The 115,343-nt window shown below is 72.2% G+C and carries 86 protein-coding genes and 2 pseudogenes (2 of these 88 cut by a window edge); 50 read left to right on the forward strand and 38 right to left on the reverse strand.

Annotation, left to right across the window (positions count from 1 at the left end):
* Positions 1-218, reverse strand: a pseudogene (locus tag ACQPW6_RS34955) (DUF6884 domain-containing protein); its annotated part reaches 205 nt to the left of the window's first position; the annotation flags it as partial.
* 44 nt (positions 219-262) lie between these two features.
* On the opposite strand from ACQPW6_RS34955, the gene ACQPW6_RS34960 reads away from it, so the two are divergent.
* The gene (locus ACQPW6_RS34960; protein ID WP_433893733.1) at positions 263-1,354 is read left to right on the forward strand and encodes an IS256 family transposase; all 1,092 of its coding nucleotides are present in this window, start codon (positions 263-265) and stop codon (positions 1,352-1,354) included.
* Between the two features lie 200 nt (positions 1,355-1,554).
* Here the strand turns inward: ACQPW6_RS34960 and ACQPW6_RS34965 are convergent, their stop codons facing one another.
* Together ACQPW6_RS34965 and ACQPW6_RS34970 are read right to left on the reverse strand one after the other, a co-directional pair.
* On the reverse strand, positions 1,555-2,625 hold the full coding sequence (locus tag ACQPW6_RS34965; RefSeq protein WP_433893734.1) for a hypothetical protein: 1,071 nt from the start codon (positions 2,623-2,625) through the stop codon (positions 1,555-1,557).
* Entirely contained in the window at positions 2,625-3,146 is a 522-nt protein-coding gene (locus ACQPW6_RS34970) for a SigE family RNA polymerase sigma factor (RefSeq protein WP_433893735.1), read from the reverse strand. The genes ACQPW6_RS34965 and ACQPW6_RS34970 overlap by 1 nt, the downstream gene beginning before the upstream one ends.
* A gap of 310 nt (positions 3,147-3,456) precedes the next feature.
* On the opposite strand from ACQPW6_RS34970, the gene ACQPW6_RS34975 reads away from it, so the two are divergent.
* Both ACQPW6_RS34975 and ACQPW6_RS34980 read left to right on the forward strand, forming a co-directional pair.
* A complete protein-coding gene (locus ACQPW6_RS34975) occupies positions 3,457-4,854 on the forward strand; it encodes a DEAD/DEAH box helicase (protein ID WP_433893736.1) in 1,398 nt (465 codons plus the stop codon).
* 81 nt (positions 4,855-4,935) lie between these two features.
* Complete coding sequence (locus ACQPW6_RS34980) at positions 4,936-5,274, forward strand: thioredoxin family protein (RefSeq protein WP_433893737.1); 339 nt, start codon at positions 4,936-4,938, stop codon at positions 5,272-5,274.
* Positions 5,275-5,421: 147 nt separating this feature from the next.
* Here the strand turns inward: ACQPW6_RS34980 and ACQPW6_RS34985 are convergent, their stop codons facing one another.
* Together ACQPW6_RS34985 and ACQPW6_RS34990 are read right to left on the reverse strand one after the other, a co-directional pair.
* Positions 5,422-5,637 carry a hypothetical protein gene (locus ACQPW6_RS34985; RefSeq protein ID WP_433893738.1) on the reverse strand — a complete coding sequence of 72 codons (216 nt, stop codon included), beginning with the start codon at positions 5,635-5,637 and terminating at the stop codon, positions 5,422-5,424.
* 229 nt (positions 5,638-5,866) lie between these two features.
* Positions 5,867-6,907 (reverse strand): aldo/keto reductase, encoded by a 1,041-nt coding sequence (locus ACQPW6_RS34990; protein ID WP_433893739.1) that lies wholly within the window; start codon positions 6,905-6,907, stop codon positions 5,867-5,869.
* 202 nt (positions 6,908-7,109) lie between these two features.
* Here ACQPW6_RS34990 and ACQPW6_RS34995 point away from each other — a divergent pair, with 202 nt between their 5' ends.
* From ACQPW6_RS34995 to ACQPW6_RS35020, 6 genes are all read left to right on the forward strand, one after another.
* Positions 7,110-7,916 (forward strand): FadR/GntR family transcriptional regulator, encoded by an 807-nt coding sequence (locus ACQPW6_RS34995; protein ID WP_433893740.1) that lies wholly within the window; start codon positions 7,110-7,112, stop codon positions 7,914-7,916.
* Between the two features lie 211 nt (positions 7,917-8,127).
* Positions 8,128-9,225 carry an enolase C-terminal domain-like protein gene (locus ACQPW6_RS35000; RefSeq protein ID WP_433893741.1) on the forward strand — a complete coding sequence of 366 codons (1,098 nt, stop codon included), beginning with the start codon at positions 8,128-8,130 and terminating at the stop codon, positions 9,223-9,225.
* Between the two features lie 42 nt (positions 9,226-9,267).
* Positions 9,268-10,665, forward strand: a complete 1,398-nt coding sequence (locus ACQPW6_RS35005) for an ABC transporter substrate-binding protein (protein ID WP_433893742.1) — start codon at positions 9,268-9,270, stop codon at positions 10,663-10,665.
* Complete coding sequence (locus ACQPW6_RS35010; protein WP_433893743.1) at positions 10,662-11,594, forward strand: carbohydrate ABC transporter permease; 933 nt, start codon at positions 10,662-10,664, stop codon at positions 11,592-11,594. Before ACQPW6_RS35005 ends, ACQPW6_RS35010 begins: the two co-directional genes overlap by 4 nt.
* A 4-nt stretch (positions 11,595-11,598) precedes the next feature.
* Positions 11,599-12,513 (forward strand): carbohydrate ABC transporter permease, encoded by a 915-nt coding sequence (locus ACQPW6_RS35015; protein ID WP_433893744.1) that lies wholly within the window; start codon positions 11,599-11,601, stop codon positions 12,511-12,513.
* A gap of 78 nt (positions 12,514-12,591) precedes the next feature.
* Positions 12,592-15,396 (forward strand): discoidin domain-containing protein, encoded by a 2,805-nt coding sequence (locus tag ACQPW6_RS35020; protein ID WP_433893745.1) that lies wholly within the window; start codon positions 12,592-12,594, stop codon positions 15,394-15,396.
* Between the two features lie 60 nt (positions 15,397-15,456).
* Here ACQPW6_RS35020 and ACQPW6_RS35025 read toward each other — a convergent pair whose 3' ends face one another.
* Together ACQPW6_RS35025 and ACQPW6_RS35030 are read right to left on the reverse strand one after the other, a co-directional pair.
* Positions 15,457-15,936 carry an N-acetyltransferase family protein gene (locus tag ACQPW6_RS35025; RefSeq protein ID WP_433893746.1) on the reverse strand — a complete coding sequence of 160 codons (480 nt, stop codon included), beginning with the start codon at positions 15,934-15,936 and terminating at the stop codon, positions 15,457-15,459.
* 126 nt (positions 15,937-16,062) lie between these two features.
* Positions 16,063-16,365, reverse strand: a complete 303-nt coding sequence (locus ACQPW6_RS35030) for a hypothetical protein (RefSeq protein WP_433893747.1) — start codon at positions 16,363-16,365, stop codon at positions 16,063-16,065.
* A gap of 172 nt (positions 16,366-16,537) precedes the next feature.
* On the opposite strand from ACQPW6_RS35030, the gene ACQPW6_RS35035 reads away from it, so the two are divergent.
* Together ACQPW6_RS35035 and ACQPW6_RS35040 are read left to right on the forward strand one after the other, a co-directional pair.
* On the forward strand, positions 16,538-16,804 hold the full coding sequence (locus ACQPW6_RS35035) for a hypothetical protein (RefSeq protein WP_433893748.1): 267 nt from the start codon (positions 16,538-16,540) through the stop codon (positions 16,802-16,804).
* 10 nt (positions 16,805-16,814) lie between these two features.
* The gene (locus ACQPW6_RS35040) at positions 16,815-17,345 is read left to right on the forward strand and encodes a 2'-5' RNA ligase family protein (protein WP_433893749.1); all 531 of its coding nucleotides are present in this window, start codon (positions 16,815-16,817) and stop codon (positions 17,343-17,345) included.
* Positions 17,346-17,441: 96 nt separating this feature from the next.
* Here the strand turns inward: ACQPW6_RS35040 and ACQPW6_RS35045 are convergent, their stop codons facing one another.
* Entirely contained in the window at positions 17,442-18,449 is a 1,008-nt protein-coding gene (locus tag ACQPW6_RS35045) for a YdcF family protein (RefSeq protein WP_433893750.1), read from the reverse strand.
* 456 nt (positions 18,450-18,905) lie between these two features.
* Between ACQPW6_RS35045 and ACQPW6_RS35050 the strand changes: the two genes are divergently transcribed.
* Positions 18,906-21,689 carry a lectin gene (locus tag ACQPW6_RS35050; RefSeq protein ID WP_433893751.1) on the forward strand — a complete coding sequence of 928 codons (2,784 nt, stop codon included), beginning with the start codon at positions 18,906-18,908 and terminating at the stop codon, positions 21,687-21,689.
* 112 nt (positions 21,690-21,801) lie between these two features.
* On the opposite strand, the gene ACQPW6_RS35055 is transcribed toward ACQPW6_RS35050, so the two are convergent.
* On the reverse strand, positions 21,802-23,085 hold the full coding sequence (locus ACQPW6_RS35055; protein WP_433893752.1) for an NAD(P)/FAD-dependent oxidoreductase: 1,284 nt from the start codon (positions 23,083-23,085) through the stop codon (positions 21,802-21,804).
* A gap of 185 nt (positions 23,086-23,270) precedes the next feature.
* Positions 23,271-27,224, reverse strand: coding sequence for a helix-turn-helix domain-containing protein (locus ACQPW6_RS35060; protein ID WP_433893753.1), 3,954 nt, complete (start codon positions 27,222-27,224; stop codon positions 23,271-23,273).
* A gap of 189 nt (positions 27,225-27,413) precedes the next feature.
* Here ACQPW6_RS35060 and ACQPW6_RS35065 point away from each other — a divergent pair, with 189 nt between their 5' ends.
* Positions 27,414-29,048 carry a penicillin-binding transpeptidase domain-containing protein gene (locus ACQPW6_RS35065; RefSeq protein WP_433893754.1) on the forward strand — a complete coding sequence of 545 codons (1,635 nt, stop codon included), beginning with the start codon at positions 27,414-27,416 and terminating at the stop codon, positions 29,046-29,048.
* Positions 29,049-29,171: 123 nt separating this feature from the next.
* On the opposite strand, the gene ACQPW6_RS35070 is transcribed toward ACQPW6_RS35065, so the two are convergent.
* Both ACQPW6_RS35070 and ACQPW6_RS35075 read right to left on the reverse strand, forming a co-directional pair.
* Entirely contained in the window at positions 29,172-31,721 is a 2,550-nt protein-coding gene (locus ACQPW6_RS35070) for a right-handed parallel beta-helix repeat-containing protein (protein ID WP_433893755.1), read from the reverse strand.
* A 281-nt stretch (positions 31,722-32,002) separates the two neighbouring features.
* Positions 32,003-32,998 (reverse strand): LacI family DNA-binding transcriptional regulator, encoded by a 996-nt coding sequence (locus ACQPW6_RS35075; protein WP_433893756.1) that lies wholly within the window; start codon positions 32,996-32,998, stop codon positions 32,003-32,005.
* A gap of 211 nt (positions 32,999-33,209) precedes the next feature.
* Here ACQPW6_RS35075 and ACQPW6_RS35080 point away from each other — a divergent pair, with 211 nt between their 5' ends.
* From ACQPW6_RS35080 to ACQPW6_RS35100, 5 genes are all read left to right on the forward strand, one after another.
* Positions 33,210-34,580 carry an ABC transporter substrate-binding protein gene (locus tag ACQPW6_RS35080; protein ID WP_433893757.1) on the forward strand — a complete coding sequence of 457 codons (1,371 nt, stop codon included), beginning with the start codon at positions 33,210-33,212 and terminating at the stop codon, positions 34,578-34,580.
* A gap of 91 nt (positions 34,581-34,671) precedes the next feature.
* Positions 34,672-35,631 carry a carbohydrate ABC transporter permease gene (locus tag ACQPW6_RS35085; RefSeq protein ID WP_433893758.1) on the forward strand — a complete coding sequence of 320 codons (960 nt, stop codon included), beginning with the start codon at positions 34,672-34,674 and terminating at the stop codon, positions 35,629-35,631.
* Positions 35,632-35,634: 3 nt separating this feature from the next.
* On the forward strand, positions 35,635-36,594 hold the full coding sequence (locus tag ACQPW6_RS35090) for a carbohydrate ABC transporter permease (RefSeq protein WP_433893759.1): 960 nt from the start codon (positions 35,635-35,637) through the stop codon (positions 36,592-36,594).
* Between the two features lie 74 nt (positions 36,595-36,668).
* Positions 36,669-38,327, forward strand: a complete 1,659-nt coding sequence (locus ACQPW6_RS35095; RefSeq protein ID WP_433893760.1) for a glycoside hydrolase family 13 protein — start codon at positions 36,669-36,671, stop codon at positions 38,325-38,327.
* An 81-nt stretch (positions 38,328-38,408) separates the two neighbouring features.
* The gene (locus ACQPW6_RS35100) at positions 38,409-39,608 is read left to right on the forward strand and encodes a LacI family DNA-binding transcriptional regulator (protein ID WP_433893761.1); all 1,200 of its coding nucleotides are present in this window, start codon (positions 38,409-38,411) and stop codon (positions 39,606-39,608) included.
* Between the two features lie 94 nt (positions 39,609-39,702).
* On the opposite strand, the gene ACQPW6_RS35105 is transcribed toward ACQPW6_RS35100, so the two are convergent.
* From ACQPW6_RS35105 to ACQPW6_RS35130, 6 genes are all read right to left on the reverse strand, one after another.
* Positions 39,703-40,971 (reverse strand): hypothetical protein, encoded by a 1,269-nt coding sequence (locus ACQPW6_RS35105; RefSeq protein WP_433893762.1) that lies wholly within the window; start codon positions 40,969-40,971, stop codon positions 39,703-39,705.
* Positions 40,968-41,468: a sigma-70 family RNA polymerase sigma factor gene (locus tag ACQPW6_RS35110; RefSeq protein ID WP_433893763.1), complete on the reverse strand. Its 501-nt coding sequence runs from the start codon at positions 41,466-41,468 to the stop codon at positions 40,968-40,970. Before ACQPW6_RS35110 ends, ACQPW6_RS35105 begins: the two co-directional genes overlap by 4 nt.
* A gap of 179 nt (positions 41,469-41,647) precedes the next feature.
* Positions 41,648-44,953, reverse strand: coding sequence for a GH92 family glycosyl hydrolase (locus ACQPW6_RS35115; RefSeq protein ID WP_433893764.1), 3,306 nt, complete (start codon positions 44,951-44,953; stop codon positions 41,648-41,650).
* Between the two features lie 410 nt (positions 44,954-45,363).
* Positions 45,364-48,351, reverse strand: a complete 2,988-nt coding sequence (locus ACQPW6_RS35120; protein WP_433893765.1) for a hypothetical protein — start codon at positions 48,349-48,351, stop codon at positions 45,364-45,366.
* A gap of 2 nt (positions 48,352-48,353) precedes the next feature.
* Complete coding sequence (locus ACQPW6_RS35125) at positions 48,354-50,207, reverse strand: HSP90 family protein (RefSeq protein ID WP_433893766.1); 1,854 nt, start codon at positions 50,205-50,207, stop codon at positions 48,354-48,356.
* Positions 50,208-50,273: 66 nt separating this feature from the next.
* On the reverse strand, positions 50,274-51,263 hold the full coding sequence (locus ACQPW6_RS35130) for a hypothetical protein (RefSeq protein WP_433893767.1): 990 nt from the start codon (positions 51,261-51,263) through the stop codon (positions 50,274-50,276).
* Between the two features lie 458 nt (positions 51,264-51,721).
* On the opposite strand from ACQPW6_RS35130, the gene ACQPW6_RS35135 reads away from it, so the two are divergent.
* From ACQPW6_RS35135 to ACQPW6_RS35145, 3 genes are read left to right on the forward strand one after another with little or no spacing between them, the layout of a single operon-like run.
* A complete protein-coding gene (locus tag ACQPW6_RS35135) occupies positions 51,722-52,468 on the forward strand; it encodes a ferric reductase-like transmembrane domain-containing protein (protein WP_433893768.1) in 747 nt (248 codons plus the stop codon).
* Positions 52,465-54,105, forward strand: coding sequence for an FAD-dependent oxidoreductase (locus ACQPW6_RS35140; protein WP_433893769.1), 1,641 nt, complete (start codon positions 52,465-52,467; stop codon positions 54,103-54,105). Before ACQPW6_RS35135 ends, ACQPW6_RS35140 begins: the two co-directional genes overlap by 4 nt.
* The gene (locus ACQPW6_RS35145; protein WP_433893770.1) at positions 54,102-54,308 is read left to right on the forward strand and encodes a hypothetical protein; all 207 of its coding nucleotides are present in this window, start codon (positions 54,102-54,104) and stop codon (positions 54,306-54,308) included. Before ACQPW6_RS35140 ends, ACQPW6_RS35145 begins: the two co-directional genes overlap by 4 nt.
* 23 nt (positions 54,309-54,331) lie before the next feature.
* Here ACQPW6_RS35145 and ACQPW6_RS35150 read toward each other — a convergent pair whose 3' ends face one another.
* Both ACQPW6_RS35150 and ACQPW6_RS35155 read right to left on the reverse strand, forming a co-directional pair.
* Positions 54,332-55,708 (reverse strand): HAMP domain-containing sensor histidine kinase, encoded by a 1,377-nt coding sequence (locus ACQPW6_RS35150; RefSeq protein WP_433893771.1) that lies wholly within the window; start codon positions 55,706-55,708, stop codon positions 54,332-54,334.
* Entirely contained in the window at positions 55,705-56,412 is a 708-nt protein-coding gene (locus tag ACQPW6_RS35155; protein WP_433893772.1) for a response regulator transcription factor, read from the reverse strand. The genes ACQPW6_RS35150 and ACQPW6_RS35155 overlap by 4 nt, the downstream gene beginning before the upstream one ends.
* 35 nt (positions 56,413-56,447) lie before the next feature.
* Here ACQPW6_RS35155 and ACQPW6_RS35160 point away from each other — a divergent pair, with 35 nt between their 5' ends.
* Positions 56,448-57,002: a hypothetical protein gene (locus tag ACQPW6_RS35160; RefSeq protein ID WP_433893773.1), complete on the forward strand. Its 555-nt coding sequence runs from the start codon at positions 56,448-56,450 to the stop codon at positions 57,000-57,002.
* Positions 57,003-57,267: 265 nt separating this feature from the next.
* On the forward strand, positions 57,268-58,131 hold the full coding sequence (locus tag ACQPW6_RS35165) for a CAP domain-containing protein (RefSeq protein WP_433893774.1): 864 nt from the start codon (positions 57,268-57,270) through the stop codon (positions 58,129-58,131).
* A gap of 37 nt (positions 58,132-58,168) precedes the next feature.
* Here ACQPW6_RS35165 and ACQPW6_RS35170 read toward each other — a convergent pair whose 3' ends face one another.
* Both ACQPW6_RS35170 and ACQPW6_RS35175 read right to left on the reverse strand, forming a co-directional pair.
* Positions 58,169-58,984, reverse strand: a complete 816-nt coding sequence (locus ACQPW6_RS35170) for a DUF427 domain-containing protein (RefSeq protein WP_433893775.1) — start codon at positions 58,982-58,984, stop codon at positions 58,169-58,171.
* A complete protein-coding gene (locus ACQPW6_RS35175) occupies positions 58,981-59,850 on the reverse strand; it encodes a LysR family transcriptional regulator (protein WP_433893776.1) in 870 nt (289 codons plus the stop codon). Before ACQPW6_RS35175 ends, ACQPW6_RS35170 begins: the two co-directional genes overlap by 4 nt.
* A 147-nt stretch (positions 59,851-59,997) precedes the next feature.
* Between ACQPW6_RS35175 and ACQPW6_RS35180 the strand changes: the two genes are divergently transcribed.
* Complete coding sequence (locus ACQPW6_RS35180; RefSeq protein WP_433894757.1) at positions 59,998-60,723, forward strand: SDR family oxidoreductase; 726 nt, start codon at positions 59,998-60,000, stop codon at positions 60,721-60,723.
* A gap of 112 nt (positions 60,724-60,835) precedes the next feature.
* Here ACQPW6_RS35180 and ACQPW6_RS35185 read toward each other — a convergent pair whose 3' ends face one another.
* Complete coding sequence (locus tag ACQPW6_RS35185) at positions 60,836-61,849, reverse strand: LacI family DNA-binding transcriptional regulator (protein ID WP_433894758.1); 1,014 nt, start codon at positions 61,847-61,849, stop codon at positions 60,836-60,838.
* A gap of 408 nt (positions 61,850-62,257) precedes the next feature.
* Between ACQPW6_RS35185 and ACQPW6_RS35190 the strand changes: the two genes are divergently transcribed.
* From ACQPW6_RS35190 to ACQPW6_RS35215, 6 genes and pseudogenes are all read left to right on the forward strand, one after another.
* Positions 62,258-63,544: an extracellular solute-binding protein gene (locus ACQPW6_RS35190; RefSeq protein ID WP_433894759.1), complete on the forward strand. Its 1,287-nt coding sequence runs from the start codon at positions 62,258-62,260 to the stop codon at positions 63,542-63,544.
* Between the two features lie 13 nt (positions 63,545-63,557).
* Positions 63,558-64,460 (forward strand): carbohydrate ABC transporter permease, encoded by a 903-nt coding sequence (locus tag ACQPW6_RS35195; RefSeq protein WP_433893777.1) that lies wholly within the window; start codon positions 63,558-63,560, stop codon positions 64,458-64,460.
* The gene (locus ACQPW6_RS35200; protein WP_433893778.1) at positions 64,457-65,383 is read left to right on the forward strand and encodes a carbohydrate ABC transporter permease; all 927 of its coding nucleotides are present in this window, start codon (positions 64,457-64,459) and stop codon (positions 65,381-65,383) included. Before ACQPW6_RS35195 ends, ACQPW6_RS35200 begins: the two co-directional genes overlap by 4 nt.
* A 111-nt stretch (positions 65,384-65,494) precedes the next feature.
* Complete coding sequence (locus ACQPW6_RS35205) at positions 65,495-66,766, forward strand: glycoside hydrolase 5 family protein (protein ID WP_433894760.1); 1,272 nt, start codon at positions 65,495-65,497, stop codon at positions 66,764-66,766.
* Between the two features lie 137 nt (positions 66,767-66,903).
* Positions 66,904-69,936 (forward strand): alpha-mannosidase, encoded by a 3,033-nt coding sequence (locus ACQPW6_RS35210; protein ID WP_433893779.1) that lies wholly within the window; start codon positions 66,904-66,906, stop codon positions 69,934-69,936.
* A 1,206-nt stretch (positions 69,937-71,142) separates the two neighbouring features.
* Positions 71,143-73,398, forward strand: a pseudogene (locus ACQPW6_RS35215) (family 78 glycoside hydrolase catalytic domain); the annotation flags it as partial.
* A gap of 130 nt (positions 73,399-73,528) precedes the next feature.
* Here ACQPW6_RS35215 and ACQPW6_RS35220 read toward each other — a convergent pair.
* Positions 73,529-74,089: a Clp protease N-terminal domain-containing protein gene (locus tag ACQPW6_RS35220; RefSeq protein WP_433893780.1), complete on the reverse strand. Its 561-nt coding sequence runs from the start codon at positions 74,087-74,089 to the stop codon at positions 73,529-73,531.
* Complete coding sequence (locus ACQPW6_RS35225; protein WP_433893781.1) at positions 74,089-74,298, reverse strand: helix-turn-helix domain-containing protein; 210 nt, start codon at positions 74,296-74,298, stop codon at positions 74,089-74,091. The genes ACQPW6_RS35220 and ACQPW6_RS35225 overlap by 1 nt, the downstream gene beginning before the upstream one ends.
* Before the next feature lie 113 nt (positions 74,299-74,411).
* On the opposite strand from ACQPW6_RS35225, the gene ACQPW6_RS35230 reads away from it, so the two are divergent.
* The 5 genes from ACQPW6_RS35230 (at position 74,412) to ACQPW6_RS35250 (ending at position 80,105) form a co-directional block, all read left to right on the forward strand.
* Positions 74,412-76,034 (forward strand): MFS transporter, encoded by a 1,623-nt coding sequence (locus ACQPW6_RS35230; protein WP_433893782.1) that lies wholly within the window; start codon positions 74,412-74,414, stop codon positions 76,032-76,034.
* Between the two features lie 182 nt (positions 76,035-76,216).
* Positions 76,217-76,969, forward strand: coding sequence for a GNAT family N-acetyltransferase (locus ACQPW6_RS35235; RefSeq protein ID WP_433893783.1), 753 nt, complete (start codon positions 76,217-76,219; stop codon positions 76,967-76,969).
* A 178-nt stretch (positions 76,970-77,147) separates the two neighbouring features.
* Complete coding sequence (locus ACQPW6_RS35240) at positions 77,148-78,731, forward strand: carotenoid oxygenase family protein (RefSeq protein WP_433893784.1); 1,584 nt, start codon at positions 77,148-77,150, stop codon at positions 78,729-78,731.
* Positions 78,732-78,771: 40 nt separating this feature from the next.
* Positions 78,772-79,383 carry a TetR/AcrR family transcriptional regulator gene (locus ACQPW6_RS35245; RefSeq protein ID WP_433893785.1) on the forward strand — a complete coding sequence of 204 codons (612 nt, stop codon included), beginning with the start codon at positions 78,772-78,774 and terminating at the stop codon, positions 79,381-79,383.
* Complete coding sequence (locus tag ACQPW6_RS35250; RefSeq protein ID WP_433893786.1) at positions 79,380-80,105, forward strand: VC0807 family protein; 726 nt, start codon at positions 79,380-79,382, stop codon at positions 80,103-80,105. The genes ACQPW6_RS35245 and ACQPW6_RS35250 overlap by 4 nt, the downstream gene beginning before the upstream one ends.
* Before the next feature lie 37 nt (positions 80,106-80,142).
* Here ACQPW6_RS35250 and ACQPW6_RS35255 read toward each other — a convergent pair whose 3' ends face one another.
* The 5 genes from ACQPW6_RS35255 to ACQPW6_RS35275 all read right to left on the reverse strand — a co-directional run bounded on the left by ACQPW6_RS35255 (position 80,143) and on the right by ACQPW6_RS35275 (position 86,560).
* On the reverse strand, positions 80,143-80,928 hold the full coding sequence (locus tag ACQPW6_RS35255) for a class I SAM-dependent methyltransferase (protein WP_433893787.1): 786 nt from the start codon (positions 80,926-80,928) through the stop codon (positions 80,143-80,145).
* 190 nt (positions 80,929-81,118) lie between these two features.
* A complete protein-coding gene (locus ACQPW6_RS35260; protein WP_433894761.1) occupies positions 81,119-83,401 on the reverse strand; it encodes a beta-glucosidase family protein in 2,283 nt (760 codons plus the stop codon).
* A 95-nt stretch (positions 83,402-83,496) separates the two neighbouring features.
* The gene (locus ACQPW6_RS35265) at positions 83,497-84,315 is read right to left on the reverse strand and encodes a carbohydrate ABC transporter permease (protein WP_433893788.1); all 819 of its coding nucleotides are present in this window, start codon (positions 84,313-84,315) and stop codon (positions 83,497-83,499) included.
* Complete coding sequence (locus ACQPW6_RS35270) at positions 84,315-85,244, reverse strand: carbohydrate ABC transporter permease (protein ID WP_433893789.1); 930 nt, start codon at positions 85,242-85,244, stop codon at positions 84,315-84,317. Before ACQPW6_RS35270 ends, ACQPW6_RS35265 begins: the two co-directional genes overlap by 1 nt.
* Positions 85,245-85,258: 14 nt before the next feature.
* Positions 85,259-86,560, reverse strand: a complete 1,302-nt coding sequence (locus tag ACQPW6_RS35275) for an ABC transporter substrate-binding protein (RefSeq protein WP_433893790.1) — start codon at positions 86,558-86,560, stop codon at positions 85,259-85,261.
* 136 nt (positions 86,561-86,696) lie between these two features.
* On the opposite strand from ACQPW6_RS35275, the gene ACQPW6_RS35280 reads away from it, so the two are divergent.
* Entirely contained in the window at positions 86,697-87,713 is a 1,017-nt protein-coding gene (locus tag ACQPW6_RS35280) for a LacI family DNA-binding transcriptional regulator (RefSeq protein WP_433893791.1), read from the forward strand.
* A gap of 127 nt (positions 87,714-87,840) precedes the next feature.
* The gene (locus ACQPW6_RS35285) at positions 87,841-88,368 is read left to right on the forward strand and encodes a signal peptidase II (protein WP_433893792.1); all 528 of its coding nucleotides are present in this window, start codon (positions 87,841-87,843) and stop codon (positions 88,366-88,368) included.
* Positions 88,369-88,393: 25 nt separating this feature from the next.
* On the opposite strand, the gene ACQPW6_RS35290 is transcribed toward ACQPW6_RS35285, so the two are convergent.
* Both ACQPW6_RS35290 and ACQPW6_RS35295 read right to left on the reverse strand, forming a co-directional pair.
* Positions 88,394-88,996 (reverse strand): DUF5819 family protein, encoded by a 603-nt coding sequence (locus ACQPW6_RS35290; protein ID WP_433893793.1) that lies wholly within the window; start codon positions 88,994-88,996, stop codon positions 88,394-88,396.
* Complete coding sequence (locus ACQPW6_RS35295; protein WP_433893794.1) at positions 88,977-90,809, reverse strand: alpha/beta fold hydrolase; 1,833 nt, start codon at positions 90,807-90,809, stop codon at positions 88,977-88,979. The genes ACQPW6_RS35290 and ACQPW6_RS35295 overlap by 20 nt, the downstream gene beginning before the upstream one ends.
* A gap of 665 nt (positions 90,810-91,474) precedes the next feature.
* Here ACQPW6_RS35295 and ACQPW6_RS35300 point away from each other — a divergent pair.
* On the forward strand, positions 91,475-91,639 hold the full coding sequence (locus ACQPW6_RS35300) for a hypothetical protein (protein ID WP_433893795.1): 165 nt from the start codon (positions 91,475-91,477) through the stop codon (positions 91,637-91,639).
* Positions 91,640-91,764: 125 nt separating this feature from the next.
* Here the strand turns inward: ACQPW6_RS35300 and ACQPW6_RS35305 are convergent, their stop codons facing one another.
* The gene (locus ACQPW6_RS35305) at positions 91,765-92,880 is read right to left on the reverse strand and encodes an RICIN domain-containing protein (RefSeq protein ID WP_433893796.1); all 1,116 of its coding nucleotides are present in this window, start codon (positions 92,878-92,880) and stop codon (positions 91,765-91,767) included.
* A gap of 297 nt (positions 92,881-93,177) precedes the next feature.
* Between ACQPW6_RS35305 and ACQPW6_RS35310 the strand changes: the two genes are divergently transcribed.
* From ACQPW6_RS35310 to ACQPW6_RS35330, 5 genes are all read left to right on the forward strand, one after another.
* Complete coding sequence (locus ACQPW6_RS35310) at positions 93,178-95,769, forward strand: ABC transporter (protein WP_433893797.1); 2,592 nt, start codon at positions 93,178-93,180, stop codon at positions 95,767-95,769.
* A gap of 88 nt (positions 95,770-95,857) precedes the next feature.
* Entirely contained in the window at positions 95,858-96,829 is a 972-nt protein-coding gene (locus tag ACQPW6_RS35315; protein ID WP_433893798.1) for an acetylxylan esterase, read from the forward strand.
* A 72-nt stretch (positions 96,830-96,901) separates the two neighbouring features.
* Entirely contained in the window at positions 96,902-97,387 is a 486-nt protein-coding gene (locus ACQPW6_RS35320; protein ID WP_433893799.1) for a PGPGW domain-containing protein, read from the forward strand.
* 149 nt (positions 97,388-97,536) lie between these two features.
* On the forward strand, positions 97,537-98,232 hold the full coding sequence (locus ACQPW6_RS35325) for a hypothetical protein (RefSeq protein WP_433893800.1): 696 nt from the start codon (positions 97,537-97,539) through the stop codon (positions 98,230-98,232).
* A gap of 47 nt (positions 98,233-98,279) precedes the next feature.
* The gene (locus ACQPW6_RS35330) at positions 98,280-98,861 is read left to right on the forward strand and encodes a TIGR03086 family metal-binding protein (protein WP_433893801.1); all 582 of its coding nucleotides are present in this window, start codon (positions 98,280-98,282) and stop codon (positions 98,859-98,861) included.
* Positions 98,862-98,917: 56 nt separating this feature from the next.
* On the opposite strand, the gene ACQPW6_RS35335 is transcribed toward ACQPW6_RS35330, so the two are convergent.
* Positions 98,918-99,469: a tetratricopeptide repeat protein gene (locus ACQPW6_RS35335; protein WP_433893802.1), complete on the reverse strand. Its 552-nt coding sequence runs from the start codon at positions 99,467-99,469 to the stop codon at positions 98,918-98,920.
* A gap of 240 nt (positions 99,470-99,709) precedes the next feature.
* Between ACQPW6_RS35335 and ACQPW6_RS35340 the strand changes: the two genes are divergently transcribed.
* Complete coding sequence (locus ACQPW6_RS35340; RefSeq protein ID WP_433893803.1) at positions 99,710-100,792, forward strand: DUF5937 family protein; 1,083 nt, start codon at positions 99,710-99,712, stop codon at positions 100,790-100,792.
* A gap of 15 nt (positions 100,793-100,807) precedes the next feature.
* Here ACQPW6_RS35340 and ACQPW6_RS35345 read toward each other — a convergent pair whose 3' ends face one another.
* The 3 genes from ACQPW6_RS35345 to ACQPW6_RS35355 are packed head-to-tail and all read right to left on the reverse strand — an operon-like array spanning position 100,808 to position 104,936.
* Positions 100,808-102,208, reverse strand: a complete 1,401-nt coding sequence (locus ACQPW6_RS35345; RefSeq protein WP_433894762.1) for a cytochrome P450 — start codon at positions 102,206-102,208, stop codon at positions 100,808-100,810.
* Complete coding sequence (locus ACQPW6_RS35350; protein WP_433893804.1) at positions 102,205-103,293, reverse strand: alpha-hydroxy acid oxidase; 1,089 nt, start codon at positions 103,291-103,293, stop codon at positions 102,205-102,207. Before ACQPW6_RS35350 ends, ACQPW6_RS35345 begins: the two co-directional genes overlap by 4 nt.
* Positions 103,290-104,936, reverse strand: coding sequence for an NAD(P)-binding domain-containing protein (locus tag ACQPW6_RS35355; protein ID WP_433893805.1), 1,647 nt, complete (start codon positions 104,934-104,936; stop codon positions 103,290-103,292). The genes ACQPW6_RS35350 and ACQPW6_RS35355 overlap by 4 nt, the downstream gene beginning before the upstream one ends.
* Before the next feature lie 180 nt (positions 104,937-105,116).
* Here ACQPW6_RS35355 and ACQPW6_RS35360 point away from each other — a divergent pair, with 180 nt between their 5' ends.
* The 5 genes from ACQPW6_RS35360 (at position 105,117) to ACQPW6_RS35380 (ending at position 113,683) form a co-directional block, all read left to right on the forward strand.
* Positions 105,117-106,688, forward strand: coding sequence for a class I adenylate-forming enzyme family protein (locus ACQPW6_RS35360; protein ID WP_433893806.1), 1,572 nt, complete (start codon positions 105,117-105,119; stop codon positions 106,686-106,688).
* A gap of 54 nt (positions 106,689-106,742) precedes the next feature.
* Positions 106,743-107,234 carry a MarR family winged helix-turn-helix transcriptional regulator gene (locus ACQPW6_RS35365; protein ID WP_433893807.1) on the forward strand — a complete coding sequence of 164 codons (492 nt, stop codon included), beginning with the start codon at positions 106,743-106,745 and terminating at the stop codon, positions 107,232-107,234.
* Positions 107,235-107,406: 172 nt separating this feature from the next.
* Entirely contained in the window at positions 107,407-109,041 is a 1,635-nt protein-coding gene (locus ACQPW6_RS35370; protein WP_433893808.1) for an MFS transporter, read from the forward strand.
* 751 nt (positions 109,042-109,792) lie between these two features.
* Positions 109,793-113,095: a lectin gene (locus ACQPW6_RS35375; RefSeq protein ID WP_433893809.1), complete on the forward strand. Its 3,303-nt coding sequence runs from the start codon at positions 109,793-109,795 to the stop codon at positions 113,093-113,095.
* A gap of 210 nt (positions 113,096-113,305) precedes the next feature.
* Positions 113,306-113,683 carry an SH3 domain-containing protein gene (locus ACQPW6_RS35380; RefSeq protein WP_433893810.1) on the forward strand — a complete coding sequence of 126 codons (378 nt, stop codon included), beginning with the start codon at positions 113,306-113,308 and terminating at the stop codon, positions 113,681-113,683.
* Positions 113,684-113,715: 32 nt separating this feature from the next.
* Here ACQPW6_RS35380 and ACQPW6_RS35385 read toward each other — a convergent pair whose 3' ends face one another.
* On the reverse strand, positions 113,716-114,009 hold the full coding sequence (locus ACQPW6_RS35385) for a YkvA family protein (protein ID WP_433893811.1): 294 nt from the start codon (positions 114,007-114,009) through the stop codon (positions 113,716-113,718).
* 588 nt (positions 114,010-114,597) lie between these two features.
* On the opposite strand from ACQPW6_RS35385, the gene ACQPW6_RS35390 reads away from it, so the two are divergent.
* Positions 114,598-115,343: the start of a tetratricopeptide repeat protein gene (locus ACQPW6_RS35390; RefSeq protein ID WP_433893812.1), read on the forward strand. The gene runs 2,611 nt beyond the window's last position; the window shows 746 of its 3,357 coding nt (coding positions 1-746); its start codon is at positions 114,598-114,600; its stop codon lies beyond the right edge, outside the window.

Genomic DNA, 115,343 nt, shown 5'->3' on the forward strand with positions numbered 1-115,343 from the left:
ATCCGGATCAGGGCCTGGTCGGTCAGGGCGTCCGCAGCGAGCCGCAAGGAGCGGTGGTACGGGCCTGTATACAGGTGGCCGGCGGGGATGCATCCCGGTAGCCGAACTTCTCCCAGGACGGCTCGCGGTTGCGTCCTTGGAAGTGGTGTAGCGGGTTGGACCTGATCCGGGGGTTTGTCCCGGCGTCTGGGTGGGTGCCCGCATAGAGAGACGGCCACCGGCTGATCTTCGAAGTGTCTAAGCCTCGAAGGAGATCAGCACGATGACCGCACCAGACAGTCTGCCCCTGCACGCCCTGACCGAAGACAACCTCGCTGCGGCGAGTCCGGATCTACTGCGTGCGATGGTCAAGGCGTTCACCGATGCGCTGATGTCGGCGGAGGCTGACGCGGTGTGCAACGCGGAGTACGGGCAGGTCAGCGACGAACGCGTCAACCACCGCAACGGATATCGCCCGCGTGAGTGGGACACCCGGGCCGGCACCGTCGAACTCGCGCTGCCCAAGCTGCGGTCCGGCAGCTACTTCCCGGCCTGGCTGCTGGGCCGCCGCCGCCGGGCCGAGCAGGCCCTCATCTCGGTGGTCGCCACCGCCTATCTGCTCGGCGTCAGCACGCGCCGGGTGGAGAAACTCGCCCAATCCCTCGGCGTGACCCAGCTGAGCAAGTCGCAGGTCAGCGCGATGGCCAAACACCTGGACGAGCAGGTCGCAGCGTTCCGCAACCGGCCGCTGGACGCCGGCCCCTATGCCTTCGTCTGGGTGGACGCGCTCACCCAGAAGGTCCGCGAACAAGGCCGGATCATCAACGTCCACGCCCTGGTGGCGGTCGGCGTCAACGCCGAGGGGCACCGCGAGATCCTCGGCCTGGACGTCGCAACGGCCGAGGACGGCGCCGGCTGGCTGGCGTTCCTGCGCTCGTTGACGGCCCGCGGCCTGGGCGGTGTCCAGCTCGTCGTCTCCGACGCCCACACCGGCCTGGTCAATGCGATCGGTGCGGTCCTGCCCGGCGCGTCCTGGCAGCGGTGTCGAACCCACTACGCGAGGAATTTGCTGTCGCAGGTTCCGAAATCCGCCCAGCCCTGGGTTGCGACCCTGCTGCGGACGGTCTTCGAGCGACCCGACAGCGACGCGGTCAACGCCCAGATGCGGCACGTCCTGGACGCGTTGGAAGCCAAGTTCCCCATGGCTGCCGACCACCTCGACGCCGCCCAGGACGACCTGCTGGCGTTCACCGCCTTCCCCCGCGAGATCTGGCGGCAGATCTGGTCCAACAACCCCCAAGAGCGACTAACCCGAACCCACCCGAACGAGTCAGAAAGCAACGAGACCACCCTGCCAACCGAACTCACCGCGTAACCTCACAACAAGATCACCGAGTGGCCGTCGATACACCACTCCCGCGAACGTGATCCCCCCGACAGAGGAAGAAGCCCGCTGGCGGAGATCACATCTCCAGCTCAGCGGGCTTCTTCGCTTCCGCTGAGGTGTGCGGAGAGCGTGGCACCGGCCAGGTCGATCGAGCGCCGGTCCGGGTGCAGGCTGCTCGTCGCCGGCTGTCAGTGCAGCACGTCGGTCGTCCAGGCCCGCTCGTCCGTGCCGAGCAGGGTGAACTTCTTCAGCCATGCCTCGGGGCCGCCCACGGCGTGGTAGGCGTTGACGCCGTACTGCGACTCGGTGCAGATGCTGAGGCCGTGTGCCTGCGTGCAGGTCTGCTTGGGCGCCGGGTAGGAATCCGGGCCGGCGGGGGTCGTGCGGGACGGGGCGGGGCCCGGGCGGACCATGGTGGTGATGGGCATACCGTCGACCGTGAAGGTGATCGTGCTGGTCCATGGCACGTGCTCGTTGACGGCCGACTGGCTCCGGTCGATATCGGCACTGGAGAGCTTCACGGCCTTGGGGATCCCGTCGATCCGGTACGGCAGCGGGATCGCCCGGTGGGCCACGACGACCTTCTCGGCGATCCGGTGCATGGTCTTCGACGCGTCGGCCCCGGTCAGGTAGCTGGAGTCCATCTCGGCCCACCGGCCGTCCGCGGTCTGCCAGCGCAGCTCGATGTCGCCGCCGGGCGCCCAGGGGGTCGTCGGACCCTCCCCCACCCAGTAGGCGGGCCGGCCGTCAACCGGCGCCGCCTCAACCCGGTGCTGCCGTGGACCGCCCGGGTAGAAGGGCTGCCCGATGGGAGGAGTGGTGCCGGCGGGATAGACCTTGAGCCAGATCATTGGCTGGGTCGAACCGCCCTGCGGGATGCTGCCGTCGGCCCGCAGCACCGTGCGGCCGTGATCCGGAAGGTAGTTGACCTGGTAGCCCGCCGGGAGCCACCCGTAGGAGGCTTCCACGACCAGCGGGTCCGCGCTGCTCTGAGCGGAGGCCGGGGGAGCGGGCGCCGCGGACCGCTGGGCGCCGCCAGCGCCGGAGGCGAGCAGGGACACCGTCATGGTCGCCGCCGCGGCGACCGCCACCGTGCTGACGGTCACCATCCGCCGGCGGCGCAACCGGACGCGGCCGTCCCGCATCGCGCGGGGGATGTCGATGCTCCGGCCGGGTGCGGCCGAGCCCGCCAACTGGATGAGTTCCTCGGCCAGTTCGTCGAGCGAGTCGCCGGCCGGCTCGTGGGTGCGGTCGTACATCACAGGGCCCTTCCCGTGGCAGTGGTGGAACGGGTGTCGAGTTTCCGGCGCAGCGCCTTGAGGCCGCGCGAGGTCTGGCTCTTCACGTTTCCCGTGGAGCAGCCGAGCGCGTCGGCGGTCTGCTCGACGGACAGGTCGTGGTAGTACCGGAGCACCAGCGTGGCGCGCTGGCGGGGCGGAATCGCGGCCAGCGCCCGCCTCAGGTCGAGCGATCCTTCCGCGTCGACCGGCGGCTCGTGCGGCTCCGCCTCCTCGCGGTCCGACCACCGCAGCGTCCAGCGTTGCCACGAAGAGCGCTGCTCCGCCAGGAAGACGTTGACCAGCACGGCCCGCGCGTAGCCGTCCGGGTTCTCCACCCGCCGCATCCGCCACCACTGGACGTACAACTTGGTGAACGTCTCCTGCACCAGGTCGTCCGCTCGGTACCAGTCACAGCAGAGCAGGAAGGCCACTTTGCGCAGCCACTCCGCTCTGGACTCGGCGAACTCCCTGAATTCCACCTCGCGTCCGTACTCCGCCATGGAAGGACACTCCTCTCCGGGCGCCAACCGACGCCCGACCCCTTGATGCGCCGGGCTGGGCGAAAGGTTGCACGGGCTGGAGGGGGACCGCCTCGGGGCCGTGCGGCATACACGTTTGCGAGCGTTATCCGCGTAAGTGGCCGTAACGCCTGGGGAATTGGTCCGGTTTGACGAGGATATGCCCTCCGTTCAACGGGTCGCGGGAAGCCGGCGCTGGTAAGGTCGCGGCACACTTGCAGACAGCCTGGGCCCGTGCCGGACAAGGTACGGGCCCCGGTCCGTTCAGCGCACCGAGACGAGGAAGGACCCCATGGAGGCGAAGCGGCCGGCCGCCGGCAGGTCCGACCAGGGGAGGGCGCCGGGGGGCGAGCCCTCGGTGCGGGCGACGCCCGGCCTCCCGCCGGCCGGGTCCTTCGCGGAGATGGGACTACCGGTCGAGCTGATGGGGGTGCTGGCGGGGCTCGGGGTGCGGGAGCCGTTCCCGATCCAGGCGGCCACCCTGCCGAGCGCGCTGGCCGGCCGGGACGTCCTCGGCCGGGCGCGGACCGGCTCCGGAAAGACCCTCGCCTTCGGGCTTGCGCTCCTCGCACGGACGGCGGGCCGGCGGGCCGAACCGAAGCGCCCTCTCGCGCTGGTCCTGGTGCCGACGAGGGAACTCGCCCAGCAGGTGGGCGAGGCACTGGCCCCCTACGCCGCGGCGCTCGGGCTGCGCACGGCGACCGTGGTCGGCGGCCTGTCGATCAACCGGCAGGTGGCGGCGCTCCGGGCCGGCGCCGAGGTCGTGGTGGCGACGCCGGGACGGCTGGCCGATCTCGTCGCCCGGCGGGACTGCCACCTGGACCGGGTGCGGATCGCGGTGCTGGACGAGGCGGACCAGATGTGCGACCTGGGTTTTCTGCCGCAGGTCTCGGAGGCCCTGGACCGGACGCCCGCCGGAGGGCAGCGGATGCTGTTCTCCGCGACGCTCGACCGCAACGTCGACCAACTGGTCAGGCAGTATCTGAGCGAGCCGGTCCTCGCCACCGTCGACCGGGCGGCGGGCTCGGTCGCGACGATGGAGCACCACGTGCTGAACGTCCATCCCGCCGACAAGTACGCGACCGCCACCGAGATCGCGGCCCGGGACGGGCGGGTGCTGATGTTCCTTGACACCAAGCACGGTGTCGACCAGTTCACCCGCCACCTGCGGAGCAGCGGCATCAAGGCGGGCGCCCTGCACAGCGGGAAGTCGCAGCCGCAGCGTACCCACACGCTGGCCCGGTTCAAGGACGGCGAGATCACCGTGCTGGTGGCCACCAACGTCGCTGCCCGCGGCATCCACATCGAGAACCTGGACCTCGTCGTCAACGTGGATCCGCCCGCCGACCCCAAGGACTACCTGCACCGCGGCGGGCGCACCGCGCGTGCCGGGGAGTCCGGCAGCGTGGTCACGCTGGTCACGCCCGGCCAGCGCCGGGACGTGAACCGGATGATGTCGGACGCCGGGATCCGGCCCACGGTCAACCAGGTCCGTTCCGGCGAGGCGAGGCTGACCAGCATCACCGGCGCCAAGCGCCCGCCGGTGCAGGACAGGGCGAAGACCGGCGACGCGGCGTTCCGGGGTCTGGGCACCCGCGCGGGCCGCCCGCCGAAGGAATCCCGCAAGGCCGCGGAGGCGCGCGCGCTGGCGGAGGCCCGCAAGGCCGCCCGGGTGCGCAAGGCCCACTGACGGGTGGCACGCGCCGCCGGGGGCGGGAGACACAAGGAGGCACCCGTTGCCTCGGATCGAGTGGAGCGCCAAGGAGTGCCGATGGTGAACAGAGTCCACCAACCCCAGGAGGACGACGAGTTCGAGTTCATCCTGGCGAGGGCGGACGTCCCGGTGCTCGCGTACTTTCACGGGGTGTGGCCCAAGGCCGCGGCGGCATGCAAGGAAATGGACCCCCTGGTGCGCGAGGTGGCCGACGCCTATCAGGGCCGGCTGATCGTCGTACGGGCCGACATCGCGAGGTGCCCCGGCCCCGTACAGCGCTTCGGCGTCACCGGCGCGCCCTCCTTCGTCCTGATCGACCGGGGCGAGGCGACGGCGGCCGGGAGCGGTCCGATGTCCAGGACCGCGCTCGCGGAGTTCCTGGACGCCCACCTCTGAACTCGCGGACGAAGGGGCCTTCGATCCAGGTCTGCCGGGCCACATGGTCGCCTTCGGCCACGACTTCGCAGAACCAGGCCGCACGTCTGCGCAACGCCTGACTCCGTACCCAAACAGAGGGCAGCCGGCAGGTCGAACAGCCGGCCGTCAGTCCTCGTAGCGGGCGAGAGCCAAGCCCAGCCCGAAGAACGTGGGCGCCCACTCGCCGATGAAGATGCCCCACCGGTCGGCGCGGGAGGTACCCGTCGCCTCCGCCTGCATGGACGCGCTCCACGACAAGAGCGACGCGCCGATCGACGCGAACGCGGCGGCGTAGCAGTGCTCGGACTTCAGTCCTTGGTCGTGCAGGATTTTGACAATCACAGCTGGCTCCTCGGTGCGCACGGTCGGGACCCTTGCCATCACCCTCACCCGAACGGCGACCGATGTCGCGCGGGACAGGCCACGCGGGTGACCCTGACGTCGCGGCTCCCGCCTCGCCACCGAGCCGAGCCCGTCCGGAGCCCGAAGGCGGCGGCGACGTGCCGCGCTGACGTCGCACCCGGTCGCCAGGTCCGCCGCGGCGGCGGGTAGGCGCCGGGACCGGCCGGGGTCAGTGGGTGGGCGGGGTCAACTCCGGCCAGGTGGTCGGGGGGAGGTCGGAGGCCGCCCAGCGGGCGGCTGAGGTCGCCTCCGCGGGGGTGCGGGTGCCCACCACTACGCAGGCCACGGCCGGGTGGCGCAGCGGGAAGCGGATCGCGGCGTGCGGCAGGACCGTGCCGTGGCGCCGGCAGGTCTCGGCGAGCGCGCGGGCGCGGGCCAGCACCGGCTCGGGGGCGGGTCCGTAGTCGTACCAGGCGTCGTCGGGCGGCCAAGGACGGCTCAGCAGACCGGAGTTGAAGGGGGCGGCGGCCACCACGGAGATCCCGCGCCCTGCGCACAGGTCCAGCAGCGGGCCCGCGCTCCGGTCGGCCAGGGTCCAGCGCCCGGCCACCATCAGTACGTCGACGTCGGCCTCCGCCGCGATCCGGGTGAGCGGCGCCACCGTGTTCATGCCCGCGCCGATCGCGCCGACGACGCCCTGGTCCCGCAGGTCGGCGAGGGCGGGCAGTGCCTGGTCCAGGGCTTCGTCCAGGTGGTCGTCCGGGTCGTGCACGTACACGATGTCCACCCGGTTCAGGCGCAGCCGCCGCAGGCTGTCCTCCAGGCTGCGCAGGACGCCGTCGCGGGAGTAGTCGGGTCGGCGGGTCAGTGTGTCGGGCACGGCGAAGCCCGCGGCCAGGTCCGAGCCCGTGGGCGCGGAGTTGGGCGTCAGCAGTCGGCCGACCTTCGTGGAGACGGCGTACTCGCCCCGCGGGCGTCCGGCGAGCGCTTCGCCCAACCGCCGTTCGGACAGGCCGAGTCCGTAGTGCGGGGCGGTGTCGAAGTAGCGGATCCCGCTGTCCCAGGCGGCGTTGACGGCGGCGAGCGCGTCGGGTTCGGCCAGCGGGCGGTAGAGGTTGCCGATGGGCGCGGCCCCGAACCCGAGGGCGGTGACCGTGACGCCGGTACGGCCGAGCGTGCTGCCGTTCACCTCACGGCGCCGGGTGCGGCTGTCATGGGTCTCCTTCATCGTCTTCGGCGGCTCAGCGCGGAGCAAATGAATCTGCTTCATTGCGCCGCGAGCACGATAGGCGGGGAGCGTAAGCGGCGCAATGGGCTGGTCTGGTGCCCTCACCCACCCCCCTCGGGCGTCTCGATCAGTCACGCTCGGCGCGGATCGCAGCAAAATTGAGCAGACTCTTCCCTCCGCGTCATCCGGATGCCATAGTGGCGACGCAAATGAAGCCGACTCATCGAGCCGAGAGGGAGTTGTCGTGGCGACTGGCGAGCACGCTGTCCCGTCCGAGGGAGCCGGGAAGGCCGCCCCCTACCGTCCCGGGTACGAGCTGGTCGCCGAGCAGCTGCTCACCTACATCGCCGAACAGAACCTGATGCCGGGCGACCGCCTGCCCACCGAGCAGGGGCTCGCCCAGATCCTCGGCGCCACCCGCAACGTCACCCGGGAGGCGATCAAGGTTCTGGCCGCGATCGGCCGGCTGAGCGTACGCAGGGGGGCCGGCATCTTCGTGGCGGCCACACCCGGTGCGCTGAACGACGACCGGCTCGCGCACTTCCAGCCGACGCGCATGGAACACGTCATGATGCTGATCGACTACCGGCAGCTCATCGAGTCCGACACCGCGAACAAAGCGGCCGGCCTCGCCACACCCATCGAGGTGCGGGCCATCGGCAAGAGCGCGGAGGTCTCCCTCGGCGCCGCGCTCGCCGACGACGTCCAGGCGTTCGCCGCCGCGGACGAGCAGTTCCACGACGCGGTCGGCGTCGCCGCGCACAACGTGTTCCTCCGCTCCAGCATCACCACGATCCGCCGCCTGATGTCCCAGACCGACATCCTGCTGCTCCACGGAGACGTACCGGGATCCATGGAAGTGGCCGGCAGGCAGCACCTCGCCATCGCGGAGGCCATCGCCTCCGGCAGCGCGGAGAAGGCCGCCGAGCTGATGCGGGAACACATCGACACCACCCGCCACCAGGTCGAACGCAAGATCCGCGACCGGCTGTTCAACCTGGCCGAACCGGCCGCCGGCCCGGCCCGCAAGCCGCGCGAACCCGGGCGCTGACGCCCCGGCGCCCCCGCGCGACCACCTAGGAAGGCGCACGACCCAGACCCCGCACGCCCGCACGCCGGCGTCGGACAGCTCCGTGGCGAATCGTTTCTGCAATCCGTGCGCCCGCATGCCCGCATCCCGCAGCCTCTCCCCGGCCGCCATCCCCATCTGCCATCCCGGCCGCCATCCCCAGCCGCTCCGTTCACAGAAACAGAAAGCACGGATGAAGATCACTCATGTCGAGGTCCACCGGATCGACGTCCCGCCGGCCGACCCGCCGTTCAGCTGGCGGCGCGGCCTGGCAGGCAGCGCCCCGGTCGGCGACGGCGCGGTGCTGCACATCGGCACCGACGAAGGCGCCGAGGGCGTGGCGCTGTTCGCCCGCCCTGGTGCCGCCGCCACCCTCACGGACCTGGTCGACCGGGTGTTCCGCGACGAACTGACCGGCGCCGACCCCTTCCAGCGGGAATGGATCTGGCACCGGATCTGGGAACTCGACCGCATCCACGAACTGCCCCTGCCGGCCCTCGGCCTGATCGACACCGCCCTGTGGGACCTCGCCGGGCGGGCCAACGACCAGCCGGTGTGGCAACTGCTCGGCGGCTTCCGGGACGCGATCCCCGCCTACGCCTCCACCTCCACCTTCGGCACCACCGAGGAGTTCCTCGACGTCGCCGACCAGTGCCTGGCGCTGGGCTACGCCGGCATCAAGCTGCACGCCTGGGGCGACGTCCGCCGCGACGCCGCCCTCTGCACGGCGCTGCGCGACCACGTCGGCCCGGACGTACCGCTGATGTACGACGGGTCGGCCGGCTTCGACCTGCCCGACGCCCTCCGCCTCGGCAAGGCGCTCTCCGAGGCCGACTACCTCTGGTACGAGGAGCCGATGCGCGAGTTCAGCATCAGCGCGTACCGGCAACTCGCCGAACGTGTCGACGTGCCGCTGCTGGTCGCCGAGACCTCCGACGGCGCCCACATGAACTCCGCCGACTTCATCCGGGCCGGCGCCGCCACCTTCGGCGTGCGGGCCAGCACCAGCCTGCGTGGCGGCATCACCGGCGCCATGCGCACCGCGCACCTCGCCGACGCCTTCCGGCTGCGCGCCGAGGTGCACGGCTCGGACATCCCCAACCACCACCTGTGCATGGCCATATCCAACACGACCTACTACGAGTCGCTGGTCACCTCGACCCGCGTCGTCCGCGAGCGCCATGTGGACGACCAGGGCCTGGTGCACGCCCCCACCGGTCCGGGCATCGCCCTGCCGCTCGACTACGGCTACGGACCCGGACTCCGGGCCTTCGTCGAGCAGCCCCGCTGAACAAGAGCCGCACATGAACCGAAAGAACAGAGAGGCAAGACGATGAGGTCTTCCGGATCTCCGAGAACCGCCCGGCGCCGCCGCGTGGCCCGTTCCGCGGTGGTCGCCACCGCCCTGGCCGCAGCCGCCGCACTGGTGGCCGGCTGCGGCGCCAGCGCCGACACGAGCAGCAGCCCCGCCAAGCAGCCCGGGCACTCCGCGTTCACGCCGGTCGCCCAGAAGACCGACTCGCAGATCACCGTCTGGGCCGACTCCACGCGGCTGCCGGCCGTGCAGGCGTACCAGAAGGCCCACCCCGACGTGAAGATGAAGATCGTCACCTACGACGGGGGCGCCGACGGCTCCACCTACCTCCAGACCAAGGTGCAGCTCTTCGACCGCACCGGCAGCGGCTGGCCCGACGTCGTCTTCGGCTCGCCCACCGACGTCACCTGGGCGTCGGCACCCACCAAGCCCGGCGCGACCCCGTTCGCCGCCCCGCTGGACCAGAAGCTGGTGCCCGCGAGCACCCTGGGCAACTTCGCCAAGGGCTCGCTGACCCCCTGCCAGTTCAACGGCCACACCTACTGCCTGCGCAACGACATCGCCCAGGTCGTCCTCTGGTACAACAAGTCGCTCATGGACAAGTGGGGCTACACCGTCCCCACCACCTGGGCGCAGTACCAGGCGCTCGGCGAGAAGGTCGCCAAGGAGCACCCCGGATACCTCGTCGGCTCCGTCGGCGACACCAACTCCCAGGAGTCCTACCTCTGGTCCAGCCAGTGCCCGGCCTTCCAGGAGACCAAGCCCGGCACCCTGCGGGTGGACCTGAAGGACCCGAACTGCACCCGCATGTCCACCCTGCTGGACCAGCTGATCTCCGCGAAGGCGGTCAGCACCCAGGGCTTCTTCAGCCAGGGCTTCGCCAAGGACAAGGGCGACAAGGTGCTGATGGCCTACGGGCCCTCCTGGTACGGCCAGTACCTGTTCAAGACCGCCTTCCACACCCCGGCCAGGCAGATGGCCGCGGCGGCACCGCTGACCTGGCCGGGTGAGACCACCCCGTCCACCGGCAACGTCGGCGGCGGCGTGTGGATGGTCTCCTCGCACAGCAAGAACCTGAAGGCGTCCACCGACCTCGCCACCTGGCTGACCACGTCCGACGCCAACCAGACCGGCGCCCCGACCTACCCGGCCTACGCCCCCGCGGCCAAGGCGTGGCTGGCCAACCCCGCCAACAGCTCCTACTTCGCCGACGACGTCAGCGGTCCGTTCCAGCAGGCGGCCGACGAGGTGTGGACCGGCTGGTCGAACACGAAGTTCTCCGACGCCACCGCCTGGTCCAGCGTGGTGCTGCCGGCGCTGACCGCGGGCAAGTCCCTCACCGCGACCCTGCCCGCCTGGCAGAGCGCCATCAGCAACGAGGCCAAGGCCGACGGATACCAGGTGACCAACGAATGACGCTCGTGGACACCCCGCCCGTCGCCGCACCCGCCCGTCGCCGCGGCACCCCGCCGCGGCGGCGGACCGCGGGCCTGGCCGGCTGGCTCTTCGCCGGCGGCTACACCGTGCTGCTGCTCGCCTTCGGCGTCTTCCCCACCTGCTACGCCTTCTACCTGGCGTTCACCAACGACGCGGGGCAGTTCACCGGCATCAACCAGTTCACCAAGGTCGCCCGCGACTACCGGTTCGGCCCCGCCTTCAGCCACGTGCTGATCTACCTGGTGCTGTGGCTGGTCACCCTGGTGGTGCTCACCGTGCTCGCCGCCGTGGTGCTGCGCAGCCGCGTCAAGCCTGGCCTGTCGGCGCTGCTGCGGTTCCTCTACTACCTCCCCGGCGCGCTCGCCGGCGTAGCCAGCGTGCTGGTCTGGCTGTTCATGCTCGACCCGGACGTCAGTCCGGTCTCCTGGCTGCTCAAGGCGATCGGCCTGGACAGCTTCGCGGCCGTGCTCGCCCCCGGCGACCTGCCGGTGATCTTCATGCTGATCGCGTTCTGGACCGGCGCGGGCGGCTGGATGGTGGTGATGTACGGGGCGCTGAACAACATCCCCGACGAGGTCCTGGAAGCCGCCCGGATGGACGGCGCGGGACCGTGGCAGACCGCCTGGTACATCCAGATCCCGATGATCCGGCAGTGGATCGCGTACATGACCATCCTCGCGTTCGCCGGCGGCACCCAGCTCTTCGTGGAGCCGCAACTGCTGCAGACCGCGAGCCTGGGCCGGGTCAGCCCGACCTGGTCGCCCAACCAGCTCGCCTACGTCTACGCCTTCCAGCAGGGCGACTTCAACGGTGCCGCCGCCATCTCGGTGTTCCTGCTGGCCCTCGGCCTGCTGTGCGCGGGACTGCTGGTGGCCCGGACCAACATGTTCACGATCGAAGAGAAATGACGCCATGACCACCTCCGCCCCGCCGCGGCGCCCGGCCGTCCGCCGCACCACCCCGTCCAAGGCGGTCTCCGTCCTGGTCATCGGGGTCCTGCTGGCCGCGCTGCTGGTGTTCTTCGTGCTCCCGGTGATCTGGCTGCTGCTCGCGCCGACCAAGACCGCCGGCCAGATCGTGCACGACAACCCGCTGTCGTTCGGCTCCTTCCACCAGGTCGGCACCGCCTGGCGGCACCTGTACGACTTCCAGGACCACGCGCTGCTGACGTGGCTGCGCAACTCCGCGGTCTACTCGCTCGGTTCGCTGGTGCTCACCCTGGCCACCAGCCTGCCGGCCGGCTACGCGCTGGCGCTGACCCGCTTCCGCGGCCGCAAGATGCTGCTGATCACCACCCTGGTCACCATGATCATGCCGTCGGCCACCCTGGTGCTGCCGATCTTCCTGGAGCTCAACCGCTTCCACCTGATCGGCACCGTCTGGTCGGTGATCCTGCCGTTCTCCTTCTACCCGTTCGGCGTGTACCTGGTCTACATCTACTTCGCCACCAGCCTGCCGCGCGACCTGCTCGCCGCCGCCCGCATGGACGGCTGCTCGCAGTGGCAGCTCTTCACCAAGATCGCGCTGCCGCTGGCCAGGCCGGTGATCGGGCTGGTCGCGTTCTTCAGCTTCGTCGGCAACTGGAACAACTTCTTCCTGCCCTACCTCGTGCTGCCCAACAGCGACGAGTTCCCGATCCAGGTGGGCCTGAACCAACTGCTCACCTCCACCCCGTCGTTCAACCCGGTGGCCGGCGCCGGGCTGAACATCACCATCCCCGAACTGTCGCTGGCGATCATCGTCGCGATCCTGCCGGTGCTGGTGCTCTTCCTCTTCTCCCAGCGCACCCTCGTCTCCGGGATGCTCGCCGGCGCGACCAAGGAATGACCCGGGGGAGCCGGAACACCGCCGGGCACCACCACCCGGAACACCTCGAATCAACGAAGCCTCGGGAGTGACACACGCATGAAGAAAACCAGACCGCGCCCCCGCAGTCTCACCGTCAGCGCGGGCGCCGCCGTCGCCCTGCTCGCAGGATTCCTGTCCACCGGCTGGGCGGCCGCGTCCGCCCCGGCGCACTCGGCCCCCCGCGCCGTCACCTTCTCCGTCGCCCCCGACGGGCGCGGCTCGGCCTGCTCGCCGCACGACCCCTGCTCGCTGACCACCGCCCAGGGCAAGGTGCGCGCCGCGACCCGCGGCGCGCACTCCGACATCGATGTGGTGCTGGCCGGGGGCACGTACCGGCTCGACCGGACCTTCGCCCTCGACGCCGCGAAGGGCGACGGCGGGCAGTCGGGCCACGGCGTCACCTACGAGGCCGCGCCCGGCGCGCACCCCGTCCTCAGCGGCGGCGAGCAGGTCGACGGCTGGCAGCAGGGCGCGGACGGCGTCTGGCAGGCCAAGGTGCCGGCCGGCACCGACACCCGTCAGCTGTACGTCGACGGAGTACGCGGGGTGCGCGCCCGCGGCGCCGCACCGACCGGCTTCACCCGGACCGCCACCGGCTACACCACCTCCGACACCACCCTGGACAGCTGGAAGAACATCTCCGACGTCCAGTTCGGCTACACCGTCGGCTGGACCGAGATGTCCTGCGGCGTGGCGTCGGTTTCGGGGACCACGGTCACCATGGACCAGCCCTGCTTCGACAACTCGACCAGGAAGCCGTACGGCGTCAACGCCAACCTCCCCGACTACGTCGTCAACGCCAAGGAACTGCTGGACGACCCGGGCGAGTGGTACCTCGACAAGCCCGCGCACACCCTCTACTACAAGCCCCGTCCGGGCCAGAACCTCAAGGCCGCCGACGTCGAGATACCGCGGCTGCAGACCCTGGTGTCCGGAACCGGCACCAAGTCCCGCCCCCTGACCGGGCTTTCGTTCACCGGCATCTCCTTCGAGTACGGCGGCTGGACGGAGCCCGACGGCGCCGACGGCTTCTCCGAGGTGCAGGCCAACATGCGGCTGACCGGTGCCGACGCCTGGGAGAAGCAGGGCTCCTGCGACCGGTACTCCTCCACCGACCCCGGCACCTGCCCGTACGGGAACTGGACGATGACGCCAGGCAACGTCGTCTTCGACCACACCGAGGGGCTGAGCATCACCGGCAGCACCTTCCAGCACCTGGGCGCGGCCGGACTGCAACTGGGCCGCGACGTCGATGACTCCACGCTCACCGGCAACGTGTTCACCGACATCTCCGGCAACGGCGTCGAGATCGGCAACGGTGCCGACGCCGCCCCCGCGGACGTCTCCCTGCTGCCCGCCCGCAACACCGTCGCCGACAACTGGGTGCACAACGTCGCGGTGGAGTACACCGGCGGCGTCGGCATCTTCCAGAGCTACACGCGCGACGACGTGATCGAGCACAACCAGGTCAACGACGTCCCGTACAGCGGCATCAGCTCCAACTGGGGCTGGGGTCACACCCCGACGAAGTCCGGCGGGAACAAGATCCTGAACAACCTGGTCTTCGACGCCATGCAGCTGCGCTCGGACGGCGGCGGCATCTACGTCCTGGGCCAGGAGGGCGACTCGCTCGCCGGCGGCCTGCTGATCAGCGGCAACGTCGTCCGCAACGGCAACGGGGCGGACGGCGGCCACGCCATCTACACCGACGGCGGCAGCACCGACATCACCATGACCGGCAACGCCATGTTCGCCAACGGCACGTTCTCGATGGGCGGTTGCAAGGAGGACGCCCTTCCCTACGGGAACTTCTCCTTCACCGGCAACTACGTGGAGAACACCACACCGGACTGGCCGTGCGGCACCCCGGACAACCTGACGCTGGACAACACGCAGGTCGCCGCCGACGGCACCGGCGTGCCGGCCTCGCTCATCGCCGATGCCGGGCTGGAGCCGCGGTACGCCCACCTGGCGGCGGCGCCCGCGGGCACCGCTCCGAAGAACCTCGCGCTGGGCAAGCCCGTCCAGGCGCAGTTCGTGGACGGCAGCCCCGCCGCCCTCCAGCCGGGGACCAAGCTGTCCAGCGCCACCGACGGTGACCCCGGCACCTGGGTACAGGCCAGCGGCCAGTTCCGCTGGCAGCTGGTGGTGGACCTGAGGAAGGCGAGCACGCTCGGCTCGGTGACCGTCGGGATGCCCGCACCGCACTTCGCCACCGACTTCCACGTGGACGTCTCCACCGACGGCACCGTGTGGAAGACGGCCGGCACCGTCCACGGCGCCAACTGGGGGACGATCCCGGTGCAGTTCGCCTCGCCGCTCACCGCGCGGTACCTGCGGATCGTCGCCGACAAGCCCGACGACGGCGGACAGCGCGGCGACCAGATGGCCATCAGCGAGGTCGGCGCGTACGCACCCGTGCGGGGAAACGCCGACCTGGCGCTGAACGCCCCTGCCCAGGCGCTGTTCATCGACCGCACCCAGGCGGACATGCAGCCCGACTCGCTGCCGTCGTACGCCACCGACGGCGACCCCGGCACCTGGGCGCAGGCCACCGGCCAGTACCGCTGGATCGAGCAGGTCGACCTGCGCACGCCGCAGTCGGTGGACCTGGTCACGCTGTTGCAGCCGGACGGCAAGTTCGCCACCGACTTCCACGTCGACGTCTCCGGCGACGGCTCGACCTGGTACACGGTCGCCCGCCACTCCGGCAGTCTGGACGGCCTCACCGGCGTACAGCTCGACAAACCGGTGACGGCCCGCTACCTCCGGCTCATCGCCGACCGCCCCGACCAGGGCGGCCAGACCGGCGGCCAGATGGCGGTCAGCGAACTGGCCGTCTACGGCCTGGCCACCAGGTAGCGCGAAACGGAAGCAGCCGGTACCGGGGGGTGGGGCGGGGACGCGCAAGGAGTCCCCGCCTCACGCGCCATCTGCCTCTCGGGTCTGCGGCATGCCGCGCCCCACCAGGTAGCGCCGGAAGCCCTGGGCGAGTGGTTGGTAGCCGCAGTCCCGGTAGAAGGTGTGCGCCTCGGGTCCGTCTGCGGCCAGGAGCTGGATCTTGTAGCAGTTTGCGGATTCGGCGAGTTGTCCGGCCGCGTCCATCAGCAGTCTGCCGATGCCTCGCCGGCGATGGGCCTGGGCGACCACGACGTTCTCCACGAACATGATTGATCGCGCACTGCGGGTGAGGTTGGGCAGCACGGTGCAGTCCGCGGTGCCCGCAAGCGTGTCGTCCAGAGCCGCGACCAGTACGGTGCGGCCTTGCTGGTGGCGGACGGCTGCCCAGATGTCCTCCGCCGTGGCCCCCGTGAGCGGTTCGTCATCGGGATTGAGCTCGCCGTAGAGCGCCAGCAACGACGGCAGGTCGGATTCGGCGGCCGGGCGGATGGTGAGCGTCATGCTCTGAAGCCTATGAAGGGGCGCCGGTATCGCGGGGCCGGGCTTCAGGTTGTGTCGGGCAGGCGTCTGCCGCCCCGGCATCTGTCCTTATCAGCCGCCCAACCGCCGGGAGTTGCCGGCCGGCGCCTACCGCCTCTGCATCCGCCTGCGGATGTTGTTCTTCATGTGGCCGATGATCACGAGCCCGATCACGGCCACCCCAAGCACGACCTCGGAGATGCCGGTGATCACCATGCCCGCCAGGAGGAGGCCGATGCCCGCGCCGACCAGGAGAATCGGACCCGCCACCACGACCACGACGGCGACAGCGTCTCCCTTGCCGGGGACTGCCCAGCTGGTCAGGGCGTACCGTGCGGCCCAGTACCAGAAGGCCGCAACCTCCAGGCCCACGACGGCAAACGTCAGGCCCACTTCTGCTATCCCATGCATGAAGGCATCGTGGCCGCCTGCTGGTTCCAGCACATGAGCACGCGCACTCATCAAGGCCGGGAGGCCCGCTCTCTGGGCGGGCGCCGGCCCGGGTACCGGGGCAGACCCCCGGATCGGGTCGGTTCGGACGTTCCACGGACTGCAACCGCCGCTCGGTCAGCACGCGCTCGTGGTGAGCCGCCTGTCGGCGGTGCTGCGGGACCGGCTCCAGGACGCGGGCGTACAGCGCAACAATGACGGCGCTGACCTCGACGAGTCCGCCGACACCGCACGGCGGGCGGTGGCTCTCGCTTCCTCCGGCGATCTGGACCGCGCGTACGCGCTGACGTGGACCGGACCGGACCGGCGGACGGACCCGCCGGCGATGACTCCCGCGCCGGCCGCCGCCGCGCCGCCGCGGCCGCCGCCGGTACGATCACGGTGCGGGGCGAAGAGTTGAGGGGGCGGTCGTGGAGGGCGCGCGGGAGGCGGGCGGATGGCCGGATGCGGTTGGCGACACGGCGCTCACCATCAGGGTTCCGGAGGCCGACCCGCTGGTCAGAACCGGGTTCCCCGCGCATGTGACCGTGCTCTACCCGTTCGTGCACGAGAGCCGTATCGACGCCGGGACCGAGCGCGAACTGTCCGACCTGTTCGCCGGGCACGACGAGTTCACCTTGGCCTTCACGGAGGTCGGCCGCTACCCCGGCGTGCTCTACCTCGACCCGTCGCCGCACGCCCCGGTCGTCGCGCTGACCGAGGCGCTCGTGCGGTGCCGGCCGGAAGCGGTGCCCTACCGCGGGGTCTTCGGCGCCGGGCTCCCGCCGCATCTGACCCTCGCCGTCAGCGACGGCCCCGCCGGCCGGGCCGCCGCGCACGACGCGTGGGAGGCCGTGGTCACCGCCGCGCTGCCGGTCACCTGCCGGGTCAGCGACGTACGGCTGATCGTCTGGGACGGCACGCGCTGGCAGGACCGGGCCGCGTACCGCCTTCGGCCGTGAACGGCCCGCAACCCGCGCGCGGTGCCGCGGTTGGCGGCCAGCCGGGCGCGGTGGCGGTGCACGGAGGCCCGTAGCCGGCGAACGGGCCACCGGCGGTCAGCCCAGCCGCCACAGGGCGCCGCCGCCCGCAAGCACCAGCAGGCAGAACGCGAGATGGGTCCGCCAGTACGTGCGGCAGATCGCGACGAACTCACGGATCATCGCGCTGGGCCAGAAGTACGCGGCCGTGGGCGAGCCCACCACGTTGCCCCGGACACCGACCCGGCGGGCCGTCAGCGCCGCGCGGAAGGCGTGGTAGTTGTTCGTGACGATCACACACCGGTAGTCCGGCTTCGACTCCTCCATGATGGATCGGCTGAAGCGCAGGTTCTCCTCCGTGGACGTCGAGCGGTCCTCGCGCTGGATCAGCGCGGCCGGGAAGCCGCGTGCCACCAGGTAGTCCGCCATGGCGTGCGACTCGGGCAGCTTCTCGTCCGGGCCCTGCCCGCCGGAGGTGAGCAGCACCGGCTGCCTGCCGCGCCGCGAGAGCCTGCCGTGCACGGCGCGGGCCCGCTCCAGCCGACTGGCCAGCAGCGGCGGCACCTCGGAACCGCCCACCAGTCCGGAGCCGAGGACCACCACGTAGTCCGCCCTGCGGCGGAGGTTGAGGCGCCCGTAGACGAACGCGTAGACGACGAAGCACACGAAGAGGAAGCCCGCGTAGCCGGTCAGCGCGACGGCTGTCGCCGTCAGGGTTGTCAGGGTCCGGCCGCGGAGCACCGCCGTGGCGACCGACAGCGCGGCCAGCGACGCCAGGGCGACACCGGTCATCAGGGACAGCAGGCCGGCGGCCCCCACTCCTTCCTTGCGGATCATGGTGAGGCCGTTGAGGACCAGGAAGCACGCCAGCGTGACGATGCCGAGCAGCGCGAAGACGAGCAGCGTGACGCCGACCCGCCCGTCCCGCACCGGATGCGACTGGTGCAGCCGGTAGGTCCAGCCGCCGGCGGCCAGGAGGAGGGAGAGCCCCAGGAACACCGCGTTGCTGAAGCGGCGCCGCTCGCGCAGCACACCGACGACGAAGACGAGGAAGCACACGAACGCTGGAGCGTAAGGCAGGAGCATATGCAGATGGTAGGCAGGCCGCAGGGGCGGTACGGCACCGCTCGAAGAGGGAAGCGGGTGACGTCAGTTCACGGCCTCCTTGGCGGCGGCCTCGCCAGGCCGCGCCCGGCACGGAGGGCCGCCCGCTCCCGGCATGGAGGCACGCCCGCCTCGACGCGAAGTCGCGCCGTCTCCCGACACAGAAGCACGCCCGCCCCACATAGATCCGACCGCTGCGCGATCCATTGACGTGCCCCTGCCGCATGGCTAGCTTCACTGAGAGCGCTCTCCCTCGTGGGCGTCCTCACGCGCCCGTGAGCCTCGGAGGTAACCCCCCATGTACGCACTCGAATCAGCAGGCGTTCCATCTCCGTTCGGCCTGACAACGTTGTCCACCCCTCTCGGTCACTCCGGAGTCGCGCTCCCGTGCAGTCTGACAACGTTGTCAAACTTACGAGTAGAGGAGAAGTACCCGCGATGACACGACTGTCGAGACCACCCGGAAGGGCCGTGATCGGCGTGCTCGCCGCCGCCGCGCTGGCCGTGGCCGGAATGAGCACCGCCGCGTCGGCGGCCGGGAAGGCCGCGCTCGTCACCTCGCCGGCCACCCTGGTCAACCCGCTGATCGGGACCTCGAACCAGGCCGACGACTTCCCCGGCGCGGACGTGCCGTTCGGCATGGTCCAGTGGAGCCCGGACACACCGTCGCGTCCCTCCGGCGGCGGCTACGAGTACAACGACTCGTCGATCACCGGCTTCAGCCTGACCCACATCGCGGGGCCCGGCTGCGGCGCGGCGGGCGACATACCGGTGCTGCCCACCGTGGGCGCGGTCAACTCCGGTGCCACCGACGCGTTCTCGCACGCCGACGAGTCGGCGACGGCCGGTTCCTACAAGGTCGCCCTCAACAACCAGGTGACCACCGAGCTGACCGCCACCACCCGCAGCGGGATGGCGCGCTTCACGTTCCCCTCGACCAGCCAGGCCAACCTGATCTTCAAGCTGACCGGCAGCCAGAACGGCGACTCGGCGACGCAGTTCACCAAGGTGTCGAGCACCGAGGTCAGCGGGCAGGTCACCAGCGGCCACTTCTGCGGCGCGGGCAACACGTACACCGTGTACTTCGACATGCTCTTCGACCAGCCGTTCGCCTCCCAGGGCAGCTCGGCCGCCAAGCCGTCGGCCACCACCCCCACGACGTCGGGCGCGTCCAAGAACGCCGCCGAGAAGCCCAACAAGCCGGTCCTGCACGGCAAGACGACCGGCACCTCGACGGGTACCTCTAAGGGCGCCGCGTCCCCCGACGCGGCCTCACCGGACGCCGCCGCCTCCAACGGCTACGTCACCTTCAACGCCACCTCCAACCACGTCGTGCAGGCCAAGGTCGGCGTCTCCTACGTGTCGGTCGCCAACGCGGCGGCCAACCGCACTGCGGAGAACAGCGGTTGGAACTTCGACGCGACCCGTACCGCGGCGCAGAACTCCTGGAACACCCTGCTCGGCAGGGCGCAGATCGGCGGCGGCACCGCGGCGCAGCAGCAGACCTTCTACACCGCGCTCTACCACTCCCTGCTGCACCCGAACGTGATCAGCGACACCAACGGCCAGTACTACGGCTTCGACGGCAAGACGCACACCGTGGACGCCGGGCACGCCGCGGCCTACGCGAACTACTCGGGCTGGGACATCTACCGCTCGCAGGCCCAACTCGAAGCGCTGATCGCCCCGCAGGCGGCCTCCGACACCGCGCAGTCGATGGTCGACGACTACGCGCAGACCGGCCGGTTCCCCAAGTGGTCGGAGAACAACGGCGAGTCGTACGTCATGGTCGGTGACCCGGCGGACGCCATCCTCGCGGACTACCACGCCTTCGGCGCCACGAACTTCGACACCGGCACCGCGCTGGCCGACATGGTCGCCGAGGCGAGCAAGGCCAACAACAACCGGCCGGGTCTGAACTACCTGAGCTCGCCCGGGTACATGCCGCACGACGGCAGCTACGGCTGCTGCAACTTCTACGGCCCGGTGGCCACCACGCTGGAGTACGACACCGCCGACTTCGCGCTCTCCGCGATGGCCGGCCGGCTCGGCGACAGCGCGAACCAGAAGACGTACGCCAACCGCGCGCAGGACTGGCGCAACGTGCTCAACCCGGCCTCCGGCTTCGTCGAGCCGCGTAACGCCAACGGCTCGTGGACCGGCGGCTTCGACCCGACCAGCGGCACCGACATGGTCGAGGCCGACTCCTGGATCTACACCGGGATGGTGCCCTTCGACGTCGGCGGCCTGGCCAAGGCCAAGGGCGGCAACGCCGCCATGAACGACTACCTCGACACCACGCTGCGCAGCTTCACCGGCGCCAACGGCTACGCGTGGGTCGGCAACGAGCCGAGCATCGAACTGCCGTGGGAGTACGACTACACCGGCGAGCCGTACAAGACGCAGAGCACCGTGCGGGCGGTCCAGGACCAGATCTGGGCCGACACTCCGAGCGGCCTCGCGGACGGCAACGACGACCTGGGCGCGATGAGCGCCTGGTACGTCTGGTCCGCGCTCGGCATGTACCCCGAGACCCCGGGAACGTCCGATCTCGCCCTGGGCTCACCGCTGTTCACCCAGGCCGTGGTCACGCTGCCGTCCGGCAAGTCGCTGACGATCAACGGCAACGGCGCCGCGGACAACGCACCCTACGTGCAGTCGGCGACCTGGAACGGCGCCGCCTGGAACAACGCCTACGCGCCCACCACGGCGATCACCGCGGGCGGCACGCTGAACTTCACGCTCGGCACCAGCGCCAACACCTCCTGGGCGAGCGTCGCTTCGGCGGCCCCGCCCTCCTACGCCGGTGACACGTCGGCGCCGGCCTCGCCGCGGATCGGCGCGATCGGCGCCGGCGTCGGGTCCGACCTGTGCGTGGACGACGCGAACTCCTCCACCGCCGACGGCAGCCACGTCCAGATCTGGGGCTGCGACAGCACCTACGCCCAGGACTGGATCGTCGCCGCCGACAGCTCGCTGCGGACCCTCGGCAAGTGCCTGGACGTCAACCAGAGCGGGACCACCAACGGCACCCTGGTCCAGCTGTGGACGTGCAACGGCAGCGGCGCCCAGAAGTGGACGGCGGGCGCCAACGGCTCGCTGGTCAACCCGCAGTCCGGGCTGTGTCTCGACGTCCCGAACTCGTCCACGGCCAACGGCACCCAGCTCCAGCTCTACACCTGCAACGCCACCGGCGCCCAGCGCTGGACGCTGCCGGGCTGAGCGCGCGCCCGGCACACCGGAGAAACGAAACCCCGTGAGACAGCGGGCCCCGCGACGCGCCGAAGGGTGCGTCGCGGGGCCCGCCGCAGTACCCGACGGCGCCGGCCGGACGTCACCGCCCGGCCCGGTCGGTGAGGATCTCGCGGGCTGCCCGGGCACCGGAGGCCATCGCGCCCTGGACGGAACCGGTGGCGCGGTGGTCGCCGCAGACGTAGCGGCCGGGGGAGTGGCGGGTGGTGCGGCTGAGCGGCCACGGCGGGGTCATCGCGGGCAGCGCCTCGGCGATCGGGTAGACGGCCACCGGCTCCCAGCCGGCGGTGTCCGTCTCGTACAGCTCGGCGAGCACCCTGCGCACCTCCGCCTCCCGGCCTGACTCCCAGCTCGCCTCCCGGTCCGCCGTCGCGTCCCGCCGGTCGTCCGCGCCGAGCACCGACGTGGACACCAGGGCCCGGCCGCGCGGCGCGTAGCCCGGGCCGACCTCGCTGAGCACCACCGTGTTCAGGACCCGCCGCGCGGTGTCGGTGACCAGCGTCGGTTCGGCCAGCGGGCTGGTGGGGGCGGCGTGGTAGTACGTCGTGACCGAGCGGGTCGGCGGCACGTCGAGGCCCGGCAGCAGCTCGGCCGCCGCCCCCGGCCCGGTGGCGACCACCACCGCGGGCGCGGTCCACTCGTCCCCGTATGCCGTCAGCACACCGTCGTCGGTCAGCCGTTCCACCGGCGTGCCCAGCCGCACGGTCCCGTCGGGCAGCGCGGCGGCCAGCTGCTCGGGCACCGCGGCCACGCCCGCCGCGGGCAGGCACAGCGTGCCGCGCGTCATGGAGCGCCAGACCAGGTGGAAGAACCGGCTGGAGGTCTCCAGCTCGTCCTCCAGGAAGACTCCGGACAGGAACGGCCGGAACAGCGTCTCCACCAGGTCCTCGCTGATCGCCGCGTCGGCCAGCGCCGTGCGTGTCGTCCGGTCCGCGGCGCGCTTGAGGACCCGTGGCGGCGCCAGCAGGTCCCGCCCGGTCAGCATCGCCAGGGCCGCGAGGTCGCGCGCCGAGGCCAGCCGCCCGGGCAGCAGGTCGGCGGCCAGCCGCGGCGTACGGGTGGGGTCGGCGAACCGCAGCCGTCCCCGGGGGGTGTGCAGCAGGACACCGGGGGTGAACGGACGCAGCTGCAGCTCCTTGAGGCGAAGGCGGCTGCGCAGCTGCGGATACGAGGTGTTGACCACCTGGAAGCCGCGGTCGAAGCGGAATCCGTCGCGCGCATCGGTGCGCATCCGGCCGCCCACCGCGTCCAACGCCTCCAGAGCCCGCACCCGCAGCCCGGCCGCCACCAGGTCCTGCGCGCACGCGAGACCGGCCACCCCCGTCCCCACGACCAGCACGTCCGCCGTCTCCGTCACCGCCACCACTCCCTCTCCGCTCGCCCGCCGCCGCCCCGCGGGCCCTGCCCCCAGTCCAGCACCGAGTGCCCCCATGACGTCGGAGGCGTGGCCCGAACCGCCCGCCGGGACGCGGGGTTCGGGCCACGGGTCGGTGGCGCACCTGACGCCTCGGGGACGGCAGCCCCGGCCGCCGCGAGCTCAGCGCACCGTGGTCAGGAGGAGCAGGTGCGAACGGCGGGGTGGCCGGGAAGGTAGCGGGCGAGCTCGTCCGGGGTGAGGTCGCGTCCGACGGCGCGGCAGATCTGGGCGATGGCCTGCGCGGGGCCGGGCGAGCCGGCGCGCCACAGACGCGTGCGGCCCGCCGCGCCACCGGTGGCCAGCACCGTTCCGTCCGGGCTGAACGCCAGGAACGTCACCTGGCCGCCGCCGTCGTCGTAGGTGGTGCGCACACGGGCGGTGGCCAGGTCCCAGACGTGTACCGTGCCGTCGTCGTGGCCGACGGCCAGCGACCGGCCGTCGGGGGAGAACGCGACCGTGCTCGCGGGCAGCGTGTCGGCCGCCAAGGTGGCCCGCGCCTTCCCCGTCGCCACGTCCAGGAGCTGGACGTAGCCGTCGGGCCGTGTGACGGCGATCGTGCGGCTGTCGGGACTGAAGGCGAAGGACGCGGATCGCGCGGCATACCAGACCGCGAGATCGTCACGCGTCGGGATGCTGCGGCGGGCTCTGCCGGTACGCCCTTCAACCAGGTGGAGGCGTCCGCTCGCCTGTACGCCCAGCGTCCTGCCGTCCGGGCTGAGGACCAGCTCCTGATGGGGCCGGGAGGTCGGGAAGGACGGCGGGTCGGGCTCGGCGTGGCCGGTGCTTGTGTCCCAGGTCCGGGCCGTCCATGGGGCGTGCTTCCTTGACGGCATGAGGTCGGCGGTCAGCCGGGTGCCGTCCGGGCTGAACACGGCGCCGTCGGGGACACCGTCGGGAAGTGCGAGCACGCGATGCGTGCGGGTGGCCAGGTTCCAGAGAGTCAGCGTGTCCGGCCGGTCGTCCAGCACGGCCAGCCACGGCCCGCGGGGTGCGGCGAACAGGGCCCGCGGCGCCGGGCCTTGGGAGGGCAGGTTTCCGGCGTCCTTGCCGGTCCGGGTGTCGGTCAGCCGGATGCCTCCGCCGCGTTCGGTGACGGCCAGCAGCCTGCCGTCGTCCGCGAGCGCGCCGACCGGGCCGCCGGGGGCGCCGGGGTCGCCGGCGTCGACGGACGCGTACGGATGCGAGGCCGCGGTGTCGAACACCCGCACGTCGCCCCCGCTGTCACCGGCCGCCAGCTGCCGTCCGTCGGCGCTGAAGGCGAGTCGCGTGGTGAGCGGCCCAGAGCCGGGGTCCGCGCCCTCGGCCGTCGCCGCGCGCAGGGTCTGGCCGCGGTGCGTGTCCATGTTCACCAGCGACACCGCGCCGTCGGCGCCGGCCGCGGCGAGCGCGGAGCCGTCCGGGGCGAAGGCCAGCGCGGTGATCGGCAGGCTGCCCTGGCTGACGACGGCACGGACCGAAGTGGACGTTCCGTCGGCCGTCCCCCAGAGGCGGACGCCGGCGCCGTCATCGACGGCGAGTTGGCGTCCGTCGGGGCTGAAGGCGGCGACGGCGGGAGCCGCGTCGGGCCGGATCGTGATCGTCGATCCGCCGGTCGCGGTGTCCCAGACGCGGATACGGCTGGTGTTCTCGCCCCCCTTCGTCCAGCCGGTGGCGGTGGCGATCAGCCGCCCGTCTGGGCTGATCGCCAGGGTCGCCGAGCCGACGTCCGCCAGCCAATCGCCCTCGGCCGTCAGCTCCTGCGTGCGCGGGGCGATCGGGGGACGGACGACGGCGTGGATCCGGCCGGTGCGGACATCGCGGACCGTGATGTCCGGGTCGCCGTAGGGGACACCGTCCTTGACGTCGGCCTCGACCGGCCGGCCGGCCACCGTCTGGGTGCGCCCGTCCGCGCTGAGCCTGGTGTCCTTCGGCGGGCCGCCGCCGGCCAGCAGTTGGCTTGACCGGCCGGTGGTGATGTCGGTGGAGTGCGCCCCGCCGCGGGCGTCGGTGGTGATCAGGGTGCGGGAGTCGCCGAAGGCCAGGCCGGTGATGACCGGCAGGGCACGGTTGACCGCGGCCGGGGTGCTCGGCGGTGACTGCTCGGCGGCGACGGCGATGGGCGGCAGAGCGCGGACGGTACCGGTCGCGGTGTCGGCGCAGCGGACCTGCCAGCTCTCCTCGCTCCAGCAGAGCGTCCGCCCGTCGGGCGCGAACGCCTCCGCGGTGACGGCCTGGTCGCCGTGCAGCCGCAGCCGCAGCGGATCGGCCGCCGCGGCGTACAGGGCCACCTCCGCCTCGTCCGTGGGCCGGGTGCCGTAGGCCTCGACGGCCAGCAGGGCGCTGAGGTCGGGGTCTGTTCGGGCCGCCGCGCCGGAGTCCGCCGCGAGCTGCCGGGAGAGGGCGACCTGCTGGGCGGCCACCGCGCGGGCGCGTGCCCGGTCCGCGGTCGTGCGCTGCCGGACGGCCGTCACCGCTGCCAGCAGTGCGAGGCAGAGCAGCACCGACAGGGCCGCGGTCAGCAGCCACATGCGGCGGGCGGTACGCGACCGGACGCGCTGCCGCTTCTCGCGTGCCTCCCGGCTGGCGGCCAGGAACCGGCGTTCCAGGGTGGTCAGTTCACCAGCGCCCGAGTCCGCCGGGCCCCCTTCCCCTTCTCCGGCCGCGTCCGTGCCGGAGGACGGGAAGGCGTCGACCGCCGCATCGAGCCGGCCGCCGCGCAGCAGAGCGCCGGGGTCGTGGTCGAGCGCGGCCCACAGCGCCGCCGCGTCGGTGAGGCTCCGGTGGTGGCGGAGCCTCTCCCGGCCGCGGTCGATCCAGTCGCGGTAGCGGGGCCAGGCGGAGATGACCGCGTCGTGGGCGAGGTTGACGGTCTGGTCGTCGGAGACCAGGAGCCGTGCGCGCAGCAGTTTCTCGACCACTTTCCCGGCGTCGGGTGCGATGGTGTCCAGCTCGGCCCGGTCGGTCGGGCGGCGGGTGTCAGGGACGCCGTCGCCCGGACTGACCAGGCGCAGCAGGATGTTGCGCGCCAGCGCGGCCTGCGCGGTCGGCAGAGCGTTGTACACGGTCTCGGCCGTCGTGGTGATGGCCCCGTCGACGCCGCCGGCCGCCTCGTACATCGCCTCGGTCAGCGCCCGCCCGCGGCGGCGCCGCCAGGTCTCCAGCAGCGCGTGGGACAGCAGCGGCAGGCTTCCCGGCTCCCGTGCGGCCTCCTTGATCAGCCGTGCGGTCAGCGTGCGTTCGACGATGAGTCCGGCTGCCGCCGCCGGACGCACGACCACCTGGCGCAGCGCGGCCGGTTCCATCGGTCCGACCAGGACGGTCGCGTCGCGCAGCGCCGCTGCCAGCGCCGGGTGCTGGGCGAGGCGGCCGAGGAAGTCCGCGCGGATGCCGATCACCACGCGCAGGCTGCCGCCCTCCGCGGCGCCGGCGACCGCGTCGAGGAAGCCGGCGCGCTCCTCAGGGCCGGCGGTGAGGGTGAAGACCTCCTCGAACTGGTCGATGATCACGATGGTGTCGCCCGGGCCCGGTGCGGGCTCGAGCAGCGCGCCGTGAGTGCCGGCCGGACGGTTCCCCGGGGTGAGGAGGCGCACCGCCGCCGGTGGCCGTCCGCCGATGCCGTCCTGCCGCAGGGCGGGGATCAGGCCGGCCCGCAGCAGCGAGGACTTCCCGCTCCCCGAGGCCCCCACCACGGCCACCACGCGGTGCCGCCCGACCTGTTCCGCCAGGTGCCGCGTCAGGTCCTCGCGGCCGAAGAACAGGTCCCGGTCACCGGGTTCGAAGCGTGCCAGCCCCCGGTAAGGGGGATCGGCGCCGTCGTCCCGGCGGGGATCCGCGGCGGCCGCCGCGGCGAGCGCGCGCGAGACCTCGTGCCACCGCTGCTCCCACACCTCGGCCTCACCGCCGCAGACCGCCGCGTAGGACAGCACCACGGGCAGCGACGCCAGCTGCTCGCCGCCCGCGGCCTGCGACAGCGTGCTGGACGAGAAGGCGGACGCGGCGGCCATCTTCCGGTAGGTGATCCCGGCGCCCGCACGCAACTCCCTGAGTTCCTGCGCGAACTGCGCCACCGGGCCGCCGGCGTCATCCAGCGGCCGTTCAGGACGACCCATCCCCGTACCCCGTCAGTCCTCGCGCCACGCCCCGGCGTGCCCCCGCACGGCCCCCGGCACCACGGTAGCGAGTTGTTCACCCTGGCAGCAGGTGCTTGCCGGACAACCATCAGGCCCGCAGCGTCGGTTGAGGCAGACGCAGGACGTCGGACACGAACGGGGGGTCGGGCTGTGCCCGTCTCAAGGGGAATGAAGATCGGCATTGTCGGCGCCGTATGCGCAGGGATGCTCGGCGCGGCCGGATACGGCGCCTACAACGTGTACACCTCGCTTGGCGACATGACCGGTTCCGGGCACGGGAGGGCTGCCGGCACCGCGGGTGCCACCGCCCGGGCCGTCGCCGAGCCGCTGTCCGCACGGCAGATCGCCGACAGCGCCAACGCCTTTCTGGCGGCGTGGAGCGCCGGCGACCTCGCCGAGGCGGCCGCGCTGACGGACTCCGCGCAGGACGCGGCCACCGGCCTGACCGACTTCGGATCCCAGGGCCACATCAGCTCCGTCAAGCTCACCGGCATCAAGCCCGGGAGCGGCGGCGCCTCGTTCACGGTCGCGGCACACGTCGACTACCGCGGCCGGACCTCGACCTGGACGTACCCCTCCGCTCTCACCGTGCGCCGCGGCGCGGACGGGAAGCCGGCCGTCGCATGGGCGCCCTCGGTGCTGCACCCGGGGCTGGTGGCCGGTGACTCGATCGTGACCCGCGCCGCGCAGTCGCCCGGCATCGACGTCACCGACCGGCACGGCACGGTGCTCACCGGCAGCCGGTTCCCGTCGCTGACCCGGATCATCGCCGACATCGCGGACCAGCACGGCGACCAGGTCAGCGGTGGCACCACCGGCATCGGCACGTACGTGGTCCACAGCGACGGCTCGACCGGAGCCCTGCTGCACACCGTGCTGAAGGGCCGGAACAAGAAGCTGCCCACCACGCTCGACGCCCGTCTCCAGGCCGCCGCCGAGAAGGCCGTCGCGGGCCACGACCGGGCCTCGGCCACCGCACTGGACATCCGGGACGGCTCCATCCTCGCCGTCGCCAACACCCCGCCGGAGGGCGAGGACGTCGCCCTCCAGGGCATCGACGCGCCCGGCTCCACCTTCAAGATCGTCACCGCGGCGGCGCTGATCCAGCACAGCGGCATGGAGCCCGGCTCGCCGGCCCCGTGCAGGGCCACCGACAACGTGCCGGAGGGGCGGATCTACCACAACGACTCGGCCGGCCTGCACAACGAGAACGCCGACCTGCGCTGGGACTTCGCCAACTCCTGCAACACCGGCTTCATCGCCCTGGCGCCCCATCTCGGCGCCGCCGCGCTGCGCGCCACGGCTGCGCAGTTCGGACTCACCCAGCCCTGGAACATCGGCACGATCACCCCCAACGACCAGCCGGGCTTCCCCGACGGCCGCGGACCTGACGAGTTCACCTCGGAGATGATCGGACAGGGCGAGGTGGTCGCCAACCCGCTGATCATGGCCTCGATCGCGGCCACCGCCGCGACCGGCAGGTTCAGCCAGCCGCGGATCGTGGCCGGAGACCTCATCGACGGAGTCGTGGACGCCCGCGGCGTCGGCCCGCACGTGTCGGCCGACCTGCGCGAGCTGATGCGCGCGGCCGTCACCAGCGGCACCGCCAGCGGCGTGATGAACGGCTTCGGCCCCGACTCCGGCGCGAAGACCGGCTCCGCCGAGGTCGACGGACAAGCCGCCACGAACGGCTGGTTCACCGCGTTCGCCGGCAACGTGTCCGCCGCGGCGATCGTCCGCGACGCGGGCCACGGCAACACCAGCGCGGGCCCGATCGTGGCGCAGATTCTGGCCGGCCGGTGAGCCGCCGGGCGGCCCGGTCGGGCGGATGGTTCCCCGCGCGACGCGGGTGCGCGGGAGCGGCGTGAAGGCCCCGTGGGGGCTCGCCGGTAAGTGGCGGCGGGCCCCCACGGGGACTGCGTGCGGTCAGAAGCCGGAGTTGCCCGGGCCCCGGGTGACGGTGTAGTTGCCGGGGTTGTTGAGCGCGGCGGACGCGGTACCGCTCACCGACGTGTTGCTGATCGTCATGCCGCCGGTGACGTTGTTGATGTCGATGCCGTAGGTGCCGGCGCCGGTGATCGTGTCGTGGTCGAAGGTGAGGTTGCTGATCTGGTGGCCGTAGGAGAGCAGGACGGCCTGGTAGGAGCTGTCCTTGATGGTGTTGCCCGTGACGTCGACCGGCTGGGTGATGTCGCCCTTGGCGTCGGCGAAGATCCACAGGGCGCCGAGGTCGGAGTTCCAGTTGTAGTTGTGGGAACCGGCGCGGGTCAGGACGTTGTCGCGGATCGTCGTCCGGCCGGAGAAGTTCCCGCCGAAGGCCGTGCTGACGTTGATGCCGGAGCCGAAGGCGACGGTGTCGCTGACGGCGTTGTCCTCCACGACGTTGCCCCCGCCGCCGTACACGCCGATGCCGCCCGCCTGGATCGGCGACTGCGCGGTGTTGTGCGAGACCGTGCAGCCGGTGACGTCGCCGCCCTCGGTGTCGAGGGCGATGTTGTCGTCGCCGGTGTTGCGGACGTTGGACTGCTCGACGCGGGAGCCGGAGGAGCCGCCGTGGAGGTGGATGCCGTCGGCGTAGATGTCGCGGGCACGGACACCGGCGACGTCGAGGCCGTTGGCAGGCACCGCCCACAGGCCGACCTTCGCGTGCTCCATCCACACGCCGAGGACCAGCGAACCGGAGGTGAAGGCGCCCTCGATGGCGGGCGCGCCCTGGTCGTTGTTGCGGAAGGTGTGGTCACCGAATATGGCGAGGTCGGCGATCTGGTTGCGGCCGCCGGTCGCGTACAGGCCGCCGCCGCCGTTCTCCGCGGTGGACTGGATCGTGGAGTACCAGGCTCCGGCGCCGCGCAGCGAGACATTGCTGAGGTTGACCCGGCCGGAGATGGCGTACGTGCCGGCCGGCAGCCACAGGCCCTTGCCGGTGCCGGAGAGCTGGCTGAGCGCGCTGTTCAGCGCGGAGGTGACGTCGGAGCCGCCCGGGTTGATGCCGTACGTGGCCGCCGAGACGTAGCCGGCGGGCATCGCGTAGGCCGGGTCGACGAGTTCGGTGTCGACGGTGTCGATCGTGAAGGTGCCGGCCGCGGTGCTGTCCTTCTGGAACTTCAGCACCGTGCCGGCCGGCCAGGTGGCGGAGTTCTTGTAGCGGACGTCGTCGTAGAAGTGGTGGCCGGTGCCGTCGCCGGGGTTGTTGGTGTCGTAGTAGCCGGCGCCGTACAGCCAGGCGTACTTGTTGGTGAGGGTGAGGTCGGTGACCTTGGCGCTGCCGGCGTAGAGGGCGAGCGGCGCGGTGGTGGCGGTGCCGTCGGCGGTGTCCGGGACGGAGTACCGCACGACCACCGAGTTCGCCGGCTTGGCGAGGGTGATCTGCACGTACTTGCCGGTGCCGGTGAGCTGGACGGCGCTGCGGCCGGTGGCCTCCGCGCTGAGCGAGGGGTAGGCGCGGCTGACCGGCAGGACGCTGCCGTTGGTGGACGAGTCCGCGGCGCGGTACTCGGTGTACGGCAGGGTCGCGCCCTGCGCGGCGAGCGCGGTGCCGCCGTCGACCGACACACCGTCCACCGCGACGTCGCCGGTGTCGCCTGAGTCGTGCTGGAGGCCGATCAGATTGAGGCCGGAGCGCAGCGTGACGGTCTTGGCGGCGGTCAGCCAGCCGCTGCCCGCGGGCAGGCTGATCTGGGAGTTCCTGATGCCGTTGAGGTAGAGCGAGAGGGTCTGCGCGGAGCCGGTGGAGTTGGCGTACGTGACCGAGACGGTGCGGCTGCCGGCCGACGGTACGGCGGTGTCGATCTGCGTCTGGGCGCCCTGCGCGGTGAAGCCGGTGAGGTAGCCGGCGCCCGCGTAGCCGGAGAGCGAGGTGCCGACCGTGGATCCGCCGGTCGCGAAGGCGGTCGCCGCGTCGTAGGTCTGGCCGTCACCGCTGCCGGGCGGTGTCGTGGGCGGGGTGGTGGGCGGCGTCGTGGCGCCGACGGTGACGTTGTCGAGGTTGACGTTGCCGTTGTCGGCGGTGTCGAAGCGGTACGCGACCGCGTTGGCGCCCGACTTCAGGGTCAGGTTCTCGGTGGCGGTGCCCCAGGTGTTCCAGTCGGCGGTCGCCGGCAGCGAGGTGGTGACCGCCTTCGTGCCGTTGACGTAGACCGACAGGGTGCGGATGGAGTTGGTGCCGTTGGCGTACCGCAGCGTGACGGGCGCGCTGCCGGCGTTCGCGGCGGACACCGAGAAGGTGGTGGCGGCGCTGCCCCTGTTGCCGTCGGTGTAGCCGCCGACGAAACCGCTGCCGCTGTATCCGGTGTGGTCGGTGGCGGTCGCGGCGCCGCCGGACAGGGCGGCGGACTCTGCTTCGTAGACGGTGCCGGCGCCGGCCGCCGAGGCGTGCAGCGCCGTCCAGCTGACGAGGGCGGCCAGCAGGGCGAGCAGGGTGACCACCGCGGCGAGCGCTGATCCGGGCAGACGTGTGCCCCGGGAGGTTTCGGGCATGAATGGACTCCGCAGCAGAAGTGGGGGTGCTTGAGTGAGCGGCACCGTAGCTCCGGGCCAACCCCCGTGCAACGGATCGGGGCGATCCCGCGGAGTGCCCGCGGGCGGGAACGGAATCCGGCTGACGTGCCGACAAGGCCGCCGAGCTGCGGCGATCGGGCCCCGAGCCGGAATCGCCGGCATCCGGCGGTGAATGAGGTGAAGCTTTTCCGTCGGTTTCTTGCTCGGAATTCCTGCCCTCGCGGGCCTCCCACGGGCCTTTCTGTCCTCTCCCGGTGCCGCTACCTGGGCGCCGGCGCCGGGGCGGTGGAGAGGCGGACGACCAGCTCGGGTTCGTGCAGGAGTTCCTTGGGCGTGGGGTTGGTGTCGTTGATCTGGTTGGCGAGCAGGGTGACGGCCGCCCGCGACATCGACTCGATCGGCTGGCGGAGGGTGGTGAGGGGCGGGTCGGTGTAGTTCATGAAGGCGGAGTCGTCGTAGCCGACGACGGAGAAGTCGGCGGGGACGGCGAGCCCTTGGCGGCGGGCGGCGCGGATGGCGCCGAGGGCGAGGATGTCGCTGCCGCAGATCAGGGCGGTGATGCCGGTGGCCAGCATTTCGGTGGCGACGGCCTGGCCGCCCTCGAAGGAGAACAGCGCGTGCCCGACCGGGTGGGCGTTCTTCCCCGCGCCGTGGCGCTCGGCCAGCTTGGCGAAGGCGGTGGCCTTGCGGCGGGAAGGAGTGTGGTCGGCCGGGCCGACCATCAGACCGATCCGGGTGTGCCCGAGCGAGGTCAGATGCGCGTACGCCTGCTGCACGGCCGCCACATCGTCGGTGGACACCTGCGGGAAGCCGCTGTAGTCGATGGCCGCGTTGAGCAGCACGACCGGCATCCCGCGCTCCTTGAGCGACGCGCTCTCCTCCGCGCTGAGCCCGCCGCAGAAGATGACGCCGGAGACCTGCTGGTCGAGCAGCATCGTCACGTACTCCGCCTCGGTGAGGCCGCCGGCCGACCTGGTGCACAGCACAGGGGTGAAGCCGAGCTGGACGAGCGCGCCGCCGGCGACCTCCGCGAGCGCGGGGAAGATCGGGTTCTGCAGCTCGGGCAGCACCAGGCCGACCAGACGGGCGCGCACGCCCTTGAGATGGGTGGGGCGTTCGTAGCCGAGCACGTCGAGCGCCGTCAGCACCGCCTGCCGGGTGCTGTCGGAGACGCCGGGCTTGCCGTTGAGCACCCGGCTGACCGTCGCCTCGCTGACCCCGACCTTCTGGGCCACCTGTACGAGTTTGCGGACCATGAGCGCACTATATCCGCGGTCGGCTGTGGGATTTATGCGTCGGCCTTGCGTCTTTTGCGTCACTCCGCATCATCGCGGTGAGCTTTTTGCGTAAGTGTGTTTTCGTATTGCGTGCCTGGTGCGGTCGACGTAACTTGTGCGTCACCTCGGGGGACGGCCGCCCCCTCCATCACCCTCATGACCAGGGACGACTCATGACCAGGGACGATTCATGACCGGTTTCCCGGCGGGCAGCAGAGCCCGCATCGCCCTCGCCGTCACGGCGGCCGCGGGGCTGACCCTCGCAGTGAGCGGCTGCGGCGGCTCCTCCGGCTCGTCGAAATCCGCCGACGGCACCGTCACCATCACGGTGAACGACATGCCCGCCAAGACCGACCCGGTGAACCGGAAGATCTTCCTTGCCGACGTGGCGGCCTTCGAGAAGCTCAACCCGAAGATCAAGGTCACCCCGCACGAGGGCCAGATGGACCCGCAGACCTTCTCCACCAAGCTGGCCGGCGGCCAGCTGGAGAACGCCTTCTACGTCTACTACACCGATCCGGCAGGGCTGATCGCCAAGCACCAGGCCGCGGACATCACCCCGTACCTGTCGCAGTTCCCGGCCGTCAACCAGGTCAAGCCCCAGCTGCGCAAGGTCTTCCAGGACGGCAAGGGCCACACCTACGGGCTGCCCGAGGGCAACTACTCGATGGGCCTGGTCTACAACCGCGCCCTGTTCAAGCGGGCCGGACTCGACCCGGACCAGCCGCCGACGACCTGGGACGAGGTCCGCGCCGACGCCAAGAAGATCGCCGCGCTCGGCAAGGGCACCGTCGGCTACGGCGACTACAGCAAGTCCAACACCGGCGGCTGGCACTTCACCGCCGAGATGTACTCGCGCGGCGGCGATGTCGCCAAGCAGCAGCCGGACGGCACCTGGAAGGCCGACTTCGACAACGCCACCGGCAGGGCCGTCCTCCAGCAGCTGCACGACATGCGGTGGACCGACGACTCGATGGGCTCGCGGCAACTGCTCGAATGGGCCGACCTGCTGCAGATGATGGGCGCGGGCAAGCTCGGCATGTACCTCGCCACCTCCGACAACATCCCGACCATCGCCTCGCAGTACAAGGGAGACCCCAAGGACTACGGCCTCGGCCCGATCCCCGGCGGCAAGGGTACGCTGGCCGGCGGCGGCGGGTTCATGTTCAACCCCAAGGACACCCCCGAGCAGATCAAGGCCGCGATGGCCTGGGTGGCCTTCAAGTACGAGAACCCGGACCGCATCGAGCTGGGCGCGCAGCGCGCCGCCCAGGCCAAGCAGCCGGTCGGCCTGCCCGAGCCGAACATCTGGACCGGCGCCGCCGCGCAGGCCAAGACCGCCGCCGACACCAAGTACGCCAATGTGCCGGTCGCCAACTACGTGCCGTTCCAGCAGACCCTGCCCGGGATACCGCTGGTGCTGGAGCCGCCGAAGGCCCAGCAGATCTACGCCGTGCTCGACACCGCGATGGCCAAGGTGCTGACCGACAAGAGCGCCGACATCGGCTCCCTGCTGTCGAACGCCTCCAAGCAGGTCGACTCCCTGCTCGCGGCCCAGTAGCGCCGCCCGCCCGGACCCGACCCTGGATGCCCGCGGGCCCGCCGGCCCCTGACCACCGGCGAGGCCCGCGGGCGCCGACGAAGGAGAACCCATGGCCACCTCCCTGGCCGCCCACCGCCCCGGCTCCCCGGCCGCGCCACCGCGCGGCGGCCGGACCGGGACAGCCGCCGCGCGGCGGGCCCGGCTGCGCCGGCGGATCGCCGACAACGCCCTCGCGTACGCCTTCATGGCGGCCGGCATCGTCTGCTTCGCGGTGTTCTCGTGGTACCCGCTGGTGCGGGGCATCATCCTGAGCTTCCAGCAGGACAACCTGATCACCGACCCGCAGTGGGTCGGACTGACCAACTACCGCCACCTGTTCGCCGACCCGCTGTTCTGGACGGCCTGGAAGAACACCGCCGAATTCACCGGCCTCGCGCTGGTCCTCGGCTACGCGGTGCCGTTCGTGATCGCGGTGCTGCTCAACGAACTGCGGCACTTCAAGGGCTTCTTCCGGGTCGCGGTCTACCTGCCGGTGATGCTGCCGCCGATCGTCAGCGTGATGCTCTGGCAGTTCTTCTACGACCCGGGCGACGGCCTGTTCAACACCGCGCTGCGCGGCGCCCATCTGCCCACCTCGCAGTGGATCCAGTCGCCGCACACCGCGATGATCTCGCTGGTGCTCGTCTCCACCTGGGCCAACATGGGCGGCGCGACGCTGATGTACCTGGCCGCGCTCCAGTCCATCCCCGGCGAGCTGTTCGAGGCCGCCGAGCTGGACGGCGCCGGGATCTGGGCCCGGCTGCGGTATGTGACGCTGCCTCAGATGCGGTTCATCATGCTCGTCCTGCTGCTGCTCCAGATCATCGCCACGATGCAGGTCTTCATCGAGCCGTTCCAGCTCACCGGCTTCACCGATCCGTCCACCATCACCGTGATGACGCTGATCTACCGCTACGCCTTCGCCGTCAACAACGACTTCGGTCTCGCCGCGTCGATGAGCGTGCTGCTCTTCGCCGTGCTCGGTGTCTTCGCGGCGCTGTACCTGCGGCTGACCCGCGAACAGGACTGAGCCATGACCACATCCACACCCACGGCCGCATCCGCAACCGCATCCGCGCCCGTACCCACATCCGCACCCGCTTCGTCCGCGACCACCCGCAGCCTGATCTCCGACCAGGAGCTGGCCAGGCCGCGCAACCGGGCCGTCTACTTCGCGGTGCTGACCGCCACCATCGTGCTGTTCACCGCCGCCTTCCTCTTCCCCCTTTACTGGATGGCGAGTTCGGCGCTGGAGACCCCGCGCGAGTTCGCCGCCCAGACCCCGACGCTGCTGCCGAAGTCCGTGCACGCCACCGCGTACAAGGACGCGTGGAGCCAGATGGACATCGCGCACTTCTTCCTCAACACCGTCTGGTACGCGGCCGGCGGCTGGCTGATCCAGATCTCGGTGGACGTGTGCGCGGCCTACGCGCTGTCCAAGCTGCGGCCCGCGTTCGGCCGGGCGATCTTCGCCGGGATGCTCGCCAGCCTGATGCTGCCGGCCGCCGCGCTGCTGGTACCGGCCTATCTGACGGTCTCCGACCTGCCGCTGGTGCACCTCAACCTGCTCAACACGCCCTGGGCGCTGTGGCTGCCGGGCGCCGCGAACGCCTTCAACATCTACGTCCTGCGGCGGTTCTTCGACCAGATCCCCGGTGAACTCCTCGACGCCGCCGCCATCGACGGGGCCTCCCGGCTCCAGACACTGCTGCGGGTGGTGCTGCCGCTGTCGCGTCCCGTCCTCGCGGTGATCTCGATCTTCGCGGTGGTCGGGATGTGGAAGGACTTCCTCTGGCCGCTGCTGGTGCTTCAAGACCCCGACAAGCAGACGCTGTCGGTCGCCCTGCACCGGCTGTCGACGTCCACCACGCAGGTGCCGCCCACCGAGATGATCGCCGGCCTGTCCATCGCGGCGGTACCGATGATCGTGCTCTTCCTCTTCTTCCAGCGGCACATCCTCGGCGGCCTGTCGGCGGGCGCGCTCAAGGGGTGACCCCCCTGGCCGCCGCTCTGCCCGCCCCGCCCCGCCCTGTCCCGCTCGCCCCGCCTAGCCCAAGGAGCCCGTCCGTGGCCGATCAGCCCCTCGCAGCCGAACCCGCCCAGTGGTGGCGTGACGCCGTCATCTACCAGGTCTACCCGCGCTCCTTCGCCGACGGCGACGGCGACGGGATCGGCGACCTGACCGGTGTCCGCGCGCGGCTGCCGTATCTGGCCGAACTCGGCGTGGACGCGCTGTGGTTCAGCCCCTGGTACGCCTCGCCGCAGGCCGACGCCGGGTACGACGTCGCCGACTACCGGCGGATCGACCCCGCGTTCGGCACCCTGGAGCAGGCGGAGGCGCTGATCGACGAGGCCCACGCCCTCGGCCTGAAGATCATCGTCGACGTGGTCCCCAACCACTTCTCCGACCGGCACGTCTGGTTCCAGGAGGCGGTGGCCGCCGGCCCCGGCGCCGAGGTGCGGGACCTGTTCTGGTTCCGGCCCGGCCGTGGCGCGGACGGCGAACTGCCGCCCAACGACTGGCAGTCCGTCTTCGGCGGCCCCGCCTGGACCCGGCTGCCCAACCCGGACGGCACACCCGGCGAGTGGTACCTGCACCTGTTCGCCCCCGAGCAGCCCGACCTGAACTGGAACAACAGCAAGGTGCGCGAGGAGCACGAGAGCGTACTGCGCTTCTGGTTCGACCGCGGCGCGGACGGCGTCCGGATCGACTCCGCGACGATGCCCGCCAAGGACCCCGAGCTGCCCGACTTCGACCACGACGCGCCGCCGGTGCCGCACCCGTACATCGACCGCGACGACGTGCACGACATCTACCGCGCCTGGCGGGCGCTCGCCGACGGCTACGAGCGGCCGCGCGCGCTGATCGGCGAGGTGTGGCTCGCCGACCCGGTGCGCTTCGCGCATTACCTGCGGCCCGACGAGATGCACAGCGCCTTCAACTTCGACTACCTCAACTGCCCGTGGGACGCGACCGCGCTGCGCCATGTGATCGACGCGACGCTGGCCGCGCACGCCTCGGTCGGCGCCCCCGCCAGCTGGGTGCTGTCCAACCACGACGTGACCCGGCACGTCACCCGGTACGGCCGCGCCGACACCTCGTTCGGCCTGGCGCTGCGCCAGCACCAGGTACCCGTCGACCTGCAACTGGGCACCCGCAGGGCGCGCGCCGCCCTGCTGCTCGACCTCGCCCTGCCCGGCGGCTGCTACCTCTACCAGGGCGAGGAACTGGGCCTGTGGGAGGTCGAGGACATCCCCGGCGGGCTGCGCCAGGACCCGATATTCCACCGCACCGGCGGCGTCGACATCGGCCGCGACGGCTGCCGGGTGCCGCTGCCCTGGTCGGGCGACCGGCCGCCGTTCGGCTTCAGTCCGGAGGGCGCCGGCGCACCGCCGTGGCTGCCGCAGCCGCAGCAGTGGGCAGGGCTCACCGCGCAGGCACAGGACGGCCGGCCGGACTCGATGCTGACCTTCTACCGGACCGCCCTCGGCCTGCGCCGCAGCGAGCGGGGGCTGCGCGGCACCGACTTCCGCTGGCTGCCCGGAAACGCTCCCGGCGTCCTGGGCTTCGCCCGCGCCGACGGCTTCTTCTGCCTGGCGAACCTCTCCGGCGGCGCGGTGCCGCTGCCCGCGGACGCGGAGGTCGTGCTCGCCAGCGACCCCGGCCTCGAACCGGCCACGGGCGAGCTGCCGGACGATACGACGGTGTGGCTGCGGCAGCGCTGACCGGCGGGCCGGCCACGGCGAAGCACTCCCCGCGAAGCAGCCGGCGGGGAACCCCACGATGAAGAGAGCGGGCATCGCGTCATGACTCGGAAACTGTCGGAAGTCGCCAAGAGGGTGGGCGTCAGCGAGGCGACGGTCAGCCGCGTGCTGAACGGCAAGCCCGGGGTCTCCGACGGCACGCGGCAGGCGGTGCTGACGGCGCTTGACGTGCTGGGCTACGAGCGGCCCACCCAACTGCGCGGCGTGCGGGCGCGGTTGGTGGGCCTGGTGCTGCCGGAGCTGCAGAACCCGATCTTCCCCGCGCTCGCGGAGGTCGCCGGCGGCGCGCTCGTCCAGCTCGGTTTCACCCCTGTGCTGTGCACCCGCACCGCGGGCGGGCTCACCGAGGCGGAGTACGTGACGATGCTGCTGGACCAGCAGGTCTCCGGCGTCATCTTCTGCGGCGGCCTGAGCGCCGACGAGTACGGCGCCCTGCTCCAGCGGGGCGTCCCCGTGGTGCTGCTCAACGCGGCCGTCGACTACGCGGTGATCCGGTCGGACCGGCAGCCCGACCGGTCCGCGCCGGCCGACCGGTCCCTGGCCGAGCGGTCCCTCCTGGCGGACCGGCGGCCGGAGCTGACCGCCCGGTTCCCGGGACGGGACGCGGACCGGAGCGCCGCCCGCCCGCCGGACCGCCGGATGTCCCGCACCTTCGGGTTTCCGCAGGTGTCGACGGACGATGTCGCCGCGGTGCAGCAGGCGTACGCGCATCTGACCTCGCTCGGGCACACCCGGATCGGTCTGATGGTCGGCCCGGCCGACCACACCCCCTCCCGCCGCAAAGCCGCCGCCTTTACCACGCTCGCCGAGCGCGGCGGCGCGAAGAACACCCACCCCATCGGGCACGCGCTGTTCTCCTTCGAGGGCGGCCAGGCCGTCGCCACCGAAATGCTGGCCACCGGCATCACCGCCCTGATCTGCGGCAGCGACATCCTCGCCCTCGGCGCCATCCGCGCCGCCCGCCGCCAGGGGCTCGCCGTCCCCGCCGACTTCTCCGTCGTCGGCTACGACGACTCCGCCTTCATGAACTACACCGACCCGCCCCTCACCACCCTCCGCCAGCCCATCGAGGCCATGTCCCGCGCCGCCGTCACCCTGCTCGCCAACCAGATCCACGGCACCAACCCCACGCCCAAGGAACTCCTGCACGAACCCGAGCTGGTCGTCCGGCTCTCCACCGCCCCCGCCCACCAGGCCGGACGCGCCGCCCAGCCCGGCCTGCGCGCGGTCGGCACCGACTGACGGTGTCGTCACGACCGTGCGCGAAGGCCCGCCGGCCCGGCATCTCGCCGGGCCGGCGGGCCTTCGCCGACGATCCGTCCGTTCGATCCGTCCGTCAGAGGTTGACCCAGGTGGCGCTCTCGGCGATGGCGGTGAGCTGGGCGATGGTCAGCACCGGCGTGGGGCGGGTGCGGGGGCCGTTCTCGCCGACGCTGTTGAGGGCGACGACCGTGACACGGCCGTGGCGGTGCAGCACCTCGGCCCAGTTCTGCTCGGTTCCCTTTCCGCCCTTCCCGGCCACCTTCTTGGTGCCGAGCCAGTCGCCGTTCGGCAGCTTGACCGCATGCGGGTAGTCCTTGCGGAACTGGGTGGTGGCCCCGGGATCGCTCGTCCCACGGGCGTCCTCGCCGTTGTAGACGCTGCCCTTGCCGTGGGAGTCGGCCAGCACCATGGTGTTGCCGAGCACGGGGGTGTCCGCGCCGGCGAAGCCGGACCGGGTGAAGCCGGCGGGGATCAGCCGGTAGAAGATCGCTCCGATGCCGTCCGGGCCGAACGGGGTGTTGGTGTCCTTGCTCTGGCTGCCCGTGGCAGGGATCGCCGCCAGCTGCGCGTGCCACAGCGGACTGGTCACCATCTGCTTGAGCTGGGCCGCGTCGAACGGAGGCTCGTCGCGGGTGGCGGCAGTGCCCTTCCCGCTGGGTGCGTTGTCCTCCTGGATCACGACCCTGGTGCCGTCCGGCGCCGCGTAGGTCGCCGTCCACTCAGCGTTCCACAGGCCCTTCGAGGCGTCGAGCTCGCTCAGGTTGAAGACACCTCCGCCGGGCAGCTGCTCCGTCTGGCAGTGGTCAGGCTTCGGTTCTCCCTGGCCGACCGTGCAGGTGAAGGGTGACTTCGTCTTGTCGGGACCGTTCCAGCGGGTCAGGTCGACGGAGACCATGGCCTGGCCGTGGCCGTCGTCGTATTGCACCGAGGCCGAAGGCTCGAACAGACCGTTTCCGAGCGGGCTCGGCAGGCCCTTGTCGTGCAGACCCCGACCGCCGTAGACGATGACCTTGCCCGGCGGCAGAACACGCTTGAACAGGTCTGCCACCTTCTGCGCTTCCGGGCTGAGCTTGCCCGGAGTCGGCGTCGGGTAGACGACCTCGGCTTTCGAGCCGTCGGGGCCGGCCGGCGTGGCGGGCGTGGCGGCGCTGTTGCCGGCGGCGAGATTCGGCAGCAGCAGCCCGCAGGCGGTCACGAGCGCCACCGCCGTGGCGGAGCCGGCCGCCAGACGGGCGCGGTGGCGGCGGCGGATACGGCGGGTGACCTCGTTCAGCTGGATCTGGTGCGGTCCCGCGAGCTCAGCGAGCTCCTGGAGTCCGCGCTCGATGGGCTGCTGGTTCATCGGTTTCCTTTCATGGTGACGGTTTGGGTGGGCTCCAGAGCGACGGCCATCCGGGCGGCGGCGTCACTGAGATGCCGTTTGACGGTGCCGTCGCTCAGCTGCATCCGATGCGCTACCTCGCTCACCGGCAGGTCCTCGTAGAACCGCAGCACGACGCAGGCACGTTGGCGGGGCGTCAGTTTCTTCAGCGCGTCCTGCAGGTCCAGCCGCTGGTCGACGCCCCCACCGTGGTCCGGCGCCACCTCGGGCTGCGCCCCGCCGCTCAGCCGCGGCAGCAGCAGCCGCAGCCGCCGCTGCCGCCGGTACTGGTCCAGGTAGCGGTTGAGCATCGCCCGGCGGACATACCGCTCCACGTCCTGGACCGTCCAGCCCGCCTTGGGATGGGTGAAGACCCGCACCAAAGCGTCCTGAAGCAGATCAGCACCCTCCCCGCGGTCGCCACAGAGCAGAAACCCGTACCGGTTCAGCTCCGCCCCACGGGCCTGCACGAGCTCCACGAGTTGTTCGGACCATCTGGCCACTTGTCCCTCCTCATGCCTTCATGACCTCATACGAACGAGGCCGGCATTCGGTTGGGGCCGCCACCGACTTCTCTGGCGAGGCGCACACAGCAGTCGACGGGAGGCCCCGGTGCTGGTAGCACCGGGGCCTCCCGTCGAGGGGGTGGGCGGGGGTGTCAGTGCTGGAGGGTCATCGCGTAGATCTCCAGGGCGCTGTCGCGCTGCCAGTCAAGGCCGCCGGAGCCGGGGGCCACCCAGGCCGGGACGGAGGGGGTGGTCAGGGAGAGGGAGCGGATCTGTTTGCCGGGGGTCAGGGGGACGGTTGTCTCGTAGAGGGACGCCTTCGTCGTGGTCTTGCCGGTGCCCGCCTTCAGTTGGTACGCGGTCGTCAGTGCGACGGCGTTGCCGAAGTCGGGGGTGTTGTTCGCCCAGCCGGTGAGTTCCAGCGGGACCGTCGCCGTGCTGCCGTCGGTGTAGGTGACGACCGCGGTGGCCGACGCGGCGCCCGTGCTGCCGTTGTCGGAGGCGCCCACGATGTGCAGGCTGCCGTAGTCACCGGACGGGAGGGCGATGGCCTGGCCGGTGGACTTCACGAAGTTCTGGCTGGTGCCCGCGGTCGGGGGCGCCTGGTAGGTGACGCCGCCGAGGGTGACCGGGCCCGGCGCGGGCAGTTGGTCGGCGGCGAAGCTCAGGCCGGTGCCGTCGAAGTCGCCCTGGCCGGGCGCGTCGAGCGTGGCGACGCCGTCGTTGTTGTAGGCGGTGCCCAGGTCGACGGCGCACGAAGTGCCGGTCTTGATCGCGCACTTCCCGGCCGGCCCGACCACGACGGAGACGGTCTTCTTCACCGGGGCCGCGCCGGGCAGCTCGGCGGTGACCGACACCGCGTACGTGCCCGCCGCGGTTCCGGCCGGCGCGGTGATCCGCAACCGCTCGTTCACCTGGGCGGGGAGCCCGTTCGACGCGGCCGTCGCCGTCGTGCGCGACGGCGCCACCGACCACCCCTTCGGGGCCGCGGCGGTCACGGAGACCCGCGCGGTGTGCGGGGCGGTGGCCAGCAGCGTCAGGCCGACCTGCTGCTGCGAAGGGCGGCCCGCCGCCGGCTGCATGGCGACCTGGTCGGGCGAGACGTCCGCGCTGAGCTGCTGCTGCGGATTCGGCGTCGTGTCGATCGACGGCGGCGCGTCCTTCGCGGCCGTCGCCCACGCCGTGGGCTCGGTGCTGAGCGCGAAGTCGACCCGTCCGCCGTGCGCGATGTCGGACTGGCCGACCCATGCCTTGTTCCACGCCCGGCCGTTGACCGTCGCGGCGGCGATGTAGCGGTTGGCCATGCTGGTGCCCGGCGCCGAGATCGTCAGCGTGCCGCCCTGCGTCTTCCCGTAGGAGCCGATCCGCACCTGCGCGTTCGGGAACTGCGGGGTGGTGAGGACGTCGAAGTTGCCGCCGCTGGTCGTCGGGTAGAGGCCCAGCGACGACATCACGTACCAGGACGACATCTCACCCATGTCGTCGTTGCCCGGGATGCCGCCGGGGGAGTTGGTGAACAGGGTCTCCTGCGCCTTGACCACGGTCGCGGTGTTGCCGGGCTGCCCGGTCCACGCGTACAGGTACGGCGCGATGAGGTTCGGCTCGTTGTTCGGGTTGTACTTGGTGGAGTCGTAGTAGCCGTACGGGTCGCTGACCCACTGCGTGTGCGCGGTCCCCGCCGGGTCGGTGAGCAGGTCGTCGTACGCGAAGAAGTCGTTCAGCCGGCTGGTGGTGGCACCGCTGCCGCCCAGCATGCCGACGAGCCCCGCCGGGTCCTGCGGCACCAGCCACTGGTACTGGGTCGCGTTCTGCTCGTGGAACGCGTGGTCGCTGGTGACCGGGTCGTACGGGGCGAGCCAGGTCCCGTCGGTCGCGGTGCGCGGCCGGAACTGGCTGGTCTGCGTGTCGAAGACGTTCTTGTAGGACTGGCCGCGCCTGGCGAACATCGTGGCGTCGGCGGGGTGGCCGAGGCCCTTCGCCATCAGCGCCAGCGAAGCGTCCGCCGCCGCGTACTCCAGCGTGGCCGACGTCCCGTAGTAGCAGTCGTTGTCATTCGACTTGGTCGGGCAGCAGTTGCCGCTCGTCCCCGCCACGCAGTCGGCGTTCGGCTTGATGTTGAGGCCGTACGGGACGTATCCGCGGTCCGCGTAGTACGCCACACCGGCGCGCCCGTTCTCCCGGACGTCGGCGGCCGGTACCTCGGTCGCGTTCGCCCGCAGGTACGTGTACGCCTCCTGCGCGTCCGCCCCGGTGAGCAGCCCCTTCGACCAGCCCTCGACCAGGAACGGCGTGACCGGGTCGCCGGTCATGATGTTGCCCTCCTGGTCCTCCAGGTACCAGCGCGGCAGCCCGCCGCCCTCCCGCGCGACCGCCAGGATCGACATGTCGATGTCATGCGCGACCTTGGGGACGAGCATCTCCAGAAGCTGGTTCTGGGTCCGGAACGTGTCCCACAGCGAGAAGTTGCTGTAAGGGGCGTAACCGCTCGCCGTGTGCACCTTCTTGTCGGCCCCGACGTAGCGCCCGTCGACGTCACCGATGAGGTTCGGATCGAGCATGGAGTGGTAGAGCGCCGTGTAGTACGCGACCTGCTGGTCGTGCGAGCCGCCACCGATCGCGGCCTTGCGCAGCATCGTGTTCCACTGGCTGTTCAGCGCCTTGTGCGCCGCGTCGAAGTCGAAGCCGAGCTTCCCGGTCTCCGTCGACAGGTTCTTCCGGGCGCCGGCCGGCCCGGTGAAGGACAGGCCCACCTTCGCGACGACGGGAGCGTCGTTCTTCGTCGTGTCGAACGTGACCCAGGCCCCGTTGGCGCCCTTGGCGGCCGAGTCACGCGACCCCGCGCTGCGGTCGGTGCCCTTCCAGGTCCCGTACGACGTGAACGGCCGGCTCAACTGCGCGACGAAGTAGGTCTTCTTGGAGTCCTCGACCCACCCCTCCACGGTCCGGTCGCCGACGACGTGGATCTCGGAGTCGCTCACGCCGTTGCCGGCGTTGAACATCACGTTCGCCTGGGTCGTCCGCGGGAACGTGTACTGCTGCCATCCGGTCCGCGCGGTCGCGGTCAACCCGACGGCCACGCCGTACTTGTCGAGCTTGGTCCCGTAGTAGTCGGGGCCCGTCGTCTCGTTGTCGTGGCTGAACGTCGAGGCGTACTGCGCCGGATCGGTCGAGCTCACCTCACCCGTCGTCGGCATCATCGGCAGGTAGTTGAACCGGCAGCCGTTGATCGTGGTCTGGCTGAACCCGGTGACGGTGCCGGCGGACTCGTTGTCACAGCCGGTGCCACCGGCCGTCTTCATCAGCGGGCTCTCCTGCACCAGGCCGAACGGCGCTCCCGCGGCCGGGAAGTCCAGACCCTCGTTCTCGGTGCCGATGAACGGATTGACCAGCTTGGTCAGATCGGTGCCCGCCCCCGGCGTCGCGTCGGAGGCCGCCTGCGTGGCGGCGTTCGCGCTCACCGCCGTCCCGGCGGCGGATCCCGCCACGGCGAGGGCGACGCAGAGTGCCGCCGCCCGCAATCGCCCCCTTATACGGCGTGCCGTCGGCCTGTTCCGGGTTGCTGCGAATTGCGTGGAATGCATAGCGTCCTTACCGCGTTTCCGCTCGTAGACATCGTTGTCAGGCGGATATCGTTGTCATGCGCCGCGCATGACGTTAGATCGTTTCAGCCGCGACTCGCAAGGGGTCCGGCCCCACCGCCGTGACGGCGCCGGCAGGGCACCGGCGGGGTCGGACGGCCCGGTTCCGGGGCCGTCCGCCACCCGCCACCCGCCAGGAGCACGCTGTTCACGCGGAATCGGGTGCCGCCGCGACGAGGCCGCCTCTCGCCGCGGAAGTCACTCGTCGCGGGGGCCACTCGTCGCGGTGGTCACTTCTCGTCGCGCAGCCGGGACGCCAGCGAGGTGAGCGGCCCGGCCTCCTCGGAGTGGCCCGTCGCGGACAGGTGGGCGACCGCCGCGTCGAGCCGGGCCAGGGCGGGGGCGGTCTGCTTGAGGTAGAGGCCCTCCACGACGGCCGCCAGGCGGACGCACTCGGCCCACTCGCCGGCCCGGTCGTCCTCGGGGCCCGGCTCGCCGAGCAGGTCGAGAGCCCTGCCCAGCGCGACCAGAGCGTCGTCGTACGCGCTGCCGTAGGCGTTGACCCGGCCGTGCTCGTAGGCCAGTGCGGTGTCCAGGGAGCGGCCGCGGCTCTCGAAGCCGGCCTCGCGGGCCTCGTCGGCGACGCGGCCGGCGTCGGCGAGCAGGGCGAGGGCGTCGGCGAGACCGTCGGAGTCCAGCGCCTCCGCCTGCAACCGGGCGAGTTCGCGCAGGCAGCCGCTCAGCTGCTCGAAGCGCGGGCTGCGGGCGTGGGCGGCGAGCGCCTGGTCCGCGGCCTGCCGGGCCTGCTCGAACTCGCCTGCCTCGCCGAGGAGTACGGCCGTCTCCGCGGCGATCATGGCGTGGCTGCCCGGGTCGTCCTCCCAGCCCGCCGACTCGGCGGCCAGCGCGAGGAACTCCGCGGTGGCGGCCTTGAGGTCCTCGCCGGCGTGCAGCGCGCGGGCGCGGGTCAGCCGCAGTTGGGCGAGCAGCCGGTCGTCCAACTCGCCGTCGGTGGCGTCGGATTCGGCCAGCAGGGAGTCGAGCAGCGCGATGCAGTCCTCCACCCGGCCCAGGTCGAGGCTGAGTTGGGCGGCGGTGCTGTAGGTGGCGAACGCGCCGGCCCGGCGGCCCGCACGCAGGTCGGACTCCGCCGAGAGGGTCAGGTGGCGCATCGCCTCGTCGGGACGGCCGAGGCGCATGGACGCCTCGGCGAGGTCGCCGTGCAGGGACGGCGCCTCGGTGGGCCAGTCGGCTGCCAGCCGCAGCGCCTCGGTCAGATCGGCGTACGCGGGCTGCGTCTCGCGCAGGCCGAGCAGGAGTTGGGCGCGCAGGCCGAGCGCGCGGGGCAGGTGCCAGGCGGGGCCGTGCTCCCGCAACTGGTCGACGAGACCGTCCACTTCGGCCCGGGCGGCCGGCAGGTCGCCGGAGACGGCGTAGGTGGTGGCCCGCAGGAAGAGCGCCCCGGACATCTGGCTGACGACGCCGTGCCGGGTGGCGTGGGCGCGCAGCAGGTCCGCCTCGGCGAAGAGCGCCGCGGCGTGCTCCTCGCTGCGTGACGCCTGGAACCGCAGGGCCAGCGCCATCGCCCGCAGGCGCAGCAGGCGTGCCTCCTGGTAGGGGAGCAGGCCGGGCGTGTCCTCCTGGAGGCGGACCATGGCGGCATGGGCATCGCTCAGCGCCGCCGCCGCGGCCTCGGCGGCCTGCGCGCTCTCCGTACCGTCGGCGTCCTTCGTGCCCTTCGCGGCCTTGGCGTCCTCCGCTCCGACCACCTGCTTCTCGGCCCGCATGAGCAGGATCCGACCGCGGGCGACAGCTGCGTCGCCGTGCTCCCCGCAGGCGTCGTACAGCGCCGCCGCCTCCGCGTAGAGGACGGCGGAGGCGTCGTACTCGTCCTTCTCGTGCTTTCCGGACCCCTCCTCCGACAGCAGGTCCGCGCGCAGCCGCTCCAGCGGGCCCACGGCGGGATCCTCGGGATGGGCGTAGTCGGCGCCGGCGACCAGGCTGCGCAGCCTCGCCCACAGGGGCTCCGCGTCCGGGTGCGCCGTCGCCTCCAACGCCCTTGCCTGGACGATGAGTTCGGTCGGCGAGTCCGGGACGGCGGCGGCCGTGCGGGTGGCGGGCGCGCTGACCGGGGCGGCGGTGGCGCCGGGCGCCACCGCGTCCAGGCTGCGGCTGCGCAGGGTGAGCTCCAGCGCGTCCATCACGGGAGTCCGGTCCAGCCGGGCCCGGCGGCGGTCGGTGTGGGCCGTGGTCCCGTTGCGGGTGTCGAAGCGGCCGGCGAGCTCGCCGGCCCGGCTGCCCACCTCGGCGCGCAGCGTGGCCACCGACCAGGTGCGGCCGGCGTATCCGGCAGCCGGCAGCTCTCCGTGGCCGAGCTGCTCCACCCGCTGGAGGAGGGTCTCGACGCCGACCAGGAAGTCGAGCATGTCCTCCGGCGACTCGACCTCGTCGAACAGCCCCCGGTTCTCGGCGAGCAGTTCGAGGCCGCGGGCCTCGTTGCCGGTCAGCGCGCAGAACTCGAGGTGCCGGCCGACCTCGCCCGCCATCGACGGGAGGCGGCGGCAGGTGCGGTAGCCGGCCAGGTGCAGCTCGCGGGCCCGGTCGGCGCGGCCGGTGCGCAGCAGCGGCAGCAGTGCGTGGGAGATGGACCGGGAGGGTTCCTCCTGGCAGGACGCCTGGCCGGCCAGCACCGGCTCCCAGACGTCGAGCGCCCGCGCGTCGTCGCCCGCGGTGAGGTGGTACCTGGCGCGATCGCAGATCTCGCACGCCTCGCAGTCGCTGTACGGGGTGCGGGTGCGCGCCGCCCACAGCTCGTAGGCGAGGTCGCCGCCCTCACCCACGTGGGCGGCGAGCTGGTACGCCTGCCCGTAGTAGGGCTGCAGGCCGAGGCCGGCGCTCTCGTACCGGTCGCGCATCTCCTTCAGCCACTGCCGGATGCTCGCAAGCGGCATCTCGGGCAGCTGCCGGAGGGCGTTGGCGACCCACTTGAACCGCCAGAACAGCTGGTGGCGCAGCCGCTCGTCGAAGACGTCCGGCTGCTCGTCGAAGAGGGTGAGCAGGCGGGCGAAGACGACCGGCGACTTCCGGGGCTCCGAGCCGTAGGTGTACGCGCTCTGGAGCTCCAGCAGCGCCCGGACCAGCGCGACGGGCTCGGTGAACTGCTCGGCGGCCTCGACGAGTTCCTCGGCCCTGACGGTACGGGGCCGGCCGTAGGGCAGCTGGTCGTTGTCGTACAGCGCCTGGTACAGCTCGTCGGTGTTCTGGGGTGCGGTCGGCATCGTCAGCTGTCCTTGCGGAGGGCGTGGGCGAGAAGATCGAGGAAGGAGCGGTTGATCAGGCTCGACTCCGCGGGCCGCAGCGGGCGCCGGGAGAGCATCGCGGCCTGCCCGTAGAGGGCCTCGGCGCTGGTACGGGCCAGCTCGGGCTCGCCGATCGCCACGGCGGTGCGGACCAGCGGGTTGAGCTGGTTGAGGATCAGCTGCGCGCGCGGCGCCTCCTGGCGCAGCGCGCCGAGGATGTCGCCCCACAGCCCGCCCTCCTGCTCGCGGGCGAGCTGGGAGCGGGTGCGCTCGTGCCGCGCCTCGCGGTTGTCGACGAGCAGCGCCGGGGCGGAGGCCGGCTGGAAGGTGCGCAGCGCGACATCGCAGTCGAAGACGGCGAGGGCGTCACGGGCCTGGGCGAGATAGGCCGCCGCGGCGAGTTCGGTCTCCCGGTCGACGGGGTCGAGGTGGGCGGTGAGGGTCGCCGGGTCGAGGTCGGCGACCGTGGTCTCCGGCCTGATCTCGGGCAGCCGCCGGACGAGGTCGCGGTCGTAGGTGTAGCCGCCGTTGACGACGCCGAGGCCGGCGGCCGAGGCGATGGCGGCCACCTGCCGGAACTCCTCCACGCTTGAGGTGACCAGCACGGTGCGGTGGGTGCGGGCGAACTCGTCGAGCGTGGTGTGCCCGTCGGTCGTCTCGAACGGCAGCCAGGGCAGCAGCATCCGCAGGATCTCGTCGTCGTGCACGGCGAGCGACTTCACGGCCAGGTGGTGCGCCTGAAGGAAGCGGGCCAGCAGGTCGGGGTCGCTGGCGGCGGCCCGGGAGATCCAGTCGCGCAGCCGGTCGGCGAGCGCGTCGCGGACGGCGGCGAGCGTGTCGTCCTCGTACAGCGACTCGCGTGAGGCCGTCGGGCGGAGGCTCTCGGCGTCGATCACGCAGCGGACGAAGAACGCCCAGTCGGGCAGGATCTCGTCCGCCTGCTCCGACAGCAGCATGCCCTTGACGTGCACGCGGTGGCCGTGGCGGCGCCCGGTCGGCACCGCCTCCGGCAGCACGCAGGCGATGCCCCGCAAGCCCACGGCGGGCAGGTCGAGTTCGATGGTGTCGAGCGGCTTGAAGCCGAAGACCTCCTCGCCGTAGGCGGCGAGCGCGCGGGAGCGGGCGCCGGGCGTGGGGTAGCCGACCGCCCACGGCGCGGGGTCGGGGTTGACCCGGACGGCGGGGCCGCCCGCGCCGTCGTCGAAGGTCACCGGGTGGCGCAGCAGCGAGCCGAAGTGCCGTGCCAGCGCGTGGACCTGGGCCGGCCGGGTCCACTCGGCGGCGTCCGCCCGAGGCGTCAGGGTGACGGTGGTGCCCGGCCGCGGGTGGGCGGCGGCGGGCAGCGTGCGGACGGTGTAGCTGCCGTCGCCGCGTCCCCGCCACTCCACCGCGGGCGCGTCCGGGGTGCGGGCGGACCGGCTCAGGACGTGGATCTCGTCGGCGACCAGGAAGCAGGAGAGCAGGCCGATGCCGAACTGCCCGATGAAGTCGCTGCGCTGGTCGGTGATGTCCTCGGCGCGCTTGCTGCTGCGGCCGATGGTGGCGAGGAACGCGTGGACGTCGGCTTCGGTGAGGCCGACCCCGTCGTCCTCGACGCGGACCACCGTCTTGTCGGCGTACAGCCGGATGCCGGGGGTGCCCAAGGGGCCGTCGGCCCCGAGCAGGCGCCGGGCGGTGGTCGCGTCCACGGCGTTCTGCAGGAGCTCGCGCAGATAGACCCGGGGGCTGGAGTAGAGGTGGTGGGACAGGAGGTCGACGAGTCCGCGCAGGTCGACCTGGAAGGTGCGATCGGCGGTGTCGGCGGCGGGATTCACGGCGTGGTCCTGCGGAGTCATCGGGCATTCCGGAGTGGTAAGGGCGGCCGGTGGGCCGGGAATGGAAGGCGTGGCGGGCGCGGGCGCTCAGACCCGGCCCTGGTACCGGGCGAACTTCTCCTCGGGCTGCGGGAAGTACGACCAGCACCGACCGGCGTAGGCGCCGTCGAGCTCCCGGAAGACCTGCCGGGCCGTCTTGCGCTCACCCGCCAGGGACAGGGCCATCGCGAACAGGTTGAAGTCGTGCTGCCAGCCCGGCACCCGCACATGCGCGGAGTGCAGGATGCTGTGCTCCGCGGCGGTCCGCAGTTCGGCCTGGACGGCGGGGGTCTTCAGGCAGTTGCCGTCGTCGGACTCGACCCAGTCCTCGATGTGCGCGAAGGCGATCACGCAGCCGACGGGGTGGCCCTCCGGTGCGCGGGAGAACACGTCGCGGGCGAAGGCAAGGGCCTCACCGGGCTCGCCGCCCCACCGGGGCTGGAGCTGCGACACCCACTGGATGTGGGTCGCCAGGTCCAGCGGGTCCCGGCGCAGCGCCGCGTCCCGCCGGGTCTCGTTGACGTCGGCTCCCAGCGACATGCCGCGGCCGGAGATGAGCAGGCGGTTCCACGGAGCGGTCCACTCCGGCCGCAGCTCGGCCGCTTCGAGCAGTTGCTCCTCGGCGATCTCCAGCCGCTCGTGGAAGAGCCGCCACTGCTCCCGCGTGACGTTCTTGGCCTGCTGCCTGGTGCGCGCCTCCCAGCCCCAGTTGATGTTGCGCGCACCGGCCACCAGCATGGCCGTCGCCCGGTGCTCGGCGTCGCCCTCGGCGGCCTCGGTGATCCAGTTCTGCACGCCGCCGAGGTCCGCGAGCTCGTTGAGCACCTGGTGGTCGCGACCGAGGTCGAAGTCGGTCAGCGCGGTCGTGAACCCGTCCCAGTCATCGGACTTCACCGCGCGGGTCAGTGCGAGCACCCGCGCGTCCCCCAGCGCGCGCAGCGTGTACATCCCGTTCTTCTGCCTGCGCGGGACCGGAAGCGCGTGCGGATCCGCCGCCGGTCTCCCCGCACCACCCCTGCCGAGAAATCTGTCGAACATGCCGCGCCCTCCCCTGGATCCGCGTCATCGTCCGTGCAGGATATGCGACCGGCCACGAACACATGACCGAGGTCACATCTGGCCCCGTCCGAGGTCACACCTGGCCCCGGCCGGCGCCGGCCGCCGCCCCGCCCGGCGTGAAACGGGGATATAACGCACGGATCACGGTACGGATACTCAATAGTCAGGTGCTGACTGCGGGCGCATTGCTGCCAGTTGGCGGCTTTGATCCCTCATATCCCGTCCAGGCAAAGGCTTCCGCCATCCGCCGCCGCGGCGAACGAGGGTGGTGTACCGTCTGCTGCCAAAGGAGCGCGACCCACGGGGGAAGGCCCTTTGACCTGCTGTCCGCGGTAACCCGGGCCATTCGCTGTGAATGCGCCCCGAGTTCGCCGACCGGTGTGAACCTGGCCCGCGTCCCTTTGTACCGAGAAGCGCCGGAGCAAGGAGTCCCCGCCATGGCCACCACCCCTCGGCCCGGTTTACGCAGACCCAGGGCCGCCTCACCCGCAGCCCTCCTGCCGCTGCTCGTAATCGCCCTGCTCGTGCTGTCCGCCGCCTTCGCGCCGGCGGCGCACGCCGCCGCCCCGATCCCCGGTTCGCCGCTCGACGCCTACGACAAGCAGGTTCCCTACGACACGGGGGTGCACCAACTCGCCCGGCTCGCCGCCCTGATCGCCTACGCGCTGCTGGTGGCCACCGTCGTCCTCGGAGTGATGCTCCGGCTGCGCTTCATGCAGCGGTCGGTCAACCGGGCCACGTTCTACGGCGCCCACATGACCCTCGCGCTGTCCGCCATGATCTTCGGCTGCATTCACGGCGTCACCTTTCTCTACCAGCCGGTGTGGCGGATGGGAATCAAGGAGTTCACCGTGCCGTTCACCAGCGGAATGCAGCGCATCCCGGTGGGATTCGGAATTCTCGGTACGGAACTCGCCATCGCCGTCGCCTGCGCGGTCTGGCTGCAGCGCCGGCTGGGATACCGCAGGTGGCTGCGATTCCACCAACTCGCCTATGCGGCATTCGCGCTGATCTGGCTGCACGTCCTCCTGGTCCACCCGGAGCCGCGCCATGTCGACCTGGTCGCGGTCGGTGTGGCGGCCGGCGCGCTGACCGTGCTGCTGGCGCTGCTGATCCGGGCCCTGCCGTCCCGCTCCCGGCTCAGACAGCGCGGCGTGGCCGGCCGCACCGGAGCGGCCAGATGACCCGGCCGCCGCAACTGCCGCCGCCACTGCCGGTGCCGGTCCGGCTCCCGGCTCCGGTGCCCGCCGGGCCGCCGGTTCCCGGCCCGGTGCGGACCGACGCCTTCCCGCCCGCCCGGCCGGTGCTCGTACCCGAGGCCGAGCCGGTCCGGATCAGCGTCGACAACAACCGCTGCCACATCTACGGCATCTGCCAGCAGGAGGCGCCCGAGGTCTTCCGGATCTCCGAGGGCGGATCGCTGCACTACACGGCCGCCGTCCCGGCCGCGCTCGCCGCCCGGGCCCGGCAGGCCGTGCGCTGCTGCCCGATGCAGGCCATCGCGATCCGCGGCGGCCAGACCCCGGGCGGCGCCACCTCCGGGGCGGCCCGCCCGCTGCGCAGCGGCGCCGGCGCCAGGGCCGGCCGCCGGCGGATCGTCGTGGCGGGCGGCGGACTCGCCGGGCTGAGCGCCGCGGCCCGGCTGCGCGAGCGCGGGTTCGACGGCGAACTCGTCATCGTCGGCGAGGAGTCCAGGCGCGCCTACAGCCGGCCGCCGCTGTCCAAGCAGTACCTGTCGGGCGCCCTGGACGAGGACGAGCTGTCCTTCCGTGCCGACGAATCGCTGGACGCCCACTGGCTGCTCGGCACCCGGATCACCGACCTCGACCCGCACGCCGCCGCCCTCGAACTGCGCGGCGGCGAACGGCTGCCCTTCGACGGCCTGGTCATCGCCACCGGTGTCGACGCCCGACGGCTGCCGGAGGCACCGCTGTTCAGCGACCGCGTCCGCACCATCCGCACGCTGGAGGACGCCGTCGCCGTACGCGAGGCGATGCACGCGGCCAGGGCGCGGCATGTCGTCGTCCTCGGCGGCGGCTTCAGCGGCTGCGAACTCGCCTGCACCGCACGCGAACACGGCATGGACGTCAGCCTCGTCGTGCACAGCGCGCCCCTGCTGCGCCGGGTGCTCGGCGCCCGGATCGGCGCGGTGGTCGGCAGCATCCAGCGCCGCGCCGGAGTCGCCCTGCACCTCGGCAGGACCGTCGTCGACTGGCAGGACCACGGCCACGCGCTGCGGCTGAGCCTGGACGACGGCACCGTGCTCACCTGCGACTTCGTCGTCCTGGGCCTGGGCGGCGTGCCACGGGTGGAGTGGCTGCGCGGCAGCGGCCTGGACCTCTCCGACGGTGTGCGGTGCGCGCCCACCTGCCACGCGCTCGACCAGTGGGGCCGCACCACCCCGCACATCGTGGCCGCCGGCGACGTGGCCGGCTGGCCGAACGCCCGCTTCGACGACCGGCCGCGCCGGGTCGAACACCTCATCCACGCCGTGGAGATGGGCCAGCACGCCGCCGACTCCCTGCTGCGCGGGCCTGACCGCGCGGCCCGCTTCACGCCGGTGCCGCGCTTCTGGTCCGAGCAGCACGGCACCCGCATCCAGGCCGTCGGGATGCCGGCACTCGGCACCGACGTCGAGATCGTGGAGGGCTCGCTGCGCGCCGAACGCTTCGTCGCCCGCTACACCCGGCCCACGCCCTACGGCCACCAGGTCGTCGGGGCGGTCGCCTTCGACCTGCCGCTGCGCCTGCTGGACTACCGGGACCAGGTGGGCAGTTCCCGGCCGCAGACCGCCGGCCTCGGCCGAAGGAGGCGCCGGTGAGCTCCCGCCGCGCCCCGCACGCGGACGGACCGCTGTTCCGCCTGCTCAGCCTGCCGACCCGGCTGCACCTGCGCTGGCTGGTGATCGCCGTCGTCATGGCGGCGGCCGTCGCCCTCTACGGCCGCGTCCTGCTCACGGCGCCGCCGATGCCGCCCAGCCGCGCCCCGGAGACGGGCTCGGCCACGTCGTCCCCGCCGCCGTAGACCCCTCACCTGCGCACCTGGTGTCAGCGGTGCGGCCGGAGCCCGTGCCGGCGCTTGCGGCGGCGGATACGGGCGCCGGCCCCCGAGGGCGTGTCGGCCAGGCCGAAGGTGACGGCGATCTCGGCGCCGCCCAGCGGGCCGGCGGAGATGTCGACGGCGTCGGCGGCGCGGCGGGCGATGTCGAGACCGAGCCCGGTGGAGCCGTCGCTGCCGCCGCGGGCGAGGGCGCTCTCCGGGTCCGGGATGCCCGGGCCCGCGTCCGACACGGTGAGGATCGCGGCGTGCGCGCTGCGTTCGAGCCGGATCGCGAAGGCGGTGCCGGGCGGCGTGTGCCGGAACACATTGCCCGCCAACGCGTCGACCACCGCGGTCAGTTCGTCCTCCGGCAGGGCGATCGTCGTGGGCTCCGGGGTGATCCGCAGCTCGAACGGCCGGCCCTGCCCGCGCGCCAGCCGCCCCCAGAACTCGGCGCGGGCCGCGGTCACTTCGGCCGCCGAGCACAGCGCGTCCTCGCTCCCGTCGCGGTAGGGGAGCCGGCCGGGTTCCGGGCTGCCCGCGGGCCGGACGGCCAGCGGCGCGCGGGCCGTCTCGATGATGGACTTGAGCTCCGCCTCCAACTGGACGACCGCGGTGCTGATCCGCTGCGAGTCCGCGCTCGTGCTGGCCTGTTCAGCGGCCAGCCGCAGCACGGTCAGCGGGGTGCGCAGCCGGTGCGAGAGGTCGGCGACCAGCTCCCGTTCGGTGGCGAGCAGTTGCACCATGCGGTCGGCCATCGCGTTGAACGCGGTGCCGGCCTCCTGGAGTTCGGGCGGCCCCATCGGCTCCACCCGGGCGTCGAGGCGGCCGGTGCCCAGCGTGTGCGCCGCGTGCGACAACCGCAGCGAGGAGCGGACCACCCGGGCCGCGAGGCGGTCGGCGACCAGCACCGACCCCAGCACCAGGCCGAGCGCCAGGGCGGCCATCACCCACCAGGACTCGGCGACTCCCCGGGTGAGGTCCGCGTGCGGCACGAACTCCTCGATGACGGCGACCCGTCCGCCGTCGAGCACGACCGGCTGGAGGTAGACCCACCCTCCCGGCACGTCGCTGGTGAGGGCCGCCCCCTCGGTCTGCGCGCGCCGCAGCAGCGCGGCGGGCGCGTGGCTGGTGCCGATCGGCGGCCCGCCCGGCAGGTGGACGGCGAGCCGCCCGTCGCTGTCCACGCTGGTCGCGGCCTCGCGCACGCTGGCGGTGTCGGTGGTGAGCGCGAGCACCGGCGCGAGCGCGGCGGCCCGCTGCTCGGCCGCGGTGATCACCTGGGACCGGGCCTCCGACCTGACCAGCAGCGACAGCGGTATCAGGAACGACAGCGCCACCATCGTCGTCACCGCCAGGGCTATGCCGGCGAGGGTCCGCCTCAATGCGGGGCCACCAGCTTGAAGCCGACGCCGCGGACGGTGTGCAGATAGCGCGGCCGGGCGGCCCGTTCACCGAGCTTGCGGCGCAGCGCGGACAGGTGGACGTGCACGGTCTGGTCGTCCACGTAGGGCTCGCGCCACACCTCGGAAAGCAGCTCCTGCTTGGAGACGACCGCGCCGGTCCGCCGGGCGAGGTAGGTCAGCAGGTCGAACTCCCGCCGGGTGAGGTCCAGTTCGCGCCCGCCGAGGGACGCCGAGCGGGCCTGCTCGTCGATCAGCAGGTCCCCGACCCGGAGCGGGAGCGCGCCGCCGGCCGCCGGTGCCGGGCCGCCCGCGTACTCCTGCGGCCGCGTCCGGCGCAGCACGGCGGCCAGCCGGGCCTCCAACTGCCCGCCGGAGAACGGCTTGACCAGGTAGTCGTCCGCGCCGGTGTTCAGCAGCCTGATGATCTCCGCCTCGTCGTCCCGCGCGGTGGCGACGAGCACCGGCACATGCGAGATGCCCCGGATCATTCGCAGCGCGTCCCTGCCGTCGATGTCGGGCAGCCCGAGATCGAGGACCACGGCGTCGAACCGTGCCTGGGTCACCTCGCGCAGCCCGCCGAACCCGTCGGCGGCGCTGCGGACGACGTGCCCGTAGGAGACCAGCGCCTCTATCAGGTAGGAGCGAATGACCGGGTCGTCTTCTATGACAAGGACGCTGGCCATGCGGCACACCGTAGCGGATCCGCCATGATGGGCCCGTGCCCCGGTTGCTGCGCTACTTCCTCGTCTGGCTCGCCTGCACGGCGGTGACAGTCACCGCCGTGTTCCTGACGGTCGGTTACGTGGTGCACTCCACCGCCCCGATGCCGCCGACCGCCCGCACGCTGCCCACGGCGCTCGGCGGCGCGACGCTCGCGCCGTCCACGACCTCGCCGAGCCCGACCCCGTCCGCCTCCCGCACCCCGGCTCCGCGCCCCAAGCCGTCGCCCTCGCACACGCCGACGCACACCACCCCCGCCACCCATCCGGCGCCCAAGCCCTCGACGCCCTCGACGCCGGCGGCGCCCGACTGCCGGGACGGCGGCTTCGGGGCGCAGACCGTGCAGTCGCAGGGCGGGCAGGTCACCGTGCGCTGGGGGGCGAAGGCCGTCTGCCTGGTGTCGGCGGTGCCCGCGCCCGGCTTCACCACCAAGACGGCGCAGGGCTCGGCGGACGAGCTGTCCGTCACCTTCTCCGGCGCGCACCACCGCTCGACGATCACCGCCACGCTGTATCCGCAGCCGAAGGCGGTCATCGCGGAGGTGTCCTGGTGAGCGCGGACGGGCGCGGGCCGAGTGCCTGAGCGGGCTGTGACGGGCGGCCGGGCCGTCCTGGCGCGCCGCGAAGTGAAATGCCGTATGCGGGGTTTCTCAGCGCAACCTTAAGCGGGGCCGGAACGCCCGTCAGGGGCCTGCGCGCGGCCTAGATTCGGTCAGGTCCGAACGGCCGGCGTGCCGGCGACGCGGGCCGCGCCCCCCACCCCTGCTTGCGGGCCGCGGCCGTTCGGGCGAACGAGCCCCCCTCAGGAAAGCAGCCGCCATGAGCAGCCACCGACGTACCTCAAGGTCCGCCGCCCACCGCGCCGCGCGCAAGCCCCGGATACGGATCGTCCTGACGGGCGCGGCCGCGCTGGCCGTGGTCGGCGGCGGCACCGCGTTCGCCTGCATGGGCCACCCCGCGCACGACGACCGGCGAACGGAGTCGGGGCACGCCGCTCTCCCGGCCGACTGGCAGCCCGACGGCCACACGCACGCAGGATCGCCTCACCACTCCCCGCGGCCGTCCGCCTCCCCGACGACACCGCCGACCGGCACCTCCCGACCCACGTCCCGCCCGACGAGTCCGCCCAAGTCCTCGCCGGTGCCCACCACTTCCGCGCCGACCCACACCGCGAAGCCGAAGCCCACGCCCACGCCCACGCAGACCGCCAGGCCGACGCAGACGCCGACCGCGGCACCGACCGCGGGCACCACCGATATCGCCGTCCAGCAGGTGCTGGACCTGATCAACAAGGCCCGGGCGCAGCAGGGCCTGAGCCCGTACACCCTGCTCGACGGCCTCACGGCCAGCGCCACCCAGCACAACCAGGTGATGGAATCAGGCTGCGGCCTGTCCCACCAGTGCCCCGGCGAGAGCCCGTTCGGCGACCGCGAGTCCGCGAACGGCGTCCACTGGACGTCGGCCGGCGAGAACATAGGCACCGGCGGCCCGGTGGCCGACACCCCGCAGGCCATCGCGGACATGGCCGTCGGCCTGACCCAGAGCATGCTCAACGAGAAGGCCCCCGACGACGGCCACCGCCGCAACATCCTCAGCTCCGGCTACACCCGCATAGGCATCGCCGTCCACCGCGACAGCTCCGGCTCCGTCTGGCTCACCCAGGACTTCGCCGCCCTCGCCTGAGCCCGCCACCGAGCCCGCCACCGCCGGTCATCGCCGGCTACCGGGACGGCTTCAGCGTCCCGGTGAAGCCGGTGACCGGGCGCGGGGTGAGTTCGCCGTCCACGGTGATGTCCACCGCCTCGTTGTAGAAGGCGATCATGCCGCGGACGGACCGCACCGCGGGGAGCGGGTCGGGGTAGCTCCAGGCCAGGTTGGCCGGGACGGTGTCGGCGGCGGCCGTGAGGGACCAGTATTCGGCGGTGCCCTTGTAGGGGCAGCCGGTGTGGTGGTCGGTGGGGGTGAAGAGGTCCAGGCGGACGTCCTCGCGCGGGATGTAGTAGCGGACCGGCAGCCGGGTCTCGAAGAGCAGCACGGGGCTGTGGGTGTCGGCGACCAGCACGCCGTCGATCTCGACCTGGACGTGGCGGCTGCTCGCCAGCGCGTCCACCCGGCTGTACGGGTCGCGGGGGTGGATGAAGATCTCCTCGTCCTCCTCGTACCAGTGGTCCAGGCCGCCGCCCGGGCGCCAGGACCACTCGAAGGAGACGTAGTCCGACAGCTCGTCCACCGGGAACGTCCAGGCCGCGTTGGCGATCGTCTCGCCGTCGAGCACCAGGTCGTAGAACGTCTCGGAGCCCGAGTGCGCGCCGGTGTCGGGGTCGGCCGCCGGGCGCAGCAGGTCGGTGCGGACGTCCTCGCGCGGGAACGCGTAGAGCGGCACCGGCCGGCCGGGCTCCCAGACCAGGACGGCCCGCAGGCTGTCCACGACGACGGTCTCGCCCCTGGCGGCGCGCACCCGGCGTTCGCGGGGCTCCCAGGTGAGGGTGTCGTCCGGGACCTGGTGCCGGCGTTCGACCTTGAGGATTCGTGTCATCGGGAGACCTCCGCGGTGTAGGACAAGCGGGTCGCCGCCCGGACGAGTCCGGCGACGGCCCGGGAGCGGCTGTGCGGGGGCCAGGCGATCACCGTCGTCACCGTCGGCGCGTCGAGCACCGGAACGGCGGCGAGATCGCCGGGCAGTTGGGCCCGGCAGGACGCGGGCAGCACCGCCGACGTCCGGCCGAGCGCGATCAGTTGGAGCAGCTGCGTGTGGTCGCGGACCGCGGGCCCCGGCCCGTCCGGGTAGCCGCCGGGGCCCGGCCAGCGCGGCGCGGGCAGCCCGGGCAGGTCGGCGACGTCCGCCATCCGCAGCTCGGTCCGCGCGGCGAGCGAGTGCCCCGCGGGCAGGACGGCGACCTGCCCCTCGGTGAGCAGTTCCTCGGTGTCGAACCCGGCCGCCGCGTCGAACGGGCGGTGCAGCAGCGCCACATCGGCCCGTCCGTCGCGCAGCAGCTGCTCCTGCTCGCCGATCCCGCACAGCTGCACGTCGACGGCGGTGGCGTCCGGCTGCGCGGCGTAGGCGTCGAGCAGCCGCGCCAGCAGCGCGCCGGACGCCCCGGCCTTCGTCACCAGGACCACGCCGGGCCGGCCGGCCGCGGCCAGCGCGGCCCGGCGGGTGCGCCGGTCGGCGGCGGCGACCGCGTCGAGCGCCGCCCGGCCCTCGCGCAGCAGCACCGAACCTGCCTCGGTCAGCGTGATGCCGCGGTGGCCGCGTTCGAGCAGTGCCGACCCGAGCCGCCGTTCGAGCTGCTGGATCGCCCGGGACAGCGGTGGCTGCGCGATGCCGAGCCGTTGCGCCGCCCGCCCGAAGTGCAGCTCCTCGGCGACGGCGACGAAATACCGCAGCTCCCGCGTCTCCATACCGCCAAAGGTACCTGACGCCGCCGCGTCGGCGGGCGCGATCTCCGCGGTGAGCTGCTGTGATACCGGGACGGTATCGGCGCCCACCCACATGGTGTTGGCCGCACGGCAAGGCGCCGGGACACGATGGAACCCATGGACGAACGCATGGAACACAAGACGGTCGCGCTGGTCACCGGCGCGAACAAGGGCATCGGGTACGAGATCGCGGCCGGCCTCGGCGCCCTCGGCTGGAGCATCGGCGTCGGCGCCCGCGACGACGAGCGCAGGGAGGCCGCCGTACAGAAGCTGCGCGCCGCCGGCATCGACGCGTTCGGCGTGCCGCTTGACGTGACCGACGACGCGAGCGTGGCCGCCGCCGCGCGGCTGATCGAGCAGCGGACCGGCCGGCTCGACGTCCTCGTCAACAACGCCGGGGTGACCGGCGGCCACCCGCAGGAGCCCACCACGGCGGCCGTGTCGGCGGTACGGACCGCCGTGGAGACCAACGTCATCGGCGTCATCCGGGTCACCGACACGCTGCTGCCGCTGCTGCGCCGCTCGGCGTCGCCGCGGATCGTGAACATGTCCAGCACGGTGGGCTCGCTGGCCCGGCAGACCACTCCGGGCGCCGAGACGGGCCCGATCTCCATCGCCTACGCGCCGTCCAAGACGTTCCTCAACGCGGTGACCGTGCAGTACGCCAAGCAGTTGCAGGGCACCGGCATCCTGATCAACGCGGCCTGCCCCGGCTACTGCGCGACCGACCTCAACGGCTTCCGCGGTGTCCGCACCCCGGAGCAGGGCGCGGCCATCGCGATCCGGCTGGCGAGCCTGCCGGACGGCGGACCGACCGGCGGCTTCTTCGACGAGGACGGCGTCGTCCCCTGGTGAACCGCGGGACCGGCCGCGGGACCGGCCGACGGACGGGCCACCGGGCCTGCCGCCGTCGCCGGGCAGCCGGCCGCGCCCGCCGCCCGCCGGCCCCGGTGGACAGACCCCCGGATCACCGGGCCTCGGCCGTGCTCTCCCGCTCGATCAGCCGCGGCACCGGCACCTCCACCGTCCGCGGCGGCGCGTTCGTCAGCAGCGACATCAGCTCGCCGGCCGCCAGCCGGCCGAACGCGATGCTGTCCCGGGACAGCGCCGTCAGCCACGGGTGCGCCAGCCGGCACAGCAGCGAGTCCTCCCAGGAGACGACGGACACGTCGTCGGGGACGGTCAGGCCGAGCCCGGTGATGACGGCCGAACCGGCCGCCGCCATCACGTCGTTGTCGTAGATCAGCGCGGTGGGCGGCTGCGGCTGCCGCAGCACCCGGCGGGTCACCTCGGCGCCCTGGACGTCGGAGTAGTCGGTGGGCTCCGAGCGGACCGCGGTCAGTCCGCGGCGCAGGGCCGCCTCGCGCAGCGACCTGATCCGGCGCTCGGTGTGGGCGAGGGTGGGCAGGCCCGCGATGTGCACGATCCGGCGGTGGCCGAGCTCGTACAGCCGGTCCAGCACCGAGGCCATCGCCGCGCTGTCGTCGGCCCGCACCTGCGACAGCGCGGGGTGCGCGCCGGCGTCGCCCTCGGGGAGCGCGCCGATGACGACACCCGGCAGGCCGAGGCCGTCGAGCAGTTCGGGGCGCGGGTCGTCGGTCCTGGGGTCGACCACCAGGACGCCGTCCACCCGGTGCTCGGCCCACCAGCGGCGGTAGACCGCGCACTCGGCGTCGATGTCCTCCACCACCCGGAAGAGCAGGCCGAGATGGCGCTCGGCCAGGATCTCCTGGATCCCCGAGACGAGTTGCAGGAAGAACGAGTCCACGCCGAGCGAGGCCGCGGGCCGGGCCAGCACCAGGCCGACCGTCGCCGAACCCTCGCCGGACAGCGCGCGGGCCGCCGTGCTCGGCTGCCAGCCGAGCTGCTCGGCCACCCGCCGGATCCGGTCCCTGGTGACCTCCGAGACACCGGGCCGGCCGTTCAGCGCGAACGACACCGCGCTCTCCGAGACGGCGGCGCGCTGGGCGATGTCCTTCATCGTGGGACGGCGCGCGGGGGTGCGCCTGGCCGGGACGCGTCCCGCCGCCGGCTGCTCCGGCTGCCCGCCCGATGCCCGGTCAACTGCCACCGGAAGTCCCCTTTCCCGCATGTCTCCGTGGGCATCATACGGCCCCGCCCGGCCGGCCAGAACGGCCGGCCTCCGAGGACTAATGCGCTTGAGTCAGTTGGCACTATAGCGCCTTAGTCGACAACGACTTCTTCGCCACTGCAAGCCTCTGACCTGCTCAGATTGATTATCCGTGCAATCTACAGGTAAGAATGTGTTGACTTTGACCCCAGAGGCAATGCAGGGTCCTCATCGCAGGCATCCCAGGCAGCCGGCGGCATCCGCCGCCCGGCTCGTCGCCGTGCGCTGGTCCGAGCAAAGGAGCCGTCAACCGTGCGTATGTCCCCCAGAGCAGCAGTAGCCGCCGTGGCCGTAGTCGCCGCGATCGCGCCGTTGAGCGCCTGCGGTGGTGGAGGGTCCGGCGGCGGCTCGTCCGATGCCTCGGGCCCGGTGAAGGGCACGATCACCTTCCAGACCTGGAACCTGAAGGCGAACTTCAAGAGCTACTTCAACGGCGTCATAGCCGACTTCCAGAAGCAGTACCCGGGCACCAAGGTCAAGTGGGTCGACCAGCCCGCCGACGGCTACGCCGACAAGCTCAGCGCCGACGCGGCCGGCGGCACCCTGCCCGACGTCGTCAACGTCACGCCCGACCTGCTGGCCCCGCTGGCGAAGGCGGGCATCGCGCTCGATCTGGACAAGTCCGCGTCGAAGTACACCAAGGAGTACCTGCCCGGCGCCTGGAAGGCCGACCAGGTCCCCGGCCTGAACGGCACCTACGCCTTCCCCTGGTACCTGAACACCGGCCCGCTGTTCTACAACAAGTCGCTGTTCACCAAGGCCGGGCTCGACCCGGAGCAGCCGCCGACCTCGTACGACGACCTGTTCTCCGACGCGCTGAAGATCGCCAAGCAGAGCGGCGGCAAGATCGCCACCCTCGCCAACGTCCCCACCATCGAGGACTTCGGCCGCTACGGCGCGCAGCTGACCACCGCCGACGGCACCGGCTTCGCCTTCAACGACGCCAAGGGCGTCGAACTCCTCACGCACTACAAGGAGTTGTACGACGCCGGCGCGCTCGACTCGCAGGCGCTGACCGCGACCCCGGAGTCCTCGGGTCACAAGTTCCTCACCGAGTCGGTGGCGATGAACCCGGGCAGCGCGCTGGACCTGGACAACTTCAAGAAGCAGGCGCCGAACCTCTACAAGAACATCGGGATCACCAACCAGATCACCAGCACCGGCAAGGTCAACATGTACGTGCAGAGCGTCATGGTGAACGCCAAGACCAAGCAGAAGCCGGCCGCGGTCGCCTTCGCGCACTTCGTGACCGACGCGACCCGGCAGATGTCGTTCGCCAAGCAGGTGGCGATCTTCCCGAGCACCGCCAACTCGCTGAACGACCCGTACTTCACCAAGGAGGACGGCACCGACGCCACCCGGGTCAGGATCGCCGCGGCCAAGTCCCTGCAGAACGCGGTGAACTACACGCCGGTGCAGTTCAGCGACCAGATGAAGACCGAGCTCGGCAACGAGGTCGCCAAGGCGCTGCAGGGCAAGCAGTCCCCGAAGGACGCGCTCGACAAGGCCGTCAAGAGCTGCGACCAGCTGCTCCAGCAGAGCTGAACAGGACGACCGGATGTCCACTTCCCACGGCCGGGCCGTGATCCGGGTCCGGCGCCAACTGTGGTCCACACCATGGCTGCTGGCGGCGCCGGGCCTGCTGATCGTCGGCGCGTTCAGCCTCTACCCGTTCCTGAGCACGATCTACAACTCCTTCACCGACCGCAGGACGCTGCTGCCCGGCCACTTCGTCGGGCTGGCGAACTACCGCGAGCTGCTCCACGACGACATGTTCTGGATCGGCCTGCGCAACAGCGCCCTGTACGTCGTGGTGGTGGTGCCGGCGCTGGTGGTCCTGCCGCTGCTGCTCGCCATGCTGGTGCAGCGGCAGATCCCCGGCATCGCCTTCTTCCGGTCGGCGTTCTACACCCCGGTGGTCGCCTCGATCGTGGTGGTCGGCCTGATCTGGGTGTGGATGCTGGACGACCGCGGCCTGATCAACTCGGTGCTCCAGGCGCTGGGCGGCGGCAAGGTCAACTTCCTCGGCGACCAGTGGCTGCTGCTGTTCAGCGCCATGGCGGTCACGGTCTGGAAGGGCCTGGGCTACTACATGATCATCTATCTGGCCGCGCTGGCCAACGTGCCGCGCGAGCTGCACGAGGCCGCGGCGGTGGACGGCGCGGGCGCGATCCGCCGGTTCTTCACCGTCACCATGCCGGCCGTCCGCTCCACGATGGTGCTGGTCGGCGCGCTCTCCTCGGTCGCCGCGTTCAAGGTGTTCTCCGAGGTCTATCTGATGGCGGGCCCCAACGGCGGCCCGGCCGGCGAGGACACCACGCTGGTGATGCTCATCGAGCGCACCGGCACCGGACTGAGCGGGCGGGTCGGCTACGCCTCCGCCCTGTCGGTCGTCGTCTTCGTCGTGGTGGTCGCGCTGATGCTGCTGGTGCTGCGCGCCGATCGCAAGGAGGACGCATGAGTGCCCCGGCCGACGCCAAGGCCGCCGCCCCGGTGGACGCCCCGGCCGAGCGGAGGCGCAAGCCGAAGCGGCCGCGCTTCACCGACGCCGAGGGCCGCCGCGTCCCGGTCTGGCAGCTGGTCCTGCGGTACGTGCTGCTGCTCGCCGTCCTGGCGCTGACCGTGGGGCCGTTCGTCTGGCAGCTGTCCACCGCGCTGAAGGGGCCGCACGAGGACATCTTCAGCTCGCCGCCGAAGTTCCTGCCGGGCAGCCCGACGCTGCACAACTTCGCCCGGGTCGCCGACACCATCCCGGTGTGGGACTACATCTGGAACTCCGTCAAGGTCGCGCTCGCCAGCGTCGTCACCAACTGCGCGGGCTCCGCGATGGCCGGCTACGCGCTGGCCCGGATGCGCTACCGGGGCCGCCGGGCCGCCACCCTGGTCTTCCTGCTGGCCATGCTGGTGCCGGTCGAGGGCCTGATCATCGCGCAGTTCACCACCATGCGCTCGCTGGGCCTGAACAACACCCTCGTCGGGGTGCTGCTGCCCGGCGCGATCAGCTCGATCAACGTCCTGCTGATGCGCAACGCGTTCCTCAACCTGCCCGCCGAGGTGGAGGAGGCGGCCTTCGTCGACGGCGCCAACGCCTGGCAGCGCTTCACCCGGATCGCGCTGCCCTCGGTCAAGGGCACCCTCGCGGTCGTGGCGATCTTCGCGTTCATGGGGGCGTGGGACGACTTCCTGTGGCCGCTGATCGTGCTCAGCGACCCGAACAAGTACACCCTGACCATCGGCCTGAACTACCTGCACGGCACCTTCGCCAACGACGAACGCCTCGTGGCGGCCGGCACGATCATCGCCGTGGCCCCGCTCATCGCGCTCTTCGCCTGCCTCCAGCGGTACTTCTTCCGCGGGGTCGGCGAGGGAGCCGTCAAGGGCTGACACGCGGTCGCGGCCACCGTGCCGCGGCCGCGGCGACCGGCCACCGTGCCGCGACCGCAGCAGAGCAACTGGCCGCCCGCTCCCAGAACCAGGACACTTCTCTCCGTGAGCATCCCTCGCCGCCCCCGCTTCGGCGCCAACTACACGCCCAGCCAAGGGTGGTTCCACCACTGGCTGGACTTCGACCTGGACGCCGTACGCGCCGACCTCGACTCGATCGCGGGCCTGGGCCTGGACCACATCAGGGTCTTCCCGCTGTGGCCGGTCTTCCAGCCCAACCGCACCCTGATCAGGCCGCGGGCCGTCGAGCAGCTGGTCCAGCTCGCCGACGCCGCCGCGGAGCGCGGACTCGACGTCAACGTGGACGGCCTTCAGGGGCACCTGTCCAGCTTCGACTTCCTGCCCGCCTGGACCCAGACCTGGCACCGCAGGAACATCTTCACCGACCCCGACGTGGTCGCCGGGCAGACCGTGTACCTGCGCACGCTCGCCGCCGCCCTCGCCGACCGGCCGAACTTCATCGGCATGACCGTCGGCAACGAGATCAACCAGTTCTCCGGGCCGCCGCACCCCGACCCCGACCGGATCACCCCGGCGCAGGCCGCCGGCTGGCTGGAGCGGGTGCTCGCGGCCTGCGAGGAGGGGGCGCCCGGCAGGCTGCACCTGCACGCCGCCTACGACGCCGCCTGGTACCTGGACGGGCACCCCTTCACGCCCGGGCACGCGGCGACCCTCGGCGGTGTCACGGCCGTCCACTCCTGGGTGTTCAACGGCACCGCGCAGCGGCACGGCCGCACCGGCACCGCCACCGAGCACCACGCCGCCTACCTGATCGAGCTGGCCAAGGCGTGGGCCCCCGACCCGCACCGGCCGGTGTGGCTCCAGGAGGTCGGCGCGCCCGCCCCGGTGATCCCCGCCGAACACGCCGCCGCCTTCACCGAGGCCACCGTGGCGAACGCGCTGGACTGCCAGGACGTCTGGGGCGTCACCTGGTGGTGCTCGCACGACGTGTCGCGCTCGCTCGCCGACTTCCCCGAGCTCGAATACTCGCTCGGCCTGCTCACCAACGACCGGCGCGTCAAGCCCGCCGGCGAGTCCATCCGCCGCATCGTGGGGGAGTGGCGGAACAGACGGTACGAACCCGCGCCGCGTACGACGGCCCTCGTGGTGGACATCGCGGACATCGAGCACGAGGCGCAGGGCGGCGGCGGCACCGCGCCCGGCCGCTCGGTGTGCGCGCCCGGCGGGGCGTTCTTCGAGGCCTTCGCCAAGCTGACCGAGGCGGGGGTGCGGCCGGCCGCCGTACTGGCGGAGCACGCCGGCGACGGGGCGCACCTGGCGGCCCGGTCGATCACCGAGGTGGTCAGGACGCAGGATGTCTGACCGCCCCTGACACCGCCGCCGACACCGCCACCAGCGACGTCGCCGGCGCTGACCGAGCCCCGCCTGACCGCCGGCCGGACCTCGCCACGTAGCGTACCCACGGACTGCCGGACCCATCTTTCCCAGGAGCACCTTTCATGCACGACGACCGCAGCCTGGTCGAAGCCCGCCTCAAGCGCGTGCTCGACGAGCGGATCCGCCCCGCCGTCCACCCCGAGTCCACGCCGCTCGACGTGGCCGTGTGGACCGCGCCCGGCGAGCCCGTGCCCGTCGCGGAGGGGCTGGCCGGCCCGGTCGAGCCGATCGCGGTGGGCGACCGGTGGGGAGCGCCGTGGGGCACGAGCTGGTTCCGGGTGTCGGGCACCGTGCCCGAGGCGTGGGCCGGCCGCACCGTCGAGGCGGTGCTCGACCTGGGCTTCGACGAGAACATGCCCGGCTTCCAGTGCGAGGGCCTGGTCTACCGGCCCGACGGCAGCCCGGTGAAGGGCCTCAACCCGCGCAACCAGTGGGTGCGGATCGGCGCGCCGGTGGCCGGCGGCGAAGAGGTGCTGCTGCACGTCGAGGCCGCCTCCAACCCGGTGATCCTCGACTACCACCCCTTCCTGCCGACGCAGCTCGGCGACAAGGACACCGCGGGCGACAAGCCGCAGTACGTGCTGGCCCGGATGGACCTCGCGGTGTTCGACGAGACCGTCTGGGAGCTGATCCAGGACCTGGAGGTGCTCGGCGAGCTGATGCAGGAGCTGCCCGAGGACGGCATGCGCCGGCACGAGATCCTGCGCGCGATCAGCCGCTGCCTGGACGCCGTCGACCTGCAGGACGTGGGCGGCACGGCCGCCGCGGCCCGCGCCGAGCTGGCCGAGGTGCTGGCCGCCCCGGCGGCGCCGACCGCCCACCGGATCAGCGCCGTGGGCCACGCCCACATCGACTCGGCCTGGCTGTGGCCGCTGCGCGAGACGGTCAGGAAGGTGGCCCGCACCACCGCCAACATGACCGCCCTGCTGGAGGACGAGCCGGAGTTCGTCTTCGCGATGTCGCAGGCGCAGCAGTTCGCCTGGATCAAGGAGCACCGGCCCGAGGTCTACGCCAGGGTCAAGCAGGCCGTCGCGGACGGCCGGCTGGTGCCGGCCGGCGGGATGTGGGTGGAGTCGGACACCAACATGCCGGGATCCGAGGCGATGGCCCGGCAGTTCGTGCACGGCAAGCGGTTCTTCATCGACGAGTTCGGCGTCGACAACGACGAGGCGTGGCTGCCTGACACGTTCGGCTTCGCGGCCGGGCTGCCGCAGATCATCAAGGCCGCCGGGTCCAAGTGGCTGCTCACCCAGAAGATCTCGTGGAGCACCATCAACAAGTTCCCGCACCACACGTTCAACTGGGAGGGCATCGACGGGACCCGGATCTTCACCCACTTCCCGCCGGTGGACACCTACAACTGCTCGATGCTGGGCCGGGAGATCGCGCACGCGGCCCGCAACTTCAAGGAGAAGGGCGTCGCCCGGCACTCGCTGGCGCCCAGCGGCTACGGCGACGGCGGCGGCGGCACCACCCGGGAGATCATCGCCAAGGCGGCCAGGATGCGCAGCCTGGAGGGCTCCGCGAGGGTCGAGTGGGAGACCCCGGAGGAGTTCTTCACCAAGGCCGAGGCGGAGTACGCCAACCCGCCGGTCTGGGTCGGCGAGCTGTACCTGGAGCTGCACCGCGCCACCCTGACCAGCCAGGCGCAGACCAAGCAGGGCAACCGGCGCAGCGAACACCTGCTGTACGAGGCCGAGTTGTGGGCCGCCACCGCCGCGGTGCGGACCGGCGCGGCCTACCCGTACGAGCAGCTGGACCGGATCTGGAAGACGGTGCTGCTGCACCAGTTCCACGACATCCTGCCGGGCTCGTCGATCGCCTGGGTGCACCGCGAGGCCCGCAACACCTACGCGGCGGTGGCCGCCGAGCTGACCGCGATCATCGACGCGGCGCAGCGCGCGCTGGCCGGCGAGGGCGGCACGGAGCTGGTCTTCAACTCGGCCCCGCACACCCGGCGCGGCATCGCGGCGGGCGCGGGCGCGGCCCCGGCCGCGGCGGCCGCCCCGGCGGAGCTGACCGCCCGCGCCGGCGGCGGCTTCGTCCTGGACAACGGCCTGCTGCGGGTCGAGGTGGACGCCCGCGGCCTCGTCGTGTCGGCCTACGACCTGGCCGCGGACCGCGAGACCGTCGCCCCCGGCACGGCCGCGAACCTGCTGCAGATCCACCCGGACTTCCCCAACCAGTGGGACGCCTGGGACGTGGACGAGTTCTACCGCAACACCGTCACCGACCTGACCGACCTCGACGAACTCAGCCCCGTGGCGGGGGAGTCGGCGGCGGTGCGGGTCGTGCGCGGCTTCGGCTCCTCCCGCGTCACCCAGGTGCTGTCGCTGGCGCCCGGCGCCAAGCGGCTGGACATCGACACCGAGGTGGACTGGCACGAGACGGAGAAGTTCCTCAAGGCCGCGTTCCCGCTGGACATCCACGCCGAACGCTACGCCTCGGAGACCCAGTTCGGGCACGTCTACCGCCCCACCCACACCAACACCACGTGGGAGTCGGCGAAGTTCGAGGCGTGCAACCACCGGTTCGTGCAGCTGGCCGAGCCCGGCTGGGGCGTGGCGCTGGTCAACGACTCGACGTACGGCCACGACGTGACCCGTACCGTCCGTGACACCGACGGCGGTACGACCACCACGGTGCGGGTCTCGCTGCTGCGTGCCCCGCGCTTCCCCGACCCGGAGACCGACCAGGGCGTGCACCGGTTCCGGCACGCGCTGGTGCCGGGTGCGAGCATCGCCGACGCGGTGGCCGAGGGCTACGGCGTCAACCTGCCCGAGCGCCGGATCCAGGGCGGGCGGCCGGTCGACGCGCTGGTCAGCGTGTCCAACCCGGCCGTGGTCGTCACCGCCGTCAAGCTCGCCGACGACGAGAGCGGCGACCTCGTCGTCCGGCTCTACGAGTCGACCGGCGGCCGGGCCACCGCGACGCTCGCCGTGTCCTGCGAGGTGCGGTCCGCCACGGTGACGGACCTGCTGGAGCGCCCGCTGACCGACGCGGCCGCCGAGCAGCCGGTGCTGGACGCCGAGGGCTCGGTCGCGCTGTCGCTGCGGCCGTTCGAGCTGCGCACGCTGCGGCTGCGGCGCGCCTGACGCCAACTCTCCACGGCGGGCCGGGCCTTCAGGGGCCCGGCCCGCCGTGGATGGATTCAGTACGTGCACGGGTATAGCCGTTCGGTTTCCGCGCCGATAAGGTGGCCGCTGTTTGAAACGTTTTAAGACACGTTTCCCGCAGCACGGTTTGCCGGAGGACGGAGCCCGATGCCCAGTCGCACCCATCGCACGAGGCCGCTGTACTGGAGCGCGCTCGTCGCCCTCCTGGTCGCCGCGCTGTCCTTCGGCGGCTCGCCCTTCGGCCCGGGCGCCGTCGCGCACGCCGCGAGCGGCGGAGTCTCGGTACAGGACCTGCGGGTCGACGGCACCGTGAATCCGCTGGGCACCGACGATGCCCACCCCACCCTCGGCTGGCAGCTGCGCTCCCCGCTCAACGACCAGCGGCAGACCGCCTACCGGGTGCTGGTGGCCGGCAGCCCCGGCCGGCTCGACCCCCGGCACGCCGACATCTGGGACAGCGGCCGGGTCGCGAGCGGCACGTCGACCGGAATCCCTTACGGCGGGCCGAAGTTGGCGTCCGGGAAGACGTACTACTGGACGGTGCAGGTGTGGGACGGCCGCGGCCGGCCCTCGGCCTGGAGCCCGACCGCCCGCTGGGAGACCGGCCTGACGGCCGCGGGCGACTGGCAGGGCGCGCAGTGGATCAGCCCCGACACCGGCGCCGCCGACTCCTGGTCGGACTTCACCCTCGACACGGACTTCACCATCAAGGCCGGCGCGGCGAGCGTGCTGTTCCGGGTCAAGGACGCCCGCAACTACTACATGTGGCAGATCAACGCGGCCTCCACGCCCGGCAAGGTGCTGCTGCGCCCGCACGTCCAGCACGACGGCAGCTTCACCACCCTCGGCGAGGTCGACCTCAGCCCGGTGATCACCGAGGCGAACGTCAACCAGCCGCACCACCTGAAGGTCACCGCCGCCGGCGACCGGTTCACCACCTGGATCGACGGCACCCAGGTCGACACCCGCACCGACGGCACGCTCGGCGCCGGCACCCTCGGCTTCCGCAGCTCCACCACCGGGAACACCGCCGAGGACGCCCTGTACGACAACCTCGCGGTGCACGGCCCCGACGGTTCGACGCTGTTCTCCGACGACTTCTCCGCCTCGCCCGACCCGCTGTTCCCCGACACCGCCGTCACCGGCGGGCAGTTGGAGCCGAAGGGCGACCCGACGCTGCTCAACACCGACCCCGCCGCACCGATGCTGCGCAAGACCTTCACCCTCGGCAGCCAGAAGATCACCAAGGCGCGGGCCTACGTCTACGGCCTCGGCTTCTACGAGATGCACCTCAACGGCGGCAAGGTCGGCGACCATGTGCTGGCGCCCGCCAACTCGCCCTACGACCAGCGGAATCTGTACGACACCTACGACGTCACCGCCGCTCTCAAGTCCAGCACCAACAGCGTCGGCATCTGGCTGGGCAACGGATACGGCCCCAAGTTCAGCCCGTACGGCTTCCGTTGGAACGGCCCCAAGCAGGCGGCGATGCTGATCCAGGTCACCTACGCCGACGGCAGCCAGGCCAACGTCACCACCGACGACAGCTGGAAGTGGTCGGCGGGACCGATCACCGCCGACGACATCTACGCGGGCGAGAGCTACAACGCCACGCTGGAGCAGCACGGTTGGGACACCGCGGGCTTCGACGACTCCGGCTGGCAGCCGGTCCGCTCGGTGGCCGCGCCCTCCGCGAAGCTGGTCGCCGACACGATGCCGCCGATCCGGGTGACCGGCACCCTGAGGCCGGTGAAGGTCACCCAGCCGCAACCGGGCGTCTACGTCTACGACTTCGGGCAGAACATCGCCGGCTGGGAGCGGCTGCACGTGACCGGTCCGGCCGGCAGCACCGTGAAGATGCGCACCGCGGAGGAGGTCGGCAAGGACGGGATGCTGGACACGGCCACGAACCGGGCCGCGGCGTCCACCGACACGTACACCCTCGCCGGCACCGGAAAGACCGAGACCTACGAGCCGCGCTTCACCTACCACGGCTTCCGCTACGTCGAGTTGACCGGCTACCCGGGAGCGCCGGCCGCCGCCAGTCTCGACGCCCGCGTGGTGCACGCCGACGTGGCCTCCACCGGCACCTTCTCGTCCTCCGACCCGCTGCTGAACCAGATCTGGCAGAACAACCGGTGGAGCATCCTCAACAACTCGATGAGCGTGCCCACCGACAACCCGGTCCGCGACGAGCGCACACCCCCCGGCATGGACGTGCAGGCCTACCACGACGCCTCCACCCGCGAGTTCGACATGGACGCCTACTACGCCAAGTACCTCCAGGACATGCCGCCCGGCACCCCGCTGCCCAACGACGCGGGCAACGCGCAGCAGCCCGACATGGACGGCGACCAGATCACGCTGGCCTGGACCCTTTACGAGCAGTACGGCGACAGCGCGACGCTCGCGGCCGACTACCCGGCGATGAAGGCGTTCGTGGACAAGAACGCTACCGACTACCCCGGCCACATCTGGCCCGACAACCGCGGCTTCGGCGACTGGTGCCCGCCGGACCGCTCGTCCAACGCCAACGGCGGACTCGGCGGGCCGGGCGCCGGCGCCTGCACCAGCGAGGTGTCGGTGGTCAACACCGCGCTGTCGTTCCTCCAGGCCCAGGATGTCGCGAAGTCCGCCCAGGCGCTGGGCCACTCCGACGACGCCACCCACTACACGCAGCTCGCCGACAGCATCAAGCAGGCGTTCAACGCGGCCTTCCTCAACGCGGCCGGCGACACCTACGGCGACGGCCGGCAGACCACCAGCGTGCTGCCGCTGGCCTTCGGGATGGTGCCCGCCCAGAACGTCCAGGCGGTCGGCCGGCAGCTGGTGAACACGATCACCAGCAAGGACGGCGGCCATCTGGACACCGGCATCTTCGGCACCCGCTACCTGGTGGACGCGCTCGCCGCGGTCGGCAGGACCGACGTGGCGATGAACATCCTCGACCAGCGCAGCTACCCGGGCTTCGGGTACGAGATCAGCCAGGGCGCGACCAGCTCCTGGGAGGAGTGGACGTACGCCTCCAGCATGGAGACGCACGACCACGCGATGTTCGCCGGCATCAACGCCTCGCTCTACACCCAGTTGGGCGGTATCCAGCCGACCTCGGCGGGCTACCGCACGGTGAGCATCGATCCGCAGGTGCCGGCGGGGCTGCGGCACGCGGCGGCGTCGATCGACACCGTGCACGGCACGATCGCCACCTCCTGGACCCGGTCCGGGAGCCGGTACGACCTGGCGGTGACCGTGCCGATCGGCACCACGGCGACGGTCGCGATGCCGGTCACCCAGTCGGGCCACGGCGGGCACGGCGACGGGCACGGCAACGGGCACGACGGGGTCAGCGCCCCGCACGGCGCGAAGCTGCTGCACAGCGAGGGGGGCACGGCCACGTACGCGATCGGCTCGGGGCACTGGCAGTTCAGCAGCGGCGAGTAGCCGCCGGTCGGTCCCGGCGGTCTTGAGGCCCCGAGGCCCTGAGACCTGCGACCCGTGACGAGGCCCGCGACCACCGTTCCATCCGGTCGCGGGCCTCGGCGTCGCGGCGACCTTCGGGGTCGCGGGCGGCTCAGGCGGCGCGGTCGCCCCGCGCCAGCGCCCGGCGGATGTCCGCGTGGCCGGCGCCGTGCTCGGCGAGGACGTCGGCGACCACGCCGGGCCCGGCGGCCAGCGCCAGCAGCAGGTGCCGGTCGCCGATCTGCTTCTCGCCCTGCTCCTTGGCCTCCTGCACCGCCCTGGCCAGCACCTTCCTGGCCTCCTCCGAGAACGCCCGGTACTCGGGACGCCAGCGGTCCTTCGTGCCGTCGCTCGCGGCGAGCGCGCCCTCGCCGTGCGCGCGCTCGGCCTGCTCGACCACCGCCGACACGTCGATGCCGAAGCCGGCCAGCGCCTCGGCGTCCGTCTGCGACAGGCCGCCGCGCCTGGCGGCGTCGGCAAGCGCCTGCTCCACCGAGCCACGGCGCGCGGTCAGGCCGAGGGTCACCAGCGCGGCGCCGGCCGCGAAATCCGGCCGGTCGAAGAGCGGCAGCAGCAGGTACTCGGCCCGGATGCCGGGGGAGCCGGCCTGCGCCGAGCGCTCGGAGGCGGCGCGCAGCACGGTCCTGGCGTTCGCGGTGAGCTTCTGGAACATCAGTTCCTCCCGTGCTTCTTGTGGACGGCCTGCCTGCTGACCCCGAGGTCGTCGGCGATCTCCTGCCACGACCAGTTCTGGTTGCGCGCGTTGCGCACCTGGACGGCCTCCAGCTGGTCCAGGAGCCGCCGCAGTGCGGCCACGGCCCGCAGACCGACCCGGGGATCGCTGTCGCCGGCCCGTGCGGCGAGATTCGTTGCCTCAGTCACGCCTGTCAACTTACATTGACACTGGATACCTGTCAACCGAGGTTTACACAAGGTATTCATATCTGCTGTCAACCTTGGTTGACGGGTGCCAAATGCCGGATTACGGTGGCGCGATGACGCTCACTCAGATGAGGCTGGCAACCCTCGGCGCGGTCCTTTCCATGGTCCTGGGCATCGTGGATTCGAACATCGTGGCCACGGCGGCCTGGCCGATCAGCCGCAGCCTCGATCCGGTGCACGGCCTCGACCTGCTGCCCTGGCTGGTCACCGGCTACGCGCTGGCCGCCACGGTGACCCAGCCGCTGTACGGGAAGCTGACCGATGTATACGGCCCGAAGAAGGTCTACCTCTTCTCGCTGAGCACATTCCTGGCCGGTTCCGCGCTGTGCGGAATCGCGCAGAACATGCGGGAGCTGATCGCGTTCCGGGCGCTCCAGGGAATCGGCGGCGGCGGGCTGATGAGCGTCGCCCTCGTGGTGGTATTGAGCATCTGGCCGCCCAAGCCCACCGGAAGCGGCGGCTCCACGAGCGGCGCCGGGGCCGGCATGGGCGGCGTCATGACCGGCGTCTGCCTGGTGGTCGGCCCGCTGGCCGGCGGCTACCTCACCGATCACCTGTCCTGGCGGTGGATCTTCTACGTCAACCTGCCGCTCGGGCTGGTCGCGCTCGTCCTGGTCGCGCTGTGCCTGCGGCTCCCGGTGCGTCGCGAGCGGCACCGGATCGACGTCGCCGGCGCCGTACTGATCGCCGCGGCCACCAGCGCGCTGCTGCTGGTCACCGAGTGGGGCGGCGCCGAGCACGCCTGGACCTCCCCGGTCATCGTGCTGCTGGTGCTCGGCGGCGCCGCGCTGCTGCTGGCGTTCGTGCTGCGGCAGGGCCTGTGGGGCGCGATCGCCGCCCGGGAGCCGCTGATCCCGCTGTCGCTGTTCCGCAACCCGGTCTTCCGGCTGGCCGGCCCGCAGCAGTTCATCTCCGGGATGGTCACCACGGGTTCGGTCGTCTACGTGGCGCTGTACCTCCAGGCCGCCCAGGGGGTGCGGCCCACGCTGGCCGGGGTGCACCTGCTGCCGATGGCCGCCGGAATGGTCGTCTCGGCCCTGGTCGCCGGCCGGCTGATCCGGCGGCCCGGCAGGTTCCGGCCGGTCATGGTGGCCGGCACGACGATGGTCACGGCCGCCTTCTGCCTGCTCAGCCGGCTGCACCGGGACACCGCCGGGTGGCTGACCGACCTCGACCTGCTGCTGCTCGGCGCCGGCCTCGGCACGGTGCTCGGGATGGCGCTGCTCGCCGTCCAGATGTCCGTACCCAAGGAGCAGTTGGGGGTGGCGATCACCTCCGTGCGGTTCAGCCAGACGCTCGGCGGCGCGGTCGGCAGCGCGGTCTTCGGCACCATCCTGGCCAGGGAGTTCGCCGCCCGGGTGCCGGACGGCCCGGCGAGCGGGACCGGCGACCGGTCCGCCGTGGCGCTGCTCGGCACGCTGACCGGGCCGGCCCGGCTCGGCGTGCTCGACGCCCTGGTCGGGGCGGCCGACCGGGTCTTCCTCTGCGGCGCGGTGATCGCCGCCGCGGCCGTCGTGATCACGCTGTTCTTCCCCGAACCGGGCCCCGCGGCGGGCGAGCAGGTAACCGGTGGCCCGCGCCGCCGCGCTGTGCGAGCATGGCCCGGCGCACGCCGGTCGGCGGTGCGCGGCGGCGCCGCTCGACAGCGGCCGCCCACCGAGACATCCGGGAGTTGAGGTCCATGGCAGCGGGCGGGTTCCAGCTCATCAAGAGCCGCCGACGCGCCAGGTAACCGCCGAGAGGACCCCGCCCGGATCCGCGCTGACGCGCGCGGCCGTCCGGGGTCCCGGCGTCGGCGGCATGACCCTGATCGCCCTCCGCGATCACCGTGCATGCCCTCGAAGGGACACCACTCACCGTGGACCTCGACGTCCAGAACCACGTGCGCGCCCTCGCGCTCGCCTCGCCCGACCACCTCACCAGCGGGCCGTTCGTCATCCGCTACGCCCCCGACTGGCCCAGCCCGTACGCCAATTACGCGATCCCGGACGCCGGCGCCGATCCGTCGCCCGCCGACGTACAGGCCCTGATCGACGTCTTCCGCGCGCGGGACCGCAAGCCGCGCCTGGAGTATCTGCCGTCCTGCGCGCCGCTGGTGGAGCCCGCGCTGCTGGCGGCGGGCTTCGCGGTGGAGAACCGCCCGGCCGTCCTGGCCTGCGCGCGGGGGGAGTTGGCCGATCCCGGGCCGCGGCCCGGCTACGTCATCCAGGAGCCCGCCACCGAGGCCGACTTCGTAAGGGCCGCGCGCGTGCAGCACACCGCGTACGGGCAGTCGGGGGAGCCCGCCCCCGGCGAGATCGGCTGGCTGCGCCGGGCCGCCGGGAACGGGGGAGTGGTCGCGCTGGCCGTGACCGGCGACGGCACGGCGGTCGGCGCCGGCGCCTGCTCGGTGCCCACGCGGGGATTGAGCGAACTGGCCGGGCTCGCGGTCGCGGAAGGCTTCCGGCGGCGCGGCATCGCCGCCGCGCTCTCGGCGTACCTCACCGCGGGCGCCTTCCGCCGCGGCTGCGGGGCCGTCTGGCTGGAACCGGGCACCCCGGACATCGCCAGGATCTACGCCAGGATCGGCTACCGGCCGGTCGGCGAGAAGCTCAACATCTCGCTGCCGTAGGGCCGTTCGGCGTGCGGGCCCGCCCGCGAGGGCCCCGCGGCGGTCCGGGGGGTGAAGAAAACTCCACCTCCCGGACGGCTCCTGGCCGTAGTGACCGGCACCTCCCCGCTGAACGAGAGTCGGTGGTGGCACCGCACCTGACGCGGAGCCGCCACCGACCAGGACGGGGAACCACACCATGGACGACTTCACACGACGCGGCATGCTGCGGGGCACGGCAGCGGTGGCGGTCGGCGGCATCGCGGCCCGGCACGAACTCCCGTCCGGGCGGCGGCCGGCGGCAACGACCGCGGCCCGCACCGGCGGCAGCGCGAAGGCCGGCAGCCGGTTCCCGTTCCTGGAGGGCGTGTTCACCCCGGCGGCCAAGGAGCTGACCGCGTTCGACCTGCCCGTCACCGGCCGCATCCCGCGCGAACTGGACGGCCGCTACCTGCGCAACGGGCCCAATGTGCTGGGCCTTGAGGACCCGCGCGCCCACCACTGGATGCTCGGCGAGGGCATGGTGCACGGCGTCCGGATCCGCGACGGCCGCGCCGAGTGGTACCGCAACCGCTGGGTCAGGTCCTCCGGTGTGGCCGCCAAGCTCGGCGAGCCCTACCCGTGGCAGGCACCGGCCGACGACTTCGCCAACAACACCCACGTCATCGGCTACAAGGGCGTGGTGCTCGCCCTCCAGGAGAGCGGCCCGGCGCCCTACCAGCTGGACGAGGAGCTGAACACGGTCGGCCCGTACGACTTCGGCGGCACGCTCAAGGGCGCCTACACCGCGCACACCAAGTACGACCAGGCCGCCGACGAGCTGCACGCGATCACGTACTACCCGACCTGGGACCACGTACGGCACCTGGTGATCGACCGGACCGGCAGGGTGGTGCGGACGACGAGGATCCCGGTCGCCGACAGCCCGATGATGCACGACTTCGCGCTCACCGAACGGTACGTGGTCGTCTACGACACGCCGGTGACCTTCGACGCGGCCGCCGCCCAGGCAGGCGCGGTGGTGCCGTACGTCTGGAACGACAAGCATCCGGCGCGGGTCGGCCTGCTGCCCAGGGCCGGCGGCAGCATCCGCTGGTTCGAGGCGGACCAGAACACGTACTACTCGCACACCCTGAACGCCTACGACGACGGGACCAAGGTGGTCCTGGACTTCGCGAGCATGCCCACCCCGTTCTACGCCGCCGGGCGCGGCTGCGACGGCCCGTCCTCGCTCGGCACCCCGCGGCTGGACCGCTGGACGGTCGACGTGGAGAGCGGCCGGGTGCACACCCAGCGGATCGACGACCGGCCGCAGGAGTTCCCGCGGATCCGCGAGAGCCTGGTCTCCCGCCGGCACCGCTACGGCTACACGGCCACGGCCGGCGACATGTGGCGGGCCTACGAGACCGTGGACGGCGTCCCGCCGGACACCCACTTCGGCAACGCGCTGCTCAAGCACGACCTGCTGCGCGGCACCACCGAGGTGCACCGGTTCCCCAAGGACTCACCCGCGAGTGAGGCGGTGTTCGTGCCCGCGCACGGGGGCGGGCACGAACACGGCGGGTCCGGACACGGCGGGCACGAACACGGCGGGCCCGCGCACGGCGGCGCCGAGGACGACGGATACACGATGGCCTACGTGCACAACCCCGACCGGGGCGCGGCCGACCTGGTGATCCTGGCCGCGCAGGACTTCACCGCCCCGCCGCTGGCCCGGATCCACCTGCCGGCCAGGGTGCCGCTCGGCCTGCACGGCTCGTGGGTGCCGACGGCCCCCTCCTGACGGTCTCGACAGATTTACTCAGCCGACGTAGTATTTACTCATGCGAGTAAATCCGAGCTCCGTCACCGGCACCGCCCGGCGGGCCCAGATCGTCGCGGCGACCATCGGGGCGATCGCCGAACTGGGCTACCGGCAGGCGACGTTCGCCCGGATCGCCGAGCGCGCGGGGCTGAGCAGCACCCGGCTGATCTCGTACCACTTCGCCGGCAAGGACGACCTGATCAAGGCCGTGATCGAGGACGTCTACGGCGAGCTGGGCGGCTTCATGGGCGAGCGGATGCGCGAGGCGGCGCCGGGGCGGGCCGCGCTGGAGGCGTTCATCCGCTCGCTGGTGGAGTTCATCGCCGGGCACGAGGCCCAGATGCAGGCGCTGATGTCGGTGTTCCTGGAGCACCGCTTCGACGACGGCAGCGGGAGCTACGACGCCGCCACCGACGAGCCGCGGGCCCGTGCGCCGCTGGAGGAACTGCTCACCGCCGGGCAGGAGTGCGGCGAGCTGCGCGACTTCGACGTCTTCGTGATGGCGAGCACCATCCAGCGCGCCCTGGACGGCCTGCCGTACCTGCTGCGCTCCGCGCCCGGCCTCGATCTCGACCGGTACGCCGACGAGCTGGTCACGCTCTTCGACCTGGCGACGAGGAGGAGCCCGTGACCACGCAGCCGCAGGAGGAGCAGCACCAGGAGCCGCAGCCGCAGCCGCAGCCGCAGCCGTCGGCCGGGCCGCCCGGGACGGCCGGACCCCTGATCAGCATGGTGGCCGACATCGCCCTGCCGCTCGGCCTGTTCTACGGGCTGCGCGCCGCCGGCGTCGGCATCTACCTGACGCTGCTGATCTCGGCCGCCGCGCCCGGCGCCCTGGTGGTCGGCCGGCTGGTGCGGTCCCGGCGGCTCGACCACCTCGCGCTGTTCACGCTGACGGTGATCGTGGCCGGCACCGCGGTCTCGCTGGTCTCGGGCAGCCCGCGGCTGCTGCTGGCGCGGGAGGGCTGGATCACGGCGCTGGTCGGGCTGTGGTTCCTCGGCTCGCTCGCCGCCCACCGCCCGCTCGCGTTCCTCTACACCCGCCCGATGCTCGAACGCCGCACCCGGGCGATCGGCCGACCCGTCGACTGGGACGAGCTGTGGGAGCGGCTGCCGCGCTTCCGCCGGCTCTGGCGGGTCGGCACCGCGCTGTGGGGCATCGCCCTGCTCGCCGACTCCGCGGTCCGGGTCACGATGGCCTACACGCTCCCGGTGGACACCGTCCCCGCCCTCAACACCGCGCTCTACGTGGGCACTTCGGTCGCCCTGATCGTGATCACCAACGCCTACTACACCCTCGCGGGCCTCTACCGCCGCGACTCCGCGCTCTACGCGCCACTGGACGCCCGGTGACCCCGCGCCGGGCGGAGGCCACAGCCCCCGGCTTGCGTCACAACGCCCGCGCGGTCAGCACCGGTTGGAAGAAGCCGCTGCGCTCCGGCTCGGTCCACTCCGGTCCGGCGAATCCCGCCTCGGTGACGAACCCGGTCAACTGCCGCCGGGTGAGCGCCCAGTAGCTCGTCCGCCGCACCTCGACCCGCCAGTCCGGCCCGTCCGAGACCAGCTGGAAGTGCTCCAGGTCGTAGTGCTCGCCGTCGTCGTGCCAGTCCCACAGCTGGAAGGTGACGGCCCGGCCGCCGGGCGCGGGCGCGAGCTGCGGGAGGGTGGAGGCCGGTCGGGTGCGGCGGATCTCGTCGTAGGGGCGGGTGCTCAGCACCAGTAGCCCGCCGTCGCGCACGACCCGGCGCATCTCGCCGAGGGCCGCGCGCACGTCCGGTGCGCTGAGCAGATGGGGGAGGGAGTTGTCGGCGCTGAGCACGACGTCGAACCGGCCGTCGGCGAAAGGCAGTTGCCGCATGTCGGCGCCTGCGGCACGCAGCGGGACATCGCGCAGCGCCGCCTCGCGGACCGCACGGGCCGCCGCCGACGGGCTGATGTCGGTACCGGTGACGCGGTGGCCGCGCAGGCCGAGCGCGATGGACTGGGTGCCGATGCCGCAGGAGCAGTCGAGCACCGAGAACGGGCCCCGGTCGTCGCCCTGGCCGAGGGCGGCGCCGATGATCCGATCGAGCGCCGCGCCCTGCCGGGACATCGACGCGTCCCAGTCCGCGTAGAGCAGGTGGTAGTCGGCGGCGAGCCGGTCGTAGAAGCGTGCGACGTCGGAGGGCTCGGGCATCGCGCCAGGCTGACGGCCCGGCCGCGCCGGCCGCGATCACCTTTCCCGACCGGCGCGAACGCCGGGGGCTGGGCGGTGCCGTTGGTCCTGATCGTGAGGCCGAAGCCCTCGGAAACTCCTCCGGATGCCCGAAATCATTCGATACATGGGCACGAAAGGTTTCGGGCCCGGAGGAGGCCGAGGTGGTCAGTCAGCCGGTCACGGCCGGTGTCACGGTGAAGACCGCGTGCAGCCGGCGGGTGTGGTCGAGCCGCCTGACCGGCCCGGTGAGCGTGCAGCTGACGGTCAGCCGCAGGTCGGAGGATGAGGCGCCGAGCCGCAGTTCCAGGTCGCCGGGCTCCACGGCGCGCTGCCCGTCCCGGCCGGTGAACGAGGCCAGGTCGGCGGGCACGGTCACCCGCACCCTGGCCGCCTCGCCCGCGGCCAGCGGCAGCCGCCGGTAGCCGATCAGCCGCTGCACGGGCCGCACCACCGAGGCGACCGGGTCGTGCAGGTAGAGCTGGACGACCTCGGTGCCGGCCCGCTGCCCGGTGTTGCGGACGGTGAAGGCGAGTTCGATCTCGCCGTCCGTCCCGGCCTGAAGGGACGGCACGTCGAGCGCGGTCCAGTGGAAGGTGGTGTAGGACAGCCCGTGCCCGAAGGCGAAGGCCGGCGTCGGGTCGATGCTGGAGACCTCGCTCGCCTGCCCGAGCCGCGCGGCCAGATACCCGGATTCCTGCACGCCCGGCCGCCGCGGCACGCTGATCGGCAGCCGCCCCGACGGGTTGACCCGGCCGGCCAGCACGCCGGCGATGGCGGTGGTGCCCTCCTCGCCGGGGAAGAAGGACTGCACGACGGCGGCGGAGTCGGTGACCGCCCGGCCCAGCGCGTAGGGGCGTCCGGCCAGCAGGGTGACGACCACGGGTGTCCCGCAGTCCAGCAGGGTGTCCAGCAACTCCTGCTGCACGCCGGGCAGTCGCAGCGACTCGACGTCGCAGCCCTCGCCGCTGGTGCCGCGGCCGAAGAGCCCGGCCCGGTCGCCGAGGGCGAGGACGACCACATCCGCGGTCTGCGCCAGTTCCGTGGCCCGCGCGAAGCCGCCGGTGTCGGGGCCGTCCACGCTCGCGCCCGGCGCGGTGACGATCTCGGTGTCGGGGAACTGCGCCGCCAACGCCTCGCGCAGCGTGGGCAGTTCGATGCCCGCCGGCACCTCCGGGTGCCGCTCGCCGACGTGCACCGGGAAGGCGTAGCAGCCCAGCACCGCCGTCGGGGTGTCGGCGTTGGGGCCGATCAGCGCGATCCTGGCCGGCCGGCCGAGCGGCAGGACGCCGTCGTTGCGCAGCAGCACGATGCTCTGCTCGGCGACCTCCCGGGCCAGCGCCCGGTTGGCGGCGCTGTCCAGGTCCACGGTGCCGCGCAGCCGCGCCGGGTCGCCGTCGGCGGTGCCGGCCAGCGCCTCGGGCACCGGGTCCCAGCCCGCGTCGAGCAGCCCCAGCTGCGCCTTCTGGATCAGCACCCGGCGCAGCGCGCGGTCCACCAGCTCCTCGGCCGTCCGGCCGTCGGCCACGGCTTTCAGCAGTGGCTCGCCGAAGGCCTTCACGGTGGGCAGTTCGACGTCCACGCCCGCGGCCAGTGCCGCGCCGGCCGCCTCCCCCAGGGTGGCGGCGACCCCGTGCAGGGTCTTGAGGAAGGCGATGCCGAAGTAGTCGGCGACCACGGTGCCGGTGAAGCCCCAGCGCTCCCGCAGCAGTCCCGTCAGCAGCCGCTCGTCGGCAGCCGACGGCAGGCCGTCGGTGTCGGTGTAGGCGTGCATGACCGAGCGGGCGCCGCTCTCCCTGACCGCCATCTCGAACGGCGGCAGGATCACGTCGGCGCGCTCCCGTTCGCCCATCGAGACCGGCGCGAGGTTGCGGCCGGCCCGGGAGGCGGAGTACCCGGCGAAGTGCTTCAGGGTGGCGACCACCCCGGCGGACTCCAACCCCTTCACATAGGCGGTGGCCAGGGTGCCGACCAGGTAGGGGTCCTCCCCGATGGTCTCCTCGACCCGGCCCCAGCGGGCGTCGCGCACCACGTCGAGTACCGGCGCGAGGCCCTGGTGCACGCCGACCGAGCGCATGTCGCGGCCGATCCGGCCGGCCATCGCCCCGATCAGCTCAGGGTGGAAGGTGGCGCCCCAGGCCAGCGGCACGGGGTAGGCGGTGGCGCCCCAGGCGGCGAAGCCGGCCAGGCACTCCTCGTGCGCCACCGCCGGGATGCCGAACCGGTTCGCGGCGGCGATGCTGCGCTGGGTGCGCAGCAGCGACAGCGCGCCGAGCGCGGGGTCCACCGGGGCGGTGCCGAAGGACCGGGTGAGCTGGCCGAGGCCCTGCGGCAGCAGCGCCTCGAGCGAGACCGACTCCTCCATGTCGTGCTGGTACGGGGCGACTTCGCCGCCCTCGTCCGATGCCCCCACCCACACCCCGAACAGCTGGGCGGTCTTCTCCTGCAGGGTCATCTCGGCGATCAGGGCGTCCGCGCGGACCTCCGGCGGCAGCGCCGGATCGCGCCAGGCGGCGGCAGCGGGATCTGTCTCTTCGACCACGGTGTCGGTCACTTTCCTCCGACGCCCATCAGCCCCTGTACCAGGGCGCGGCGGGCGAACAGGTAGACGATGAAGATGGGCAGCATCGACAGCACCACCGCGGCCAGCAGGCCGGGGATGTCGACGCCGTGCTCGGTCTGGAAGTTGAACAGGCCAAGGGTGATCACCTTGGACGAGTCGGACTGGGTCAGCACCAGCGGGAACAGGAAGCCGTTCCACGCCTGGAGCGCCGAGAAGACCATGATCGTGGACAGCCCGCCCTTGGACAGCGGCACCACCAGCTGGAAGAACACCCGCGACGGCGAGGCCCCGTCCATCGCCATGGCCTCGTACAGGTCGGGAGTGATGTCCCGCATGACACCGGTAAGGATCAGCGCGCACACCGGCAGCGAGAAGGCCGCGGTGGGCAGGATGACGCCGATCAGGTTGTCGTAGAGGCCGGCCTTGCTGATCACGTAGAACATCGGCACGATGACCGCCTGCGCGGGGATCGCCAGGCCGAGCAGGAACAGCCGGAAGACGCCCGTGGTGATCCGGCCCTGGCTGCGCACGATGGAGTACGACAGCGGCGGCACCACCAGCAGCACGATGGCCACCACGGCCAGCGTCACCAGCAGGGTGTTGAGGAAGAAGTGGCCGAAGCCGTTGGAGAAGTCCTGCGTGTAGTTGTGCAGCGTGAAGTGCTTGGGGAAGGCCAGCGGGCCGTTCGCGGAGTAGTCGGTGCGGTCCTGGAGGGTGGCCGCCAGCATCACGTACAGCGGCAGCCCGATCAGGAACAGCCAGACCACGGACCCAAGACCCGCCAGGTAGTTGGGACGGCGCCTCATCACAGTCCCTCCGACGTGCTGCGCATCTTGTCGTAGCCGGAGACCTTGACGACGATCAGCGAGATGACCGTGGCGGCCAGCACCAGCACCAGCGCGATGGCCGAGCCGCCGCCGAAGTCGAAGCTCTTGAAGGCCCGTTGGTACATGTAGTAGGCGCTGATGGTGGTGTCGGTGCCCGGGCCGCCCTGGGTCAGGATCAGCACGGTGTCGAACGTGGTGAGGCCGCCGACCACCATCAGGATCATCGAGGTGATCATCGTGTTGCGCAGCTGCGGCAGCGTGATGTGCCAGAACTGCCGTATCCGGCCCGCCCCGTCGATCGCCGCGGCCTGGTAGAGCACCTGCGGGACCGCCCGGGCGGCACCCTGGTAGATCAGGGTGTGGAACGGCGTGTACTGCCAGGCCCCCACGAACACCAGCACCCCGATGGAGCTGGTCTGCCTGCCGAACAGGTTGCCGTCCCCGAACAGCCACTTCGCCTGCGCGGGCACGCCGAAGTTCGGGTCGAGCAGCGCCCGCCACAAGATGGACACCGCAGTCGCCGAGAGCAGCAGCGGTACGAAGTAGATCGCGGACAGGATCGCCCGGTTGAGCTGGCGGCCGGCCGCCCACACCCCGAGCAGGATGCTCAACGGGGTCTGGACGACGACCCCGAGCACCGTGATCAGCACGCTGAGCCACAGGCTCTGGATCATGGTGTGGTCATGGATCAGCGCCCGCCAGTTGTCGAGCCCGGCGAACTCGGGCGAGCCGAGGCCGTCCCAGCTCGCGAAGGACAGCACCGCGACCAGGACCAGCGGGACGACGGCGAAGAGCAGGAAGAACACGGTGGCGGGCAGCGCCCAGACGAATCCGGGTCGGGCCACGGCGGCGCCGGACCGGCGGACCGGCCGGCGCCTCGCCACCGTGCGTTCAGCGGTGGTGGTCATGTGGGGGTCCCGGTTCAGGATGTGGGCAGGGCCTGCATGGCCTTGATGAAGCCGTCGGCGTCGAGCTTGCCGTCGAAGAACTGCTGTACGGCGGTGTGCATGGCCTCGCTTGCGGACTGCGGATAGGCCTGGTCCCAGGACAGCTGGAACGAGGGCGCGTCCTTGACCATGTCGTACTGGTACTCGGCGTAGGCCGGATCGGCCGCGGTGCTGAGGAAGTTGGTGGTGTTGGTGGTGGTCGGCAGGTTGCCGATCGCCATGTGCGCCTTCACGAACTCGTCGGAATACATCAGCTTCAGGAACTGCGCGATGGCGTCCGGGTACTTGGTCTTCTTCATGACCGAGTAGAAGTTGTTGGTGTTGCCGACGACGTCCTTCGGGTCGCCCTGGCCGCCGCTGACGGTCGGGAACGAGGTGTAGCCGAGGCCGGTCTTGGCGAAGTCGGGGTTGTCCTGCTGCTGCTGGGAGTAGTACCAGGAGCCCATCAGCTCGAAGCCGGCCTTGCCCTGCGCGACCAGCGAGACCGAGCCGCCGTCGGTGTACTTCACCGAGTCGTAGCTCTTGCCGAACGCGCCGGCGTCGACGAGCTCCTTCAGCTGCGACAGCGCCTTGCGGCTGTCGGGGCTGTCCCAGGCGCTCTTGTCGCCCGCCATGGCCTTGTCGAACAGGCCCGGGCCCGCGACGCGGTCGTACATGTACTCGTACCACATCAGCGTCGGCCACTGGTCGCCGCCGCCGAGCGCGATCGGGGTGATGTGCTTGGCCTTGAGGGTCTTGACCACGCTCAGCAGGTCGTCCCACGTCTTGGGCGCGGACACGCCCGCGTCGGCGAGCACCTTCTTGTTGTTGAAGAGCAGCACCGGCTGGGTGCCGCGCATCGGGATGCCGTAGGACTTGCCGTCCAGCACCGCGCTGTTGAACACCGACGGCAGGAAGTTCGACTTCAGCCCCGGGTCCTTGGCGATCATTCCGTCGAGCGGCAGCAGCAGGCCGGCCTTGACGAAGGGCGCGATGCTGCCGCCGCCCCAGTTGTAGAAGACGTCGGGGGCCTGCTTGGTGCTGATGATCGTCTGCAGCTTCTGCTGGTAGTCCGCGCCGGGGATGGTCTGCAGGACCGCCTTGACCTTCGAGGTCTTGTTGAACGTGGCGACGATCTGCTTCTCGACGGTGTTCGTCGCGTCCCCGTAGACCAGGACCTTGAAGCTGCCGGAGCCGCTGCCGCCGGAGCTGCTGCCACCGCACGCGGCCAGCGTCAGTCCGAGGGCGAGGGCCGCGCTGCCGGCCACGGCGCGGGGGAGCCATCTCTTCTTCATCATCGGCCTCTCGAAATGTATCGGCATTGATACCGAAAGTTGCTGCGGGCTGTGACGCTAGGCTCAGCTCGGAATCCGGTCAAGGCTCGGGCTCTGAGTTATCGAAGCGTTACTTGACCTGGTGCCGTACGCTGCGGCCATGGATACTGAGGAACGTCCGGGCAAGGTGACCCTGGCGCAGATCGCCGAAACAGCCGGGGTCTCGGTGCCGACAGTTTCGAAAGTGCTCAACGGGAGGCAGGACGTCTCGCCGCCGACCCGGCAGAAGGTCGAGCGGCTTCTCGAGGTGCACGGCTACCGCCGCAGCTCCAGGTCGGCGCCCGAAGTCCCGCTGATCGAGATCGTGTTCCACGAACTCGACGCGATCTGGGCGATGGAGCTGATCCTCGGCGTCGAGAAGGTCGCCAAGGACACCGGCTCCAGCGTGGTGCTGACCCAGAGCGGCACCCGGCACGCGCCGGGCCCGGAGTGGATCGAGGGCGTGCTGCGCCGCCGGCCGCTCGGCGTGATCCTGGTCTTCTCCGCGCTGCCCCAGGAGTACAAGCAGCAGCTGCGGTCGCGGTCCATCCCGTTCGTGATCATCGACCCGGCCGGCGACCCCGAGCCGGACGTGCCCTCGGTCGGCTCGGCCAACTGGTCGGGCGGCCTGGCCGCCACCCGGCACCTGATCGAGCTGGGCCACCGCCGGATCGGCATCATCACCGGCCCCGAGGACATGATGTGCTCGCTGGCCAGGCTGGACGGCTTCCGGTCCGCGATGACCAGCGCGGGCCTTGAGCCCGACCCGTCACTCGTCTCGTTCGGCGACTTCCACGTCGAGGGCGGCTACGAGCGGGCGATGGCGATGCTGCGCCGCACCGACCGGCCCACCGCCGTCTTCGCCGGCAGCGACCTCCAGGCGCTGGGCGTCCTTGAGGCGGCCGGCGCGCTCGGCCTGCGCACGCCGGAGGACCTGTCGGTGGTCGGCTACGACGACGTGCCGGTGGCCAAGTGGTCGCGGCCCGCGCTCACCACCGTCCACCAGCCGCTCCGCAAGATGGCCGAGGCGGCGTCCGAGATGCTGCTGCGGCTGCACGCGGGGGAGCACACCACCACCCGGCTCGAACTGGCCACCAGCCTGGTGGTGCGGAAGAGCACGGCGCCGCCGGCGGCCTGAGCCTCGCCCCGGGCCTGAGCCCCCAGGGCACCCCCGGCATGCCCGCGCACGGGCGTAGGGTCGGGGGAAGGTGAACGTTCAGCCATTGCGTGGGCATGGAAATGCGCGGGAAGTACGGAGGTGGCCGATGCCCGTAATCGGGGCGCCGCAGCGGGCGCTGTGGGTGACGGCCGCGGCCGGGCTCGCGGTCGACCAGGTGACCAAGGCCGTCGCCGCCGTGGTGATCGAGGGCAAGCCGCCCCGGCACGCGCTCGGGGTGACCTTCACCGCGATCCGCAACTCGGGCGCGGCCGGCTCCTTCGCGCCGAACGCGACCGTGGTCTTCACGCTGCTGGCGCTCAGCGCGCTCGCGTTCATCACCTGGACCTCGTCGTCCCTGCGGTCGGTGAGCTGGGGCGTCGGCCTCGGACTGATCTTCGCGGGCGCCGGCGGCAACCTCAGCGACCGGATCTTCCGCACGCCCGGCTTCGGCCGCGGCGCCGTCCTCGACTTCCTCCAGATCGGCCACTCCGGCATCTTCAACCTCGCCGACCAGTGCGTGACCTTCGGCGCGCTGACGGTCCTGGTACTGACCGTCCGCGGGGTCCCGATGCGGGCGGGCGACGGCCCGCTGACCCCACGGTCGGCCGGCGGACCGGAGGACGGCGGCAGGTGAGGCGGCCGGCCCGCAGGCGGCCCGCTCACGGATACGGGTCGGCGGGGTCGTACCGGATGTACGGGGACGCGAAGACGTAGTCCGGCGGGTGCCCGGTGTCGTGCCCGGTGTGCCGGGCGACCACGAACTGGAACCCGAGCGGCGGCGTGCCGTCCCCGGCCGCCGTCTCCACCACCCTGGCCACCGAGTTGCGCAGCATCCGGTAGGCGGGAGCGCCGGTGAGGTCGGCGCCGTACCGCTTCATCACGGTGATCAGCTCGCTGCAGACGTCGAACAGGCCCTTCTCCCGGCGGCGGCCGGGGAACCACAGCATCTGGGACGGCCGCCGGTCCGAGATCGCCGACGCCTCCAGCCAGCCGGACGTGCCGCCGCCGGCCGCCTCGGTGCGGTAGAGCACGTGGTAGTCGTGCTGGGCCGGCTCGGGCGCGAAGAACCGCCAGTTCGGAACGGCGACGCCGGTCCTGTCGCGCTCCGCGACCCGGTCGAACTCGCGGCTGGGGTGCTGGCTGAGCACGGTGACCGTGAACCAGGCGGCGAGGCCGCCGAGCGCGAGCGCGGCGGGCAGGCCGCCGGCGCCGGGGCCGGCAGACCCGTCGGATCCGGGGAGGTCAGGGAAGCGAACGGGCATCGGCGGCCTCGCCTTCCTGCTGTTCCTTCGCTGCCGGCACGGCGGCGCCAGGCGCCAGGGCGCCGATGAACTCGCCGAGCAGCGCGGCGATCCGGGTCGCCGGCTCCCGCCCGGTGACCGCGCTGTCGCGGTGCACGTCCAGCTCGTGGCGCACCGACCAGGGCGCCGCCCGGGCGTACTCGTCCTGGAGATCGCGCTGCGCGTCAGTCAGTTCGCGGGTGCAGGTCAGCAGGCAGACCGGTACGCCGGTCGGCGGCAGCGGCTCCTCGTACGCGCTGAAGCGGGTCAGGGTGCCGCGCCACTCGCGCAGCGCGGCCGACCAGTTCGCCGGGTCGCGGTACTGCGCGTCGGCCAATTCCCTGACCTGCTCCGGCAGTTCACCGAGCCAGTCGGGGGACTTCAGCAGCGGGCCCAGGCACAGCCGCAGCGACACCGCGGTCTGCCGGAGGCTCGCGGTGGCCCGCCGGCCGTCCGGATCCTGCGCGGGGCCCTCGTCTCGCAGCTCGGCCGGATGCCCGGGCGCGACCAGGCCGATCCCGGCGACCGTGCCCGGCAGCAGGCGCGCGGCCGTGACGGCGATGTGGCCGCCGAGCGCGTGGCCGACCAGCACCACCGGCCGTCCGTCCGCCACGTGCGCGGCGAGCTCGGCCAGGTCGCGGGCGGCGGCGTCGATGTCGAAACGGCGCGGGCCCGCGTAGCCGCTCCGGCCGTAGCCCGCGCGCTGGTAGGTGACCACCCGGTGGCCCTCGGCCAGTGCCGACACCAGCCATTCGGCGCGCTCCGCCGTCGAGTTGAGCGCGCACTCCAGCACCACGACCGGCGCCGCCGGGTCCTGGATGCCGCCGGGCGGCTCGATCCACCGGTAGGCCAGGGTGTTGCCCGAGGCCGTCGCCAGCTCCGACTCGTCGCCCCTGCCGCGCAGGACGATCGCGTGCTGACGGACCCGGGAGGCGGCTCCGACGGCCCAGGCGGCGGCCAGCAGCCCGCCGGCGACGACGGGAAAGGCGTCATGGCGGCGCTCGACCCGGCCGTCCGCCCAGGTCCGCACCCGTGGCCCGGTGACGTAGTGGACGGCCGGGTGCATCGAGCCGAACGAGGTGAGGAAACGGCCGAGGCCCATCACCCCGGCGTTGGCGAGGTGGAAGCCGCCGACCGCGGTCACCATCAGCCGGGCCGTCCGCCCCCTGGCCACCAGCACCACGGGGAAGGCGCACTCCAGGGCGAGTACGGCGGTGCTCGCCACCCGCCCGGCGCGCGGGTACGCGGTCAGCAGCCGCCAGACCCGCGGCTCGCCGTACGAGCGGGTGCGCATGACGCCGGTCAGCGCCCGGCCGCTGCGCCAGTTCTCGCTGGTCACCTTGACCCAGCCGGAGGTCGCGTACGACAGCACCGACTGAAGCCCGGCGAACCACAGACAGGCGTCCACCACCTGCGGCCTGCGCTCGGCGGCCCTGGCGAGTGCGGCCGTGCTCTGCACGAGGAAGGACACCTGGTCCGAGCCGTCGGTGCCATACCGATTGCGCGGATAGAGCGCCATCGAGGTGACCGAAAGCACCAGGTCGGCGCCCACCCGCCCCCGCCGCGGAAGCGGCGCGAGCAGCGCCACCGCGGCGGCCACCCGCGCGCCGTGCAGCACCCGGGTCCCGCGCGGACTCGACACCAGGTCGAGCGCTTTGCGGGCGGGGCCGGGCAGATCGCCGTAGTGCGCGCGACTGACCCGCCAGTCATTGAGCCCCCCGGGCTCCCGATCGTCCCCGGAGACCAGGTATTCGAGGCTCGACACCAGGTGGGTGAGGGCACTGAGCCGCTCCATGGCGGAGAGCGCGGCAGCCCGGCTGAGCGGCCCGCGCCGGGGTAGGCCACGCCCCGGAAAGGCGCGACCCGGAAAGCCGGGGCCGGGCAGGCTGCGGTCGGGCAGGTCGGCGCCAGGTGCGCCGGGGCCGGGAGCGCCGGGACCGGACAAGCCGGGGCCGGGCAGGCTGCGGTCGGGCAGGTCGGCGCCAGGTGCGCCGGGGCCGGGTGCGCCGGGACCGGACAAGCCGGGGCCGGGCAGGCTGCGGTCGGGCAAGCCGGGGTCGGGTGCGCCGCGACCGGGGCCGGCGCGTCCTGGTCCGTCGCGGCCCAGCAGTCTGAGGCTGGATTCGCCGAGTCCCGGTCCGCCACGGCTCGGCGCAGCCGGTGCGGTGGTGGAACGCGGCAGCAGCCGCGGTATCGACCTCACCCGTCGTCCCCCCTTCCCGGCGCCCCGCGCCGGTCTTGCGCCGGTCCTGCGCCGGTCCTGCGCCGGTCCCGTTCCCGAACGGCCGTTCCCCGCGTTCTGGAGCTGTGGTGAAGGAACTGGGCTACAGTATTCACCTCAGCTGATGCAGCGATCGTGGCCCGGCCGGATCGGACTGTCAAGGCCGGTCCCACGGGCGGCAGTTGCCGCTCAGTGGCCGTCCGGCCCGTGCGGGCCGCTCACCGTCCATGGAGGTTTCGATGTCCGAACTTCTCAAGCAGGCAAACGCCGACGGCGCCCTGGCCGCGATCCCGCTGCACGCCGCCGAGGTGCAGCTGATGTCGCACCCCGACGTGATGCCGATCCTGTCCGTGCACCTCGTGACGAGCAGCGTCTGCATCTCCGTCTGCCTGATCACCGGCTGATCGCACGGCGACGGGCCCCAGAACCCGGCAACCGGTGACCCCGTGACCCGGTGGCCGGAAACCGGCGCCCGGCGGAGGCTGCTCCGCCGGGCGCCGGGTCCCCGTCCGCTGCTCGCGTCAGATGCTCAGGCGGGCAGGGTGTACTGCTGGTTGGTGCCGCCGGCGCAGGTCCAGATCTGCAGCCGGGTGCCGTTGGCCGAGCTGGGCCCGGTGGCGTCGAGGCACTTGCCGGACTGCGGGTTGACCAGGGTGCTGCCGGACTTCTGCCACACCTGGGAGCCGGTGCCGTTGCAGTCGTACAGGTCCACCTTCGTGCCGTTGGCGGTGCCCGCGGCGGTCACGTCCATGCACTTGCCCAGCGCCTTCAGCGTCCCGTCCGAGCCGACCGTCCAGCTCTGCGCGGTGGTGCCGTTGCAGTCGTAGAGCTGCACCGCCGTGCCGTTGGCGTTCGAAGCGCCCTTGAGGTCGACGCACTTGTTGGCGTAGGCCGAGTGGATCGGACCGGTGCCGCCGGTGGGCGGCGGGGTCGTACCGCCGCCGCCGACCCAGGTGGTGGCCGCGGACGAACCCACCGAGTCGATCGCGGAGTTGTTCTCCACCGGGCTCGGCACCTTGCCGGGGAAGACGATGAAGGTCACCGGCCCCTCCGTGCCGCCGGTCGCCGGATCGGGGTCGATGCCGAGCGCGGTGGCCAGCGAGTACGAGCCCTCGCCGATGATGTCGTCCGGGCCCTCGTCGGCGAAGGTCGCGTAGACGACCTTGTTGTTGTAGACCACGGCCGCCACGCTGCCCGGCGAGATGCCCGCCGACTGGTAGTTGAAGCGGCTGCTGGGCAGCGGGATCACGTAGTAGTGCGTGGTCTCGGAGGTGAAGAACTGCCCGGTGGAGGTCTGGAACGAGGTCTCGTCGAAGTACGACGGGTCGGTGGAGTTGTTGCAGTGGCTGGTGGTGATCCCGTCGCAGTCGATGTCCATGTCGGACGTCCAGGTGTACGCGGAACCGTTCTTGCAGATCTGCACGGTGGCCGCTTCGCCCTCGTCGGTGGCGTACTTGCCGTTCGAGGCGGGCGTGCAGTTCGCGGCCTTCGCCAGCAGCTGCGAGGCGGAGGGTCCGGCGGCGGCAGCGGCGGGGTGGGTACCGGCCGCGTTGGACGCGGTCGCACCGACGCTGACCGCTGCGGCGAAGGTGGCGGCGGCTATCCCGAGGGCGGCAAGGCCCAGCCGGAAGCGTTTACGTCTCATGGGTCTCCTCTTCCGATCTTCTGATCCGTGACGAACGAAGGTGGGGGGGTGGAAGCGGGGCCGAACGGTTTGATAGGTAACCTTACTGACAATTACATGTCAAGAGATGGTGCACGGCGGGTTGCCGGGGCGGGCGAGGCCGATCGGACAGAGCCGTCATTCCGGGCGACAATGGATGGGCGGCAGCGCGCACCGCGCGCGGCCCAGCGGAGAGCAGGATCCCGCGGCCCAGCGGAGAGCAGGACCCCGCCGCCCTGCGGCGAGAGGGAGGACGACACCCGTGGAGACAGCCCGCCGATGACGCCCGCCCCTCCGCCGACGCCCCCGCCGGCCGGGCCGCCGACACCCGCGCCCGCTCCGCCGCCGGAAGGCCCCGACCCCTTCGTCCGCGTCAGGGCCGCCCGCGAGCACAACCTGCGTGCTGTCGACGTCGACATCCCGCGCGACGCCCTGACCGCCTTCACCGGCGTCTCGGGCTCCGGCAAGTCGTCGCTCGCCTTCGGCACCCTCTACGCCGAGGCCCAGCGCCGCTACTTCGAGTCCGTCGCGCCGTACGCCCGCCGGCTGATCCAGCAGGTCGGCGCGCCCAAGGTCGGCGAGATCAGCGGGCTGCCGCCCGCCGTCGCCCTCCAGCAGCGCCGGGGCACGCCCAGCTCGCGGTCCTCGGTCGGCACCGTCACCACCCTGTCCAACCTGCTGCGGATGCTCTTCTCCCGGGCCGGCAACTACCCGCCAGGCACCACCGAGCGGCTCGACTCCGACGCCTTCTCGCCGAACACCGCGATCGGCGCCTGCCCCGAGTGCCACGGCCTCGGCCGGGTGCACCGGGTCACCGAGTCCTCGCTCGTCCCCGACCCGTCGCTGAGCGTCCGCGAGCACGCGATCGCCGCCTGGCCCGGCGCCTGGCAGGGCAAGAACCTGCGGGACGTCGTCCAGGCACTCGGCTACGACATCGACCGGCCCTGGCGGGAGCTGCCGCAGGCCGACCGGGACTGGATCCTGTTCACCGACGAGCAGCCGGTGGTCACCGTGCACCCGGTCCGCGAGGCCGGCCGGATCCAACGGCCCTACCAGGGCAAGTTCATGAGCGCCCGGCGCTACGTGCTGCGCGCCTTCTCCGACTCCAAGAGCCCGGCGACCCGGCGGCGCATGCAGCGCCATATGGAGACGTCCCGCTGCCCGGTCTGCGACGGCCGGCGGCTGCGGCCCGAGGCGCTCGCGGTGACCTTCGCCGGACACGACATCGCCGCGCTGGCCGCGCTGCCGCTCGCCGACCTCGCCGGGATCCTCCGGAAGACCGCCGGGCTCGCGGAACCGGCCGCCGCGGTGCCCTCGTTCGACTCGGGTCCCGGCACCGAGGCCGCGGTGGCACTGGCCGCCGACCTGGTCGGCCGGATCGACGTCCTGGTCGGCCTCGGCCTCGGCTACCTGAGCATGGACCGGCCCACCCCGACGCTGTCGCCGGGCGAGTCGCAGCGGCTGCGGCTGGCCACCCAGCTGCGCTCCGGCCTGTTCGGCGTCGTCTACGTCCTGGACGAGCCGTCCGCCGGCCTGCACCCGGCCGACACCGAGCCGCTGCTCGACGTCCTGGACCGGCTGCGGGCCGAGGGGAACACGCTGTTCGTGGTCGAGCACGACATGGACGTGGTGCGGCGCGCCGACTGGGTGGTGGACGTCGGGCCCGGCGCGGGGGAGTACGGCGGGCAGGTGCTCTACAGCGGTCCGGTGGCCGGCCTGGAGCGGGTGGCGGAGTCGGCCACCGGCCCGTACCTTTTCGGAGCCGGCGCGCGGCCACGTGAGTCGCGTACCCCACGGAAGCCGGCGCACTGGCTGCGGCTGCACGGCGTCAACCGGCACAATCTGCGGGATCTCGACGTGGCCGTGCCCCTCGGCGTCTTCACCGCCGTCACCGGCGTGTCCGGCTCGGGCAAGTCCACTCTGGTCAGCCAGGTGCTGGCCGAGGCGGTGCGGGCGCATCTGCACCCGGAGGAGGACGCGCCCGGGACCGACGGCGGGGAGTCGCAGGACGAGGCGACCGAGGACGGCGAGGCGTGGGAGGGGGAGGCCGAAGGCCCCGGCGTCGCGGCGGTCGACGGGCTCGACCTCGTGGACCGTCTGGTGCGCGTCGATCAGCGGCCGATCGGCCGCACCCCGCGATCGAACCTGGCCACGTACACCGGCCTGTTCGACGCCGTACGGCGGCTCTTCGCCGGCACCGAGGAGGCGCGGGCCCGCGGCTACAGCCCCGGGCGGTTCTCGTTCAACGTGGCCGGCGGGCGCTGCGAGACCTGCCAGGGCGAGGGGTTCGTCGCCGTCGAACTGCTCTTCCTGCCCGGCACCTACGCGCCCTGCCCGACCTGCCACGGCGCCCGCTACAACCCCGAGACGCTGGAGATCAGCTACCGCGGCCGCAGCATCGCCGACGTGCTCGGCCTGTCGGTCGACGCCGCCGCCGAGTTCTTCGCCGACGTGCCGGCCGCGGCCCGCAGCCTGAAGACGCTGCGCCAGGTGGGGCTGGGCTATCTGCGGCTCGGGCAGCCCGCCACGGAGCTGTCGGGCGGCGAGGCGCAGCGGATCAAGCTCGCGTCCGAGCTCCAGCGTGCCCGCCGTGGGCACACCCTCTACCTGCTGGACGAGCCGACCACCGGCCTGCACCCCGCCGACACCGATCTGCTGATGCGGCAGCTGCACGGCCTGGTGGACGCGGGCAACTCGGTGGTGGTCGTGGAGCACGACATGGGGGTGGTGGCGGGCGCGGACTGGGTGCTCGATCTTGGCCCGGGGGCCGGTGAGGAGGGCGGCCGGGTGGTGGCCGCGGGGCCGCCCGCCGAGATCGCCCGGTCGGAGCGGAGCCGGACGGGGCCGTATCTGGCGGCGCGGCTGGACTGAGGGGGTGCGGGTCCCGCGGTGCCCGCCGCCAGGCCCCTTGCGTACGGTGTGGGTGATCCACATCCACCCGACCGAGGATGGTTCCACCATGGCGCTGTTCGACCTGCCCCTCGACGAGATGCGCGGCTACCGGAGCCGCTCCGTGGAACCGGCCGACTTCGACCGGTTCTGGGCCGAGACCCTCGCCGAGACGCGCGAGCACGACCTCGACGCCCGTTTCGAGCCCGTCAGGACCGGGCTGAGCACGCTGGACGTCTTCGACGTCACCTTCGCCGGCTTCGGCGGCCACCCGGTCAAGGGCTGGCTGATACTGCCCGCCGGGGCCACGGAACCGCTGCCCGTGGTCGTCGAGTACGTGGGCTACGGCGGCGGGCGCGGGCTGCCGCACACGCACCTGCTCTGGGGCTCGGCCGGCTTCGCGCACTTCGTCATGGACACCAGGGGGCAGGGCGCCGGGTGGGGCGGCGGCGGCACGCCCGACCCGGTGGGCAGCGGCTCGTCGTTCCCCGGCTTCATGACCCGGGGCATCGAGGACCCGGCCGACTACTACTACCGGCGGGTGTTCGCCGACGCCGTGCGCGCGGTCGAGGCGGCCCGCGCCCACCCCCTGACGGACGCCTCGCGTACGGCGGTCACCGGCGTGAGCCAGGGCGGCGGGATCACCATCGCGGTCAGCGGACTCGTACCGGACCTGGTGGCGGTCGCACCCGACGTGCCGTTCCTCTGCGACTTCCCGCGGGCGACGACGATCACCGACAACAGGCCGTACCGCGAGGTGGGCGACTACCTCAGGACGTACCGGGGCCGCACCGAGGCGGTCAGCCGCACGCTGGGCTACTTCGACGGCGTGCACTTCGCCGCGCGCGGCCGGGCTCCCGCGCTGTTCTCGGTCGCCTTGGAGGACGAGACCTGCCCGCCGTCGACGGTCTTCGCCGCGTTCAACGCCTACGCGGGGCCCGGCAGCAGCATCGAGGTGTACGACTTCAACGACCACGAGGGCGGCGGCCCGTACCAGCAGGCCGCCCAACTGGCCTGGCTGCCGGAACGGCTGACCGCCTGAGCGTGCCCGTTCCGGCCCGGGGCCGTGGCGCGCTGCCGCCGGTCAGGGCCCGGTCCCGGTTACGGTGGGTGGATGAGCGCAGCGCGGCGGGTGGAGGAGGACGAGGCGGAGGCGGAGACGGCGCCGACCGCCCCGGCCGAGCGGCACCATCATCCGGTGACCCGGCTGGCACTGGGCATCGCCGGCAGCGTGCTGCTCGTCGTCGGCGTGGCCCTGCTGGTGCTGCCGGGCCCCGGCATGCTGCTCGTCCTGGCCGGCCTGGTCCTGCTCTCCCGCGCGGTCCCGGCCGTGGCCCGCTTCGAAGAACCGGTCCGCGCCCGCGCGATCCAGGGCGTCGAGGCAAGCGTGGCCTCCCCCTGGCGCATCGCCGGCTCCGTCCTGGCCGGCCTCGGCCTCCTCGCGGCCGGCGTCGTCTGGGGCACCAAGGCGATCTCCTGGCTCCCCTTCAACGGCTGGAGCACCGGCTCCAGCCTGATCCTCTCCGGCCTGATCCTGCTGGGCCTCCTGGCCTGGAGCTACCGCCGCGTCCACGGCGGAGCGGACGGGGACGCGAGCTAGCGCTCGTTGCGCCCGCCGGATCCACCAGGTGCGGCAACACGGCGATCACACAGGGCCGTTACAGTTCCTGCCGACGTGCCACGCCGACCGGTCCGGTCGGCGGTCGAGCGCGGATCGTGATGTGGGGGACACAAGGAATGTCGGGTGGAGTGACGGCCGTGCGCGGGCTGCTGATCGCGGCGGCGCTGGTGCCGGTCCTGGTGGGAGCTGCCGGGTGCGGCGGGGACAGCACGGGCGGCGAGGGCAAGAGCGAAGCGCCGGGGCGGGCGCTGACCGCGGGCGAGTTGAAGCGGGCCCTGGTCGGGACCGCCGATCTGCGCGGACCGCTATACGAGGGGCTCGACGAGGCGCTGCCCGCCGGCGCCGGAGTCTCCGGACCTGACAACGCCGCCTGCACGCCGCTGGTGGAGCAGCTCGGTACCTTCCCGCGCCGCGTCCCGGTCCGCGCCCAGGCCGTGCAGATCATCGACGACATCAGGGACAAGGACGCGATGCACACCTCGTCGGAGTTCCTGGCCGGCTACGCGCCCGGGGGCGCGCGGCAGACGATGGCGGCGCTGCGCACCGCGCTGAAGAGCTGCAAGACCTTCACCGTCAAGGATGGGCACGGCGGCCGGGTCTCGATGACGACCACATCGGCAGCCGCCGTCAAGGCCGGTGACGACGCCGTGGCCTACCTGGTCCACAACGGCGGCAGCAGCAGCCCCACCGCGCTGCTCACCGTCGTCCGCACCGGTGAACAGACCGCCACTTACCAGTCGTTCGCCACCTTCCACAAGCCTCCACTGCTGCCGAAAGACGTCGCGGTCGCTCAGGACAAGAAGCTGCGCGCCGTGGCGGTGTGACCTAGGGTCGGCTCTACGATCTTGGGGCTACGGGGAGGAAGCGGGACATGGCTGACGGGTTCGAGTTGCTGGCCGAGGCGCATGCGTATCTGCTGGCGGTGGTGAAGGGCGTGCCGGCTGACGGGTGGGAGCGGGCCACGCCGTGCTCCGAGTGGACGGTCGGGCAGGTGTACAACCACGCCCGGCTCGACCAGCTCGCGCTGACCATGAACATCACCGAAGTGCCGCCGAGCAGCGACCCGTTCGAGCCGGAGCCGGCCGTCCCGGCCGACCCGGTGGGGGAGTTGGAGGCCGTGCTCAAGCAGGCGGCGGCCGCGTGGGAGTCAGGGCGGGAACTGGAGAGCGTGGCCACGCCGATGGGGCCGATGCCGGCCTCCGCCGGCGCGGCGGTCGCGGCGCTCGACGCGGGCCTGCACGCCTGGGACATCGCCCGGGGCACCGGGCAGGAACTCCCGCTCGGCGACGAACTGGCCGCCGGGATCTCCGAGATGACCGGACACGTCGTGACGTTCGTCCGCGACTCCTTCGGCAAGTTCGGTCCCGAACGGCCGGCGGACGACGGCGCGGGGCACGCAGCCCGGCTGCTGTCCTTCACCGGCCGCGACCCGCTCTGGCAGCCGCAGGGCTGAGCGCCCCCGGCGGGACGGGCGGCCGATCGCGCACCCGTCCGTCCCGCCGAAACGCTTCACGCCTCCTCGCCGTCCCCCACCAGCAGCCGCGCGTAGGCCGCGGACGACCGCTGGTAGCGGGGCAGATGGCGGGCCAGCGCCGTCACGGTGATCGAGACGGCCTCGCGTTCCCGCCCGACGTCGGTCAGCGCGAGCGCGAGGAAGACGCTGACGGCGTCGTCGAGGTGGTCCGACCCGGTCTCGCGCTCCGCGGTGAGCAGCGCGACGCTCTCCTCCGACCGCCCGAGGTTCCGCAGCGAACTGGCCATCTGTATGACCGCGCGCCGCCGCCGCTCCCCGCCGAGCCCGAGCGCGAGCGCCCGCTCATAGAGCGGAACGGCGAGGTCGGAATGCCCGGTCGAGTCGAGCGCGGCCCCGCGCTCGAACACGGCGTCGGGATGATCTGGCGGCAGCTCGGCGGCGAGCTCGTCCATCAGCGCGGTGAACTCCTGCTCGCTGTGACTGTCGAGCGCGGCCCAGAGGTCGGTGACGCGCCGCTCCCACCCGGCGTCGGACTCGGGACCGTCGCTGCGGGTGGTCGAGGTCTGGGCGGGGGTCGATGCGGTCATGGTCGATGTCTCCTCGGGGTGGGCGCGGGCCGGTGTGGTGCGACGGGCCTGTCAGAGGCCGTCCCATGGGGGGCGCCGCACGGCCGCCATCCTCGGCAGGACGCTAGGCTGGCTGCCAGTGATTCGGTGACCGCCGAATCAGATCCGAGCGGCGCGCCGCGCGCGGGGCGGTCTCGGCGACGTGCGGGCCTGTGCAGGTGGGGCCCGTACGAGCCGTCGCCGCTGAGGCGGATTCCGTCCGTGCACGCGGGCCCCTTCCTCGCGGGCGGGCGCCCGCAACGCTCGCCTCTCCCGCGCGGGCGGCCCCGCCCGCGTCCACCCTCGGACGACCAAGGAGCCCTCATCGCCGTCACCCTCCGCTTCAGCCCCGCCGACCTGCGGCGCTGCCGCTTCGCCATCTCGCCGGCGTTCGAGACGCTGGCCGCCGTCCGGGTGGCCACCGGGCCGCAGCCGGCCGGGCATCATGCGCGGTGGCTGGCGGACGTGCGGGGGCGGGTCGGCGCGCTCGATCTGCGGGCGATCACGCTGCTCCAGCCGCGGCGCGGCTACACGCCCGACTTCCTCTCGCCGCCGCCGAGCGGCCCGAGCGCGGGGTTCGGCGACGACCTCGGCAGGATCCGGGCCACCCCGCCGGACCGGGTCGCCGCCGAGATCGCGCGCAGCCTCGCGGACACCCCGGGCGCGGCGGAAAGCGCGATCGGACGCCGGCTGCTCGGCGACCCCGCCGAGACCCTGGACTGGCTGGCGGAGCTGATCGCCGACACCTGGCGGGCCGCCGTCGAACCGTACTGGCCGCAGGTGCGCGCGCTGCTGGACACCGACGTCGGCTTCCAGTCGCAGCGGCTGGCAGCCGGCGGGCTCGACCGGCTGTTCGCCGAGCTGCACCCGGACCTGTCCTGGCAGGACAACACCCTGACCCGGGCCCTTGGTGACGACGACCACCGCGAACTGGCCGGTGAGGGGCTGGTGTTGATGCCCAGCGCGTTCAAGTGGGACCAGGTGGTGGTGGTCACCGACCCGCCCTGGCAGCCCACCGTGATCTATCCGGCCCGCGGCCTCGGCACCCTGTGGCAGCCCGCCGGCGGTACGGCCGGCGCGGCGCTCGGCCGGCTGATCGGACGTACCCGGGCCGCGCTGCTCAGCGGCCTCACCGACCCGGCGGCCACCGCGACCCTCGCGCACCGGCACGCACTGGCGGCCGGCACCGTGTCGGAGCACCTGACCGTGCTCCGGGACGCCGGTTTCGTGACCGGCGAGCGCTTCCGCTACGAGGTCCGCTACCGCCGCACCCCGCTCGGCGACGCGGTCGTCGACCACGCCTGACACCTCCCGGCGGCCTCAACTCCGGTACGGGCAGCCCCCCTCCGGAACCGGCCGCCCCTGCGTGTCGTGCGCCGCGAAGTAGCCGCGCGCCAGGCCCTGCCGGCGCGCGTCCAGCACCATCGCCGTGCCGAGGCCGAGCTGTACGAGGCTGCGCCCGACGTCCTCCCAGCGGTCGCGGGTGCGCAGGAACGCCCGCGCCGCCGCGATCCGGTACGGCGCCGGCCGGTGGTCGCGGCGTACCAGCAGGCAGGGGGCGCGATGCGGGATGGAGCGGGTGTGCGAGACCGCCGAGTGCAGGGTGTACCGGCGCAGCACCTCCCGGGTGACCGCCCGCATGACCAGCGGCGCCAGCCGCCACGCGGGGCAGGGGCGGTTGGCGGCCACCCCGAACGGGATGTGGTGCGCCGCCCGGGCGGACAGCTCGTTCCAGCGCTCCGGGTCGAACACCTCGGGATCGTCGTACCCGGTGGCGTGGTAGGCGGGGTAGTCGAAGCACAGCACGGTGCCCGCCGGGTAGCGGGCGCCGTCGCCCAGGTCGATGTCCCCGCTGGTGATCCGGTGCGCGATGCCGAACAGCGGGTACATGCGCAGCGTCTCGTTCATCACGTTGCCCAAGTCCCGGTCGTCGTCGGGGTGTTCGGCCAGCCGCTGCTGAAGGTCGGCGCGCTGCGCGAGCACCAGCAGCAGATGCGCCATCGCCTCCGACATCTGCACGACGGCGGTGTTGAAGAACGCCCCCTGGAGGTAGTGCGCGCGGTCCAGCGGGGTCGCCAACTCCGCGGGCAGGTCGTGCGGTACGTCGCCGGCGGCCAGCCGGTCCAGGAGGTAGCGGGTGAGGCGTTCGCGCCGCCGCATGTGCCGGAGCCGGGTGTTCTTCAGGGAGTTGACGACGTCCTCGGCGTTGTCCACGATCAGCCGCCGGGCCGGCGCCGGGCACGGTTCGCGGAACACCAGGCCGTAGAAGAACTCCGCCCACACCGGCATCATCAGGTCCCGCAGCCGGACCAACCCGGCACCGTCCGGACCGAGTTCGTCCAGCACCGCCGCCGCGCACCGGGTCGCGGCGGCCGAGAGCTCCGGTCCCGCGCCCGCCAGGATCGCGGTGGTGGTACGGGCCACGGCGTCGTAGCGCGGCCCGGGCTCCAGGTGCTCCTGGTGCACCTCGGGGCCGGGCGACAGCCAGTACCAGAACAGGTCGGAGAGCGCCGCGCCCTTGCTGCGGCCGTCGGCGGCGGGGTGCGCGTACAGCTCGGCGAACCGGTCGGCGTCCACCTCGGGGTTGGGGACGACGACACCCTCGGGGCCGTTGATCCCGGCGAAGACCCGTACCCGCAGGGCGACGACGGCCCGCGGCAGCCAGTAGGGCGTGGACAGCGCCAGCGCCCCGGCACCGGCCAGCAACCCGGAACGCTTCAGCACCCGCCGCCTCCCCGCGGGCCGCGGGCGACCACCTGGTCGGGGGTCAGGTCGGCGCAGCCGCCCGCGCCGCACAGCGTGAGCACGTGCGCGACCTCGGCCCGCAGCCGCTCCAGCACCTGGGCCACCCCCGCCTCCCCGTCGGCGGCGAGCCCCCACAGCACCGGCCGGCCGATGCCGACGGCGGTGGCGCCGAGGGCCAGTGCGAGCACCACGTCGGAGCCGTCGCGCACCCCGCCGTCGAGCAGGACCGGCATCCGGCCGCCGACCGCCTCGACGACCCGGGGCAGCGCCTCGACGGTGGCCGGCGCCGCGTCGAGCTGCCGGCCGCCGTGGTTGGAGACGATCAGCGCGGATACGCCCTCGGCGACCGCGCGGCGGGCGTCCGCCGGGTGCAGCACACCCTTGAGCACCACCGGCAGGTCGGTGAGATCCCGCAGCCGGCCCAGGTCGTCCCAGGACAGCGCCGGCGACATCGCGATGTCCAGCGTCCGGCCGGGCAGCGCGCCCGGCAGGTCCCGCATGTTCTCCGCGGCCAGCCCCGGCGGCAGGTCGTGGAAGCCGTTGCGCTCGTCCCGGGTGCGGCGGCCGAAGACCGGCGAGTCCGCGGTGACCACCAGCGCCTGGCAGCCGGCCCGCTCCGCCCGCCGGACCAGTTCCGCGGTCACTTCGGCCGCCGGCTGCAGGTAGAGCTGGAACCACACGGCCGCGTCCTGCCGTACCGAACGGGCCGCCGCCGTGACCTCGCCGACCGCCGTGGTGGACGCCATCGAGGTGATCAGTACGGTGCCGGCCGCCGCGACCGCCCGCGCCGTCGCCCGCTCGCCGTCCGGGTGGGCCAGCCGGTGGAAGGCGGTGGGGGAGACGAGGACCGGCATCGAGGCGCGGGTGCCGAGCAGGGTGACGGCCGGGTCGGCGGCGCCCGCCCCGGTCAGCACCCGGGGCAGCAGCGCCAGCCGGGCGAAGGCGCGCTCGTTCTCGGCAAGCGCGGTCTCGCGGCCGGCGCCGCCCTCGTAGAAGTCCCAGTGCACCGGGTCGAGCCGGGCCCTGGCCCGTTCCCGCGGCGCGGCCGGTGTCCGGGTCACGCCGATTCCGCCGGCGCCCCGGCCGGGGACAGCTGCCCGTCCAGGAACCGTACGAGCGGGGCGCGGTGCACCTCGGGGCTGTCCCACTCGTTCTCCAGGTTCTCCGTGATGTGGTGCTCGGCGAGCACCTTGCCCTGCTCGAACAGCCGCACCACGGGGTGCAGATACCGGCCGTCCAGACCGCCGGTGTCCTGCTGTGAGACCCGGCTCACGGAGATGTCGAACGGATTCACCTGGTCGTGGTCGGCGCCGTATTCGAGGGTGACGGTCAGATAGCGGTACACCCGGCCGAACGTGCCCTCGCCGACCGCCCGGTGCAGATGGTCGACGGGCACTTCCTCGTAATAGCCGGCTGTGTAGGAAGGGGAGCCGCCGGCTTCGGCGGGATCAGCGGTCAGCACGACGGCGTCGCCGAGGAAGCCGAACATCTGCCAGAGGGCGGAACTGCGGTTGACCCTGGTGAGGACCGCGTCGGCGATCTCCTCCGGCGCGGCGGGCAGGTCGCGGTGCGGCCACGGGCGGTCGTGGTAGCGCTGCTCCAGGATGCGGTGCAGCGCGCGGACGCCGTAGCGGAAGCCGTGGATGAAGCCGCTGGTGGACTTCTTGAAATCGCGGACCTGGGTGATCGTGCCGGCGAAGTAGAGGTCGGGAGTGTTGGTGGACTCCCACGCGTCGGTCTGCGCCGGAAACCGGTCTTTGATCGTCAGTTCGGGGCGGATCTCCGCGGCGAAAACCGAGGCGTCGAAACGGAATCCGGTGGCGAGGATGACCCGGTCGTAGGATATCTCCTTCACCACTTCGTTCACCCGGGCGAATTTCACCGCCACCAGATAGCGGCCGTCTTCCACCGACCTCGTGATACGCAGGATCTCGCCGTCGAGCAGCGCGTTCTGCGATTTCAGCTGGTAGGTGTCGAGGAAGTTGTTGTTCACCGCCCGGAGGTGCCCGACGAAATGGGTCTGCCAGGCGAGTCGCAGGGTGCCTGGCCCTGCCATGTGGATGACGGCGGCCGTTTCCACGAGGTTGTCTGCGGTCTCGAAGGCGGAGTTGCCCCGGCCGATGATCAGCACCCGCTGCCCGGTGAAGCCCGCCGGATCCACCGGCATCTCGTCGTACCGCTCGGCGAGTTCCACGCCCTCGATGGGCGGCACGTGCGCCTTGGAGACGCCGGTCGCCATGATCAGCCGCGCGGCCCTGAAGACGGTGCCGTGCTGGTCGACCGCCTCGAAGTCACCAGCAGGGCCGCCGGCTCGGCCGGGCTGCCGGGAGATCCGGGTGAGCCGGCTGCCGTACCGGATCCGCAGCCGGTGGGTGGCGGCGAAGTCGGCCAGATAGCCGACCATGTCGTCGGCGCCGGGGAAGTAGCGCGGGGTGACCGAGGTGAACAGCGGGCCGCCCTCGTCGGACAGCAGCGAGTTCCAGTCGTTGCGCAGATTCAGCTCGGGGTCGTCCCAGCCGGTGTGCACCTTGTTGATGGATATGAGTTTCCGGTGCCGGGGAAACCGGGTGAAGAACGTCCCCGGTGCCTCGCCCGCCTCGACGGCCAGATAATCGCGCCCCGCGCGGTCGAGGTAATATGCCGCCTGAATACCTGCGGGCCCCGCGCCTACGACGAGGTAATCGATCCGCACTGCTTCTGACACTCGGCCTCCCGGCTCGTCGGACAGACCTGTCTACTATAGGTCGGTGGCGCACACCGGCGAAGCGGCGTGCGGCATGTTTTTGTCAGGTTTTGGCGCGGCCGAAATGCATGCCCATGTCGCCGGCAGGGATCGGGGAACACCATGAAAAATCCGGCTGAATCGGTATTTCCGCAACCGCTGGTGGATGCGTTTCTGCGCGATCCGGAGGCCCCGGCCTTCGAATTCAGGACACGGCCGGTCACCCGCGGGCAACTGCTGGGCCTGATACGCCGCTGCGTGCTCAGCCTGCGGGCGGCCGGCCTCGGGCCCGAACCCGGCAGGCCCGGCAGCGGGGTGGCGATCAGCACCGCCGTGACCCCGGAGGGCTTCGCGGCGCAGATCGCCGCCCACCTGCTGGGCTGCCGGGTGACCGGGCTGCGGCCCGGCCTGACGCCCTCCCAGCTCGGCCACGTACTGGGCGCCGGCATCGACGCGGTGATCGCCGACGAGTCGACCGCGACCCCGGACCTGCTGGCCGCGGCCGGCCCGATCCCCGTACTCGACCTCCTGCGCGACCTGCTCGGCGGCGACCTGTCCGGACACTCGGCCCCGCGTCTGGCCGACGAGCCCGGCCGCGCGGCGCCCGACCCCGAACTGACGGCCCGCGCGCGCCCCGGGGACATCGGCCTGATCACATTGACCAGCGGCAGCACCGGCCGCCCCAAGGGCTGCGCGCAGACCTACCAGGCCCTCGGCGAGCACTGGTCGTGGCAGCCCGCCCGCTGGAGCCCGACCACCGTCGCGCTGGCCGCCGGCTACCGGCGCTTCCTCGTCTTCGGCACGCTGACCAGCGCGGTGATGCTGGAGCACCTGGCGCTGTGCCTGCTCAGCGGCGGCACCGCCGTGATCCCCGAAGCACCGCTGGACTTCCCGCAGGTCTGGGAGCGGCACCGGATCACCGCCTGCCTGCTGACCGTCCCCCGGCTCTACCAGGTGCTGGACACGCTGCGGACGGAAGCCGTCGAGACCGGCAGCCTGCGCGCGCTGCTGGTGGCCGGCTCGCCGCTGCCGCCGCACCGGCTCGCCGAGGCCGTGCGGCGGCTCGGCCCGGCCCTCCACCAGGGCTACGGGCAGACCGAGACCGGCATGCTCGCGCTGCTCACCCCGCAGGACCTGGCCGAACGCCCGGACCAGGTGCTGGACTCGGTCGGCCGGCCGCTGCCCGGCGTCGATGTCAGCGTGCGCGACCCCGACGGGCGGCCGGTGCCGGCCGGGCGGCCCGGTGAGATCTGGGTACGCAGCGGGGGCGCGATGTCCGGGTACTGGCAGGACGAGGCCGAGACCCGCGAGGTGCTGCGGGACGGCTGGATCCGCACCCGCGACCTCGGCACGCTGGCCGCCGACGGCTACCTCAGGCTGGTCGGCCGGGCCCGCGACGTCATCTTCGTCAACGCGGTCCTGTACTACGCGGGGGCGATCGAATCGGCGCTGGCCGGCCATCCGGACGTCGACCAGGCGTATGTCGTCGGCGCCCCCGACGAGCGCACCGGCGAGGCGGCACACGCCTTCGTGGTGCCGGCCGCGGGACGCGAACCGGCCGCCGACGAGCTGCGGGCCGCCGTACGCGACGAACTCGGCGCCGCCGCCGTACCGGCCACGATCACGCTGCTCACCGCCGTCCCGGTCGCGCCGAGCGGCAAGCCCGACAAGCGCGCGCTGCTGGCCCTGCTCGCGGAGCGCCCGGAGCCGTCCGGCGAGGTCGGGCACGGCTGAAGCGGCCGGCCCGATGGTAGATTCGGTGAACGGACGTACCCGAAGGAGCCCGCCATGGAGCGCAGCAACACGGTCGGGCGCAACGGGCAGGGACTGTCTCCGCGTGCCGACTTCCTGCTGGCCGACCGCACCGGCTATCTGCTCAACAAGGCCGCGATGCTGATCGCCGAGGACGCCGAACGGGCCCTGGAGACGGTCGGCATGCGGCTGCGCTACTTCTTCGTCCTCACCTCGCTCGCCGGCGGTCCCGAACTCTCCCAGCAGGACCTGGCCCGGCTGCTCAACCTCGACCCCACCACCGTCGTGGCGCTGGTGGACGAGATGGAGCGCAACCAGCACGTCGAGCGCCGCCGCAACCCGGCCGACCGCCGCCGCTACACCCTGGTGCTCACCGAGTCCGGCCGCACCGCCCTGTCGGCCGCCGAGCAGGTCGTCACCGACGCCGAGGCCGCGTTCTTCGGCCCGCTCACCGGCGCCGAGCGGGCCGGGATGCAGGACATGCTCATCCGCCTGCTCGAAGGCCGCTGGCCCTCCTCGGTCTGCTAGGTCCCGGCCCCGGACCCCTCACGGCTCCCGTCGCCTGATCCCCCCGCGCCCCGCTCCGGGCGCCCTTCGGCATGCCCTCACGCAGCGCTCGCCTGCGCACCTTGACGTCTGGATTTTCAATCATCTAGATTTCCTATCGTCTAGATTCCAGCAGATCGTCGAGAGGGTCTCCATGTCCGCGGAACGCATCCCCTCACCCACGAGATGGTGGACGCTCGGCATCGTGGCGCTGGGCACGTTCATGCTGCTGCTCGACCTGAGCGTGGTCGCCGTCGCGCTGCCGCAGATCCACACCTCGCTGCACAGCAGCTTCAGCGACCTGCAATGGGTGGTCGACGCCTACGCGTTGACGCTCGCGGTGTTCCTGGTGACGGCCGGCTCGTTCGCCGACCGGATCGGCCGCAAGCGGGTCTTCCAGGCCGGGTTCGCGCTGTTCACCGCCGCCTCGCTGGCCTGCGGGCTGGCCGGCGGGGCCGGCAGCCTCAGCATCTTCCGGGGCGTCCAGGGCATCGGCGCCGCGATCATGTTCGCGGTCGGACCCGCGCTGCTCGGCCATGAGTTCCACGGCAAGGAACGGGCCACCGCCTTCAGCGCGTTCGGCGCCACCGCCGGGCTCGCCATCGCCGTGGGACCGCTGGTCGGCGGCGCGCTGACCAGTGCGCTGTCCTGGCGCTGGATCTTCTTCATCAACGTGCCGGTCGGTTTGGTCAGCATCGCCATCGCCTCGCTGCGGGTCCGCGAATCCCTCAACAAGCGGGCGCACGGCACCGACTGGGGCGGCGTGGTCACCTTCAGCGTCACCCTCGGCGCCCTGGTCTTCGCCATCATCCGCGGCAGCGAGGCCGGTTGGGCCAGCGCGCAGATCATCACGCTGTTCGCGGTCGCAGCGGTGTTCCTGCTGGCCTTCCTCGCCGTCGAGCGGGCCCGCGGCGAACGGGCCATGTTCGACCTGCGGTTCTTCCGCAACCCCACCTTCGTCGGGATCTCGCTGGTGTCCTTCGTGGGCAACGCGGCCGCGCTGCCGTCGGTGTTCATCGAGACCAACTACGTGGAGAACCTGCTGCACGTGGACGCCTGGGGCGCGGGCCTGCGCTTCCTGCCGCTGACCGGCGCGCTGTTCGTCTTCGGCGCGGTGGCCGGCAGCCTCACCGGCAAGGTGCCGTTCCGGCTGCTGATGAGCGTGTCCTGCCTGCTGCTCGGCACCGGACTGCTGCTCACCCACCTCGCCGACGCGAACTCGTCCTGGACCGCGCTCATCCCGAGCCTGATCATCACCGGCGCCGGCATGGGCAGCTTCAACCCGACCCGGGCCGCGCTCGCCATCGGCGTCACCGAACCGGCCAAGGCCGGCGTCGCCTCCGGGATCAACGAGACCTTCCAGCAGGTCGGCACGGCCGTCGGCATCGCGGCGGTCGGCGCGCTGTTCCAGAACCGGGTCGCGCACGAGTTCGCCGCCTCCGACGTCGGGCAGCGGCTCGGCCACGACACGGCGGAGAAGGCCGCGTCCGGCATCAGCGCGGGCGCGCTCGACTCCGTCGCGGCCGGCTCGGGGAGCCTGCGCGAGCAGGTGACGACGGCGGGACGGCAGGCGTTCCTGGACGGCTTCCACAGCGCGATGACGCTGTGCGCGGTGCTCGCCCTGGCCGCCGCCGTCATCGCGCTGTTCCTGCTGCGCACCAAGGACCTGCACTCCAGCGCGCTGTCGCTGATCCCGCCCGAGGTGGACGAGGACGGCGATGCCGGGGAGGACGGCGACCTGCCCGGCGGCGGCCCGGCCGGCGCCACCGTGCCGAGCCTGACCACCTGAGGCCGGAGCCGCCCGGCCCGCCCCGGACGGCCCGGCCGCCGGCACGCGGTCGTCCCCCTGCGGCGCGTGCCGCGAGCCGGCCCGGCTGACAGGCCGACACCTCGACTGGTCGGCAAACAGATATACCGACTCACCTCCCTCAAGACCCTGCCGGCCCGGCAGCCGTCGGACGCTGACGGACCGGCAGACCGATCGACGGGTGGCGGCGGCTCCCGACCGCCGCCACCCGTCACCTCCGCCGCGACCGCCACCACCGCCCCCACCGCTACCACCACCGCCCCTGCCGTCACCCATGCCGTCCGCAGGACAACCCGTCCCATTCGGCCCAGCGCCCGCCGAACACGCAGCGTGGCCCCACCTCCGGCCGTCCGCCCGCGCGACCGGAACCGCGCCCTCCGTCACCCGCCTCCGCGCCGCGTCCCGACACGCCTCACCACCAGCCCACTTGACGCACTCATGACCAACCGGCGACCGGGCCGATCCCCGACGGCCCTCGGGGCTCCTGAGAGTGACGGGATGAGAGACCACTGCCGGGGTCATTGACATGCCTGCGGGGTGCACGTTCTACTCATCGCTCGTGCAGGTTGGCAACGTTGTCAGACCGCGCGTCAAGGCATCGCCGCCGACCGAGGACACCATCCGTCCTTTGGCACATTCCTGGGTGACGTATGCGAACGCGGAGGCACCGATGGTCAGACGGCGACGCCCTGACGGGTCCCGTATCAACAGCAGAATCCGCCAACGCCTTGCCGTGGTAGCCCTGTTGGGCGCCGCGGCGCTGCCGCTCCAGTCCCTTGACAGCGCGACCGCGGCCTCCGGGCCGCAACTCGTCAAGGACCCGGCGGCCCTGGTCAACCCGCTGATCGGCACCTCCGGCGCCGTCAACACCTTCCCCGGTCCCGACGTGCCGTTCGGCATGATGCAGTGGGGTCCCGACACCACGCCCAGCCGGGCGCAGGGCGGCGGCTACGAGTACAAGAGCACCAAGATCTCCGGCTACAGCCTGACCCACGTCTCGGGCCCCGGCTGCGACGTGGCCGGCGACCTGCCGATCCTGCCGGTCAGCGGCGCCCTGTCGGGGAACCTCTCCGACAAGACCTCCACGTTCAGCCATGACGACGAGCAGGCCGGGATCGGCTACTACGGCCTGACCGACTCCGCGGGCGTCAAGACCGAGCTGACCGACACCACCCGGGCCGGCCTCGGCAAGTTCACCTTCCCGGCCGGCGCGCCGGGCAACCTGCTGCTCAAGCTGAGCGGCGGCGCCACCACCGTGGACGGCACCCGCGTGAAGGTGGTCAACAACCGCGAGGTCAGCGGCTCGGTGGACAGCGGGCACTTCTGCGGCGCGGCCAACCGCTACACGCTGCACTTCGACATCAAGTTCAACCAGCCGTTCACCACCAGCGGTACGTGGGTCGGCGGCACGATCAATCCCGACAGCAAGTCGCTGAAGCTCGGCAAGGCGCAGCAGAAGCCGGCCGCGCACTCCAACACCGCGCTGCACGAGCAGCACTTCACGGTGCCGCAGAAGACCTCGCCGACGATCCACCCGACGAGCAGCGGCAAGACGGCGGGCGCCGCCAAGTCGCCGCAGGCCGCGGCCCCGGTGACCGGCGCCAACGGCATGTACCTCACCTTCGACACCGCCAAGTCGGCCGCGGTGACGGCGGCCGTCGGCATCTCGTACACCAGTGACGACAACGCCGCGTCGAACCTGTCCACCGAGGTCAAGGGGTGGAACTTCGACGCCATGCGGGCGGCCAACCACACCGCCTGGAACGACGTGCTCGACCGGGTCCAGGTCGGCGGCGGCAGCAACGACCAGCAGGTGCAGTTCTACACCGCGCTCTACCACGCGCTGCTGCACCCCAACGTCTTCTCCGACGACAACGGCCAGTACATGGGCATGGACAACCAGGTCCACAAGCTGACCAAGGGCCAGAAGGCGCAGTACGCCAACTACTCGGGCTGGGACACCTACCGGTCGCAGACCCAGCTGATGGCGATGGTCGAGCCCAAGACCACCGGTGACATCGTCACCTCGATGCTCAACGGCTACGACCAGACCGGTCTGCTGCCCAAGTGGGCGTCCAACAACGGCGAGAGCTACGTGATGGTCGGCGACCCCGGCACCGCGATCATCGCCGACGCGTACGCCTTCGGGGTGCGCAACTTCGACACCGCGCACGCCCTGGAGGCGATGGAGCACGAGGCCACCGCGCCCAACCAGGACCGGCCCGGCGAGTCGGTGCGGGACGCCAAGGGCTATCTGCCGCTCGACGGGACGTACGGCTGCTGCAACTTCTACGGCCCGGTCTCGACCCAACTGGAGTACGACAGCGCGGACTACGCGCTCGCGTCGTTCGCCAAGTCGCTCGGCAAGACCGCGGACTACAAGAAGTTCGCCACCCGGGCGCAGGACTGGATGAACGTCTTCAACCCGCAGAGCGGCTACCTCCAGGCCAAGAACAGCGACGGCCAGTTCGCCCCGGGCTTCACCCCCGGCACCTCGAACGGCTTCGTGGAGGGCACCTCCGCGCAGTACACCCCGATGGTGCCGTTCGACCTCAAGCAGCTGATCACCGCCCGCGGCGGTACGGCGGCCTACTCGTCGTACCTGGACAGCCTGCTGGACAACATCGCCGACCCCGGTGACACCGACGCCAACCTGAGCAACGAGCCCAGCCTGGAGATCCCCTGGGAGTACGATTACCTCGGCCAGCCGTGGAAGACCCAGGAGGCGGTCAGGACGGCGCAGCAGAAGCTCTACTTCAACGCGCCGGTCGGCTCGTTCGGCAACGACGACCTCGGCGCGATGAGCTCCTGGTACGTCTGGTCCTCGCTGGGGATGTACCCGGAGACCCCGGGCACCGACACCCTGGCGTTCGGCAGCCCGGCCTTCCCGGTCGCCAAGGTCACCTTCGGCAACGGCAAGACGGCGACGATCAACGCCCCGCAGGCCGCGCCTGACTCGCCCTACGTGCAGGCGCTCGACGTCAAGGGCAAGGAGTGGAACAACGCCTGGCTGACCTTCGGGCAGTTCCAGAAGTCCGGCACCATGGACTTCGCGCTCAGCAGCACGCCGAGCACGTCGTGGGCCACCTCGCCCGCCTCCGCGCCGCCGTCCGACACCACCGGCGGCGAGCGGGTGCTCGCCTCGACCGGCCCGAGCAGTGACGGGCTGATCCTGGCCCCGGGGGCCGCCGCCGACGCCACGCTGAAGGTGACCAACCTGGGCAGCAAGCCGGTCACCGTGGACTGGGCCGCCACCGCCCCTGACGGGGTGAGCATCGGCACCTCGTCCGGTTCGCTGACGGTGGCACCCTCGGCCAGCGCCGAGGCCAAGGTGCACGTGACCGCCGGGGACAAGGAGGGCACGTACAACGTCCCCTTCACCCTGGCCGACCACACCACCGGCACGGCGCTCACCGGCGCCGCGCTGCGGGTCGCCGTCGCCAAGCCCGGCGAGCTGTGGCCGTACGAGTCCAACGAGGGCGTGTACCCCGACGGTACGCACTTCAACGGCGGGTTCGACGACGGCGGCTGGGCCTACTCGCAGAACGCGCTGGCCACCGCCGGAGCCACCAGCGGCGGCACCGTGACCGCGGACGGGATCACCTACGCCTGGCCCACCACGGCCTCCGGGCAGCCCGACAACCTGGAGTCCGCCGGCCAGACGATCCCGCAGCCCGCGGGCACCTCGGGCGCCCACCTCGGGCTGCTCGGCGCGGCGACCAACGCGCCGACCGACGGCACCGGCGTGCCCGGCACGCTCACCGTCACCTACACCGACGGCAGCACCGCCAAGGCGCCGATCACCTTCTCCGACTGGACGCTCAACGGCGGTTCCGCCAAGCCGGTGGCCGGCAACACCGCGGCCGTCACCACCGCCTACCGCAACACCGGCAGCGGCGGCAAGGACACCGTGAAGGCGTACGTCTTCTCGGTGACGGTCCCGCTGGACGCGTCCAAGCAGGTCGCCTCCGTCACCATGCCGGTGACGGGCGCCTCCGGCACCCTGCACGTCTTCGCGATCGGCTACGGCGGCTGAGCAGCCGCCCGCAGCAGAACTGACACATCGTCAGCTCGATCGTCAGGCGGTCTCCCCGCACACCGGCGGGGGGACCGCCTTTTGGCGTCATCAGGGGCCGCGAAGTGCCGCTATCCGGGTGGTGAAGCCGTTTCTGTCCATGGCTCGGGGCGCTCGGCATGCCATGAAGGAGGGGCACACGGATCGGCACCCCAGCGAAAGAAGGCAGCAATGTACGCAAGCCATGCCCGTCGGCGGATCACCGGCGCCCTGGTCGGTCTGGTGATCGCCGGCACCGGCGTCCTGGCGACCACGTCCCCGGCCGTGGCCGCCGATGCCACCGGAAAGGGCGCGGTCGCACAGACCACCAAGGCCGCGGAGCCCACGGGCCGGGTCGTCGCGCGGCTGCCGCTGAGCATCCGGCAGAAGCCGACCACCAGCTCCCGCTACCTCGGCAGCTTCAAGCCGGGCACGGTCATCCGCCTGCACTGCAAGGTCGTCGGCCAGAACGTGGACGGCAACAAGCTCTGGTACCTGCTCGGCAACGGCCGCCCCGGCTACGTCGCCGCCCGCTACGTCCAGAACCTGTCGTACGTGCCGTACTGCTGACCCTCGGCAACTGCCCTGCGTGAGGCGGCCGTTCAGAGCTCGCGCCGGTCGGCGCCGGCTCTGGACGCCGCCTTGTGCAGGGAGCGCAGCGCCAGCATCAGGAACCCGATGTCGTCCAGGTAGACGGGATCGGGCAGCAGGTCCACCGGCCAGATCAGATACGCGATCGAGGCCCAGAACATCGCCTTGCTGGAGAACGGGATGCCCGAGTCGCCCAGCAGCCGCCGGGCCCGCACCAGCTTGACGACCAGTCTGATCGCGATGACCACGGTGACGGCCGCGAGCACCGCGGCGACCGCGAGCCACGGCATCCACTTGCTGTCCATCGGCCTTCACCCTCTCCTCGTCCGTAACCCCGCCGGGCAGACCGTCCGCCGCCCGTCCGCCCGCCTGGCGCCCCGGGGCCCTGTGGAGACGTATGCCCCGTGATCCGGGCCTCGTGCAGCCCGCGGCCGACCGGTTTTAATATCGGTAAATTTAGCCGCGCGGAACGGTAAATAAGTTCCCGCCGCACGGCCGCCGCACGGATTTCCCTCGTTCCGGGCCGCGGCGGTGAAAGCCGCCGGCCACGGCTCTTGCCGTTCTGCGGGCTCGCGGAACGGGAATTAAGGAAACTCATCACCTCCGAACGGGGCGATTTAAGGGCCCGTGGCGATTCCGGGAACGCCTCTTTATGCTGGCGGCCAACCGCCGAGGAGGTGATGTCATGAAGAAGATCACTGTCCGCAAGAACGGTCCCGTCAAGCTCACGTCCGCCTCGTCCTTGTACGGGACCTGGCCGTTCTGCTGATCCTGGGATCCACCCGGCTCGTGTGCGGGTGCCGCCCCGCGCACGAGCCGGTCCGCGCGGGTTCGCCCCCGCCCGGCCGGCAATTCCGCAGCAAACCGGCCAGGGCACTTTCGGGAGACGCGTGATGACGGCATCCCGCCCGGAGTTCCACGAACTCACCTTCGTGGCCGAGCACGGCGAAGTGACCGTAGGCCGGCCCGACACCGAGTCCTATGTCACCCTCCCTGCCGACGGCGCCGAACTGCTCCGCCGGATGATCGGCGGAATGGACGCCGCCGAGGCCGCCGGCTGGTATCGCGCCGAGTACGGCGAAGCGGTGGACATCGAGGACTTCCTCGCCACCCTGGACGAGTGCGGCTTCGTCCGCGCCGACGGCGCCGCGCCGGCCGCCCGGCGCGCCCCGGTGCGCTGGCAGCGGCTCGGCCGCCGGCTGTTCTCGCCGCCGGCCTGGCTGCTCTTCGCGGCGGTCACCGCCGCCGGGGTGCTGGCCATGGTGCGCGAACCGCTGAGCCGGCCGCACCCGCACGCGATCTTCCTCGCCGACTCGCTGCTGCTGACCCAACTCGTGCTGCTGCTCGGCCAGATACCCGGACTGCTCTGGCACGAGTCGTTCCACGTACTGGCCGCCCGGCGGCTCGGCATCGGCTCCCGGATGACCGTCGGCCGCCGGATGTACTTCCTGGTGCTGGAGACCCACCTCGACGGGCTGCTGGGGGTGCCGAGCCGCCGCCGGTACCTGCCGTTCGCCGCGGGAGTCGTCGCCGACACGCTGCTCTTCTGCGCCCTGACCGCGGCGGCTGCGGCCGACGCGGCCGGCGGCGGGATGGGACCGGCCGGCCGGGTGGCGCTGGCCTTCGCCTTCCCCACCCT

The organism is Streptomyces sp. CA-111067 (genome assembly GCF_050956065.1).
Lineage (GTDB): Bacteria > Actinomycetota > Actinomycetes > Streptomycetales > Streptomycetaceae > Actinacidiphila.

Coding starts and splice junctions, on each gene's coding strand:
- ACQPW6_RS34980 (WP_433893737.1), top strand. CDS start 4,936: ATGGTGAACAGAGTCCACCAACCCCAGGAGGACGACGAGTTCGAGTTC.
- ACQPW6_RS35300 (WP_433893795.1), top strand. CDS start 91,475: ATGTCCGAACTTCTCAAGCAGGCAAACGCCGACGGCGCCCTGGCCGCG.
- ACQPW6_RS35265 (WP_433893788.1), bottom strand. CDS start 84,315: ATGAGGCGCCGTCCCAACTACCTGGCGGGTCTTGGGTCCGTGGTCTGG.
- ACQPW6_RS35195 (WP_433893777.1), top strand. CDS start 63,558: ATGTCCACTTCCCACGGCCGGGCCGTGATCCGGGTCCGGCGCCAACTG.
- ACQPW6_RS35260 (WP_433894761.1), bottom strand. CDS start 83,401: ATGACCCTGCAGGAGAAGACCGCCCAGCTGTTCGGGGTGTGGGTGGGG.
- ACQPW6_RS35285 (WP_433893792.1), top strand. CDS start 87,841: ATGCCCGTAATCGGGGCGCCGCAGCGGGCGCTGTGGGTGACGGCCGCG.
- ACQPW6_RS35190 (WP_433894759.1), top strand. CDS start 62,258: ATGTCCCCCAGAGCAGCAGTAGCCGCCGTGGCCGTAGTCGCCGCGATC.
- ACQPW6_RS35075 (WP_433893756.1), bottom strand. CDS start 32,998: ATGGTCCGCAAACTCGTACAGGTGGCCCAGAAGGTCGGGGTCAGCGAG.
- ACQPW6_RS35045 (WP_433893750.1), bottom strand. CDS start 18,449: ATGCTCCTGCCTTACGCTCCAGCGTTCGTGTGCTTCCTCGTCTTCGTC.
- ACQPW6_RS35085 (WP_433893758.1), top strand. CDS start 34,672: ATGGCCACCTCCCTGGCCGCCCACCGCCCCGGCTCCCCGGCCGCGCCA.
- ACQPW6_RS35330 (WP_433893801.1), top strand. CDS start 98,280: ATGGCTGACGGGTTCGAGTTGCTGGCCGAGGCGCATGCGTATCTGCTG.
- ACQPW6_RS35165 (WP_433893774.1), top strand. CDS start 57,268: ATGAGCAGCCACCGACGTACCTCAAGGTCCGCCGCCCACCGCGCCGCG.
- ACQPW6_RS35125 (WP_433893766.1), bottom strand. CDS start 50,207: ATGACTCCGCAGGACCACGCCGTGAATCCCGCCGCCGACACCGCCGAT.
- ACQPW6_RS35030 (WP_433893747.1), bottom strand. CDS start 16,365: ATGCATGGGATAGCAGAAGTGGGCCTGACGTTTGCCGTCGTGGGCCTG.
- ACQPW6_RS35310 (WP_433893797.1), top strand. CDS start 93,178: ATGACGCCCGCCCCTCCGCCGACGCCCCCGCCGGCCGGGCCGCCGACA.
- ACQPW6_RS35140 (WP_433893769.1), top strand. CDS start 52,465: ATGACCCGGCCGCCGCAACTGCCGCCGCCACTGCCGGTGCCGGTCCGG.
- ACQPW6_RS35240 (WP_433893784.1), top strand. CDS start 77,148: ATGGACGACTTCACACGACGCGGCATGCTGCGGGGCACGGCAGCGGTG.
- ACQPW6_RS35155 (WP_433893772.1), bottom strand. CDS start 56,412: ATGGCCAGCGTCCTTGTCATAGAAGACGACCCGGTCATTCGCTCCTAC.
- ACQPW6_RS35005 (WP_433893742.1), top strand. CDS start 9,268: ATGAGGTCTTCCGGATCTCCGAGAACCGCCCGGCGCCGCCGCGTGGCC.
- ACQPW6_RS35210 (WP_433893779.1), top strand. CDS start 66,904: ATGCACGACGACCGCAGCCTGGTCGAAGCCCGCCTCAAGCGCGTGCTC.
- ACQPW6_RS35315 (WP_433893798.1), top strand. CDS start 95,858: ATGGCGCTGTTCGACCTGCCCCTCGACGAGATGCGCGGCTACCGGAGC.
- ACQPW6_RS35130 (WP_433893767.1), bottom strand. CDS start 51,263: ATGTTCGACAGATTTCTCGGCAGGGGTGGTGCGGGGAGACCGGCGGCG.
- ACQPW6_RS35335 (WP_433893802.1), bottom strand. CDS start 99,469: ATGACCGCATCGACCCCCGCCCAGACCTCGACCACCCGCAGCGACGGT.
- ACQPW6_RS35175 (WP_433893776.1), bottom strand. CDS start 59,850: ATGGAGACGCGGGAGCTGCGGTATTTCGTCGCCGTCGCCGAGGAGCTG.
- ACQPW6_RS35185 (WP_433894758.1), bottom strand. CDS start 61,849: ATGAAGGACATCGCCCAGCGCGCCGCCGTCTCGGAGAGCGCGGTGTCG.
- ACQPW6_RS35015 (WP_433893744.1), top strand. CDS start 11,599: ATGACCACCTCCGCCCCGCCGCGGCGCCCGGCCGTCCGCCGCACCACC.
- ACQPW6_RS35065 (WP_433893754.1), top strand. CDS start 27,414: ATGAAGATCGGCATTGTCGGCGCCGTATGCGCAGGGATGCTCGGCGCG.
- ACQPW6_RS35270 (WP_433893789.1), bottom strand. CDS start 85,244: ATGACCACCACCGCTGAACGCACGGTGGCGAGGCGCCGGCCGGTCCGC.
- ACQPW6_RS34970 (WP_433893735.1), bottom strand. CDS start 3,146: ATGGCGGAGTACGGACGCGAGGTGGAATTCAGGGAGTTCGCCGAGTCC.
- ACQPW6_RS35320 (WP_433893799.1), top strand. CDS start 96,902: ATGAGCGCAGCGCGGCGGGTGGAGGAGGACGAGGCGGAGGCGGAGACG.
- ACQPW6_RS35370 (WP_433893808.1), top strand. CDS start 107,407: ATGTCCGCGGAACGCATCCCCTCACCCACGAGATGGTGGACGCTCGGC.
- ACQPW6_RS35380 (WP_433893810.1), top strand. CDS start 113,306: ATGTACGCAAGCCATGCCCGTCGGCGGATCACCGGCGCCCTGGTCGGT.
- ACQPW6_RS34965 (WP_433893734.1), bottom strand. CDS start 2,625: ATGTACGACCGCACCCACGAGCCGGCCGGCGACTCGCTCGACGAACTG.
- ACQPW6_RS35050 (WP_433893751.1), top strand. CDS start 18,906: ATGACACGACTGTCGAGACCACCCGGAAGGGCCGTGATCGGCGTGCTC.
- ACQPW6_RS35135 (WP_433893768.1), top strand. CDS start 51,722: ATGGCCACCACCCCTCGGCCCGGTTTACGCAGACCCAGGGCCGCCTCA.
- ACQPW6_RS35010 (WP_433893743.1), top strand. CDS start 10,662: ATGACGCTCGTGGACACCCCGCCCGTCGCCGCACCCGCCCGTCGCCGC.
- ACQPW6_RS35070 (WP_433893755.1), bottom strand. CDS start 31,721: ATGCCCGAAACCTCCCGGGGCACACGTCTGCCCGGATCAGCGCTCGCC.
- ACQPW6_RS35365 (WP_433893807.1), top strand. CDS start 106,743: ATGGAGCGCAGCAACACGGTCGGGCGCAACGGGCAGGGACTGTCTCCG.
- ACQPW6_RS35255 (WP_433893787.1), bottom strand. CDS start 80,928: ATGCCCGAGCCCTCCGACGTCGCACGCTTCTACGACCGGCTCGCCGCC.
- ACQPW6_RS35290 (WP_433893793.1), bottom strand. CDS start 88,996: ATGCCCGTTCGCTTCCCTGACCTCCCCGGATCCGACGGGTCTGCCGGC.
- ACQPW6_RS35060 (WP_433893753.1), bottom strand. CDS start 27,224: ATGGGTCGTCCTGAACGGCCGCTGGATGACGCCGGCGGCCCGGTGGCG.
- ACQPW6_RS35080 (WP_433893757.1), top strand. CDS start 33,210: ATGACCGGTTTCCCGGCGGGCAGCAGAGCCCGCATCGCCCTCGCCGTC.
- ACQPW6_RS35275 (WP_433893790.1), bottom strand. CDS start 86,560: ATGATGAAGAAGAGATGGCTCCCCCGCGCCGTGGCCGGCAGCGCGGCC.
- ACQPW6_RS35245 (WP_433893785.1), top strand. CDS start 78,772: ATGCGAGTAAATCCGAGCTCCGTCACCGGCACCGCCCGGCGGGCCCAG.
- ACQPW6_RS35305 (WP_433893796.1), bottom strand. CDS start 92,880: ATGAGACGTAAACGCTTCCGGCTGGGCCTTGCCGCCCTCGGGATAGCC.
- ACQPW6_RS35025 (WP_433893746.1), bottom strand. CDS start 15,936: ATGACGCTCACCATCCGCCCGGCCGCCGAATCCGACCTGCCGTCGTTG.
- ACQPW6_RS35295 (WP_433893794.1), bottom strand. CDS start 90,809: ATGGAGCGGCTCAGTGCCCTCACCCACCTGGTGTCGAGCCTCGAATAC.
- ACQPW6_RS35220 (WP_433893780.1), bottom strand. CDS start 74,089: ATGTTCCAGAAGCTCACCGCGAACGCCAGGACCGTGCTGCGCGCCGCC.
- ACQPW6_RS35280 (WP_433893791.1), top strand. CDS start 86,697: ATGGATACTGAGGAACGTCCGGGCAAGGTGACCCTGGCGCAGATCGCC.
- ACQPW6_RS34975 (WP_433893736.1), top strand. CDS start 3,457: ATGGAGGCGAAGCGGCCGGCCGCCGGCAGGTCCGACCAGGGGAGGGCG.
- ACQPW6_RS35020 (WP_433893745.1), top strand. CDS start 12,592: ATGAAGAAAACCAGACCGCGCCCCCGCAGTCTCACCGTCAGCGCGGGC.
- ACQPW6_RS34960 (WP_433893733.1), top strand. CDS start 263: ATGACCGCACCAGACAGTCTGCCCCTGCACGCCCTGACCGAAGACAAC.
- ACQPW6_RS35000 (WP_433893741.1), top strand. CDS start 8,128: ATGAAGATCACTCATGTCGAGGTCCACCGGATCGACGTCCCGCCGGCC.
- ACQPW6_RS35170 (WP_433893775.1), bottom strand. CDS start 58,984: ATGACACGAATCCTCAAGGTCGAACGCCGGCACCAGGTCCCGGACGAC.
- ACQPW6_RS35200 (WP_433893778.1), top strand. CDS start 64,457: ATGAGTGCCCCGGCCGACGCCAAGGCCGCCGCCCCGGTGGACGCCCCG.
- ACQPW6_RS35090 (WP_433893759.1), top strand. CDS start 35,635: ATGACCACATCCACACCCACGGCCGCATCCGCAACCGCATCCGCGCCC.
- ACQPW6_RS35385 (WP_433893811.1), bottom strand. CDS start 114,009: ATGGACAGCAAGTGGATGCCGTGGCTCGCGGTCGCCGCGGTGCTCGCG.
- ACQPW6_RS35105 (WP_433893762.1), bottom strand. CDS start 40,971: ATGAACCAGCAGCCCATCGAGCGCGGACTCCAGGAGCTCGCTGAGCTC.
- ACQPW6_RS34990 (WP_433893739.1), bottom strand. CDS start 6,907: ATGAAGCAGATTCATTTGCTCCGCGCTGAGCCGCCGAAGACGATGAAG.
- ACQPW6_RS35180 (WP_433894757.1), top strand. CDS start 59,998: ATGGAACACAAGACGGTCGCGCTGGTCACCGGCGCGAACAAGGGCATC.
- ACQPW6_RS35230 (WP_433893782.1), top strand. CDS start 74,412: ATGACGCTCACTCAGATGAGGCTGGCAACCCTCGGCGCGGTCCTTTCC.
- ACQPW6_RS35120 (WP_433893765.1), bottom strand. CDS start 48,351: ATGCCGACCGCACCCCAGAACACCGACGAGCTGTACCAGGCGCTGTAC.
- ACQPW6_RS35100 (WP_433893761.1), top strand. CDS start 38,409: ATGACTCGGAAACTGTCGGAAGTCGCCAAGAGGGTGGGCGTCAGCGAG.